Source organism: Pandoraea sp. 64-18, from assembly GCF_001899225.1.
In the GTDB taxonomy this organism is placed as follows: Bacteria; Pseudomonadota; Gammaproteobacteria; order Burkholderiales; family Burkholderiaceae; genus Pandoraea; species Pandoraea cepalis.
The window spans coordinates 113,501-228,322 of sequence record NZ_MKVU01000022.1 but is presented as its reverse complement, the minus strand read 5'-3'; the positions used below and the strand labels follow the sequence as shown (position 1 = coordinate 228,322).

General features: G+C 63.7%; 98 protein-coding genes and 1 pseudogene (1 of these 99 running past the window's edge). 42 read left to right on the top strand and 57 right to left on the bottom strand.

Annotation, left to right across the window (positions count from 1 at the left end; genetic code table 11):
- Positions 1 to 183, top strand: partial view of a RidA family protein gene (locus BGP02_RS21305; RefSeq protein ID WP_286799207.1) — the 3' end only. 258 nt of this gene lie to the left of the window's left edge; 183 of the gene's 441 nt are visible here — the last part of the coding sequence; its start codon lies beyond the left edge, outside the window; it ends in the stop codon at positions 181 to 183.
- A gap of 120 nt (positions 184 to 303) precedes the next feature.
- On the opposite strand, the gene BGP02_RS21300 is transcribed toward BGP02_RS21305, so the two are convergent.
- The gene (locus BGP02_RS21300; protein WP_286799205.1) at positions 304 to 867 is read right to left on the bottom strand and encodes a hypothetical protein; all 564 of its coding nucleotides are present in this window, start codon (positions 865 to 867) and stop codon (positions 304 to 306) included.
- Positions 868 to 1,288: 421 nt separating this feature from the next.
- Between BGP02_RS21300 and BGP02_RS21295 the strand changes: the two genes are divergently transcribed.
- Positions 1,289 to 1,606: a DUF190 domain-containing protein gene (locus BGP02_RS21295; protein WP_017232563.1), complete on the top strand. Its 318-nt coding sequence runs from the start codon at positions 1,289 to 1,291 to the stop codon at positions 1,604 to 1,606.
- Between the two features lie 58 nt (positions 1,607 to 1,664).
- Here the strand turns inward: BGP02_RS21295 and BGP02_RS21290 are convergent, their stop codons facing one another.
- The gene (locus BGP02_RS21290) at positions 1,665 to 2,981 is read right to left on the bottom strand and encodes an MFS transporter (protein ID WP_017232562.1); all 1,317 of its coding nucleotides are present in this window, start codon (positions 2,979 to 2,981) and stop codon (positions 1,665 to 1,667) included.
- Positions 2,982 to 3,021: 40 nt separating this feature from the next.
- Positions 3,022 to 4,137 (bottom strand): M20 aminoacylase family protein, encoded by a 1,116-nt coding sequence (locus BGP02_RS21285; protein ID WP_017232561.1) that lies wholly within the window; start codon positions 4,135 to 4,137, stop codon positions 3,022 to 3,024.
- A gap of 274 nt (positions 4,138 to 4,411) precedes the next feature.
- On the opposite strand from BGP02_RS21285, the gene BGP02_RS21280 reads away from it, so the two are divergent.
- The 4 genes from BGP02_RS21280 (at position 4,412) to BGP02_RS21265 (ending at position 8,710) form a co-directional block, all read left to right on the top strand.
- Complete coding sequence (locus tag BGP02_RS21280; RefSeq protein ID WP_157211372.1) at positions 4,412 to 4,939, top strand: MarR family winged helix-turn-helix transcriptional regulator; 528 nt, start codon at positions 4,412 to 4,414, stop codon at positions 4,937 to 4,939.
- 231 nt (positions 4,940 to 5,170) lie between these two features.
- Entirely contained in the window at positions 5,171 to 6,091 is a 921-nt protein-coding gene (locus tag BGP02_RS21275) for an alpha/beta fold hydrolase (RefSeq protein ID WP_286799204.1), read from the top strand.
- A 174-nt stretch (positions 6,092 to 6,265) separates the two neighbouring features.
- Entirely contained in the window at positions 6,266 to 7,585 is a 1,320-nt protein-coding gene (locus tag BGP02_RS21270) for an MFS transporter (protein ID WP_286799203.1), read from the top strand.
- Between the two features lie 141 nt (positions 7,586 to 7,726).
- Entirely contained in the window at positions 7,727 to 8,710 is a 984-nt protein-coding gene (locus BGP02_RS21265; RefSeq protein WP_286799202.1) for a M14 family metallopeptidase, read from the top strand.
- A 2-nt stretch (positions 8,711 to 8,712) separates the two neighbouring features.
- Here the strand turns inward: BGP02_RS21265 and BGP02_RS21260 are convergent, their stop codons facing one another.
- Positions 8,713 to 9,129 (bottom strand): winged helix-turn-helix transcriptional regulator, encoded by a 417-nt coding sequence (locus BGP02_RS21260; RefSeq protein WP_150562337.1) that lies wholly within the window; start codon positions 9,127 to 9,129, stop codon positions 8,713 to 8,715.
- A 162-nt stretch (positions 9,130 to 9,291) separates the two neighbouring features.
- Between BGP02_RS21260 and BGP02_RS21255 the strand changes: the two genes are divergently transcribed.
- The gene (locus BGP02_RS21255; protein WP_286799200.1) at positions 9,292 to 10,293 is read left to right on the top strand and encodes an LLM class flavin-dependent oxidoreductase; all 1,002 of its coding nucleotides are present in this window, start codon (positions 9,292 to 9,294) and stop codon (positions 10,291 to 10,293) included.
- Between the two features lie 81 nt (positions 10,294 to 10,374).
- On the opposite strand, the gene BGP02_RS21250 is transcribed toward BGP02_RS21255, so the two are convergent.
- Positions 10,375 to 11,643, bottom strand: a complete 1,269-nt coding sequence (locus BGP02_RS21250; protein ID WP_261939255.1) for an NAD(P)/FAD-dependent oxidoreductase — start codon at positions 11,641 to 11,643, stop codon at positions 10,375 to 10,377.
- An 85-nt stretch (positions 11,644 to 11,728) separates the two neighbouring features.
- Complete coding sequence (locus BGP02_RS21245) at positions 11,729 to 12,562, bottom strand: aldo/keto reductase (RefSeq protein WP_017232553.1); 834 nt, start codon at positions 12,560 to 12,562, stop codon at positions 11,729 to 11,731.
- Between the two features lie 593 nt (positions 12,563 to 13,155).
- Between BGP02_RS21245 and BGP02_RS21240 the strand changes: the two genes are divergently transcribed.
- The gene (locus BGP02_RS21240; RefSeq protein WP_017232552.1) at positions 13,156 to 13,728 is read left to right on the top strand and encodes a cytochrome b; all 573 of its coding nucleotides are present in this window, start codon (positions 13,156 to 13,158) and stop codon (positions 13,726 to 13,728) included.
- Between the two features lie 176 nt (positions 13,729 to 13,904).
- Here the strand turns inward: BGP02_RS21240 and BGP02_RS21235 are convergent, their stop codons facing one another.
- From BGP02_RS21235 to BGP02_RS21215, 5 genes are all read right to left on the bottom strand, one after another.
- Positions 13,905 to 14,612, bottom strand: coding sequence for an OmpW/AlkL family protein (locus tag BGP02_RS21235; protein WP_051060084.1), 708 nt, complete (start codon positions 14,610 to 14,612; stop codon positions 13,905 to 13,907).
- Between the two features lie 140 nt (positions 14,613 to 14,752).
- On the bottom strand, positions 14,753 to 15,382 hold the full coding sequence (locus BGP02_RS21230; RefSeq protein ID WP_286799198.1) for a LutC/YkgG family protein: 630 nt from the start codon (positions 15,380 to 15,382) through the stop codon (positions 14,753 to 14,755).
- Complete coding sequence (locus BGP02_RS21225) at positions 15,379 to 16,788, bottom strand: lactate utilization protein B (RefSeq protein WP_286799197.1); 1,410 nt, start codon at positions 16,786 to 16,788, stop codon at positions 15,379 to 15,381. The genes BGP02_RS21230 and BGP02_RS21225 overlap by 4 nt, the downstream gene beginning before the upstream one ends.
- Positions 16,785 to 17,567: a (Fe-S)-binding protein gene (locus BGP02_RS21220; protein WP_017232548.1), complete on the bottom strand. Its 783-nt coding sequence runs from the start codon at positions 17,565 to 17,567 to the stop codon at positions 16,785 to 16,787. Before BGP02_RS21220 ends, BGP02_RS21225 begins: the two co-directional genes overlap by 4 nt.
- 79 nt (positions 17,568 to 17,646) lie before the next feature.
- On the bottom strand, positions 17,647 to 19,353 hold the full coding sequence (locus tag BGP02_RS21215) for a lactate permease LctP family transporter (protein ID WP_286799196.1): 1,707 nt from the start codon (positions 19,351 to 19,353) through the stop codon (positions 17,647 to 17,649).
- A 323-nt stretch (positions 19,354 to 19,676) separates the two neighbouring features.
- Between BGP02_RS21215 and BGP02_RS21210 the strand changes: the two genes are divergently transcribed.
- Both BGP02_RS21210 and BGP02_RS21205 read left to right on the top strand, forming a co-directional pair.
- A complete protein-coding gene (locus BGP02_RS21210; protein WP_150562346.1) occupies positions 19,677 to 20,393 on the top strand; it encodes a FadR/GntR family transcriptional regulator in 717 nt (238 codons plus the stop codon).
- 97 nt (positions 20,394 to 20,490) lie between these two features.
- Positions 20,491 to 23,019 (top strand): penicillin-binding protein 1A, encoded by a 2,529-nt coding sequence (locus BGP02_RS21205; RefSeq protein WP_502688505.1) that lies wholly within the window; start codon positions 20,491 to 20,493, stop codon positions 23,017 to 23,019.
- Positions 23,020 to 23,145: 126 nt separating this feature from the next.
- Here the strand turns inward: BGP02_RS21205 and BGP02_RS21200 are convergent, their stop codons facing one another.
- On the bottom strand, positions 23,146 to 23,865 hold the full coding sequence (locus BGP02_RS21200) for a glutathione binding-like protein (RefSeq protein WP_039830110.1): 720 nt from the start codon (positions 23,863 to 23,865) through the stop codon (positions 23,146 to 23,148).
- Positions 23,866 to 24,048: 183 nt separating this feature from the next.
- Here BGP02_RS21200 and BGP02_RS21195 point away from each other — a divergent pair, with 183 nt between their 5' ends.
- The 4 genes from BGP02_RS21195 to BGP02_RS21180 all read left to right on the top strand — a co-directional run bounded on the left by BGP02_RS21195 (position 24,049) and on the right by BGP02_RS21180 (position 28,486).
- The gene (locus BGP02_RS21195; protein WP_017233086.1) at positions 24,049 to 24,942 is read left to right on the top strand and encodes a LysR family transcriptional regulator; all 894 of its coding nucleotides are present in this window, start codon (positions 24,049 to 24,051) and stop codon (positions 24,940 to 24,942) included.
- Positions 24,943 to 25,098: 156 nt separating this feature from the next.
- Positions 25,099 to 26,115, top strand: coding sequence for a succinylglutamate desuccinylase/aspartoacylase family protein (locus BGP02_RS21190; RefSeq protein ID WP_261939252.1), 1,017 nt, complete (start codon positions 25,099 to 25,101; stop codon positions 26,113 to 26,115).
- A 64-nt stretch (positions 26,116 to 26,179) separates the two neighbouring features.
- Positions 26,180 to 27,538 carry an MFS transporter gene (locus tag BGP02_RS21185; RefSeq protein ID WP_268567233.1) on the top strand — a complete coding sequence of 453 codons (1,359 nt, stop codon included), beginning with the start codon at positions 26,180 to 26,182 and terminating at the stop codon, positions 27,536 to 27,538.
- Positions 27,539 to 27,595: 57 nt separating this feature from the next.
- The gene (locus BGP02_RS21180) at positions 27,596 to 28,486 is read left to right on the top strand and encodes an MBL fold metallo-hydrolase (protein WP_017233083.1); all 891 of its coding nucleotides are present in this window, start codon (positions 27,596 to 27,598) and stop codon (positions 28,484 to 28,486) included.
- Positions 28,487 to 28,603: 117 nt separating this feature from the next.
- Here the strand turns inward: BGP02_RS21180 and BGP02_RS21175 are convergent, their stop codons facing one another.
- The 3 genes from BGP02_RS21175 to hppD all read right to left on the bottom strand — a co-directional run bounded on the left by BGP02_RS21175 (position 28,604) and on the right by hppD (position 32,648).
- On the bottom strand, positions 28,604 to 29,803 hold the full coding sequence (locus BGP02_RS21175) for an amino acid aminotransferase (RefSeq protein ID WP_017233082.1): 1,200 nt from the start codon (positions 29,801 to 29,803) through the stop codon (positions 28,604 to 28,606).
- A 217-nt stretch (positions 29,804 to 30,020) separates the two neighbouring features.
- The gene (locus tag BGP02_RS21170; RefSeq protein WP_286799194.1) at positions 30,021 to 31,409 is read right to left on the bottom strand and encodes an amino acid permease; all 1,389 of its coding nucleotides are present in this window, start codon (positions 31,407 to 31,409) and stop codon (positions 30,021 to 30,023) included.
- Positions 31,410 to 31,574: 165 nt separating this feature from the next.
- On the bottom strand, positions 31,575 to 32,648 hold the full coding sequence (gene hppD, locus BGP02_RS21165; protein ID WP_261939249.1) for a 4-hydroxyphenylpyruvate dioxygenase: 1,074 nt from the start codon (positions 32,646 to 32,648) through the stop codon (positions 31,575 to 31,577).
- 290 nt (positions 32,649 to 32,938) lie between these two features.
- Here hppD and BGP02_RS21160 point away from each other — a divergent pair, with 290 nt between their 5' ends.
- Positions 32,939 to 33,412, top strand: coding sequence for an Lrp/AsnC family transcriptional regulator (locus BGP02_RS21160; protein ID WP_150551671.1), 474 nt, complete (start codon positions 32,939 to 32,941; stop codon positions 33,410 to 33,412).
- A gap of 351 nt (positions 33,413 to 33,763) precedes the next feature.
- A complete protein-coding gene (gene leuA / locus BGP02_RS21155) occupies positions 33,764 to 35,476 on the top strand; it encodes a 2-isopropylmalate synthase (protein ID WP_017233079.1) in 1,713 nt (570 codons plus the stop codon).
- A gap of 155 nt (positions 35,477 to 35,631) precedes the next feature.
- Here the strand turns inward: leuA and pcaF are convergent, their stop codons facing one another.
- The 3 genes from pcaF to BGP02_RS21140 form a co-directional block, all read right to left on the bottom strand.
- Positions 35,632 to 36,834 carry a 3-oxoadipyl-CoA thiolase gene (gene pcaF / locus BGP02_RS21150; protein ID WP_017233078.1) on the bottom strand — a complete coding sequence of 401 codons (1,203 nt, stop codon included), beginning with the start codon at positions 36,832 to 36,834 and terminating at the stop codon, positions 35,632 to 35,634.
- A 98-nt stretch (positions 36,835 to 36,932) separates the two neighbouring features.
- Complete coding sequence (locus tag BGP02_RS21145; RefSeq protein ID WP_017233077.1) at positions 36,933 to 37,583, bottom strand: CoA transferase subunit B; 651 nt, start codon at positions 37,581 to 37,583, stop codon at positions 36,933 to 36,935.
- A gap of 25 nt (positions 37,584 to 37,608) precedes the next feature.
- Positions 37,609 to 38,286 carry a 3-oxoacid CoA-transferase subunit A gene (locus tag BGP02_RS21140; RefSeq protein ID WP_150562355.1) on the bottom strand — a complete coding sequence of 226 codons (678 nt, stop codon included), beginning with the start codon at positions 38,284 to 38,286 and terminating at the stop codon, positions 37,609 to 37,611.
- Between the two features lie 302 nt (positions 38,287 to 38,588).
- Between BGP02_RS21140 and BGP02_RS21135 the strand changes: the two genes are divergently transcribed.
- Positions 38,589 to 39,389: an IclR family transcriptional regulator gene (locus tag BGP02_RS21135; protein WP_017233075.1), complete on the top strand. Its 801-nt coding sequence runs from the start codon at positions 38,589 to 38,591 to the stop codon at positions 39,387 to 39,389.
- Between the two features lie 82 nt (positions 39,390 to 39,471).
- Here BGP02_RS21135 and BGP02_RS21130 read toward each other — a convergent pair whose 3' ends face one another.
- The 3 genes from BGP02_RS21130 to BGP02_RS21120 form a co-directional block, all read right to left on the bottom strand.
- Positions 39,472 to 39,705, bottom strand: a complete 234-nt coding sequence (locus BGP02_RS21130) for a DUF2783 domain-containing protein (RefSeq protein WP_150562356.1) — start codon at positions 39,703 to 39,705, stop codon at positions 39,472 to 39,474.
- A gap of 67 nt (positions 39,706 to 39,772) precedes the next feature.
- Complete coding sequence (locus tag BGP02_RS21125; RefSeq protein ID WP_286799193.1) at positions 39,773 to 41,509, bottom strand: FAD-dependent oxidoreductase; 1,737 nt, start codon at positions 41,507 to 41,509, stop codon at positions 39,773 to 39,775.
- A gap of 86 nt (positions 41,510 to 41,595) precedes the next feature.
- Entirely contained in the window at positions 41,596 to 42,555 is a 960-nt protein-coding gene (locus tag BGP02_RS21120; protein WP_150551663.1) for an MBL fold metallo-hydrolase, read from the bottom strand.
- Between the two features lie 251 nt (positions 42,556 to 42,806).
- Between BGP02_RS21120 and BGP02_RS21115 the strand changes: the two genes are divergently transcribed.
- Positions 42,807 to 43,628 carry an IclR family transcriptional regulator gene (locus tag BGP02_RS21115; RefSeq protein ID WP_157211401.1) on the top strand — a complete coding sequence of 274 codons (822 nt, stop codon included), beginning with the start codon at positions 42,807 to 42,809 and terminating at the stop codon, positions 43,626 to 43,628.
- Positions 43,625 to 44,503, top strand: coding sequence for an IclR family transcriptional regulator (locus BGP02_RS21110; RefSeq protein WP_268567237.1), 879 nt, complete (start codon positions 43,625 to 43,627; stop codon positions 44,501 to 44,503). Before BGP02_RS21115 ends, BGP02_RS21110 begins: the two co-directional genes overlap by 4 nt.
- Before the next feature lie 97 nt (positions 44,504 to 44,600).
- Here the strand turns inward: BGP02_RS21110 and BGP02_RS21105 are convergent, their stop codons facing one another.
- The 3 genes from BGP02_RS21105 to BGP02_RS21095 form a co-directional block, all read right to left on the bottom strand.
- Entirely contained in the window at positions 44,601 to 45,026 is a 426-nt protein-coding gene (locus tag BGP02_RS21105; RefSeq protein ID WP_150562358.1) for a FapB/FapC family functional amyloid domain-containing protein, read from the bottom strand.
- A gap of 257 nt (positions 45,027 to 45,283) precedes the next feature.
- The gene (locus BGP02_RS21100; RefSeq protein ID WP_286799192.1) at positions 45,284 to 46,663 is read right to left on the bottom strand and encodes an MFS transporter; all 1,380 of its coding nucleotides are present in this window, start codon (positions 46,661 to 46,663) and stop codon (positions 45,284 to 45,286) included.
- A gap of 344 nt (positions 46,664 to 47,007) precedes the next feature.
- The gene (locus tag BGP02_RS21095; protein ID WP_261939797.1) at positions 47,008 to 48,552 is read right to left on the bottom strand and encodes a glucan biosynthesis protein G; all 1,545 of its coding nucleotides are present in this window, start codon (positions 48,550 to 48,552) and stop codon (positions 47,008 to 47,010) included.
- A gap of 296 nt (positions 48,553 to 48,848) precedes the next feature.
- On the opposite strand from BGP02_RS21095, the gene bglX reads away from it, so the two are divergent.
- Entirely contained in the window at positions 48,849 to 51,179 is a 2,331-nt protein-coding gene (gene bglX / locus BGP02_RS21090) for a beta-glucosidase BglX (protein ID WP_150562533.1), read from the top strand.
- Between the two features lie 42 nt (positions 51,180 to 51,221).
- Here the strand turns inward: bglX and BGP02_RS21085 are convergent, their stop codons facing one another.
- Complete coding sequence (locus BGP02_RS21085) at positions 51,222 to 52,133, bottom strand: LysR family transcriptional regulator (protein ID WP_017233067.1); 912 nt, start codon at positions 52,131 to 52,133, stop codon at positions 51,222 to 51,224.
- 95 nt (positions 52,134 to 52,228) lie between these two features.
- On the opposite strand from BGP02_RS21085, the gene BGP02_RS21080 reads away from it, so the two are divergent.
- Positions 52,229 to 53,338, top strand: coding sequence for a tartrate dehydrogenase (locus tag BGP02_RS21080; protein WP_286799191.1), 1,110 nt, complete (start codon positions 52,229 to 52,231; stop codon positions 53,336 to 53,338).
- A gap of 107 nt (positions 53,339 to 53,445) precedes the next feature.
- On the opposite strand, the gene BGP02_RS21075 is transcribed toward BGP02_RS21080, so the two are convergent.
- Positions 53,446 to 54,381 carry a LysR family transcriptional regulator gene (locus tag BGP02_RS21075; RefSeq protein ID WP_261939247.1) on the bottom strand — a complete coding sequence of 312 codons (936 nt, stop codon included), beginning with the start codon at positions 54,379 to 54,381 and terminating at the stop codon, positions 53,446 to 53,448.
- 176 nt (positions 54,382 to 54,557) lie between these two features.
- Between BGP02_RS21075 and BGP02_RS21070 the strand changes: the two genes are divergently transcribed.
- Positions 54,558 to 55,664, top strand: coding sequence for an NADH:flavin oxidoreductase/NADH oxidase (locus BGP02_RS21070; RefSeq protein WP_286799190.1), 1,107 nt, complete (start codon positions 54,558 to 54,560; stop codon positions 55,662 to 55,664).
- A gap of 88 nt (positions 55,665 to 55,752) precedes the next feature.
- On the opposite strand, the gene BGP02_RS21065 is transcribed toward BGP02_RS21070, so the two are convergent.
- From BGP02_RS21065 to BGP02_RS21055, 3 genes are all read right to left on the bottom strand, one after another.
- Entirely contained in the window at positions 55,753 to 57,003 is a 1,251-nt protein-coding gene (locus BGP02_RS21065; RefSeq protein ID WP_017231497.1) for an EAL domain-containing protein, read from the bottom strand.
- 237 nt (positions 57,004 to 57,240) lie between these two features.
- Positions 57,241 to 58,569, bottom strand: a complete 1,329-nt coding sequence (locus tag BGP02_RS21060) for an MFS transporter (protein ID WP_130024879.1) — start codon at positions 58,567 to 58,569, stop codon at positions 57,241 to 57,243.
- Positions 58,570 to 58,612: 43 nt separating this feature from the next.
- Positions 58,613 to 60,283 (bottom strand): GMC family oxidoreductase, encoded by a 1,671-nt coding sequence (locus BGP02_RS21055; protein ID WP_150562368.1) that lies wholly within the window; start codon positions 60,281 to 60,283, stop codon positions 58,613 to 58,615.
- Positions 60,284 to 60,624: 341 nt separating this feature from the next.
- On the opposite strand from BGP02_RS21055, the gene BGP02_RS21050 reads away from it, so the two are divergent.
- Positions 60,625 to 61,497 carry an IclR family transcriptional regulator gene (locus BGP02_RS21050; protein WP_286799189.1) on the top strand — a complete coding sequence of 291 codons (873 nt, stop codon included), beginning with the start codon at positions 60,625 to 60,627 and terminating at the stop codon, positions 61,495 to 61,497.
- Positions 61,498 to 61,501: 4 nt separating this feature from the next.
- Here the strand turns inward: BGP02_RS21050 and BGP02_RS21045 are convergent, their stop codons facing one another.
- Complete coding sequence (locus tag BGP02_RS21045) at positions 61,502 to 62,290, bottom strand: IclR family transcriptional regulator (RefSeq protein ID WP_130024881.1); 789 nt, start codon at positions 62,288 to 62,290, stop codon at positions 61,502 to 61,504.
- A 220-nt stretch (positions 62,291 to 62,510) separates the two neighbouring features.
- Between BGP02_RS21045 and BGP02_RS21040 the strand changes: the two genes are divergently transcribed.
- Both BGP02_RS21040 and BGP02_RS21035 read left to right on the top strand, forming a co-directional pair.
- Complete coding sequence (locus BGP02_RS21040; RefSeq protein ID WP_286799188.1) at positions 62,511 to 63,497, top strand: AAA family ATPase; 987 nt, start codon at positions 62,511 to 62,513, stop codon at positions 63,495 to 63,497.
- Positions 63,494 to 65,236 (top strand): cobaltochelatase CobT-related protein, encoded by a 1,743-nt coding sequence (locus BGP02_RS21035; RefSeq protein ID WP_286799187.1) that lies wholly within the window; start codon positions 63,494 to 63,496, stop codon positions 65,234 to 65,236. Before BGP02_RS21040 ends, BGP02_RS21035 begins: the two co-directional genes overlap by 4 nt.
- Before the next feature lie 21 nt (positions 65,237 to 65,257).
- Here BGP02_RS21035 and BGP02_RS21030 read toward each other — a convergent pair whose 3' ends face one another.
- The 5 genes from BGP02_RS21030 to BGP02_RS21010 all read right to left on the bottom strand — a co-directional run bounded on the left by BGP02_RS21030 (position 65,258) and on the right by BGP02_RS21010 (position 71,009).
- On the bottom strand, positions 65,258 to 66,025 hold the full coding sequence (locus BGP02_RS21030) for a sulfite exporter TauE/SafE family protein (protein ID WP_017235480.1): 768 nt from the start codon (positions 66,023 to 66,025) through the stop codon (positions 65,258 to 65,260).
- Positions 66,022 to 67,062 (bottom strand): phosphate acetyltransferase, encoded by a 1,041-nt coding sequence (gene pta, locus BGP02_RS21025; RefSeq protein ID WP_017235481.1) that lies wholly within the window; start codon positions 67,060 to 67,062, stop codon positions 66,022 to 66,024. Before pta ends, BGP02_RS21030 begins: the two co-directional genes overlap by 4 nt.
- 80 nt (positions 67,063 to 67,142) lie before the next feature.
- Positions 67,143 to 68,975, bottom strand: a complete 1,833-nt coding sequence (gene xsc / locus BGP02_RS21020) for a sulfoacetaldehyde acetyltransferase (RefSeq protein WP_017235482.1) — start codon at positions 68,973 to 68,975, stop codon at positions 67,143 to 67,145.
- A gap of 176 nt (positions 68,976 to 69,151) precedes the next feature.
- Positions 69,152 to 69,541, bottom strand: coding sequence for a nuclear transport factor 2 family protein (locus tag BGP02_RS21015; protein WP_286799186.1), 390 nt, complete (start codon positions 69,539 to 69,541; stop codon positions 69,152 to 69,154).
- A 34-nt stretch (positions 69,542 to 69,575) separates the two neighbouring features.
- Complete coding sequence (locus tag BGP02_RS21010; RefSeq protein WP_017235484.1) at positions 69,576 to 71,009, bottom strand: NAD(P)/FAD-dependent oxidoreductase; 1,434 nt, start codon at positions 71,007 to 71,009, stop codon at positions 69,576 to 69,578.
- Between the two features lie 300 nt (positions 71,010 to 71,309).
- Here BGP02_RS21010 and BGP02_RS21005 point away from each other — a divergent pair, with 300 nt between their 5' ends.
- From BGP02_RS21005 to BGP02_RS20990, 4 genes are all read left to right on the top strand, one after another.
- Positions 71,310 to 71,510, top strand: a complete 201-nt coding sequence (locus BGP02_RS21005) for a DUF3311 domain-containing protein (RefSeq protein WP_026132274.1) — start codon at positions 71,310 to 71,312, stop codon at positions 71,508 to 71,510.
- Between the two features lie 108 nt (positions 71,511 to 71,618).
- Positions 71,619 to 73,040, top strand: coding sequence for a sodium:solute symporter family protein (locus BGP02_RS21000; protein ID WP_017235486.1), 1,422 nt, complete (start codon positions 71,619 to 71,621; stop codon positions 73,038 to 73,040).
- Positions 73,040 to 74,707: an amidohydrolase gene (locus BGP02_RS20995; protein ID WP_286799185.1), complete on the top strand. Its 1,668-nt coding sequence runs from the start codon at positions 73,040 to 73,042 to the stop codon at positions 74,705 to 74,707. The genes BGP02_RS21000 and BGP02_RS20995 overlap by 1 nt, the downstream gene beginning before the upstream one ends.
- A 5-nt stretch (positions 74,708 to 74,712) precedes the next feature.
- Positions 74,713 to 75,720, top strand: coding sequence for a CobW family GTP-binding protein (locus BGP02_RS20990; RefSeq protein ID WP_353744122.1), 1,008 nt, complete (start codon positions 74,713 to 74,715; stop codon positions 75,718 to 75,720).
- Positions 75,721 to 75,756: 36 nt separating this feature from the next.
- Here BGP02_RS20990 and gabT read toward each other — a convergent pair whose 3' ends face one another.
- Positions 75,757 to 77,040, bottom strand: a complete 1,284-nt coding sequence (gene gabT, locus BGP02_RS20985; RefSeq protein ID WP_286799184.1) for a 4-aminobutyrate--2-oxoglutarate transaminase — start codon at positions 77,038 to 77,040, stop codon at positions 75,757 to 75,759.
- 233 nt (positions 77,041 to 77,273) lie between these two features.
- A complete protein-coding gene (gene pdxR, locus BGP02_RS20980; RefSeq protein ID WP_017235490.1) occupies positions 77,274 to 78,782 on the bottom strand; it encodes a MocR-like pyridoxine biosynthesis transcription factor PdxR in 1,509 nt (502 codons plus the stop codon).
- 171 nt (positions 78,783 to 78,953) lie between these two features.
- Here pdxR (BGP02_RS20980) and BGP02_RS20975 point away from each other — a divergent pair, with 171 nt between their 5' ends.
- From BGP02_RS20975 to BGP02_RS20960, 4 genes are all read left to right on the top strand, one after another.
- Positions 78,954 to 80,087, top strand: coding sequence for an ABC transporter ATP-binding protein (locus tag BGP02_RS20975; protein ID WP_026132275.1), 1,134 nt, complete (start codon positions 78,954 to 78,956; stop codon positions 80,085 to 80,087).
- Between the two features lie 57 nt (positions 80,088 to 80,144).
- Positions 80,145 to 81,179 (top strand): ABC transporter substrate-binding protein, encoded by a 1,035-nt coding sequence (locus BGP02_RS20970; protein ID WP_150562377.1) that lies wholly within the window; start codon positions 80,145 to 80,147, stop codon positions 81,177 to 81,179.
- A 104-nt stretch (positions 81,180 to 81,283) separates the two neighbouring features.
- Positions 81,284 to 82,546 carry an ABC transporter permease gene (locus BGP02_RS20965; RefSeq protein WP_286799183.1) on the top strand — a complete coding sequence of 421 codons (1,263 nt, stop codon included), beginning with the start codon at positions 81,284 to 81,286 and terminating at the stop codon, positions 82,544 to 82,546.
- 3 nt (positions 82,547 to 82,549) lie between these two features.
- Positions 82,550 to 83,437 carry an ABC transporter permease gene (locus BGP02_RS20960; protein ID WP_017235494.1) on the top strand — a complete coding sequence of 296 codons (888 nt, stop codon included), beginning with the start codon at positions 82,550 to 82,552 and terminating at the stop codon, positions 83,435 to 83,437.
- Between the two features lie 145 nt (positions 83,438 to 83,582).
- On the opposite strand, the gene BGP02_RS20955 is transcribed toward BGP02_RS20960, so the two are convergent.
- The 4 genes from BGP02_RS20955 to tauA all read right to left on the bottom strand — a co-directional run bounded on the left by BGP02_RS20955 (position 83,583) and on the right by tauA (position 88,148).
- The gene (locus BGP02_RS20955) at positions 83,583 to 84,986 is read right to left on the bottom strand and encodes an amino acid permease (RefSeq protein WP_017235495.1); all 1,404 of its coding nucleotides are present in this window, start codon (positions 84,984 to 84,986) and stop codon (positions 83,583 to 83,585) included.
- 243 nt (positions 84,987 to 85,229) lie between these two features.
- Positions 85,230 to 86,045 carry an ABC transporter permease subunit gene (locus BGP02_RS20950; RefSeq protein WP_017235496.1) on the bottom strand — a complete coding sequence of 272 codons (816 nt, stop codon included), beginning with the start codon at positions 86,043 to 86,045 and terminating at the stop codon, positions 85,230 to 85,232.
- A 140-nt stretch (positions 86,046 to 86,185) separates the two neighbouring features.
- Positions 86,186 to 87,010, bottom strand: a complete 825-nt coding sequence (locus BGP02_RS20945; RefSeq protein WP_017235497.1) for a taurine ABC transporter ATP-binding protein — start codon at positions 87,008 to 87,010, stop codon at positions 86,186 to 86,188.
- 79 nt (positions 87,011 to 87,089) lie between these two features.
- A complete protein-coding gene (tauA, locus tag BGP02_RS20940; protein ID WP_017235498.1) occupies positions 87,090 to 88,148 on the bottom strand; it encodes a taurine ABC transporter substrate-binding protein in 1,059 nt (352 codons plus the stop codon).
- 297 nt (positions 88,149 to 88,445) lie between these two features.
- On the opposite strand from tauA, the gene pdxR (BGP02_RS20935) reads away from it, so the two are divergent.
- A complete protein-coding gene (pdxR, locus tag BGP02_RS20935) occupies positions 88,446 to 89,981 on the top strand; it encodes a MocR-like pyridoxine biosynthesis transcription factor PdxR (protein WP_286799182.1) in 1,536 nt (511 codons plus the stop codon).
- Between the two features lie 87 nt (positions 89,982 to 90,068).
- A complete protein-coding gene (yddG, locus tag BGP02_RS20930) occupies positions 90,069 to 91,001 on the top strand; it encodes an aromatic amino acid DMT transporter YddG (protein ID WP_286799181.1) in 933 nt (310 codons plus the stop codon).
- A gap of 77 nt (positions 91,002 to 91,078) precedes the next feature.
- On the opposite strand, the gene mdcH is transcribed toward yddG, so the two are convergent.
- From mdcH to mdcA, 9 genes are all read right to left on the bottom strand, one after another.
- On the bottom strand, positions 91,079 to 92,017 hold the full coding sequence (mdcH, locus tag BGP02_RS20925) for a malonate decarboxylase subunit epsilon (RefSeq protein ID WP_286799180.1): 939 nt from the start codon (positions 92,015 to 92,017) through the stop codon (positions 91,079 to 91,081).
- Positions 92,014 to 92,673, bottom strand: a complete 660-nt coding sequence (locus tag BGP02_RS20920; protein ID WP_286799179.1) for a malonate decarboxylase holo-ACP synthase — start codon at positions 92,671 to 92,673, stop codon at positions 92,014 to 92,016. The genes mdcH and BGP02_RS20920 overlap by 4 nt, the downstream gene beginning before the upstream one ends.
- The gene (gene madM, locus BGP02_RS20915) at positions 92,670 to 93,434 is read right to left on the bottom strand and encodes a malonate transporter subunit MadM (RefSeq protein ID WP_026132280.1); all 765 of its coding nucleotides are present in this window, start codon (positions 93,432 to 93,434) and stop codon (positions 92,670 to 92,672) included. The genes BGP02_RS20920 and madM overlap by 4 nt, the downstream gene beginning before the upstream one ends.
- Positions 93,435 to 93,447: 13 nt before the next feature.
- The gene (gene madL, locus BGP02_RS20910) at positions 93,448 to 93,843 is read right to left on the bottom strand and encodes a malonate transporter subunit MadL (protein ID WP_017235504.1); all 396 of its coding nucleotides are present in this window, start codon (positions 93,841 to 93,843) and stop codon (positions 93,448 to 93,450) included.
- Positions 93,844 to 94,022: 179 nt separating this feature from the next.
- Complete coding sequence (mdcE, locus tag BGP02_RS20905) at positions 94,023 to 94,844, bottom strand: biotin-independent malonate decarboxylase subunit gamma (protein WP_286799178.1); 822 nt, start codon at positions 94,842 to 94,844, stop codon at positions 94,023 to 94,025.
- The gene (locus BGP02_RS20900; RefSeq protein WP_286799177.1) at positions 94,841 to 95,698 is read right to left on the bottom strand and encodes a biotin-independent malonate decarboxylase subunit beta; all 858 of its coding nucleotides are present in this window, start codon (positions 95,696 to 95,698) and stop codon (positions 94,841 to 94,843) included. Before BGP02_RS20900 ends, mdcE begins: the two co-directional genes overlap by 4 nt.
- Positions 95,699 to 95,710: 12 nt before the next feature.
- A complete protein-coding gene (locus BGP02_RS20895) occupies positions 95,711 to 96,013 on the bottom strand; it encodes a malonate decarboxylase subunit delta (protein ID WP_017235507.1) in 303 nt (100 codons plus the stop codon).
- Positions 96,014 to 96,024: 11 nt separating this feature from the next.
- Positions 96,025 to 96,933, bottom strand: a complete 909-nt coding sequence (locus BGP02_RS20890; RefSeq protein WP_286799176.1) for a triphosphoribosyl-dephospho-CoA synthase — start codon at positions 96,931 to 96,933, stop codon at positions 96,025 to 96,027.
- Positions 96,933 to 98,594, bottom strand: a complete 1,662-nt coding sequence (mdcA, locus tag BGP02_RS20885) for a malonate decarboxylase subunit alpha (protein ID WP_286799175.1) — start codon at positions 98,592 to 98,594, stop codon at positions 96,933 to 96,935. Before mdcA ends, BGP02_RS20890 begins: the two co-directional genes overlap by 1 nt.
- A gap of 150 nt (positions 98,595 to 98,744) precedes the next feature.
- On the opposite strand from mdcA, the gene BGP02_RS20880 reads away from it, so the two are divergent.
- Complete coding sequence (locus BGP02_RS20880) at positions 98,745 to 99,647, top strand: LysR substrate-binding domain-containing protein (protein WP_286799174.1); 903 nt, start codon at positions 98,745 to 98,747, stop codon at positions 99,645 to 99,647.
- Between the two features lie 16 nt (positions 99,648 to 99,663).
- On the opposite strand, the gene BGP02_RS20875 is transcribed toward BGP02_RS20880, so the two are convergent.
- Genes BGP02_RS20875 through BGP02_RS20865 form a run of 3 tightly spaced genes read right to left on the bottom strand, consistent with a single transcriptional unit; the run spans position 99,664 to position 103,188 of the window.
- A complete protein-coding gene (locus tag BGP02_RS20875; protein ID WP_502688504.1) occupies positions 99,664 to 100,728 on the bottom strand; it encodes an ABC transporter substrate-binding protein in 1,065 nt (354 codons plus the stop codon).
- A gap of 53 nt (positions 100,729 to 100,781) precedes the next feature.
- A complete protein-coding gene (locus tag BGP02_RS20870; protein WP_286799173.1) occupies positions 100,782 to 101,561 on the bottom strand; it encodes an enoyl-CoA hydratase/isomerase family protein in 780 nt (259 codons plus the stop codon).
- Entirely contained in the window at positions 101,554 to 103,188 is a 1,635-nt protein-coding gene (locus BGP02_RS20865; RefSeq protein WP_286799171.1) for an AMP-binding protein, read from the bottom strand. Before BGP02_RS20865 ends, BGP02_RS20870 begins: the two co-directional genes overlap by 8 nt.
- 298 nt (positions 103,189 to 103,486) lie before the next feature.
- Here BGP02_RS20865 and BGP02_RS20860 point away from each other — a divergent pair, with 298 nt between their 5' ends.
- Positions 103,487 to 104,272 (top strand): IclR family transcriptional regulator, encoded by a 786-nt coding sequence (locus BGP02_RS20860; RefSeq protein ID WP_286799170.1) that lies wholly within the window; start codon positions 103,487 to 103,489, stop codon positions 104,270 to 104,272.
- Positions 104,273 to 104,395: 123 nt separating this feature from the next.
- Here the strand turns inward: BGP02_RS20860 and BGP02_RS20855 are convergent, their stop codons facing one another.
- Both BGP02_RS20855 and BGP02_RS20850 read right to left on the bottom strand, forming a co-directional pair.
- The gene (locus BGP02_RS20855) at positions 104,396 to 105,961 is read right to left on the bottom strand and encodes a sulfatase-like hydrolase/transferase (RefSeq protein ID WP_286799169.1); all 1,566 of its coding nucleotides are present in this window, start codon (positions 105,959 to 105,961) and stop codon (positions 104,396 to 104,398) included.
- A 34-nt stretch (positions 105,962 to 105,995) separates the two neighbouring features.
- A complete protein-coding gene (locus BGP02_RS20850; RefSeq protein WP_286799168.1) occupies positions 105,996 to 107,336 on the bottom strand; it encodes an MFS transporter in 1,341 nt (446 codons plus the stop codon).
- Positions 107,337 to 107,525: 189 nt separating this feature from the next.
- Here BGP02_RS20850 and BGP02_RS20845 point away from each other — a divergent pair, with 189 nt between their 5' ends.
- Positions 107,526 to 108,509 (top strand): LysR substrate-binding domain-containing protein, encoded by a 984-nt coding sequence (locus tag BGP02_RS20845; protein ID WP_286799167.1) that lies wholly within the window; start codon positions 107,526 to 107,528, stop codon positions 108,507 to 108,509.
- A gap of 499 nt (positions 108,510 to 109,008) precedes the next feature.
- Here BGP02_RS20845 and BGP02_RS20840 read toward each other — a convergent pair whose 3' ends face one another.
- Complete coding sequence (locus tag BGP02_RS20840; RefSeq protein ID WP_286799166.1) at positions 109,009 to 109,731, bottom strand: SDR family oxidoreductase; 723 nt, start codon at positions 109,729 to 109,731, stop codon at positions 109,009 to 109,011.
- Positions 109,732 to 109,783: 52 nt separating this feature from the next.
- Positions 109,784 to 110,445 (bottom strand): annotated as a pseudogene (locus tag BGP02_RS20835) (HD domain-containing protein).
- A 181-nt stretch (positions 110,446 to 110,626) separates the two neighbouring features.
- On the opposite strand from BGP02_RS20835, the gene pdxR (BGP02_RS20830) reads away from it, so the two are divergent.
- The 4 genes from pdxR (BGP02_RS20830) (at position 110,627) to BGP02_RS20815 (ending at position 114,317) form a co-directional block, all read left to right on the top strand.
- Positions 110,627 to 112,036, top strand: coding sequence for a MocR-like pyridoxine biosynthesis transcription factor PdxR (gene pdxR, locus BGP02_RS20830; RefSeq protein WP_286799165.1), 1,410 nt, complete (start codon positions 110,627 to 110,629; stop codon positions 112,034 to 112,036).
- 119 nt (positions 112,037 to 112,155) lie between these two features.
- Positions 112,156 to 112,572, top strand: a complete 417-nt coding sequence (locus BGP02_RS20825; RefSeq protein WP_286799164.1) for a cupin domain-containing protein — start codon at positions 112,156 to 112,158, stop codon at positions 112,570 to 112,572.
- Positions 112,573 to 112,595: 23 nt separating this feature from the next.
- A complete protein-coding gene (locus BGP02_RS20820) occupies positions 112,596 to 113,051 on the top strand; it encodes a carboxymuconolactone decarboxylase family protein (protein WP_286799163.1) in 456 nt (151 codons plus the stop codon).
- Positions 113,052 to 113,543: 492 nt separating this feature from the next.
- On the top strand, positions 113,544 to 114,317 hold the full coding sequence (locus BGP02_RS20815) for an HD domain-containing protein (protein ID WP_286799162.1): 774 nt from the start codon (positions 113,544 to 113,546) through the stop codon (positions 114,315 to 114,317).
- Positions 114,318 to 114,822: the final 505 nt, after the last annotated feature.

The window sequence follows — 114,822 nt, the reverse complement described above, 5'->3', positions numbered from 1 at the left end:
CTCGTCGATCCGCGTTATCGCGAGGCGGTCTACAACGTCATGGGACGCTGGCTCAAGGGCGTGTTTCCAGTGTCGACCGGCATCGTTGTGCAGGCGCTGGCGCGCCCGGAGTGGCTGGTCGAAATCGATGTGACGGCGGTGAAGCCGGCGGTGTCGTCGGAAGAGGCGGCACGAGTCGCATAAGCCGCATAAGTGAAGCAGCAACAACGTCGGGCCGGCGTGCAAGCGCCGGCCACGTATCGCGCTGCGCCAAGCGCGGTCAAACGCACCGAAGCGCACTCAGAAGCCCACTCAGCAGCCCACTCAGAAGCGGCGTTTGACGTAAATCGTCGCACCCAAGTCGTGCGAGCGCAGCAGCGGCACACGGGCACTTGCCGAAAACGTCCATTCCTCCGTCTTGAGCGACAATCCGCGCTTCGGGTCGGAGCCCAGCTTATCGTCGGTGTTGGCCCACTGCACGAGGGACAACTGCGGCGCCGTGGAAGGTCCGATCTTCAGGTAGCTGTGAGTCGGCCGCGCGGCCGGTTCCGAGGTCGAGGTGTCGATCCAGTCCACATGTCCGTTGTCCGCCGTCGGCAGGGCGCTGTTGATCGATTCGATGCGCGTGTAAAGGAATGCGCTGTCGTCGGCCAGCGCGGTCGGCTCCGGACCCTCGCGACCAAACGGATACAGGGTGACGCGAACGGCCGGAACGGCAGCGACGGCGACCGGTGGAGGCGGTTGCGGCACGTGTATGGGGAGTGGCCCGGGGCCAACGTTGGCCAGCATCATCTGTTCGGATGAGCCCGAGTTGGCGCCCTCTGCGATCGCCACGCCGCTTAGCGTGACGACACACGCGCCGATCATCCATTTGCCTAGGCACGTCATGGACATGCCTCCCGTGAAGGAATGGAAACGCTACGTCGCCAGCCCCAATTTGTCTCACGTACAACGACCTTCGTATTACGAACCGTCTTTCGTGGCCTTTTCGCGTCGTACGCATTTAGGAAGTGTAGTCAGTCATTTGCGTCCCGCTACCCCAATTTGCACTGAGGTTGATCGTCGTCAGAGCGGAACTGCCTGCCCAAGCCCGTCGGACCTGACGCTTGCGTGGGGGGCAACGACGCGGCTCGGGGTTTGTCCCGAGATCGTGACGGCGGTTGCCGACGCAGCGGACCGGCGGTTGGGCGGCGCATTGAACGAGTCGCGTTCCCGGTGAAGCGCGATGTGCTAGATTTAAATCAACGGGCGAGGGTATGCCAGTCAGGGGCGCGCGAACGTGGCGCACGCCGCGCCTGGGGAGGTCGTCATGCGTGGATGTCAGCTCACCTTCTACACACAGCAGAATCACCGTCACGGCCATCAACCGGTCGCCGACTGGATCATGAGCGAAGTGCGGCAGCTGGGGATTCGCGGGGCCACCCTGTTCGTGGGCACGGAAGGTATCGATCATGTCGGAAAGCGTCATGCCGCCCGATTCTTTGAGCTCGCCGAACAACCGGTCGAGGTCGTGTTGGCCATCACCGATGAGGAAGCCGAACGCCTGCTCGACGTGATTCGTGCGCAACGCGTCCACGTTTTCTATACGCGCTTCCCGATTGAATTCGGCATGCTTGGCGATGGTTAGCGCAGGGCGGAGGCACGACGCCGCCGACCGCCCTGTTCGCGCGTGCTTTGTACGCGGCTCAGGTCGCAAGCGCCGCTGAGGCGCGCCGCTCGGCCGACGGCAACACCAACACACCGGCCAGCCCGATGACCACGCTCGTCAGGACGTAGTAGATCGGCGCGAGATTGCTGCCGGTCACATGCACGAGCCACGTATTCAGGAACGGCGCGAGGCCGCCGAATACCAGCACCGCGAGGTTGTAGGTGACGGCGGCGCCGGTCGAGCGCACGCTGACTGGAAACACCTCGGTCAGCACGATCGGCGTCGGGCCCCAGAAGAAGCTCATGAAGAACGACACGCCGATCTGCACCGCCAGCAGCGAGCCCAGGCTCGGCAGGGTGACGAAGTGCTTGAACAGCACGTACGACGCCACGCCATACGCGATGATCGCCGGCAGCAGGACCGCCTTGCGGCCGTAGCGATCCGACAAATAGCCGGCAAGCGGGCAGAACACGAGGATGACCAGGGTGGCGATGAACGTGCTCAGGTTGACGTCGGCGGCCGACATGCCCAGTTGCTTCTTCGCGAAGATCGGCAGGAAGAACACGAACACGTAGGCCGACACGGTGCCGACCACCGAGATGCCGAGCGTGCCGAACACCGCGCGCGGATAGTCGCGGAACACGGTGCGCAGCGGCGTGTTCACGCGCTGAATCTTGCCGCGTTTCACATCGTTCGCGTAATTGAGAAATTCCGGCGATTCGTCGACGTTCGAGCGGATCAGCCAGCCGACCGGCCCGATCAGAATGCCGAGCAGGAACGGCAGGCGCCAGCCCCACGACTCGAGATCGTGCGGCGCGAGATTGACTGTCAGTAGATAGGCCACCAAGGCACCGAGAGAGAACGCCAGCGCCTGCGAGCACATCTGGAAGCTGCCGAAAAAGCCGCGGCGATTCGCGGGGGCGAACTCCACCAGCATCGTGGTCGCGCCACTGAACTCGCCGCCGACCGAGAAGCCCTGGATCAGCCGCGCAAGCACCATCAGGATCGGCGCCGCAATGCCGATAGCCTCATGCGTCGGCAAGATGCCGATCATGCCGGTGCCGACCGCCATCAGCACGATCGTCAGCGACAGCGCTTTCTTGCGGCCGACCCGGTCGCCATAGAGGCCGAGCAGTACGCCGCCGAGCGGCCGTACCGCGAAGCCGACGCCAAACGTCGCAAGTGTGAGCAGCATCGACGCGAACTCGTTGCCGCTCGGGAAAAAAAGCTTCGCGATCATTACGGCGAACAGACCGTAGATCGCGAAGTCGAACCATTCGAAGGCATTGCCGAGTACCGAGGCGATGACGACTTTGCGCACCATCGCCGGCGACGGTGTCGGGTTTTCGTTCATTGCGGTTCCCCTCTGATCGATTGTTGGAAGTGAGGCCGGCTTAGCCAAGCCGTTGCCGGACGATTTCGAGGAACACGGCCACGCCGGTGGGGGCGGTGTCGTCGTCGAAATCGAATTCGGGGTGGTGACAGGTGAGTCCGTCGTGACCGAGGAAGAAGTACGAGCCCGGGCGCTGCTGCAACATGAACGCGAAGTCTTCCGAGGCCATCAGCGGGGCGACGTCGACGATCACGTTGTCCACACCGAGAACGCGCTCCGCCGCGCGCCGCACATGTTCGGTTTCGGTGGGGGTGTTGACGGTCGGCGGCGACGTTTGCAGATGCTCGAAGCTGACTTCACAGCCATACATCGTCGCCGCGCCTTCGCAAATCGTGCGCAGTCGTGCGAGCGTGATGTCCTGTGCCTTGACTGACAGCGTGCGCACGGTGCCTTCGAGCACCGCGGTGTCGGGGATGACGTTGATCGCCGTGCCCGACAGGAACTTGCACACACTCACCACAGCGGTGTCGAGCGGGTCGATGTTGCGACTCGCGATGCTCTGTATCGACTGCACCAGGGTGGTCCCGACGATCAACGGATCGATCGATTTGTGCGGCATCGCCGCGTGGCTGCCGATGCCCTTGATGGTGATGCGGAACAGGTCGCATGCCGACAGAATGGCACCGCTGCGCACGCCGACCTTGCCGGCCGGCAGAGCGTTGTTGTTGTGCAGCGCGTAGATTTCGTCGCAATGGAATCGCTCGAACAGGCCGTCGTCGATCATGGCCGAGCCGCCGCGTAGCGTTTCCTCGGCCGGCTGAAAGATCAGATGGATGGTGCCCCGGAAATCGCGATTCAGGGACAAGTGCCTGGCGACGCCGAGCAGGATGGCTGTGTGGCCGTCGTGGCCACAGCCGTGGAACACATTGTCGTGCGTCGAGCGGTGCGCGGACGTGCCCTTTTCGCTCATCGGCAGCGCGTCCATGTCGGCGCGCAGACCGATCGACGGTCCCTCGCCCCGCGTGCCGTGGATCGTGCCGACCACGCCAGTGCCGGCGATACCGGTCTCGATGTCGATTGCCCAGTCGGCGAGCAGCCTTGCCACCAGACCGGCCGTGCGATGCTCGTGAAAGCCCAACTCCGGATGCTGGTGGATGTCCCTGCGCCACGTGCGCATCTGTTCTCCAAGACCGCTCAATTCGCCATCCATCTGCATTGCGCCAACCTCTTTTTCACGGGGGAGTGTGGGGACCGTCCAGGGACTGCCCGAACGAATGCTTCTGGTCGAAGGGTAATTCATTAGTTGAATATTTCAACTAATGAATTACCCGGATGTTGTCGACCATCGATCCGGCTGAGCTATCATCGTCCGTGGCGAAGCGGCTGCGGGCGAGGGTAGGCCGGCGCAACGCGCTTCGATGGGATGCAGACTTCAGACAGGGCGGCAGCACATGCGAGCAGGAACGTCACCGGCGGGACATGACGAAGGACCGGGGGGCCGTGGCAAAGACGACATAGCCGAAGGCGGCACGGCCGGTGGCGTGGCCTATTATTTGACGTTCAAGCTGGACCTGATCAAAAGCGAGATGATCAGCCGTGCCAACGCCGAGTATCGTCCCGCGTTCGGGCTCGATGTGCGTTCATTGCGCGTGCTGCGCGTGATCTGCGACGCCCCCGGGATTACCGCGAGCGCGCTCAATGCGCAGACGCTCGTCGAGAAGACGTTGCTCTCGAAGCTGATCGCGGACTTGATTCAACGCAAGCTGGTTCGGCGCTCGATCCATCCCGACGACGCGCGTCACTTTCAACTGTGGCCGACGGCGGCCGGCAAGCGCCTGCGCGTGTCCAGCGACGAGCTTGGGCAGTCGATGGAGACGGAAATGCTGTCGATGCTCAGTGCCGACGAGCGCGGGCAACTGAACAGCATTGTCGACAAGTTGGTCGACGCGTTTCAGAAGGCGGGAAAGGCTCAGGGGTGAACGTTGCGGACGCGCGGGCGGGGTCGTCGGTTCGGCGCGACACGACAGCCCATGAACGTTCCGGGGCGTAGCGCGTCATGGGTACAGAGGGTGTTCGCATCAGCGCCGATTCTTTCATGGAAGCAACCAGCACGGGTACGACGCGGTAACGAAGCACGTGGTTCGCGGTAGCGATCGATGGCGACAACGGTGGCGTCATCGATCGGTTTTCTCAACCCTCGGAGGTTAGAAATGCGAAAGATGCTCTCTTTTCTGTTGTTGCTTGCCTCGCTGTACGTCTTGCCCGTCGGCCCCGCCTTCTCCGCAGTCGTGCCATTTCCGGCGAGTTTCAAGACGCGGACCATTACGACCAACGGCGCAAAGATTTACGTTCGCGTCGGCGGCCATGGGCCTGCCGTGGTGTTGCTGCATGGCTACGGTGAGACCGGCGACATGTGGGCGCCGCTCGCCGCGAAGCTGGCCGCCACTCACACGGTGGTCGTGCCGGATCTGCGGGGCATGGGGCTTTCCGACCACCCCGCGACCGGCTATGACAAGAAGAACGAAGCGCGCGATATCGCCGGTGTTTTGGACACGCTCCAGATTGGCAAGGTCGACGTGGTCGCCCATGACATCGGCAACATGGTCGCTTACGCGTTCGCGGCCGAGCAGCCCGAGCGCGTGTCCAAACTCGTGTTGATGGATGCCCCGATACCCGGCGTCGGCCCGTGGGAGGAAATCCTGAAGAGCCCGCTGCTGTGGCACTTCCGATTTGGTGGGCCGGACATGGAACGGCTGGTGAAAGGCCGCGAGCGCATTTACCTGGATCGCTTCTGGAACGATTTCTCGGCGAATCCGAAAAACTTCGACGAGGCATCGCGCCGGCACTACGCCAAGTTCTACGCCTTGCCCGGTGCCATGCATTCCGGCTTCGAGCAGTTCCACGCTTTCGACCAGGACGCAATCGATAACAAAGCCTTCCTCGCCAAAGGCCCGTTGCCGATGCCGGTGCTCGCCATCGGCGGCGAAAAATCGTTCGGCACCATGATGGAAACCGTGGCGCGTGGGGCCGCCGCCAATGTGCAGGGGGTGGTGATCCCGGGGGCTGGCCACTGGCTGATGGAGGAGCAGCCGAAGGCGACGGTGGCGGCCATCGTCCAGTTTCTTCAGTGATGCACGCGCCGACTTCTCAATCAGCACCCGTGCGTGCCGAATCGGCACGAAGCCTCTTTTTCTGCCGCCTACACTCCGCTTCCTGAGACTGGCTGATGGCTCCTGCGCGCCTTCGTGGCGCCCCGGGGCCATCTCACACTTATCCCCAACGCCAGCGATCCAGAGGAGCCGGGCATGACCCACAACGCCAAACCCCACAACCCGTGGCGCGAAATTTGCGCCGCGAGCATCGGTAATGCACTTGAGTTTTACGATCTGCTGATCTATGGCTACTTCGCCATCGTGATCGGGCAGTTGTTCTTCCCCTCGCACGACCCGACGACGTCGTTGCTGCTCTCCGTCGGCACCTTCGGCATCTCCTTCGTGACGCGTCCCCTGGGCTCGATCGTTCTGGGCAGCTACGCTGACCGTGCCGGCCGCAAGGCGTCGCTCACGGTATCCATCGCCTTGATGATGCTCGGCACCGCCATGATCGCATTCGCCCCGACGTATGCGCAGATCGGCATTTTCTCGCCGCTCCTGATCATCGTCGCCCGCATGTTGCAAGGCTTCTCGACGGGCGGCGAGTTCGGCGCCGCCACGGCCTTCATGGTCGAACATGCCGACGCGAAACGCCGTGGCTTCTTCGCGAGCTGGCAGATGTCGACGCAGGGTCTCGCCACCGTGCTCGCCGCCGGGGTGTCTGCGCTGCTGAGCCTGCTGCTCACCGCCGATCAACTGAGCGCATGGGGATGGCGTATCGCTTTCGCCGTGGGCTTGCTCATCGGCCCGGTCGGTCTTTACATTCGCCGCAATATCGACGAGACGGCCGACTTCAACAAGCTCGGTCAAAAGCAGCGCGAAACGTCGCCGCTGCGCGAGGTCTTCGGTCGTGATCGCGCCAATATGTTGCTCGGCGCAGGGGTTGTCGCGGCGGCCACAGCGTTCAACTATGTCCACAAGCTTTACATGCCGACGTATGCCGTCAAGCAACTGCATATTCCGGCGACGTCATCGTTCATCGGCGCGGTCGTCACCGGCGTGATGCTGATGATCGCCGCCCCGGTCGTGGGCCACCTTTCCGATCGCTTCGGTCGCATTCGCGTAATGCTCTGGGCACTCATTCTCGTGGGCGTCACGACGTACCCCTTGTTCGTGTTGCTCAACAAATATCCGACGTTCCAGACGCTGCTCATGGTTCAGGCGCTCGTCGGTCTGCTCATCGCCGTGAGTCTCGCGCCGCTGCCCGCCCTGCTGGCGGACATCTTCCCGACGAGCACGCGCGGCACGGGGTTGGCGCTGTCGTATAACTTCTCGGTGACGCTGTTCGGCGGGTTTGCACCGCTCATCGTGACCTGGCTCATCGATGCCACGCACAACAAGCTCGCGCCGAGCTTCTACGTGATGGCGACCGCCGTACTCAGCGTTACCGCAGTGATATCGCTCGGCCGCCGGGTGCGCGCCGGCAAGATCGCCGGCATGACGCACGGCTCGCCCCGCGTATCCAAGGTTTGATCGACGCCCCGGACGATCGGCATGCAATGCACTTCCTGCACCGGCGCCATCGTCCGATGAACTGAATCCCGCCGCAACGACATCGTTCGCCATTCCCTGCCGAGACGTCGTCGTTCGCGACATCCTCTGTGGAGCATTTTCATGACCACGCTTGAAGCGATCCGCGCCGCCCTGCCGGCGTACCCCATCGAAGTCTCGTTCCCCGACATCGCCCGCTGGCGCGAAGGCAACACTGGCATCGACTACCTACATTCGTTCGACAGCGGCAAGCCCGGCAAGCACGTGATGATTCTCGCGCTCACGCACGGCAACGAAGTGAGCGGCGCCATCGCGGTCGATACGTTGCTTGCCGCCGGTGTGCGTCCCACGGCGGGCCGTCTGTCGCTCGGCTTCGGCAATATCGGTGCGTACGCGCTATTCAGCGCGGAGAATGCCGACGCTACCCGTTTCCTCGACGAAGACATGAACCGCGTCTGGACGCCATCGACGCTCGACGGAGCGCGTCAGAGCCGCGAGCTCGCGCGTGCCCGTGCGATGCGTCCGTTCATCGACACGGTCGATCTGCTGCTCGACATCCACTCGATGCACGAGGCGTCCGCGCCGCTGATGATGACCGGTCCGCTGGAGAAGGCGATCGCCCTCGCCGCCGAACTCGGCACGCCCGAGCACGTGATCGTCGACAAGGGGCACGCCAATGGCACGCGCATGCGCGATTACGGTGGCTTCGGCGACCCGGCCAGCCCGAAGAACGCACTGCTGATCGAAACCGGTCAGCATTTCGCGGGGAGCGCCCGCGATGTCGCGCTCGATTGCGCGGCGCGTTTCCTGATTCATGCGGGCGTCGTGGCCGAAGCCGACATGGCGCCGTACCTGACGCAGACGCAGCCCGCCCGCCAGAAGTTCGTGGAAATCACGCAGCCGGTTGTGGCGCGCTCGATGGACTTCCGCTTCTCGCAGCCGTTCACCGGGCTCGAAGTGATCGAGAAGGCCGGCACCGAGATCGCCCGCGATGGCGACGAGGTGATCGTCACGCCCTATGACAACTGCGTCATCGTGCAACCGTCGATGCGGCACCTTGGCGTGAATGTCACGATGATGCGTCTGGGACGGTTGCTGAATCGTTGATCTTATGGGGCCGTCGTGTCGGTAGCGTCCCCGGAATCCCCGGAATCCTGAGCCTGTGCCCGCTTGCCGCGGCGCAGGCTCAGTTGGGCGAGTACGTCGGCGTGCTGATTGCCCCAGCGGTAGAGCATCTCGATGGGCTCGATGAACAATTCACCCAGCGGCGTGAGCGAATACTCGACCTTGGGCGGCACGACGGCAAACACCTCGCGGTGAATCAGACCGTCGCGTTCGAGTTCGCGCAACGTCTGCGTGAGCATCTTCTTGGAAATCCCCGGCAAGCGGCGCTGTAGTTCCCCCGTGCGCGTGGTGCCGCACTGCAACGCGTACAACACCATGCTCGTCCACTTCACGCTGAAGAGCTCCAGCACGCGGCGCGGCACGCAGGTTTCCTCGAAAACGAATGGGGCAAGTTTGTTCATGGTTACTAATTGGTGACTATTCAACTGAAAGGTGCCTACTGGGGATTTGGGACCTTCGTCACTATACTTTGTGGCGATGGTGCGCGTCATCCGGTGTGAGGGAGCCTGGAAGCCTGCGGGTCGACATGCGGAGTGGGCGCGCGCAGGAACTTGGAGACTCCCATGAGCAGTTTGTCGAAGACGGCCCTTTCAATGCTGGATCTGGTGCCGGTGCGTGCCGGCGGCACGGTGGCCGATGCCCTGAAACAATCCACGGAACTGGCGCAGCACGTTGAACGATTGGGCTTCACGCGGTTCTGGCTGGCCGAACACCACAACATGGACGGCATCGCGAGTTCGGCGACGGCGCTGTTGATCGGTCACGTTGCAGGCAAGACGTCGCGTATTCGCGTGGGGTCGGGCGGTGTGATGTTGCCGAACCACCCGCCGTTGGTCGTTGCCGAGAACTTTGGCACGCTCGCCGCGCTGTATCCGGGGCGTGTCGATCTGGGCTTGGGGCGCGCACCCGGTGCGGACCAGGCCACCATGCGCGCGCTGCGTCGCGACCGATTGTCCGATGGCGACGATTTCCCCGAGCAGGTCGCCGAATTGCGCGCGCTGCTTGCGCCCGCGCAGCCCGGACAACGGCTTGTCGCAACGCCCGGCGCGGGCAGCGATATTCCGGTGTGGTTGCTGGGCTCGTCGTTGTTTTCCGCGCAACTCGCGGCGCATTTGGGGCTACCGTATGCGTTCGCGTCGCACTTCGCCCCGCGGTTCCTGTTCGACGCACTTCGGCTTTACCGCGAGCGATTCCGTCCCTCGGCAGCGTTGGATAAGCCCTACGTAATGGTGGGCGTGCCGGTCGTGGCCGCGCCCACGGACGAGGAAGCGGCATTTCTCGCAACGTCCGCGCAGCAGAAGATTTTGGCGCTCATGCGCGGGCAAAGCCTGAAATTGCAGCCGCCCGTGAACGATATGGACGCGCGCTGGGATCCGGCCGAACGGCACTCGGTGGAAGCGTTCCTCGGCGTGGCCGTGGTGGGTGGCCCCGAGCGGGTGGGGGCCGGTCTGTCCGATCTGGTCGAGCGTACGCAGGCCGATGAGCTGATGCTCGTCACCGACATCTACGATCCCGCGCTGCGCCTGCGCTCGTGCGATATCGTCGCGTCCGTCTGCAAGTCATGACGATACGCAGCGCGTCGTGAGGATTGGCGAAGGAGGGGGCGCAACGATCACGCCCGCTGTCCTCCGCCTGATCCTGCCCCGTCAGCGAAAGCGGCCGATGGAGAAGGGCGAGAGGTCGATGGCGGGCCGCTCGCCGGACACCAGCGCTGCAATCGTGCGTCCCGTCGAGGCGGCGGCGGTCAGACCTACGTGGCCATGGCCGAATGCATAGAAAGCGTTAGGCACCTTCGACGCCGCGCCCAATACCGGCAGCGAATCGGGCGTGCTGGGGCGGAATCCTTGCCAGCGTGCACCGTCGACCGACTGTGTCGGCTTCGTCCCGTTCACTGCGCCGGGGAACATCTTGTGCAACTGATTGAGCAGCAGATCGGCGCGCCGCCAGTTCGGTGAGGCTTGCAGACCGGCCAGTTCGACCGTGCCCGCACCGCGAAGACGGCCGTTCATCGGTGTGGCGAACAGCTTGCCTTCGGCCCACATGACGGGACGTGAGGGCATCTCGTGCGGCGTCGGAATTTCCACGTGATAGCCGCGCTCGGTGTCGAAGACAACGGTGTCGCCCAATTGGCGCACAAGCGGTGCGGACCATGCACCGGCCGCGATCACTACGGCGCTTGCGCTTTCGCGGCCCCGGTTGGTGTGCACGGCCACGGCCTGCGCGCCATTGGTCTCGATGGCGGTGGCGGCAGCATCGACAACTCGCCCGCCCCGCGCGACCACTTGCGCCGTCAAGCGCGCCAACAGCGCGCCGGGATCGGGCGTGTGGCCGGTCTCGCCGATATAGCGGGCACCGACGAAGTCATGCGATAGCGTGGGCTCGAACTCGCGCAATGCGTTCGCATCCAGCGTTTCGATGTGCACGCCGTTGTCGCGGCGCAGCGCCATCCCGCCTTCGTCGCCCACCATACCCTTCTGACTGGAATAGGCGATGAGATAGCCGCGACGCGTGACGAGATCGTTTGCGCCCGCATCGTCAAGCAACGGTTGATAGGCGTCGAGCGCGGGGCCGAGCAGTGCGCGCAACGCGCGCGCCTGCGCGGTGACACGTGCGGGCTGACTGGCGGCGACGAAGCGCATCAGCCATGGCACCATGCGCGGAAGGTACCCCCAACGCAGCACCAGCGGACCCTCCGGTTGCATCAACCAGCCGGGTACCTGCCACAGCACGCCGGGCATGGCGATGGGCACGACCGACGAGCCATTGATGCAGCCCGCATTGCCAAGCGACGCCGCCTGGCGTGCCGATTGCCGGTCGACGATCACCACCGCGTGTCCGGCGCGTTGAAGATACGCGGCCGTACATACGCCGACCAAACCGCCCCCGATAACGACGACGGGACGTGAATCATTCATGAAGCCGCCCTGCGAAAACACGAAAGCGCCTAGTGTACCGGGTTAAGTACGTACCCCTGAACGCCTTCAAAATTCAGGAATGTGTTCAGATCATTTCCAACGGACGCTTTCGCGACGGCGCTTCGAACTGATGATCGATTCGTAATAGTTCCTCCGCCGTCAGATCGATGTCATGGGCAGCACGATTGGCGCGTACGTGAGCGTCCGTGCTCGCCTTGGGAATGGCGATGACGCCCGGGCGGCTCAGCACCCAGGCAAGCGCAATCTGCAGCGGTGCGACATGGCGCGCGGCGGCGATGTCGTCGAGTGCGCCTTTTGCCGGCAGCCGTCCCTGTTCGATCGGCGAATACGCCATCATCGGCAGACCGCGCGCCGCCAGCCACGGGACAAGGTCATACTCGGGACCGCGCCGCGAAAGGTTGTACAGCACCTGATCGCTCGCACACTGGTCGCCGCCGGGCAGCTCGAACAAGTCTTCCATGTCGTCCGTATCGAAATTGCTCACGCCCCAGTGCCGGATCTTGCCCGCTTCACGCAGTGCTTCGAAGCCGGCAATCGTGTCTTCGAGCGGGACGTCGCCGCGCCAGTGCAGCAGGTAGAGGTCGAGGCGATCGGTGCGCAGGCGTTCCAGACTCCGCTCGCAAGCGGCGATCACGCCACGTCGCGAGGCATTGTGCGGGTAGACCTTGCTCACGAGAAATACTTCATCGCGCAGTCCGTCGAGCGCTTCGCCCACGAGACACTCGGTCGCCCCTTCTCCATACATTTCGGCCGTATCGACCAGCGTCATGCCCAGCGAGACACCCAGTTGCAACGCCGCGATCTCCTCGCGACGCCGCTCCGGCTTCTCGCCCATCATCCAAGTCCCCTGGCCGAGTACCGGCACGGTGTCGCCCTGGGGCAGCGCGATTTTTCGCATGGTCTGTCCTCCGTAATCCTGGTCACCATTATCGGCCCGCAAGTCGAGCGATGACCAGTGCCGTGAGGGCTTCACGCAACACTTTGCGGTGTCGTCCGATCGTTTGACTCGGACTCGCCTGAAGCACCGTTCGGAAATTGCCGCTTTTGCGTTTGTGCACCGATTCTCTCGGATAGTTCACAGCCCTATCGTCGCATCGCCGCGATAAGCTGATTTCACCGATGTACATGGCGATTGTTGCTCCGCAGCGAGACGGCTCGGTGATGGCTCCCGTCGTGTGCATCGGACCTGCGAGGACAGGAGGGGGCGGAAGAAAAGGGGGGCGAGCGTTACGGGCAAAAAAGAAAGCCCCGCGAGCGGGGCTTAAAGGCCGACCGAGCGTGCGTCGGCCAAGGAGGTTCATCGCAGCGCGGCGCGAACATCGAGTGGGGGCGCGCTTCAGACGTATTGTCGGCATAGTCGATCTACCTATGGGAAGGAGGATTCCGAATGTCAGGGGGGAACGTTGGGTAACAAATGTGACAATTGGCGACCTTTTCTTGTCGCGGGACGAACGCGATAATGGGGGACCCCAAACTCGAGGAACTCCCCAGATGGATAACACGATCAAGTTCCGCTCGCGCGGTTCGTCGCTCTTGCCCGGTGAGCGGTACGCGCCGACCTCGGTTTTCTTTCACTGGGTGATCGCATTGCTGATTGTGATCGCCTATGCCGCCGTCATTATCAAAGGCTATTTGCCGAGAGGGAGTGCGCCACGTGCGTTATCACTCACGATTCACGAATGGGCTGCGCTCGCGGTGTTGGTGCTGGCCGTGCCGCGCTTGCTCATTCGATTGATCAAGGGCGCGCCGGCGGCGCTGCCAGGCCAAGCGTGGTGGGCGCGAGCCGGGTCGTCGGCCGCACATCTGCTGCTCTATCTGTTCATGTTTGCGCAGCCGGTGCTGGGCTATCTGACGCTCAATGCCCAGGGGCATCCGCTCACGATTCCAGGCCTGGATATCGCGCTGCCGCAGTTCATTGCGAAAGACGAACAGACGGGGCGTTCGATCAAGGAGATTCACGAGACGATCGGCAACGCGTTCTATTGGGTGATCGGCTTCCATGCGCTGGCGGCGCTGTGGCACCACTACTTCCGTCGCGACGATACGTTGCGACGCATGCTTTAAAAGGGATTTTTGCGTCGCCCGCTCTGAGGGGACATTGCGCGGCGCCTCCCCGGGCGCCGCGTGTGTGCGGGTGCGGTGCTGCCCAGCAAGGCACGGGCGAGCGCGCTGGCCGTTTGTAACGGCCAGCGCGTTTCGGCGTTTGACCCGAACGTTTCTCTTGCGCGCCCGCAGGGGTATCAGAACGTTACGCCAAGCCCCACGCCAACGATCAACGGATCGATGTGGAGCGTGCCCAGATCGGTGCCGCCAAGCGAGGTATCCGTCTTCATCCAGACCTTCTTGACATCGATGTTGACGAACAGATGCTTCGTCATTTGAACGTCCACACCCGCTTGCAGTGCCGGACCGAAGCTGTGGTTCGTGATCGAGATCGGCGTGCCGCCCGCCTGCAGGTTGCTGTTCCAGAAGCGCGAGTAGTTGACGCCTGCACCGACATACGGACGTACCTTGCCCGCATGATTAAAGTGGTATTGAAGCAGCAGCGTCGGTGGCAATACGTTCAGGCTGCCGAGGTTCCCGATGCTGGACGTCAGTTGATGACGTGACATGCCAAGAATCAGTTCAACACCAACGTTGTCGAGAATCATGTAGCTGAAATCCAGCTCCGGCACGATGGCGTTGTTCACGCTCACCCCCAGCGTTGGCAACACGCTGCCGCTTGCATGCGAGTCCGGCAAAATGCCGATGACGCGAACGCGTGCGAGGATGTCGCCGGCGTAAATCCCTTGCGAGCTGTCCTTGATGAAGCCGAAGCGTTTGGCTGACTCGACCGGGGCGTTGTCGGTCGTTTGTGACGTTGCCTGTGCCGCCGCGAATGGGCTGAAGACGGCGGCACAGCTGACGAATGCGGCGGCGATGGCCGTAGCGCCAAGAGAGAGCTTCATGGTGGTTTCCATAGTCGTGAGTGAGCCCGACCGATGGTAGAAGCCGCCTTCCGTGGCGAACTTGATGCGCGTCAAGTGCGGGAGAACGCAGGGGCGCTGTGCGACAAAGCGTCGCGGCGCCGAGCTGCGTTGGGACGCATTCAGTCGCGAGGCAGCAACACTACCGTGAGGGAACGCACGCCCTGGGCGCCTTGAATCAGCACGCCTTCGATATCGGCCGTTGCGGACGGTCCGGTGACGAGGACCGCGTAACGCGCCGACGCAAAGTCGGGCAATCGATAGATGTCCTGCAGGCCATCGACGATGTCGCGTGGGTCGAGCAACACCACGAGATGCTGCACGAGATAGCCGAGCGCGTTCACTCCGTACTCCTGCTCGGAGAGCCAGACGGAGCCGGTCTCCGCAACGCCGAAGCGCGCACGCACGATGGCGACGTCGACGTCATGCAGCGATGCCGGCGCGCGCGCGACGTCAAGCGGTGCCGCCGAGGCGGCCTCCGCCGTTGCGGTGACGGGCGTCACGCCGGGGAACCGCTCGGCAAGCCACCCGGGCAGCTCATGCGCGTGGTCGAGCGTCGCGAGTTTGCCGCCCATCGCAACGAGATTCAGGCCAAAGCGCTCGCACCGGTCGCCCTCGGGTGTCTCGAAGACCGGCAGTACGGGCAAGGGAAACGGTTCGTACGCCCCGTCGACAGTCCGTTCGTCATCACGCAGCGATACGCGCTGCGCGGCGCGCACGCGCACGAGAAATTCGTTGCGGGACGTGCTCATGGCGTCTCCTTGCTTGTCGCGTCGCGCGATGTTCGATTGGCGTCGTACCAGTCGCGGAAGGTCTGGGTAGGGGCGTCGGGCAGATCGCGCCCCTTGCCCCACGTGTTGAGGGGGTTGTAGAGCACCAGGTTCGGCAGACGGTGCAGGGCGACGTTCATCGATTTGATCGATGTGCGATACAGCACCGGATTGGCGAGCAGCTTGCCCGCGACCTTGATCAGGCTGCGCTTGACGCGGGGCAATTCACCTTCCTCTGCCACGATCTGCCGCCACTTGTACAACTGCTCGTGAATATTGATGCGCACCGGGCAGACGTTGGTGCAGCTGCCATTCATCGTCGATGCGAACGGCAGCGCGCTGTAGCGCTTGAGGTCGGAGGCGGGATTGAGAATGGCGCCGATCGGGCCCGCGTAAGTGCTGCCGTAGGACAGGCCACTGCTGCGTCGGTAGACCGGACACGTATTCATGCAGGCCCCGCAGCGAATGCATTTGAGCGAGTACCAGAAGTCGTCCATCGCGAGACGCGCCGAGCGGCCGTTGTCGACGATGACGAAATGCATCTCCGTACCCGGACGCGGCGCGCGAAAGTGCGACGTGTATTGGGTGATGGGCGACCCGAGGGCGCTGCGCGACAACAAGCGGATGAAAACACCGAGGTCGGCCGTGCGCGGAATCAGCTTTTCGATGCCGATGGACACGATGTGCACCGGCGGTACGTTGGCCGACAGATCGGCATTGCCCTCGTTGGTGCACACCACGACCGTGCCCGTTTCCGCGACGGCGAAGTTGCAGCCGGTCATGCCGGCGCCCGCTTCGAGAAACGCCGGACGCGTGGTCTGACGCTGACTCTCGGCCAGATAGTGCACGTCGTCGTTGTCGGGATCGGTGCCGAGCGTGCGGCCGAACAGCTTTGCGACGTCGCCCCGCAGCTTGTGCACAGCAGGCACGACGACATGCGACGGCGGCTGCTTGTCGAGCTGCTGAATGCGCTCGCCAAGATCGGTCTCCATGACTTCGATGCCGCGCGGTTCGAGATACTCGCGCAATTCGCATTCGTCGGTGAGCATCGACTTGCTCTTGACGAGTGTCTTGACGCCATGCGCCGCAAGAATGCCGTGGACGATGGCATTGTGCGCCGCGGCGTCGAGCGCCCAATGAACCTTTACGCCATTGGCTTCGGCTTGTGTCGAGAATTGGTCGAGGTAGTCTCCCAATCGCGAGAGCGTGTGTTCCTTGATCTGCGACGCGAGGGTGCGCAGTGTTTCCCACTCGCCAATGGAGGCGGCCTGCGCGTCGCGCTTCATCCGCAGATCCCACAGGCGCTTGTCGTGAAATGCCACGTGCGCGGTTTTCGCGAGAAACGCCTCGGCCTGTCTGGCGTGATTCACGCGCTCGGCCCGGCTCATGCCGTCACCTGCGCATGCGCCGCCGGCGCGAGGGTGTCGAGGTCGACGCCATTGAGGACTTGAGCGATATGCAGGAAGCGCATCGGTGTCTGCGCGCGTGCCGCGCAACCTTTCTGATGCATCAGGCAAGACATGTCGGCGGAGACGATGAACTGCGCGCCAGCGTCGAGGTGGTCCTGCACCTTGTCCTGCCCCATCTTGACCGAGACGGCCTGCTCGGACACGGAGAACGTGCCGCCGAAGCCACAGCATTCGTCGGGACGACGCGGCGCCGCGAAGCGGATGCCGCGCACGCCGTCGAGCAGCGTGCGGGCCTTCGACCATGGCTCGCCGGGAATCTCGCTGGCAGACGCCGCATGCAGGTGGCGGATGGCGCTGCAACTGTTATGCAGCCCGACGGTGTACGCAAACTCGGCCCAGGGAAAGTGGCGGACCTTGAGCACATCGTGGAGAAACTCGGTGAGTTCGTAGGTGTTGGCGCGAACGGCGGCCGTGCGCTCCGACTCGCCCGCTGCGCTCAGGTGCTTGCGCACGTGATGCACGCAACTCGACGACGGCGCCACGATGTAGTCGTAACCGGCGAAGTTGTCGACGAAGAGCGACTCGGCGCCCGCGGCGTCGGCTTCGCAGCCGTTGTTGGCCAACGGCTGTCCGCAACAGGTCTGACGGCGCGGGTAATCGACGCTCACGCCGAGTTTCTCCAGCAACTCCAGCGTGGCGATGCCGACTTCGGGAAACAGGGCATCGATGAAACAGGGGACGAACAAGGCCGCTTTCATGGGATTCTCCAACAGGGGACGACACACTCGCCGCGGCACACAATCGGCGCCACGGCGAGTGTCTACAACGACGACCGACTCAATGCACCAGCATCCCCGTGAGCCAGTAAGCCTGCACCAGCGTCATCACACCGGCGAGCAAGACGAACATCAGGCTGTGCCAGACGGTGAAGCGGAACAGATCGGCTTCCTTGCCGATCAGGCCGGTGGCCGCGCAAGCCACCGCGATCGATTGCGGGGAAATCATCTTGGCGGTCACGCCGCCGGTGGTGTTCGCGGCCACGAGTAGCGTGTTCGACACACCGATCTGCTGCGCGGTGGTGCTTTGCAGACTCGCAAACAACGCGTTGGACGACGTGTCGGAACCGGTCAGGAACACCCCCAGCCAACCGAGCAGCGGCGAGAAGAACGGGAACGCCGCGCCCGTGTGCGCGAGCAACAGCGCAAGCGTCGTCGACATGCCCGAATAGTTCATGACGAATGCAAACGCCAGCACGAGACCGATGGCCAGCACGGGCTTCTTCAGCTCCATGACGGTTTCGAAGAAGCTTTTCACACCGTCGACAGGCTTCATGCGCAGCAGGGCCATCGAGAGCAGTGCCGCAATGAAGATCGCCGTGCCCGTCGCCGAGAGGGCATCCCACTTGAAGATGGCGTCCATCGGGGTTGTCTTGGCGACGATGGGCGCGGCCTTGGACACCAGGCGGTCGAGCCCGGCCACGTGCAGCGAGGGCACGGTCCACGCCAGCGGGCCTGTCGCGGCGAACAGTGCCTTGAAGGCGGGGAGGCTCCAGATCGTGACCATGCCGGTCAGGATCAGGAACGGCGACCAGGCACGCAGGACCTGGCCGGCGGAGTAGGGCGACGCTGTCGCGCCGTGCGCCGATCCGCCACCAAGACCACCGAATCCACCCAGGGCTGCGCTGCCGCCCGACATCGACACGCCGGAATGGGCCCGCGCGGCGGACGTCTTCGGCTGCCACACCTTCAGGAAGCTGGCGAGGCACACGAGCGAGAACAGCGACGAGATGATGTCCGGCAGTTCCGGTCCGATATAGTTCGACGAAAAGTACTGCGCGACGGCGAAACTGCCCCCCGCCACAAGCGCAGCAGGCCACGTTTCCTTGACGCCACGCTTGCCGTCCATGATGAATACGAGCCAGAACGGGACGAAGGCGGAGAGCAGCGGCAGTTGGCGTCCGGCCATTGCGCCGATATGGAATGCGTCGATGCCGCTCACCTGACCCGCCACGATGATCGGAATGCCCATCGCACCGAAGGCTACGGGCGCGGTGTTGGCGATCAGGCACAGGCCTGCGGCGCGCAGCGGCTCGAAGCCGAGGCCGACGAGCAGCGCGGCGGTGATGGCCACCGGCGCGCCGAAGCCCGCCGCACCTTCAAGAAACGCGCCGAACGAGAAACCGATCAGCAGCATCTGAAGCCGCTGGTCGTTGGTCAGCGAGACCACCGAGCTGCGAATGATGTCGAACTGTCCGGTCTTGACGACCACACGATAAAGAAAGACCGCAGTGATGATGATCCAGGCGATGGGCCACAGACCGTAAGCGAAGCCATACACGGCGGACATGGCGGCCATTCTGGCCGGCATGCCGAAGTAAGCGACGGCGATGATCAGTGCGATCCCAACGGTCAGCGCGCCCGCGACATGCGCTTTCATGCGCAGTCCCGCCAGGGCGACAAAGAATACGATGATCGGTAGCGCGGCCATGAGCGCCGCGATCCATAGCGTGCCACCCGGCACGTAGTTCTGTACCCACACTTCCACTTGCGTCTCCTCGATTTGGTGATCGATTGCTATAAGGCTTGGTCAGGCGGTGTCGCCGTGCGCGCGGCCGCGTCTGAATGGCGGTTGGCACGACGGTTGGCACGGACGTGTCGTCCGGCTGACGCGATGATCGACACCCGTGAAACGTTCGGGCAAACTGGTCGTACCAGTTGCTGTGAATGCGAGCCGACAGGGCAAAATCGCGGCATAGGCAAAACACGCGCCGACGACGCACGCCCAGGCATTGAGGTGCTCGTGTGTCGCAACTTGGGCGCCGCGTCGGCATCGACGCACGCATCTGTCCGATTGCAGGAGACGTCACCGTGAGCGGTCCCACTTTGACCGAGCGCATCACACGCGAACTCGAGACCCGATTGATCGAAGGCGTATGGGCGCCAGGCGAGCGCATTCCGTCCGAGCGTGCGCTGGCGCTGTCGCTGGGCGTGGCACGCTCGACGGTGCGCGCCGCGCTTCAGCGTCTCGTTGCCCGCGGCTTGCTCAAGACGCGCGCCGCGTCGGGCGTTTATGTCTCGGATCGTCTGCAGACGGGGTTGATTTCGCCGTGGCGGCAACTCGTGAGCGATCATCCGGAATTGCGTCCGGACATGCTCGAGTTTCGCCTGATGCTGGAGGGCACCACCGCCTATCTGGCGGCCGTGCGGGCGACCGATGAAGATCTTGCGCGCCTGTCCGAACTGGTCGATGGACTGGTCGACGCGCACGAGCGCGGCGACACGGTGCGCGAGTCACGGCTCGACGGTGATTTTCATACGGCGCTCGCGAACGCGTCGCACAATGCGATGCTTCGACACCTGCAAGGCAGCGTGACCAAGATGCTCCACGAGCACATCTCACTCAACAACTCGGGGCTGTTCGATCTGCGCGAGCAGGCGTCGGAAACTATCCTCGCGCACCATCTTGCACTGTGGGAGGCCATCCGTACCCGCCAGCCCGAAGCGGCGCGCCGCATCATGCGCGAGCATATCGGCTTCGTGTGGCGCAAGCTCGAACCGGACTCGCCGGCGCCGATCGTGCCTTGAGCTTGCCGGGTTCGTCCGTCGGTTTTGGTAGGATGCGGACTTTGCCACGCCATCCCCCATCGTGAAGCGCCCGATTTCGTCGCTGTTCTCGTCGCTGTTGCATGCCGTCGCCCAGACGGGCCGGCATGGTCTGCGTCTCGCGCAACCCCTGAAGCCGTATGCGGCCCGTGCGTGGTTTCACGTGCGTCACCCCACGCGCCGGGGCGTGCTCATCGCCGTCGCGGCGCTGCCGTGCCTGCTTGTCGCGTACACGTTGATCCTGATTCCATTCACGCCGAGCATCCGCGACATCCGGCGCGCCAGGATCGACCGACCGGCGCAGGTGCTGTCGGCCGACGGCAAGCTGCTTGCCGAATTCCGGCCGGCGAACCGTGAATGGGTGCCGTTGAAAGACGTATCTCCGAACGTCGTCAAGGCACTGGTTGCGACGGAAGACCACCGCTTTTACGAGCATCATGGCATCGACCTGAAGCGCACCGCATCGGCGGCGCTGCACACGTTCTCCGGCGACCGGCAGGGCGGGTCGACCCTCACGCAGCAGCTCGCGCGCAATCTGTATCCGGACGAGATCGGCCGGGCGCCCACGCTCACGCGCAAGCTCAAGGAAGCGATCACCGCTCTGAAAATCGAAGCGCTTTACACCAAGCCTGAGATTCTCGAGACATACCTGAACACGGTGCCGTTCCTGTACAACGCGTACGGTATCGAGATGGCCGCGCGCACGTACTTCGACAAGTCGGCCGACCACCTCGATTTGCTCGAAGCCGCCACGCTCGTCGGCATGCTCAAGGGCAACAGCTATTACAACCCGGTGATCAACCCGGAGCGTGCGCTGCAACGTCGCAATACCGTGCTCGCCCAGATGGTCAAGTTCGGAGGGCTCGATGCGTCGAAGCTCCCCGCGTTGCAGAAACGCCCGCTGCGCATCAACTTTGAACGGCAGACCGAGGAGCCCGGGCCCGCACCGCACTTTGCCCAGCAATTGCGCAAGTGGCTGATCGGCTGGGCCGATCGTCACGATTACAACATTTATTCCGACGGCCTCGTCGTGCATACGACCATCGACTCGCGCTTGCAGACGATGGCCACGCAGGCGCTCACGCATCAGGCCAATCAACTGCAGAGTATTGCCGACGCGAACTGGTCGGCACGCGGTGGCTGGCGCGACAGCGCGGCGCTGGTGCATGCGTTCGTGCGCGAATCGGCGGAGTATCGCAACGCGGTGGCGGGAGGAGAGGCGCCGGACGCGGCGATGAAGCGCCTGCTCGCCGACAAGACGTTCATGCAGAATCTGCGCGCAACGAAGACCCGGGTGCAAGCCGGCTTTCTGGCGCTCGATCCGCGCACGGGTGAAATTCGCGCGTGGGTCGGCAGCCGCGACTTTATGACCGATCCCTTCGATCACGTTCAACAGGCGCGGCGGCAGCCGGGGTCGACATTCAAGGCCTTCGTGTATGGCGCCGCGTTCGTCAAGGGCAGAACGCCGGATGACACCATCGTCGACCAGGTCGTCGACATTCCGCTTGCGGGCGGCGAGATCTGGCGACCGAGCGACGACACCGCGCCGACCAACAAGCCCATGACGTTGCGCGACGCGCTGGCGCAGTCGCGCAACACCGTCACGGCACAACTGATGCAGGACGTGGGGCCGTCGCGTGTGGCCGGCCTGGCGCGGGCAATGGGCGTGCGCGAGAGCAAGCTCGATCCGGTGCCGTCGCTGGCGCTCGGCACGAGCCCTGTCTCACTCAAGGAGATGGTGAGCGCATACGGCACCATCGCGGATGGCGGAGAGTATCGCGAGCCGACGATGGTCACCGAGATCACGAACAGCGACGGTGACGTGCTCGCCACGTTCTCACCCGCGCGCGCCGAGCGAGCGCTTTCCGTGAACGACGACTACACGTTGCTCGATACGCTGCGGGGAGTCATCAATCGCGGCACGGGCACTGCGATTCGCACACGTTTCGGCATTCGCGCCGATGTGGCGGGCAAGACCGGCACGACGCAAGACAATGCCGATGGCTGGTTCATTCTCATGCAGCCCCAGTTGGTGGCGGGGGCGTGGGTCGGCTTCAACGACAGTCGCGTGACGCTGCGCAGCGATTACTGGGGGCAGGGCGCGCACAGCGCGTTGCCGATCGTCGGCGACGTGTTCTCGCGCGCCTTGCGCTCGAAGGTGATCGATGCGAATGCGAAGTTCGAAGCGCCGGATAACCACCATTGGTATAGCGACGGGTGGACGCGCGTCTCGGATTGGGTGACGGGGCTGTTCACGAAGACGCCCGAACCGGCGCACAAGGCGAAGGCGCCGGTGAAGCATTCGGTGGCACCGGCGCCCGTCCAGGCAACGACGGACGCCACGCCCACCACTGCGAGCGATAGCGGGCCGCTGCCGGTGCCGGTCGCGTCGGCCGTGCTGGCGCAGCCCGAGTCAGGTCTGCCCGCGAGCACGCCATATGGCACCACGATTCCGGGCGTGCCGGGCGAGTGGAACGGCCCGGGCGCGGCGTCGTCGAACGGTGCGGCGCTGCCGTCCGGCTCGGCGGGCGGCTTACCGTCGCCGGCGACGCAGTTCGTGACGCCGGCGCGCCCGACGCCAGCCGCATCGGGGCCTGCTTCGCCGTAATTCGTGCGGGGCGCATCGAGCCCGCCGGATCGTTTGTCCGACGTCCGGCGTGAGCGCAACTAAACGCATCCCTGCTCGCAGTGACAGGCCGATCGTCGCGTCGACGTTCCGGCCTGATCCGGGGGCTCAGGCGGAGCGCTTCGGAATGTCGAGGCCTCGAATCACGGCGGGACGCGCAACGAACGCGTCGAGCGCGCGTCGCACGTGCTTGAACTGGTCGAAGCCGACCAGCTCCCCCGCCTCGTAGAAGCCGACGAGGTTTCTCACCCACGGGAACGTAGCGATATCGGCAATCGTGTACTCGTCGCCCATGATCCACCGGTGTGTCGCCAGGCGCGCGTCGAGCACGGCAAGCAGGCGCTTCGCTTCGTTCACGTACCGGTCGCGCGGACGCTTGTCTTCGAAGTCCTTGCCCGCGAACTTGTGGAAGAAGCCGACCTGACCGAACATCGGCCCCACGCCCCCCATCTGGAACATCACCCATTGCAGCGTTTCGTAACGCGCGGCCGGATCGGCGGGCAGCAGCTTGCCGGTCTTCTCGGCGAGATACCAGAGAATCGCGCCCGACTCGAACAGCGGCATCGGCTTGCCGTCGGGGCCATTGGGATCGAGGATCGCGGGAATCTTGTTGTTGGGGTTGAGCGCGAGAAACTCGGTCGAGAGTTGGTCGTCGGTCGAGAAGTTCACCAGGTGCACTTCGTAAGGCAGCCCGATTTCTTCGAGCATGATCGAGGCCTTCACGCCGTTGGGGGTGGGCAGCGAATACAGTTGCAGACGCTCGGGGTGCGCGGCAGGCCACTTGCGCGTGATGGGAAACTGGGACAGATCGGCGGATAGATCGGACATGAGGATCGATGCGTTTGTGTTGGAGCGACGCGCAGCGCCGCGGGACGACCAATATACCGCCAAGTCGCCAGGCTTGCCGGGCGCGGCGGCGTCGGGCTTTTCCGGTAGACTGCTCGCACTTCGACCCGTCGCGCGGAGGCTGTCTGCGCAGGCGAGACACGAAGCACCTTCCTCGGCCAGACCATGGAACTCAGGCATCTTCGATATTTCATTGCGGTGGCAGAGCAGTTGAGCGTGCGCGCGGCGTCCGAAATTCTGCATGTGACGCAACCGGCCGTCTCCCGGCAGATCCGGGATCTCGAAGAGACCATCGGGGCGGCGCTCTTCACGCGCACGGCGCGCGGCCTCGTGCTGACCGCTGCCGGAACGGCCTATCTCGCTGAAGCCCGTGACATCCTCGCCCGTGTCGAAAGCGCGAACCGTACCGCACGGCGCCTCGCGTCGGGCGTCACCGGCCGGTTGCGCATCGGCTTTGTCGAGAACGCGTCCTGGGATGGTCTGGTGCCCGCCGCCTTCAATGCCTTTCAGCGCGCCACGCCAGACGTGGCGCTCGAACTGATACCGATGAACACGCCCGAGCAGCTCGACGCCATCGCGGCTGGCACGCTGGACGGCGGGTTTTGTTATCGTTTCGGCGCGTTGCGCGAAGGATGCGCCGAGGTGCCCCTGCTCGAACACGATGTCGTCCTCGCAGTGCCGGCAGACTGGCCGTTGGGGCGCGAGGGAGACGTGGACATCGCGTCGCTTCGCGCGCACCCCTTCGTGGCCTTTCCGCGCGCGGTTTATCCCGCGTACTACGATCGTTTGATCGCCGCATGCGCCGAGCGCGGCTTGACGCTCGACATTCGTCAGGAAGTGTCGACCGAGGCGGCGATCCTGTCGCTGGTGTCTGCGGGTGTCGGGCTGGCGATCGTCAACGATGCGAACCGCGACCGGCCGCCGGCACGCGTGCGTTTTGCCGCCATTCGCGATCTCTCGGTGCGGCTGCCGTTGGCCTTCTGTCACTCGGCCCAGCATCCGCCGCAGCCCGCCCTGCAACGGTTCATCGAGCAGTTGGCGACCGTTCAGGCGGCTTGACGACCACGGGGACCACGAAATGCGGCGGCAACCGCCGCGGCTTCGGGCGATGCGTTTGAGGCATCACCCAGGTCAATGAACGGCATTGGTCAAGCATTTTTGCGTCTGCGATAGTGAATTCACCCTAGGCGTCGCCTGGCTTTTCACTCTCTCGTCATGCACAACTCTGCTTCCCTGATCGCTTCCGATATCGACTACGAGCGCACCGGTCTTCAGACCGGCACGCTGCGCTTGCCTTACTCTCACGACCGGTCTGCTTACGGCCATGTCCCGATTCCGGTCGCCGTGCTGAACGCGGGCCCGGACACGGGGCCCACGGTGCTGCTCACGGGCGGTAATCATGGCGACGAATACGAAGGCCCCATCGCTCTGATGAAGCTGATGCGGCGCCTGCCCGCCATGTCGATTCGCGGCCGCTTGATCGTGATTCCAGGGCTTAATTTTCCGGCGTTCGCGAACGGCACGCGCACGTCGCCCATTGACAAGGGCAACCTGAACCGGCTGTTTCCCGGCGCGCGTAACGGGTCGCCGACCGAGATGATCGCGCACTACGTCGAGACCGAGTTGCTGCCCCGTGCCGACGTCGTGATCGACTTGCACGCTGGCGGGGCGTCGTTCGACCACACGCCGACCTTGCTGGCCGCGCCGCCCGTCGATGCCGTGCGCCGCACAAGCTATCTGCAGTTGGTTCGCGCCTTCGGTGCCCCGTACACGATGGTCATGGATCTGCTCGGCGAAGACCGCACTTTCGGCGCTGCGGCGCAACGCCACGACAAACTATTTCTCTGCGGCGAATTTGGTGGTGGCGCGGGTTGCGACGCCGCCAACCTCGCCATCGTCGAAGCCGGTCTGCAACGCGTTCTGCGCGCGCTGGGTGTCACGTCGGAGGACGGCCCGGCACCGTCGCACGACACCCGCGTCATGGCGGTGCAGGGGCCGAGGCATTACGTCTACGCGCCGCGGGGCGGAGTCTTTGAGCCCGCGTTCCGGCTGAGCGACGACGTGCGCGAGGGGCAACTGGCGGGGCGTCTGTTCGATCCGCACGCCCCGTGGGAGGCACCCCGCGAAATCGCCTTCCGCAGCGATGGCACGGTGATGTGCATGCGCACGTTCGCCCGAGTGGAACCGGGCGACTGCATCGCATTGCTCGCCAGCGACAGTCACTGGGACTGACGCGTACTGCGCCGATCCCCGCCTCCGTCATCTCGACACATTGCATGTCAAACAGGACATTCTCATGAGCGCTCAACCCGCCATCATTGCCACGCCGGCAGATGAGCAACACGAACGTGCCGGCTATTACGGTTACGTGGTGCTGCTGTTTTTCGTTTGCTTTGCGTTTTCTTATCTCGACCGTCAGGTTGTCAGCATTCTCGTGCAGCCGATCAAGCAAACGCTTGGGCTCACCGACGTGCAGATCGGTCTGATGCAAGGGATATCCTTCACCATGTGCTATGCCACGGCGGGGGTTTTCGTGGCCCGCTGGGTCGACCGCGCCAATCGCGTGAAGCTGATCGCGGCCTGTGTGGCCATCTGGGGGGCATCGACCGTGCTGTGCGGGTTTGCGACCAACTTCACGGAACTGTTGTTCGCGCGCGCCGGGACGGCCGTGGCGGAAGCGGCACTCAGCCCTGCCGTGCTGTCGATCTTCAGCGATCTCTTCGCGCCGCGAAAGGTCACTCGCGCCAGCAGCATCTTCATGTTGGGGCCGTATGTCGGTGGCGGGCTGGCATTGTTCGGTGGCGGCTTTCTGTTCACCCTGAGCAGCGATCACACCGCGAGCGCCTGGCTGGCGACCCATGGGCTGATGCCGTGGCAGTCCGTTTTCGTTGCCGTCGGTCTGCCAGGTTTCCTGCTCAGCGCCCTGGTGTTGTTCACGGTGCGTGAGCCGGCGCGTCGCGGTCTCGGAGGTGCCGGCGCCGCCGACGAGGACGACCTGCCGTCGATGCGGGAGGTGATGCGAGAACTCTTCGTCAGGAATCGCTTCTGCCTGCCGTACTTCGCGGCGTATGTGGCGCTGATCACACTTTTTTACGCCCATGCCGCCTGGTTTCCGGCGCTACTCATGCGCACGTTTCAGCTCGACGCCCGGACGGTCGGCGAACTTGCGGCGCCCGCGTACATGCTGGGGGGCGTGCTCGGTGTGGTGTGTGCGGGCCTGCTCGCCGCGCGTGCGACCGATCGCAGTGCGCTGCGCCGGGTACTGGGGCTGTCCACGGGCGGCGCGGCCATTCTGATTCCTGCCGCGTTTGCGATGCCGCTGATGAGCCATAGTCTGGCGGCAGTGGTGCTGTATGGTGTATGCGCGTTCGCCGCCAGCATCGCCATGGCGCTCGCGCCTGTTCCGCTTCAGATCGCGCTGCCGAACCGGATGCGTGGTCGGGCGATCGCGCTGCTCGTCTTCATGACGAATGCCATCAGCGGCAGTGTGGGGCCGTTTGCGGTTGGCGCGATCAACGAGCACCTTGGAAGAACGGCAAGTAGTCTGGGCACGGCGCTTGCGCTGGTGGGGACGGTCGCGGCGATTGCCAGCTTCCTTTGCTATGCGCTTGCCACGCGCCGCGCCGCGGTGGCATTGGCATCCGGTAGCGAGTGATGCGCCGGTCACTGCATACGCAGCTTATTCTTCTGGATAACGTCCTGGAGTTCGAACATGACGCCGTCTGTACCCGTCTTTCATGTGGGATCCGCCCGAATCACGGGCATCTTCGAGACCGCGTTTGCGTTGTCCGCGCCGCGACTGTTCCCCGATTGGGAAGCCGAGGCCGGGGCCGATCTCGCGACAAGGCTCTCGCCGGCCTCGTTCGATCACTCGAATGGACGCGTCGCATTGCAAACGCATCTCTGGATCGTGGAGTTCGCCGGCTTGACGATCGTCGTCGACACCGGCATCGGCAATGACAAGATGCGCGCCTTCAGTCCGTTGTTCGACCGCTTGTCCAACCCGGTGCTGGAGCGCTTGAGCGCCGCGGGGTTTGATCGCCAACGGGTCGACTACGTGTTCAATACACACCTCCACGTCGATCACGTTGGCTGGAACACCTTTCGCGAAGGAGAGCGCTGGGTGCCGGTCTTTCCCAACGCCACGTATGTCTTCGCCCGGCGCGAGCGCGAGTTCTTTGACACCGGCCCGGGTGCCGCACGCCGAATGGTGTTCGAGGACAGCGTGTTGCCGCTGCTCGACGCCGGTCTTGTGCATGAGGTGCCCGACGCCGGTGAGCAGGTGCTCGACGGCATTCGCTTTCTGCCGACGCCGGGCCACAGCGCAGGGCACATGGCCATCTCGATCGCGTCTCGCGGGGAGACCGCGTTGTTTTCCGGCGATGTCATGCACAGCCCCGTGCAGGTCTATCGTCCCGAGTGGTGTTCGGCGTTCTGTCTCGATCCGGTTCAGGCCGGCGAGTCTCGCCGCGGGCTGCTCGATCTGGCGCTCGACGCCGGAACCACGGTGTTCCCAGCCCACTTTCCCGAGGGCTCGGCGGGCAAGGTCGTGCGCGATGGGGTAGGGCTGTCGTGGCGGTACCTCGCCACGGAACGCGGATGACGAAAGACGGCGGAAAAGCTTGCGGTGCGGCGCGGCGCGTCAAGCACGCCGCGTTGGAATGAAAAAGGGACGGCACGCGCCGTCCCTTTTCGTGGAGCTTCCGGTATCGAGCGACGCTCAGCCGTGGCTCAGCACCTTGGCAATGCTGTCGGCCACCACCGCCACGTTCTTCTCGTTGAGGCCCGCCACGCACATGCGGCCCGAGCGGATCAGATAGACGCCGTAAGTGTCACGCAGCACATCGACCTGCGTCGCCGACAGCCCCGTGTACGTGAACATGCCGCGCTGCTCGAGGTAGCGCGAGAGCATCGTCTCGGGGACGTGTCCACGAAGGCCGTCGTGAATCGCGCCGCGCATGCGCGTAATGCGCTGGCACATGGCCATGAGTTCGGCTTCCCACGACTTGCGCAGTGCCGGCGTGCTCAACACCTTGGCCACGATCTTCGCGCCGTGCGTCGGCGGGTTGCTGTAGTTCGAACGCACCGCGCTCGTGAGCTGACCGAGCACGCGATCCGCCGCTTCCGCCGACTCGCAGATGACCGACAAGCCGCCGCAACGCTCGCCATACAACGAGAAGTTCTTCGAGAACGAGTTGGCGACGAAGGCCGGCACGCCCTGACGGGCCAGTTCGCGAATCACGAACGCGTCGGCGTCCAGACCCGAGCCGAAGCCTTGATACGCCATATCGACGAAGGGCAACAACTCGCGCTTCTTGAGCACGTCGATCAGCTGCACCCACTGCGCGTCGTTCAGATCGACGCCGGTCGGGTTGTGACAGCACGCGTGCAACAGCACCACGCTACGCGCAGGCAGCTTGTCGATGGCGTCGACCATCGCGTCGAAACGCAGGCCGCCGGTGGCTTCGTCGTAATACGGATACGTATTCACGGTGAAACCGGCACGCTCGAAGATGAAGCGATGGTTGTCCCACGTGGGATCGCTCACCCAGACCTGCGCGCCGGGGAAGTAGCGCTTGATGAAATCGGCGCCCACCTTGAGCGCGCCCGAGCCGCCGAGCGTCTGCACCGTAGCGATGCGACCGTCGGCGCGTGCCGGCGAGTCGTCGCCGAACACGAGCGCTTGCACGGCGTCGCGATAGGTGGCGAGCCCCGCCATCGGCAGGTACGGCTTCGGACCGACTTCGCCGAGCAACTGCGCTTCGGCTTCTCGCACAGCCTGCATGACCGGAAGGCGGCCATCGTCGTCGTAGTAGATGCCGATGCTCAGGTTGACCTTGTTGGTACGGGGATCCTTGGCGAAATTCTCGTTGAGCGAGAGGATCGGGTCACCGGGATAGGCATCGATATGTTCGAACATGGCGGTTCCTGGAAAAACGAGAGAAAGTCGGTGGAATGCGGGCTGGGGGCCACCGGACCGTCGGTGCGGCTCCGGCGGCCCCGACGGCGCCAAACAGTTGATGATACCGCTAGTGAGGTATCGCTGGGTACGCCCCGGGTGGTTGGTCCCCGAGGCGAGACCGCGACGCGTTGCGACCCGCTGCCGCCGGTGGCCGTCGGCATTGAGCGGGGGGACCTCAGCGTGCCGCCCTGGCCTGAATCGGGGCTACGCGGTTTGTTTTCTGACGCACCCGATAGCCGATGCCGAGCGCCACCAGCCACACCGGGATCAGGTAGACCGAAATGCGCAGGTCCGGAATCAGGTACATCACGACCAGAATGCCGCCGAGGAACGCCAGGCACAGGTAGTTCGTGAGCGGGTAGCCGAGGCTCTTGAACAGCGTTGTCTCGCCCGCGCGCGCCTTGGCACGACGGAAGACCAAGTGGATCACACTGATCATCGCCCAGTTGATGATCAGGGCCGACACGACCAGCCCCATCAACAGTTCGAACGCCTTGCCGGGCATGAAGTAATTGATCACCACGCACACGGCGGTCGCGGCGGCCGAGACGCCCAGCGCCAGCAGCGGAATGCCACGACGGTTGACCTTGAGCAGCGCACGCGGCGCATTGCCTTGACCGGCCAGACCGTAGAGCATGCGGCTGTTGCAGTACACGCAGCTGTTGTAGACCGATAGTGCCGCGGTCAATACCACCGCGTTGAGCACGTTGGCCACGGCATTGCTGTTCAGTGCGTGGAAGATCAGCACGAACGGGCTGCCGCCGGATACCACCTTCTCCCACGGGTACAGCGAGAGCAGCACGCCGAGCGCGCCAACGTAGAAAATCAGAATGCGGTAGATGACCTGGTTGGTCGCGCGCGGAATCGTGTGCGACGGGTTGTCCGCTTCCGCCGCCGTGATGCCGACCAGTTCCAGTCCCCCGAAGGAGAACATGATGACGGCCATCGCCATGACGAGGCCCGATACGCCGTTCGGGAAGAAACCGCCGTGTCGCCACAGGTTGGTCACGCTGGCTTCAGGGCCGGCGTTGCCGGAGACCAGCAGATAGCCGCCGAACCCGATCATGCCGACGATGGCGGCGACCTTGATGATGGAGAACCAGAATTCCATCTCGCCGTACGACTTCACGCTGGAGAGATTGATGGCGTTGATGACGCCAAAGCACACGAGGGCCGAGACCCACGTGGGAATGGCCGGCCACCAGTACTGGACGTAGATGCCCACGGCCGAGAGTTCGGCCATCGACACCAACACGTAAAGCACCCAGTAGTTCCAGCCGGACACGAAGCCCGCGAAATGCCCGCAATACTTGTTGGCGAAGTAGCTGAACGAGCCGGCGACCGGCTCGTCGACGACCATTTCGCCGAGCTGGCGCATGATGAAAAACGCGATGACGCCGGCAATGGCATAGCCCAGCAGCACTGACGGGCCGGCGGTCTTGATGGTTTGGGCGATGCCGAGAAAGAGGCCGGTGCCGATCGCGCCACCCAGCGCGATCAATTGGATGTGACGATTCTTCAGGCCGCGGTGGAGCGAGCCTTCTTGTGGTGCGTTGGCGGACATGTCTGTTCCTTACCCTACCTTCGTTGCCATGCGGCGCGCTTCTCTGTTTCGTTCTGTGTGCGTACGAACCGGAACCGTTGAGCCGCCACGGCGCAGCGCTTATGACGCCGTCGCCGTGTCCTTTGGGATCGTCGGCCTGTGCCGACGATCGTGTCTCCCCCGGACTCAGACCTTGAGCGTACCTCGCTCGATCTGATCGCGCTCGAGCGATTCGAACAGCGCCTTGAAGTTGCCTTCGCCGAAGCCGTCGTCACCCTCGCGCTGGATGAACTCGAAGAACACCGGGCCGAGCAGCGTCTTCGAGAAGATCTGCAACAGCAGGCGCGGCTTGCCGCCTTCGGTCGTGCCGTCGAGCAGAATGCCGCGCGACTTCAGTTCGCCGATCGGCTGGCCATGGCCGGGCAGACGGGTCTCGAGCGCATCGTAGTAGAAGTCGTTCGGCGCGGTCATGAGCTCGACGCCGGCCATTTGCAAGTTGTCGATCACCTGAAGCAGGTTGTCGGTGAGGAACGCAATGTGCTGAATGCCTTCGCCGTTGAAGGCCATCAGGAATTCCTCGATCTGGCCGCTGCCCTTGGCGGATTCCTCGTTCAGGGGGATGCGAATTTTACCATCGGGCGCGGTCATGGCCTTGGATGTCAGGCCCGTGTATTCGCCTGAGATGTCGAAGTAGCGGATCTCGCGGAAGTTGAACAGCTTCTCGTAGAAGCTCGCCCAATAGGCCATGCGGCCGCGATAAACGTTGTGCGTCAGGTGGTCGATCAGACGCAGGCCGTGGCCGACCGGATGACGGTCGACGCCCTCGATGAATTCGAAGTCGATGTCATAGATCGACTTGCCTTCCTCGAAGCGATCGATCAGATACAGCGGCGCACCGCCGATGCCCTTGATCGCGGGCAGACGCAGCTCCATCGGGCCGGTCTCGATCTCTACCGGCTGCGCACCGAGCGCCAGTGCACGGGCGTAGGCCTTGTGCGAGTCTTTCACGCGGAATGCCATGCCGCAGGCGCTCGGGCCGTGCTCGGCGGCGAAGTAGGCCGCTTCGCTGTTCGGCTCGCGGTTCACGATGAAGTTGATGTCGCCCTGGCGGTACAGCACTACGTCCTTCGAACGGTGACGCGCCACCAGCGTGAAGCCCATCTGCTCGAAAATGGGTTCGAGGACATTCGGGGTAGGCGACGCGAATTCCACGAATTCGAAGCCCATCAGTTGCATCGGGTTGTCAAACAGGTCGGCCATGATCGTCTCGGCTGGGTCAGGTGATGGATAAGGTGTCAGATTCGTCGAACGCCGGGTGACGGCGGAAAGTGCAACAAAATTGCGCTTTGTCGACCGTCGGGTTGGGATAAACCGGCGGGCCCGTTCCGCTCGCCGTAATCCCTGAAATAGTGGGAAGGTGGCACGCACGTGCGACGTTTTACCGCGCTCAGTGTAAGGGGGGCACCGCAAAATAGGATTTCGTAACGGTGTTAGGGAAACCCTAGTTTTTGCACTAATATTTCGTGATATGTGCCTGAGGAGAGATAAAAGTGCATGACATCGAGATCGATCGAATCGACGTCCGGTTGCTGGGGGTATTGCAGTCGCACGGGCGAATTTCGAATCTTGAGCTGGCCGAGGCGATCAAGCTGTCGCCTGCTCAGACGTTGCGGCGTCACCGGCGGCTCGAGGAGATGGGGGTGATCAAGGGCTACGACACACGGCTCGACGCGCAGCGGCTCGGCTTTGGCGTGGTCGCCTTTGTCCACGTGACGATGGAGCGCGGTCATATCCGCGACCTGTCGAATTTCAAGGGATTGGTGGCGGAGCTGGCACAGATTCAAGAGTGCTTTTCCGTGACGGGGGATATCGACTACGTGCTCAAGGTCGTGGCCCGTGATCTGAAGGCGCTGTCCGAGTTTCTGCTCGATACACTGATGCGGATTCCCGGGGTGAGTGCCGTCAAGTCGAGCGTTTGTCTCGACGAGATCAAGTGCACCTCGGCCGTGCCGCTCACGCCCTGACGAGGCGCCCGATCCCCGGGGCCGCGGGTCGACGACGACCGCGCCGGTGCGTGCCGGCCCACGAGGGAAATGTCATGAGACAACACATCATGGTTGACAGCGTCCGAAACTCTGTGATTTCATGAGGGCCATGATCACCGCGCAATTCTCCCTCTCGCTACGACTACTAGCCCGCTCCACCGGGCTTGGTCCGTTGCTGCGCGCGTGCATCGTCTGAAGACTTCTCTGAAGCACCGCTGATTTTCCCCAGTTACGCCGATCTGAGCCCCGGTTCCTCCAACCGGCGGTCGTAGCTTATCTGCGTTCATGCGTCGTCCGGTTGCCACTTTTGCCGACCCTTGAGACTACGCCATGTTGAAGCACCCCGCCACGAAGTACCGCCCGTTCACCCCGGTCAATATCCCCGACCGACAATGGCCGAGCCGCACCATCACGCGTGCCCCGATCTGGATGAGCACCGATCTGCGAGACGGCAACCAGGCCTTGTTCGAGCCGATGGATGCCCAGCGCAAGATGCGCATGTTCAAGACGCTCGTCGCCATTGGCTTCAAGGAAATCGAAGTGGCGTTCCCGTCGGCGTCCGATACCGATTTCAACTTCGTGCGCGAACTGATCGAAGGCGGTCACATTCCCGACGACGTCACCATCGAAGTCCTCACGCAGGCCCGTGACGACCTCATCGAGCGCACCTTCGCCGCCCTCAAGGGCGTACCGCGCGCCATCGTCCACCTCTACAACGCGACCGCGCCCGAATTCCGCCGCATCGTCTTCAACCTCGATCAGCCCGGTGTGAAGGCGCTTGCCGTGGCTGCGGCCAAGACGATCAAACGCTGTGCCGACGCCGCGCCGGACACGCAATGGACGCTGCAATACAGCCCAGAGACGTTCACCGGCACCGAACTCGAGTTCGCCAAGGACGTGTGCGACGCGGTGTTCGACGTGTGGCAACCCACGCCGCAGCGCAAGTGCATCGTCAACCTGCCGGCCACGGTGGAGATCGGCACGCCGAACCACTACGCCGACCAGATCGAGTGGATGCACCGTCACCTCGCGCGCCGCGATTCGCTGATTCTCTCGGTCCACCCGCACAACGATCGCGGCACGGCCGTGGCCGCGGCCGAGCTGGCCGTGATGGCCGGTGCCGACCGCATCGAAGGTTGCCTCTTCGGCAACGGCGAACGCACCGGCAACGTCGACCTCGTCACCCTCGGTTTGAACCTGTACACGCAGGGCGTGGATCCGGGCCTCGATTTCTCGAACATCAACGAGATCGCCCGCACGTCGGAGGAATGCACGCAGTTGCCCGTGCATCCGCGTCATCCGTATGTCGGCGACCTGGTGTTCACCGCATTCTCCGGTTCGCATCAGGACGCCATCAAGAAGGGCCTGGCCGCGCAAAAACCGGACGCCGTCTGGGAAGTGCCGTACCTGCCCATCGACCCGAGCGATCTCGGCCGCACGTACGACTCGATCATTCGCGTGAACAGCCAGTCGGGCAAGGGCGGCATCGCCTATCTGCTCGAGCAGTCGTATGGCGTGCAGATGCCGCGTCGCCTGCAGGTCGATTTCAGCTCGGCCGTACAGCGTTACACCGACGAGACGGGGGCCGAAGTCACCGCGTCGCAGATCTGGCAACTGTTCCAGAAGGAATACGTGGCGTCGAGCGAGCCGGTCGCGTACGTCGGTCACACGCTGTCCGAGCGGGACGGCCGCCAGCATATCGCCGTGACGGTCGACATTCACGGTCAGCGCACGACCGTCTCGGGCACCGGTAACGGACCGCTGGACGCCCTGATGCACGCCATGCGTACGCCTGTGCGCGTTCAGCACTACGAGGAGCGCGCGCTCACGCAAGGGGCCGACGCCCGCGCGATCGCCATCGCGGAGATGGCCGGCGACGCCATCGTGGGCAGTGCTTTCGGCGTGGGCATCGATGCGAATCTGACGACCGCATCGATTCGGGCAGTGATCAGCGGCATCAACCGCGCGTATGCCCGCAGCGAAGCGGACGCGCAGACAACGTTCTTCGACGCCGTCATGCGCGACGTCGCCAAGGCTGTCTGAACGGTCAGGGGAACCTGAGGAAGGACGGAAGGAGATTGAGGGCAGACGCGTCCCGACCGGCATCGATCATGCCGACGGGACCCGGGCGAGGCGTGGCGGGACTTACCGAGTCCCGCACGCACGCCCGGCCCTGAAACCCAGGCGGTGTGGTGGGATTACACCGCTTCGATGGCGATAGCGATGCCTTGGCCGACCCCAATGCACATCGTACACAGCGCAAAGCGACCACCCGTACGCTGGAGCTGATACATCGCCGTCGTCACCAGACGTGCGCCGCTCATGCCGAGCGGATGGCCCAGCGCAATGGCGCCGCCGTTCGGATTGACGCGCAGGTCATCGTCGGCCACGCCGAGCTGACGCAGCACGGCCAGGCCCTGGCTCGCAAACGCTTCGTTGAGTTCGATCACATCGAACTGATCGATCGACATACCGAGCCGAGCGAGCAGTTTTTTCGTTGCGGGAGCCGGACCGATGCCCATGATGCGCGGTGCCACCCCTGCCGTCGCCATGCCCAGAACGCGGGCACGCGGCGTCAGGCCAAAGCGCGCCGCACTCGCCTCGTCTGCCAACAGCAGTGCGCAGGCGCCGTCGTTGACGCCAGAAGCGTTGCCGGCGGTCACGGTGCCATCCGGGCGTACCACGCCCTTGAGTCTGGCGAGCGCTTCCATGCTCGTTGCACGCGGATGTTCGTCGCGATCCACCACGATCGCCTCGCCCTTCTTCTGGGCGATGGACACCGGCGTGATTTCCTGGGCCAGCGTGCCATCGGCCTGGGCGCGTGCGGCCTTTTCCTGCGAACGCACCGCAAAGCGATCCTGATCTTCACGGCTGATGCCGAACTCGGTCGCGACGTTCTCGCCCGTCTCGGGCATCGAATCTACACCGTACTGTGCCTTCATCAGCGGATTGACGAAACGCCAGCCGATGGTCGTATCGTAAATCTCCGCCTGACGCGAAAACGCGCTCGCCGCCTTGCCCATCACGAACGGCGCACGGCTCATGCTCTCCACGCCGCCGGCGATCATCAGACCGGCTTCGCCCGCCTTGATGGCGCGCGCGGCGGTGCCGATGGCGTCCATGCCCGAACCACACAGGCGGTTGAGCGTGGCGCCCGGCACGTCTTGCGGCAGGCCGGCCAGCAGCGACGACATGCGCGCCACGTTGCGGTTGTCTTCCCCGGCCTGGTTGGCGCAGCCGAAGATCACGTCGTCGACCTGCGTCCAGTCGACGCCGCCGTTGCGCGCCATGAGCGCCTTGAGCGGAATGGCGCCGAGGTCGTCGGCACGCACGGAGGACAGCGCGCCGCCGTAGCGGCCGATCGGGGTGCGAATCGCGTCGCAGATAAAGACTTCACTCATGGGTCTACCTCAGCCGAATCGAAACTCGCGCAGGGAGTCTCGCAGATGAAAAAACGCCGGGTCACATCAGGCGATGTCCCGGCGATGGGGGTGTCGCGTCAGGCAACGGCCGGCGAGGGCAGCAGCGTCACGCCGGTCACACGCTGGAGTTCGTCGAGCGTGAGGCCGTCGACCATCTCGACGACGCGCAGGCCCTCGGGGGCGACATCGATCACCGCCAGATCGGTGTAGATGCGCGTGACGCAACCCACGCCGGTGAGCGGATAAGTGCACTGCTCGACGATCTTGCTATCGCCCTGCTTGGTCTGGTGTTCCATCATCACGAACACCTGCTTGGCGCCGCTGGCGAGATCCATCGCACCGCCGACGGCTGGAATGGCGTCGGGAGCGCCGGTGTGCCAGTTGGCGAGGTCGCCCGTCTTCGAGACCTGGAACGCGCCGAGCACGCAGAAGTCGAGGTGGCCGCCGCGCATCATCGCGAACGAATCGGCATGGTGGAAGTAGGCGCCGCCCGGCTTGAGCGTGACGGGTTGCTTGCCGGCGTTGATAAGGTCTTCGTCCTCTTCGCCCTTGGCGGGGGCCGGGCCCATGCCGATCACGCCGTTTTCGCTCTGGAGAATGATCTCTCGCTCGGCAGGCAAGTGATTGGCAACAGCGGTCGGCAAGCCGATGCCGAGGTTCACGTAGGCGCCGTCGGGAATGTCCTGGGCGACGCGGGCGGCCATCTGGTCGCGGGTCAGTCGGTTCATGTCGTGCTCCGAAATCAGATGGGGATCAGGCGCGTGCGGCGCCAGGCACCGCGACAACGCGTTGAACGAAGATGCCGGGCGTCACCACGGCTTCCGGATCGAGCTCGCCAAGCTCGACGACTTCATTCACCTGAACGATGGCGCACTTGGCCGCCGTGGCCATGATCGGGCCGAAGTTGCGCGCGGTCTTGCGATACACGAGGTTGCCCCAGCGGTCGCCTTTGAGCGCCTTGATGAGCGCGAAGTCGGCGTGGATCGGCAGTTCGAACACGTACGGCTTGCCGTCGATGACGCGCGTTTCCTTGCCCTCGGCGAGCAGCGTGCCGTAGCCGGTCGGCGTGAAGAAGCCGCCGATGCCGGCGCCCGCGGCGCGAATACGCTCGGCCAGATTGCCCTGCGGCACGAGTTCCAGCTCGATCTTGCCCGCGCGGTAGAGCGCGTCGAACACCTGCGAGTCGGTCTGGCGCGGGAACGAGCAGATAATCTTGCGCACGCGCCCGGCACCCAGCAGGGCGGCGAGGCCAGTCTCGCCGTTGCCGGCATTGTTGTTGACGATGGTCAGTTCGCGCGAGCCTTGCTCAATCAGGGCGTCGATGAGCGCCGAGGGCATCCCGGCATTGCCGAAGCCGCCAATCATGATCGTCGCGCCGTCGTGAACGTCGGCCACCGCGCTGGCGAGCGAATCGTAAATCTTGTTGATCACACGTGCCTCCTGGGCAGTTCCATCGGGCTGGCGGACTCGCGCCCGTGACCCTTGTTGAGTGTCTCCCGGCGACGGCGACTTGTCAGGCGGCATCGTCTGGTTCACAATGTTCTTATAGCGAACATATATTCGCTATAAGAACAGCGTAAGCCTTCTCTTGTCGGCCGTCAAGCGAGGGTCGGCCCGAGGGGGGGAACGCCGGTCTGGCGCAGGCGACGCGGTGGCGTGTGTCGTGCGGTGGAACCGGCGACACAAATCCATTACGCTTGCCGTTCCATTGCCTTTCGCCATCCGCCTTTTCCATGACACCCGTGCCCAACGACGCTACCGACCCCACCGACAAGAAACCGGGTGACTCCTATGTGCAGTCGTTTGCGCGCGGGTTGGCCGTGGTCAAGGTGTTCAACGCGACGCGTCCGGCGCAGACGCTCTCGGAAGTCGCACAGGCGTCGGGCCTCACCCGTGCGGGGGCGCGACGCATTCTGCTCACGCTCGAAGCGCTGGGCTACGTGCGAAGTGAGGGGCGCCTGTTTCGGCTCACGCCGCGTATTCTCGACCTCGGCTTCTCGTATCTGACGTCGATGCCGCTGTGGAATCTGGCCGAGCCGTTCATGGAGGCGCTGGTGCAGCAAGTGCATGAGAGCAGTTCCGCCTCGGTGCTCGATGGCGACGACATCGTCTATGTCCTGCGCGTGCCGGTGCGCAAGGTGATGTCGATCAACCTGTCGATCGGCAGCCGTCTGCCGGCATGGTGTACCTCGATGGGGCGCGTCATGCTCTCGGCGTTGCCCGACGACGAACTCGACGCCGCCTTGCGTCGCGCGGACATTCGTCAGCACACGCGCCGCACGGTGACGGATATCGACACGTTGCGTCAACGCATTCTCGACGTGCGCGCCCAAGGGTGGGCCATTGTCGATCAGGAGTTGGAAGAGGGGATGATTTCGATCGCTGCGCCAATTCGCAATCGCGCGGGGCAGGTGATCGCGGCGATGAATGTCAGTGGTCAGGCCAACCGGACGTCGGCAGCGGAAATGGAAGCTACATTCCTCGCGCCCCTGCTCGCGGCCGCGCAGAAGATTTCGCAGATGGTGGTGGTGTAACGCACGCCCGCGCGTTGCTTGCGCGGTCTCGCGTCGAACAAAGCGGGGCGCCCGATGGCCGGGCGCCCCGCTTTTGCTTGTGTCACGCGTGCGGACCGTCCGTCGAACCACTCGTCGCGGTGCCCAGTGCGCCAGCGCGCGCCAGCCGAAGCGCCGAAAGCAGCGTGTCGTGATCGCCGATCTGGTTGGCGAGCAGCAGGATCAGTTGCGCGTTGGCGGCCTGACTTTGCGCCTCGTCGAGATCTCGGTGCATGTCGATCAGGGCTTCGTAGAAGTCGTCCGGACGCGTCAGACGCGGTTGTGTATCGAGTGCCATGAAGGGGCTCCTTACTGCGGGATCGATGGGATCGGGATGTGGGTCGATGCGGTTGGCCCGAGGCACGTCAGGCCGCGCATTGCATCGGCGCGACTTCCGGGGCGGTACGTCCCAAGGCGCGCTCGCGCGCGGCGGCAATCGCCGTCGCGTCGACGCTGCGCCACCGCGCGCACACGTGTTGATCCGGACGAATCAGATACACCGTTCCCGGCGCGGCGTCATAGCGTTGGGCCGCCAGGCCTTGCGCGTCGTGCCAGACGCTATGGGGTTCGCCGCGCGCGTCCTGCGCCGCTTCGGCATCCGGCGTGACGAACAATGACACGACGGGCACGCTGTCGTTCGCGAGGGCATCGAGGCTTGCGAGCGATGCCGCATCGAGCGACGCCGGCGCACCGAATACGAGCGCGACGAAGCGCCCGCCCAGGCGAGGCAGCAGCCAGCCGTCCTGCCCATGCCGGACGAGCGGCGCGTCGACGCAGGCCGTGCCCGGGACCATGCGTCCCGCAAACGTGTCGCGCTCCGGCGTATTCAATGTCGACTCGCTCAGCACGGCGGGCACGGACAACCGCCCGCTGTTGACCAACTGACGCGCAAACGCGTGATCGCGGGCGAGCATCAGCACGGCATCGCGAAAGACCCGCGAGACGGGGCTCTTGGGCGTGATGAAATCGGTGGAACGCGTCGAGTTGCGGATGTTCTCGTCGGCGGCGAATTCGCGCTCACGGGCGTAAGTATCGAGCAGCGTATCCGGCGCCTGACCGGCGAGCACCCGCGCCAGTTTCCACGCGAGGTTCTCCGCATCCTGCACGCCGCTGTTCGCACCGCGCGCGCCGAACGGCGACACACCATGCGCGGCGTCTCCGGCGAACAGCACATGACCGTGACGGAAGTCGTCCATGCGCAGGCACGAGAAGGTGTAGACGCTGACCCACTCCAGGCTGAATTTGGCGTCCGGGCCGAGCAAGGCTTGCACGCGCGGGATCACGCGCTCGGGCGTCTTCTCGACGGCCGGGTCGGCGTCCCATCCCAATTGGAAATCGATGCGCCACACGTTGTCGGGTTGTCGATGCAGCAGCACGGATTGATTCGGATGGAACGGCGGATCGAACCAGAACCAGCGCTCGGTCGGGAAGTCTGCCGTCATCTTCACGTCGGCGATCAGGAAGCGGTCCTTGAATGTGCGTCCGTGGGTGTCCACACCGATCAACTTGCGCACGGGGCTGCGCGATCCGTCGGCGGCCACGACGTAACGTGCGCTGGTTTGATACTCGCCGTCGGGCGTCTCGACCGTGAGCGTGACGCTCGCCTCAGGCGTGCCGGGCGTGCCCTGCTGGGTGAGTCCGACGACCTTGTGCTTCCAACGGATGTCGATGTTCGGCAGTTCGCGTGCGCGCTCGTAGAGATAGCCTTCGACGTAGTACTGCTGAAGATTGATGAACGCCGGGCGATGGTGTCCCGCTTCGGGCAGCAGATCGAAGTTGTAGACCTCCTGATCGCGCAGGAACACGCGGCCGACGTTCCAGCGCACGCCCTTTTGCACCATGCGCTCGCCGCAGCCGAGACGGTCGAAGATATCGAGCGTACGCTTGGCGAAACAGATGGCGCGTGAGCCGGCCGAGAGCGTGCAGTCGTCGTCGAGCACGATCACGGGCACGCCTTGCTGCGCAAGGTCGATGGCGCCGGCCAGTCCCACCGGCCCCGCGCCGACCACGATGACCGGGTGGATCTCACCTGCGGCGTTGCCGGACTGTTCTGCGCAAGGCCGGTAATCGAACGTCAGGCGCTGGTAATCGATGCTGCTCATGCAATGTCTCCATCGTCGGCACCGCACCGGCGCACGTGCCCCGGCGGGTTCCGCTTTTTACTTTTGATGTTGCGCTCGGCGCGAACTCAGTCCTGCAGGGCGGTCCACATTTCCTTGTCGCGCTGCGCCGTCCAGATGCGCGGATGCGTGATGCCGCTCGCTTCGTCGAACGCGCGGGTCACATCGAACGGCAGGCAGTGTTCATAGATAAAGACATGACCGAACTTCGGATCCATCTCGCGTCGCGTAAGCGCCATCGCACCCTTCAGATCGAGCTTCTGTTCGACGGCCTGCTTGCCCGCTTCGAACAACGTTGTCACGAAGTCCTTCGTGTACGCCAGGCCCTTGGCGACATCGTCGGGCGTGGTCAGGGCAGGGCCCCGGCCCGGCACGAGCTTTTCGGCGCCGAGCGCGGCCAGCGCGTCGAGCGTGGCCGGCCATTCGGCGAGTTGCGCGTCACCGGTGTAGCAGGCGGCGTCGTACTCGACCAGATCGCCCGAGAACAGCACCTTTTGCGACGGCAGCCACACCACGGTGTCGCCCTTGGTGTGACCCGAACCGAGGTGCGCGATCTTCACTTCGAGCTTGCCGAGGAAGAGCGTCATTTCCTTCTCGAAGACGAGCGTCGGCCACGTGAGACCCGGCACCGTTTCGACACCGGCGAACAGACGCGGAAAGCGCTCGATCTCCGACTTCATGTCGGCTTCGCCGCGCTCGACGATCATCTCGTACGTGCCACGGCTTGCGATGATCTGCTGCGCACCTTCGGCGAAGTAGGCCGACGCACCCAGCACGCGCACGGCGTGATAGTGCGAGAGCACCACATACTTGATCGGCTTGTCGGTGACTGTGCGGATCTTCGCGATGAGATCCTGCGCCATGGCGGGCGTGGCTGTCGTGTCGACGATCATCACGCCGTCGTCGCCGATGATGACGCCGGAGTTCGGGTCGCCCTCGGCCGTGTAGGCCCAGGTGTTTTCCGACAATTGGGTAAATGTGACCTTCTTGGTTTCCAGGTCGGCTTGCGAGGCGAATGCTTTGGCCATGCTTGTCTCTCTCTTATCTCGTCTGCGGGGATGATGCGACTGATGGGGTGGATGAAGCCATCTTACGAAATGCCTTTAATATTTGTCAATGACAAATAGTATCGTTATTTGCTAATGTTGCTTCGTGAGCGATGGAATGACGTTCCCGTCTTGGGTTAACCCCGAGGAACATCGGGATCGATGCCATTGCGGGCGTCGACTTGTTTAGAATCTAGGCCATTTTCCTTTGGGAGCCCGCCTCCCTTGATCGCATGAATCGAATTCCGATGGACGGCACGGCCGACGCGAGCGGCCAACCCGGGCGTGCCTCGCGCGGCGTGCAAAGCGTGGACGTGGCGGCGCGCGTGCTTCAGGCGCTGGCGCAGGCGCACCGGGCGCTGGGGCCCGGCGATCTCGCCGCGCTCGCCGGGCTGCCGCCTGCGCAGGCGCATCCGTATCTGGTAAGCCTCACGCGGCTCGGCTTGCTCAAGCGCGACCCGATGTCGGGCGACTACACGCCGGGCCCGATGACGTTGCGTCTCGCGTTGCTGCATCTCGAGAACGACCCGGCGTATCGCGCGGCGGTGCCGCGTGTCGTTGCGCTGGCACGCGAGACGGGGCTTTGTGTCGCGATCTGCACGAGTGCGCCGCAGGGCCCGCTCGTCGTGCATTTCGAGCGTGCGGCGTTTCCGTTGCATGTGAATCTGCACGTGGGATCGGTCATGTCGCTCACGACGACGTCGACCGGGCGGGCGTTTTGCGCCTTCACCCCGCAGGCGCAATGGCCGCAGGCGTGGCGTGAGCAGATGCCGACATCCCCGAGCGAGCGCGAAGGGTTCGATGCGCTGCTCGACGAGACACGCGCGCACGGTGTGGCGCGTAGCGTGAATACGCCGAGCCCGTCGGTGAGCAGCCTGTGCGCTCCGGTGTTCGATGCGAGCGGGCGGCTGCGTCTCGCGCTCACCGCGATCGGGCCGACGGCTGCACTCGATGTCGCCTGGGACGGCGCGGCGGCGAATGCATTGCGCGCGACGGCGAGCGACATCGCCGCGCAAATCGATGCTCGTGGTGCAGACGGCAAGGAGGGCGCATGAACGCGACGCCAAGCCGAAAGGAAACGCGCGAGGTGCCGGACGACGTGGCATCGATGCCCGCGAAACCGCAGCGCGGCATTCAGGCGCTGGAAAGCACCGGGGCATTGCTCGAGGCGCTGGCGGCGGCGGGGCGTCCGCTGCCGCTCAACGCGCTGGCGCGCGACGCGGGGATGGCGCCAGCAAAGGCGCATCCGCATCTGGTGAGCCTGCAACGTGCCGGCTTGCTCTCGCGCGATGCGAACGGCAATTTCGAGGCGGGGGCGCTCAGCCTTGAGCTTGGCTTGATGGCATTGCAGCGTCTCTCGCCTACGGGGGAAGCCGAGCCGGAGATTCTTGCGCTGGCTCACGCCACCGGGCTGTCGGCCGCGATGGCCGTGCTGGGGCCGGTCGGCCCCACGGTGGTTCGGCTTGAGGAGGCGATGCGTCCGCAGCACGTGAGCTTGCGCATCGGCACGGTGCTCTCGTTGGTGAACACCGCCATGGGGCGCACGTTCGCGGCGTTCCTGCCCGATGCGGTACTCGGCGGCATGCTCGCACAGGAATCGGTGCGCATGGCGGGCCTCGGCGCGGAAGGGCGCGCGTCGACGCCGCCAGCCGATTTTGCCGCGCGGTTGAAGGTGATTCGCGAACAACGATTCGATACGGCGCAGAGCAACCCCGTGCCCGGAATCGACACGGTGGCGGTACCGGTGTTCGATCACACGGGGGAAGTCACGCTGGTGCTTGCGTTGATGGGGTCGGCGGGCAGTTTCGAGACGGCGCTGGACGCATCGCCGGCGCAGGCCTTGCTGGCGGCGGCGCGCCGGCTGTCGTGGCGCTTTGGCGCGGTGGGCCGGGCGGACGGCGCGGATGGTTCGGTTGGCGCGGTAGGGTAAGCGCGCGGCGTCGACGCAGTCGCGCGGCGGGAGCCGTATCGGTACAGACCGATCCCGGCCGAGACGTCATCCGGCCGGGTGAAGGTTCAGCGAGTCGTCAATGAATGGCCAACGCGTTGGCCTGTGCGTTGGCCACGCCGGCCACCACGTTCACACCGAGATTGCCCGAGGCGCCCATCAGGGCCCGGTCACCCAGCGACGCGCTCGGCACGCCGGTCAGGATCGTCGTGTTGCGGATCGTCTGACGGGTATCGACCGCAACGCGCGAGGCGTTCGCCAGCACAAGCTGATTCGACTGCAAGTTGAGCGCGCCGGCGGCAACGTTGACGCCGAAGCTGCCGTGCGCGTTGCGCAGCGCGTCGGTGCCGAGGGTGGCGGTCTGGCCGCCACGAAACACGGCGTCGCTGGCGAGGGTTTGTCGGGTGGAGAGATTGACGACGGTGGCGTCGTTGAGGGGGGCGGCGAAGGCCGGCGCCTGGGCGACGGTCAGCACGAGGGCACTCAGCAAAGCAATACGCGGCATATTGATTTTCCCCAGAGAGTCCGTTGGGACGGATATCTGGTTATCGGCGCCTGAGGCGCTCGGGTTGAAGGAAATTTTCATGTGCCGCGGATGCGCCGGACGTTGACGGATTGCCCCGACACCGGCGCGTTGCGTCACTGAAAGCCGCGATCATTCCCATAACCGCCGCGGCGCGCATTTTCGCATGGCGACGCGCGATTGCGTCGCCATGCCGTTGCGTCGGTGATGGTTGGCCGAGCGTGCCTTGACGCGCGAGATTACGCCGGTTCTCCCGCGCCGTTCGCGAGTTTCGCCGCCGTGACGTGCGATTGCGTTGCCGCTTGCTGCTGCACCGACGCCGATTTCTTGTGGTCGATCAACAACACGGCGACGACCGCGATGACGGCGGGAATGGCGATTGCCATAAAGTTTTGCTGCAAAGGCAGCGACAGGCTCACCAGCATGCCGATCGCGATGGGCGCGAGAATGGCACCGCTGCGTCCCACCCCGGAGGCCCAGCCGATGCCCGTGCCGCGCGCGGCCATTGGATAGAACTGTCCCGCGTAGGCGTAGGTGACGATCTGCGTGCCGATGGTCGACGCCCCGGCCAACCCCACCAGCACGAAGAGCACCGGCGTCGGTACCTTCACGCCGAGCAGCGTGATGGACACGGCGGCCAGCGCATACATGCCCACGAGCACGTACTTGATGTTGAAACGGTCGGCGAGCCAGCCGCCGCCGATGGCGCCGAGCATCGCGCCAAAGTTCAGCACGAGCACAAACGTGAGCGCCGAGCCGAGGCTATAACCGGCGCTTGCCATGAGTTTGGCGAGCCACGAACTGAGCGCATACACCATGAACAGACACATGAAGAACGCGACCCACAGCATGACGGTGCTCACGCCTCTCCCGTCCTGAAACAGACGCGAGAGCGGCGCAGCCTGCTTGCGATCCGCCGAGGCCAGCGCGAACTGATCGCCCGGCTGCGCAACATAATCCGGCGCGAGGCGGGCAAGCACTTGCTTGAGCGCGTCGAGACGGCCAGTGCGGATCAGGAACGGCATCGACTCCGGCAGTGCCCTCATCGCGAACGGCACGAGCAGCGCGGGCAGACCCGCCGCCAGAAAGACGGACTGCCAGCCGTGCGTTTCGATCAGCCCCTTGCCGAGCAGCGCCGCGAGCATGCCGCCCACCGAATAGCCCGAGAACATGAGCGTGACGAGCGTGGCGCGCAGGCGACGCGGCGCGTACTCCGTCATTTGCGCGACCACGATCGGCATTACGCCGCCGATGCCGACGCCCGCGAAGAAGCGCGTCACGGAAAAGCTGATCGGCTCGTGCGTGAATCCGGCCATGGCGGTGAACAGCGAGAACATCAGCACACAGATGGCGATAGCTTTGCGACGGCCGATGCTGTCGGCCACCATGCCCATCGCAATGGCGCCGAACATCATGCCGAAGAGGGCGGCGCTGACCATGAAGCCGGCACTGGTGGCGTCGACGTTCATCGCTTTCATGATCGAGGGCAGCGCAATGCCCGCGACCGCGAGATCGTAGCCGTCGAAGATGATGATGAGCGCGCACCAGAGCAGGATGCGGTAGTGATAGCCGTTCAAGCGGGCGTTGTCGGCCAACTCATGTACGTCGATAGGTCGCATGCGAGTGTCTCCATAACGAATCCGCCCTCCGTCGAAATGCGGAGAGTCTTGGGGATGTCTTGACCGACGCAAGCGGCACCAGGCCGGGCCCCATCCGGGCGGCCGAGGACCGTTGCCGAGGAAGCCGACTGCCTCAACACACCTCGATGGGCAGCTATTTATGCAATATTGTGCATGCAGTAAACGCGAAATGACGATTCACTGCAAGGACAATTTGCCCGATTCAGGGTTTTACAGGAGGAAACAAGGCGCGTAAGTGCCTGTTTAATTGCGGTGGTGACGGGTGCGGAGGGAGCGCGGTGTGCGGCGGCAGGACGCCGCCGCACGAAGACGCAGGATGCAACTTATTGCTTGGCGACCGAAAACGGCGGGAGCTGATAACTCCAGGTCTCGCTTACGGCCTTGCCGCCGGAGACGAGGGCGGCCCGCAGTTCCACGACCTTGGCCGGATCCTTGACCATCACACGCAGATTCAGGCGCATGCCATGCGTGACCGGGTTCGGTTGCAGCGTCTGCTCGATGAGGGTGGCGTTATCGCTCACGCTGACCTGTGGCGCGACCGAACCGGCGGGCAGCGTGGCGAGCGGGCCGCCGTCGAAGTCCACGATCAGCCCGGTGCTGCCGTCGAAGTGACGGATCAGGTTGGCTTGCGTAATCTCGCCCGCCGTGCGCAGCGTCTGCTTCACCCAGGCCAGACGTCGATCGACGATGCCGCGCTCATTCATCGTCCAGTGGATCGTGTAATCGGCCTGCAGCGGCTGCCCCTTGGGCGGCAATTGGTCAGGCGTCCAGAACGCGCCGATGTTGTCATTGGTCTCGTCCGGCGACGGGATTTCCACCAGTTCGATATGGCCCTTGCCCCAGTCGCCCTGCGGCTCGATCCAGGCGCTTGGGCGAAGATCGTAACGATCCTTCAGGTCCTCGTACTGCGCGAAATCGCGCCCGCGCTGAAGCAGGCCGAAGCCGCGCGGATTTGTCACCTGGAACTGGCTGATGGCCAGATTGCGCGGATTGTTCAGCGGACGCCAGATCCATTCGCCATTGCCGGCGTGAATGGCCAGGCCATTCGAATCGTGCAATGCCGGACGGAAGTTGTACGGATCGCGCTGCTGATTCGGTCCGAACAGGAACATGCTCGTGAGCGGCGCGATGCCGAGCTTGGTCACCGGTGCGCGGAGGAAGACCCGTGCCTGCACCTTCAACAGCGAATCCTCGCCGGGCGTCAGATCGAAGCGATAGGCGCCGGTGGCGCGCTTCGAGTCGAGCAGCGCGTAGAACACCAGGTGCTTGTCGCCCGCGTTCGGCCGTTCGATCCAGAACTCGCGAAAGGCCGGGAATTCCTCCGCGATGGGCAGGCCCGTGTCGATGGCCAGACCGCGCGCCGAGAGTCCGTAGACCTGTCCTTTGCCGATCACACGAAAGTAGCTCGCGCCGAGCACGCTCATGATTTCGTCGAGCTTGCCCGGTTCGTTGATCGGGTAAAGCACGCGAAAGCCCGCGTAGCCGAGATTGTGCGTGGCGCTGCGGTCGAGCTTGAGATCGCCGAAGTCGAAGCGGTGGCTGTCATACTTGATCTCGTCGATCTTGGCGTTGGGGCCTGTGCCGACGACCTCGTTGATCTTCACCGGCGTGCTGAACTGCATGCCCTGGTGATAGAAACCCAGCTTGAACGGCGAGGGCTGATCGTTCCATTCGAACGCGTCGCGCCGCGGCTGGATCTTGATGTAGTCGCCGAACGGCATCTTGGCGAAGGCCGGCGTGAGATTGCTCACTGGCGCGACGTAAGGTTTGTCGGCGAGCGCCTTCGCGCGGGCCGTGACGTCCTCGAGCGAGAAGGCATGGGCATACGCGGCGCCCAGCAGGGCCGCACCCGTGACGAAGGCGGACACGAGCGCGCGTGCGCCGCGTCGATGCCAAGACTTGGCGGGGGGAAGCAGAACCACGAAATTCTCCAGTCGTTGGGGGGGCGTATCGCGCCCGATGGCATCGCGACGTTCGCGAAAGCCGGGACGAACGCCTTCGGGAAAAACCAATTGTGGCAAAGTATCGCACTTCGCACTTCGAGTTACGCACCCGGATCGTTGCGCCGGTATGGGTAACGCCAGTTGATACGACGCGAGGCACTGCCGCGCGATCTCGCCGGTCATCCACACGTCGCGCCACATTGGATCGCTATCAGATGAGAATGTTCTCCGCACTGGCGCTCGCGGCCAGTCTCACGGCCGCACCGGCCTTCGCCGACGCGCCTGCCGCCCTGGGCAACGGTGCTCAAGGCAATCCCCCGGCGGCCATGCCGTCTGCGTCCGCCAAGCGGGCGTTCATCGACGACCTCATCGCGCGCATGACGCTCGAGGAGAAGGTCGGCCAATTGCGCCTGATCAGCATCGGCTCGGACATGCCGCAGCCGCAGCTCATCAAGGAGATTGCTGCCGGTCGCGTAGGGGGCACGTTCAACTCGGTCACGCGCAGCGACAACCGCCCGCTGCAGGACGCGGCCGTCAAGCAAAGCCGCCTGAAGATTCCCATTTTCTTCGCCTACGACATCGTGCATGGGCATCGCACCGTGTTCCCGATCAGCCTCGGCTTGGCATCGAGCTGGGATATGTCGGTGGTGAAGCACGCCGCACGCGTGGCCGCCATCGAAGCGAGCGCCGACGGACTGGATGCGACGTTCGCGCCGATGGTCGACATCTCGCGCGATCCGCGCTGGGGGCGCACCTCGGAAGGCTTCGGCGAGGACCCGTACCTTGTTTCGCAAGCCGCGCGCGCGAGCGTGCAGGGATTCCAGGGCACGTCGCCGGCCAACCCGGACAGCCTGATGGCCTTCGTGAAGCACTTCGCGCTGTACGGTGCCGTGGAGGGCGGGCGCGATTACAACGTGGTCGACATGAGCCCGATGCGCATGTACCAGGACTATCTGCCGCCGTACCGCGCCGGGATCGATGCCGGTGCGGGCGGGGTGATGATCGCGCTGAACTCCATCAACGGCACGCCGGCCACGTCGAACAAGTGGCTGCTGCGCGACTTGCTGCGTGACGAATGGGGATTCAAGGGCGTGACGGTGAGCGATCACGGCGCGATCGAAGAGTTGATGCGTCATGGCGTGGCGAAGGACGGCCGCGAGGCCGCGAAGCTGGCCATCGAGGCAGGCGTCGACATGAGCATGGCCGATGTGCAGTACCTCAAGCAATTGCCGGGGCTCGTGAAGTCGGGCGAGGTGCCGATGCGCGACATCGACGACGCCGTGCGCGAAGTCCTCGGCGCGAAATACGACATGGGCCTGTTTGCCGACCCCTATCGCCGGATTGGCAACGCGGCGCAGGATCCGAAAGATGTGAATGCGCAGAGCCGTCTGCATCGTGACGCCGCGCGCGATGCCGCGCGCAAGTCCATTGTCTTGCTGGAGAACCGGCACGACACACTGCCGCTGGCCAAAGCGGGCAAGGTCGCGGTGATCGGGCCGCTCGCGGACGCGAAGATCGATATCCTGGGGAGCTGGTCGGCCGCGGGCGTGGCGGCGCAGGCCGTCACGCTGCTGCAAGGCGTGCGCGACGCCCTCGGCCCGCAGGCGCAGGTGACCTATGCGCGCGGCGCGAACATCACCGACGACCCGCGCGTGGTGCAGTATCTCAACTTCCTCGATTGGGACAATCCGGAAGTCGTGCAGGACAAGCGATCGCCGCAGCAGATGATCGACGAAGCCGTGCGAGTCGCGCGCAACGCCGACACGCTGATCGTGGCGGTAGGCGAAGCGCGTGGCATGTCGCACGAGGCGTCCAGCCGCACGAGCCTGTCGTTGCCAGGTAGCCAGTTGGCGCTGTTGCAGGCACTCAAGGCGACCGGCAAGCCGCTCGTCGTCGTGCTGATGAACGGTCGACCGCTCGATCTGAACTGGCCGAAGGCCAACGCCGACGCCATGCTCGAGACGTGGTACACCGGCACCGAAGGCGGCCACGCGATTGCGGACGTGCTGTTCGGCGACTACAACCCGTCGGGCAAGCTGCCGATCTCGTTCCCGCGCTCGATCGGCCAGATCCCGACGTACTACAACCAGTTGCGCATCGGCCGTCCGTTCACACCGGGCAAGCCGGCCAACTACACCTCGCAATACTTCGAGGAAGACTCCGGCCCGTTGTATGCCTTTGGCTACGGCCTGAGCTACACCTCGTTCGCGGTGTCGAAGGTGACGCTATCGAGCAAGACACTTGAGCGCGGCGGCAAGCTCGATGCGAGCGTGACGGTGCGCAACACCGGCAAGCGCGAGGGGGCGACCGTCGTGCAGCTCTACTTGCAGGACGTTGCCGCGTCGATCGTGCGGCCCATCAAGGAGCTGAAGGGTTTCGACAAGGTAAGCCTGAAGCCTGGCGAATCGCGCACCGTGCATTTCGCGATCGATGAAAGTCTGCTGAAGTTCTACAACGCGAAACTGCAATACGTGGCCGAACCCGGCGACTTCAACGTCGAGATCGGGCTTGATTCGCAACATGTCGAACAGGCGTCGTTCACGCTGCAGTAATGGCAACGCGTGTCGCGGCGTGGTGTCGCGACTTGACGTACCTCACGTCTGCGTCTGGAATTCCTCGCGAAGGAATTCCACGCAGGCACGGACCTTGGCCGACGATGCCACGCGCGACGGATAAACGGCCCAGACGTTGGCCGGTTGCGTCACGTCGGGCAGAACCTGCACCAGATCCCCGCGCGCGATCAGCGCCCCCACGTCCCACATCGAGCGCAGCACGATCCCCTGTCCGTCGAGCGCCCATTGCACGGCCACCTCGCCGTGGTTCGTCGACAGCGGTCCCGTCACCTTGAGGGCGACGGCCTCTGCGCGCTGTTGCAGCCGCCACATGCCGAACGGATGATCGCGTTCCTTGATGACGATGCACGCATGGCCGGCCAGGTCGCTCAATTGACGCGGCGTGCCGTGCGCGTCGAGATAGGCGCGCGAGGCGCACAGCACCCGATGATTGTCCGCGAGCTTGCGGGCGATCAGATGCGGTGCGATGTCGTCGCCGATGCGCACGTCGAGGTCATATCCCTCGGCCGCCACGTCGACGATGCGGTCGAACAGGTCCAGGCGCACGTTGAGCTGCGGATGCAGCGCGCGCAGCCGCGACATGGCGGGTGCCACGGCATGCCGTCCGAAGCCGAAGCTGCTCGACACCCGCAGCGTGCCGCGCGGCACCTGCCGCGTGCTGGAGACATCCTCGATCAGGTGATTCACGTCGTCGAGAATCTTTTCCGCCCAGGCGTACACGCGTTCCCCTGCGTCGGTAATGGCCACGCGCCGGGTCGAGCGATGTAGCAAGCGCGTGCCAAGGTCGGCTTCGAGCATGCCGACGCGCTTGCTCACGTACGCGGGCGAGACGCCCAGCGCTTCGGCTGCCGCCGAAAAGCTGGCACGGCGCGCGACCTGGCAAAAGACGCGCAGATCGTCGAGATTCGGGGTGACGGGTAGAGGTTTATTCACGATTCGTGGATAGTGGATTAACCGATTGAGGGATTTTATCCGCGTTGGAATGGAATAACCTAGCGTCATCGTCCAACCCTCAGGAGAAGCAGACCATGACCGACACGTCCCAGCGCCCTGCGCGTCCGTTCAAGATCGCCGTGATTCCGGGCGACGGCATCGGTAAAGAGGTGATGCCCGAAGGCCTGCGCGTGCTCGACGCCGCGTGCCGACGCTTTGGTATTCCCGTCGACTACCAGCACATCGAATGGGCGAGCTGCGACTACTACGCCAAGCACGGCCAGATGATGCCGGACGACTGGAAGCAGCAGCTCGACGGCGTCGACGCCATTCTGTTTGGTGCCGTGGGCTGGCCCGATACGGTGCCCGACCATATTTCGCTGTGGGGGTCGTTGCTCAAGTTCCGTCGCGAATTCGATCAGTACATCAACCTGCGCCCGGCGCGTCTGTTCGATGGGGTGCCGTCACCGCTGGCGGGCCGCGAGGCGGGCGATATCGATTTCCTGATCGTGCGCGAGAACACCGAAGGCGAGTACTCGTCGGTGGGCGGCGTAATGTTCGAGGGCACGGAGCGCGAGTTCGTGGTGCAGGAGTCGATCTTCACGCGCCACGGCACGGAGCGCGTGCTGAAGTTCGCGTTCGATCTCGCACAGCAACGTGAGCGCAAGCACGTGACGGTGGCGACCAAGAGCAATGGGATTTCGATCTCGATGCCGTGGTGGGACAAGCGCGCGGCCGAGACGGCGGCGAAGTATCCGGACATCACGTGGGACAAGCAGCACATCGACATTCTGTGTGCGCGCTTTGTGCTCAATCCGGATCGCTTCGACGTGGTGGTCGCGTCGAATCTGTTCGGCGACATCCTGTCGGATCTGGGGCCGGCCTGCACCGGCACCATCGGCATCGCGCCGTCGGGCAACCTGAATCCGGAAGGTAAATTCCCGTCGCTGTTCGAACCGGTGCACGGCTCGGCGCCGGATATCGCGGGCAAGAACATCGCCAACCCGATTGGCATGATCTGGACGGCCGCGATGATGCTCGACTTTATCGGCCGCGGCGAAGGCCGCACGCGCGAGGCGCACGACGCCATTCTCGCGGCGATCACGCAGGTCATCAAGGACGGGCCGCGCACCGGCGATTTAGGGGGGAGCGCGAACACGACCGAAGTCGGTCAGGCGATTGCCGCCGTGGTCAGCGCGGGCTGAGCAGGATACACCGGTGGGCGGTAGGAGCGATCGCCGCTGCCGCGACCGCGTGAACGTGAGACGTGTCGCGCGGGCCGAGCGGGCCGAGCGATGCGCCCGCCGCCCGCTCACGCGCCCACGCTCGCGCCCGTGCGTTGTCGCACCCGTTCGCCACCGAAGGCGCGCGGGCGCGGCGCGTCGACACGTTCGCGCAGCAGCGCCACCGCCCGCTGCGCGCGCGCCGACAGCGGCCACTCGGCGCGATGGATCAGCCATAGCGTGTCGACCACCGGCGGGCCGCAGTCCACCACGCGAATGGCCGCCTGCGACGCGAACGCCTGCCGCGCGTACTGCGGAATGATGGTGAACCCCAGCCCCCGCGCAACATATTCGAGAATCAGGCCGATCTGGTTCGTGCACCCCTTGCACGGCAGGCTCTGTACGCCGGGATTGCCCGGAAAACGACGGCTCAACAAGCGCGTCGACATCGCCTCGCCATCCGGGTGATCGATGTACCCGATGCGCTTCAGGTCCTCCCATTTGTGCACGTCTTCCCCCGCCGGAACCACGAGTTCGAGCGGCTCCTGCGTGAACGGCGTGGCGGCAAGCCGTGGATCGTCAGGCCGCAACGTCACCAGGCCCAGCTCGAAACGATTCTGCAACACGCCTTCGAGCACCTCCCGGTCAGGCGCGAAGCGATGCTGCACGACCATCGTCGGGTTGGCCTTCTGCATGTCGAGCAGAATCGGACACAGGTACAGCCCGATGCTGCCCGGCGTGATGAGTGTGATTTCACCGCAATCGTCGTCCGCATCGTCCAGCCGCGAGCGAAGATGCCGCGCCGCACACTCGACTTCGCGACAATAGGTCAGCAGCGCCTGACCGGCGGGCGTGAGTTCGATGGCGCGCGGTCGCCGCACCAACAACGGCCCGAACTCCGCTTCGAGATGCTTCACGTGCTGGCTCACGGCCGCCTGCGTCAGGCCCAACCGGTCGGCGGTGCGCGTGAAGTTACCGAGCTCGGCGAGCGTGGCGAACGATTTGAGCCACTGAGGATTGACCATAATGAACTGTTATCAATTCGATAATGTGTGGATAGTTTTCATTATAGCGTTGTGCGGCTAACATGGCGTTGGTCGACTTGCCACGGTCGAGGCGCTGCGAAACACCGACGTCCGTCATGGTCTTCAGCGACCGATGTCGTCCGTCAGCGCCGCTCCCCTGACTCCAAGAGAAACCCATGTCCGCCCTGTTTTCCCCGTTTGAATTGAAAAGCGTCAAGTTGCGCAACCGTGTGGCCATTCCGCCGATGTGCCAGTACAGCGCCGTCGACGGTCTCATCAACGACTGGCACCTCGCCCATTACGCCGGACTGGCGCGTGGCGGTGCCGGGTTGGTGATCGTCGAGGCGACCGCCGTCTCGCCCGAAGGCCGTATCTCCCCGGGATGCACCGGACTGTGGAACGACGCTCAGGCGCAAGGCATGGCGCGCATTGCCTCGGCCATCAAGGCGCACGGCGCGGTGCCCGGCATTCAGATCGCGCACGCCGGACGCAAGGCCAGCGCCAACCGCCCCTGGGAGGGCGACGACCACATCGGTGAAGACGATCCGCGCGGCTGGCCGACGATCTCGCCGTCGGCGGTCGCTTTCGGCGCGCATCTTGGCAAAGTGCCCAAGGCGATGACGCTGGACGACATCGAACGCGTGAAAGCCGACTTCGTGGCGGCCGCACGCCGTGCGCTGGCGGCGGGCTTCGAATGGCTCGAGTTGCACTTTGCTCACGGCTATCTCGCGCAGAGCTTCTTCTCGGTGCATGCGAACCATCGCGACGATGCCTACGGCGGCGACGTCGCGGGACGCAGCCGTTTCTTGCTTGAGACGCTCGCCGCCGTGCGCGAGGTGTGGCCCGAGCATCTGCCGCTCACTGCGCGTTTCGGCGTGCTCGAATACGACGGCCGCGATGAAGAAACGCTGGCGGAATCGATTGACCTCACGCGGCAGATGCGTGAAGGCGGTCTCGATCTGCTCAACGTCAGCGTCGGTTTCTCGACACCCACCGCGAATATTCCCTGGGGCTCGGCGTTCCTCGCGCCGATCGCCGAGCGCGTCAAGAAAGAAGCGGGGATTGCCGTGGCGTCGTCGTGGAGTATCGACGACCCGCATGCGGCGCAGCGCGTGGTGGCCGACGGCCAGATGGATCTCGTGATGATTGGGCGCGCACTGCTCGCCAACCCGCACTGGCCGTATTACGCAGCGCGCGAACTGGATGTGGCGCGTCCGTCGTGGGTGTTGCCCGCCCCGTATGCGCACTGGCTTGAACGCTATCGCGTGCAACGCGCCGCCTGATCACGGCGACGCGCCATGAACAACGCCCCCGTGCATCGGAAGATGTCCGGGGGCGTTGGCATTTCAAGCGAGGTTCAAACGGTTGCCGTCACCAGTTGATATCGACGCAGAGCACATGCAGGCCTTGCTTGGCGGGCGTGGCGATGGAGGCGGTCACGCACAGGTGAGCCTCGTTGATCGAGAGATAGGGCGAGGTGAAGTGTACTTCGCCGGGCGCGCGCATGGCATCGATGAAATAAGGTCGCCGTGCCCAGTTCGCCCCCTCCGAATGCAGCAGCGGACGGAAACGCTTGGCGCGCTGTGACGAATGGTTGTGCGGCAGCACGTTGTCGCCGATCTGGCGTCCGGCGGCATCGAGCAGGAAGCAGCGCGCGGCATCGGGCAGCGCGAGCAGGTCGTGTGTCGCGTGTCTGAGGTCCTGCCCCTGAGCCAAGTGGGCGGCGGCCGCCTCGATGCCCGCCACATACGGCGCAAGCCGCGCATGCTCGGCCCGCTCCCGCTCGACGAGTTGCGTGCGCAGCGCCGACGACAGCGCGTCCATGCGCTCGGCCGCGACCTTCGGCTGAACGGGGTCCACATCCGGCCCCGCGAAGTACAGCCCCTGCACGAAGTCGACGTTGCACTCCAGCGCGATGAGCGCTTCGCGATCCGTCGCGAGGCCGCCCATCATCACCAGTTGTCCCGATTCGTGCAACAGCGACACGAGCCCGGGCAGTACGCGTGCCAGATGCGATTGCTCGGTCGCCTGCGCCAGAATGCCGCGATCGAGCACCACGATGTCCGGGCGCAGATCCCACACCCGGTCGATGTTCGAATGCTTGGCCCCGAAGCCGCCCAGCGCGATCAGGAAGCCCGCCTTGCGCAGGCTGCCGACGATGGCGCCGAAACGCGGGGTGTCGCCGCCCGCCTGCTCGGGCACTTCGAGCACCACGCGTTGCGGCGACAGGCCGATGGCCTTGAGCGTGGCGATGAGTGCGTCGCCGTAGACAGTGTCCATCAGGGCGGCGGGGTGCAGGCTCAGGAAGAGCCACGCATCGCGGCCGTCGAATTCATGGAAGTTGCCCAGATGCAGCGATTCGGCCAGTCGGCCCAGTTCGAGCATGTCGCCGTGCCGCGCGGCCAGTGTAAAGACTTCGTGCGACGGGATGTGGCGACCTTGCGCGTCGTGCGCGCGCAGGGACGCGTGGTAGCCGATGGCGCGCCGGTGCGAGACCGAAAAAACCGGCTGGAAGACGCTGCAAATCGTGAAGTCGCCGTAGATGACGATGCGCCGGCCGTCTTCGGCCGCCGTCAAACGGGGCGGCAGCAAGCCGGGGGCGTCGAGATCGATCATGGTCATGGTAGGGACGGGCGCGGGGCAGCAGGGTTAAGTACAGGATAGATGAGCAAGAACCGTGCTCAAAGGCGCCCGGCGGCGCCGGCGCTATTGTCCCTGATTTTCCGCGATTTTTCGCCCGGGAGACGACGCATCGCACCAGCGTGCGTCGCCTTCGCACCAAATTGGGGCCTGGGCGTTAGGGCGCCCGGCATCGCGCCGCCGCCGGATGTCCGTCCCGGCGCGGCGGCGCTTGGCCCTTCAATGCTCGGTCACGCCGGCCCCGTGCCATACATTCTGGCGGCGCTGGCGGCTGCCGATCCACGCCGCGGACAGCGCGCTGATGAGGCCGGCGCAGAGTACGTAGATGCAGATCATCCACGGCTCCCCGCCATTCTTCTGCAACAGGTAGGTCGCGATGATCGGGCTCAGGCCGCTCGCGAAGATGCCCGAGAACTGGTAGACGAAAGAGATACCGGTGTAGCGGACCTTGGCGTCGAACAGTTCCGAGAAGAGGGCGGCTTCCGGTCCGTAAATCGAGGCGTAGATCACGCCCAGCGGAATCACGATGGACAGCCAGACGAGCATCACATTGCCGCCGCTCGCCTTCATCAACCAGAACCCGGCGAACGACGACAGGCCGGTTGCGAGCGAGCCCCAGAAGTAGATACGCGTGCGACCGATGCGATCCGACAGCTTGCCGAAGAACGGAATGGTGAAGATCATCACGAACGCGGCGGCCATCACGCCGGTGAGCGCTTCGGTCTGCGACAGCTTGAGCGTCTGCGTCAGGTAGGAGATCGAGAACACACCGAAGACGTTGAAAAACACGCCGTCGATGAAGCGCGCGCCCATGCCGGCCAGTACATTGCCCGGGCTGCGCATGAGGACTTCGGCAATCGGCATCTTGATCTCGGTGCCTGCCTTCTTGATCTTCGTGAACTCGGGCGTCTCCATCACGTTCAGGCGAATGTACATGCCGATGGCCACCAACCCCACCGAGAGGAAGAACGCTACGCGCCAGCCCCATGCCAGGAACTGGGCCGTGGTGAGGGTGTACGACAGCAGGGCAACCACGCCAGAGGCCAGGCACAGGCCGAGCGCGAGGCCCACCTGCGGAAGGCTGGCGTAGAAGCCGCGCTTCTCCTTGGGCGCATATTCGAATGCCATGAGCACCGCGCCGCCCCACTCGCCACCGAGCCCGATGCCTTGCAGCACCCGCAGCACGAGCAGCAACACCGGCGCCCACAGGCCGATTTGCGCGTACGTCGGCACCAGTCCGATGAGCATCGTGGCAATGCCCATGATGGTGAGTGTCATCACGAGCATGCTCTTGCGGCCGAGCTTGTCGCCGAAGTGCCCGAAGATCACGCCACCCAGCGGCCGGCTGAGAAAGCCCACGGCGAACGTGCCATAGGCGAGCATCGTCGAGACGAGGGGGTCACTGCCGGGAAAGTACAACTTGTTGAACACGATGCCGGCGACAACGCCGTACAGGAAAAAGTCGTACCACTCGATGGTGGCGCCGATAAGGCTGGCGACGACGACACGGCGCATCTGCCGGGCGTCGGTCTGCTTCGATGCATTCATGGTTGTCTCCGAATTTTGTAATGGTTGGGGCTGACGTGACTGGCTAAATGACGACGGCAACGCGTGCCGCTTCTGCTGGCGGCGCCTCGCTGCCGCGAATCTCCTGCATGCCCGACGCCTGCTTCCTGTCTTCGAGAATCATGTCGGCCGCTTTCTCGGCGATCATGATGGTCGGTGCATTCGTGTTGCCCGACACCAGCTCGGGCATGATCGACGCGTCCACGACGCGCAGCGCCGCAAGGCCGTGAACGCGCAGACGGTCGTCGACGACCGACATCGGGTCGTGACCCATCCGGCAAGTGCCCGCCGGGTGATAGATCGATTGGCTGAACTGGCGCGCGGCCTGAAGCAACTCGTCGTCGCTCTGATATTGCGCGCCCGGAATGAACTCGCTGATGATGTGCGGTGCGAGCGACGGGGCGGCGGCAATGCGGCGCGCCACCTTGATGCCGTCGATCACGACGCGATGGTCGCGCTCATCCGACAAATAGTTGGCGTGGATCGCCGGGTATTGCAGCGGATCGTTTGACCGGATCTCGACACTGCCCCGGCTGAACGGGCGCAATTGGCACACCGACGAAGTGAACGCCGAGAACCGGTGCGCACCCTTGCCCGGCTTGTCGGCCGAGAGCGGCTGCATGTGGAACTGGATGTCGGGACGCGTGAGCTCCGGGCGCGAGCGCGTGAAGATCGTCACCTGACTGGCGGCGAGCGTGAGCGGCCCCGTGCGGAACAACGCGTATTGCAGACCGATGAGCGCCTTGCGCAGCGGGTTGTTGACCTCGTCGTTGAGGGTGCGCTCGCGGGTCTTGAAAACCAGGCGCACTTGCAGGTGGTCTTGCAGGTTCCGCCCGACACCCGGTAACGCATGCCGTAGCGCGACACCGGCCTTCGCCAGCACCGTTGTCGGACCGATCCCCGAGTTTTGCAGCAACTGCGGCGACCCGATCGCCCCGGCCGCGAGAATGACCTCGACGCGCGCGCGTGCCTTCTTGCGCTCGCCGTTCTGCAGATACTCGACACCTACCGCACGCTTGCCTTCGAACAGCACGCGGCAGGTCTGCGCACGCGTCTCCACCACCAGGTTGCGACGCTCGCGCGCCGGCTTCAGAAAGCCCTTCGCCGTACTCCAGCGAAAGCCCCGGAACGCCGTCTGCTGGAAGTAACCGACACCTTCCTGCGTCGCGCCGTTGTAGTCCGCGTTGAATGGGATGCCGGTGTCGTTCGCGGCGGCGATGAAGTGTTCCGCGATCGGGCGGCGCAGGCGCAGATCAGACACCTTCAGCGGGCCGCCCACGCCGTGATACTCGTTGGCACCGTGCTCCTGATCTTCGGATTTGCGGAAGTACGGCAGCACGTCGGCATAGCGCCAGCCGCGATTGCCCAGTGCCGCCCAGTGATCGTAGTCTTCGCGCTGTCCGCGCACATAGAGCAGCCCGTTGAGCGAACTGGAGCCCCCCAGCACCTTGCCGCGCGGCCAGTCGATCTGACGATTGGCCACGTTGGCGTCGGCCTCGGTGCGATAGCACCAGTCGAGTTCGGGGTCGTGCATCGTCTTGAAATATCCAACCGGGATGTGAATCCACGGATTGCTATCGGGGCCGCCGGCCTCGAGCAGCAGCACCCGGTTTGCCGGGTCCGCGCTCAGGCGATTGGCGAGCACGCACCCGGCGGAGCCCGCACCGACGATCAGATAGTCGACCTCATGTTCCATACCACTTGTCTCCTGCCTCGCATCTGCTTCGAATTGGGTGAAACGATTTGTTTCGGATTGTTTCGATCCAATGTCGGCGAGCCGTACGTAAATGCCAAGCAAAAAACCGCGTGCGGCGGAGAACTGAAACGGATTTCGCGCTTGGCGTCTCAGAACGAGACGATTGCTGCAGCGCATCTGCGGGGTTTTACTAGGGGTTGGCGCGCGGACTCGATGCGTCGATCGACTGGGGTACCGCGAGGTTTGTCAGACAGCCCCGGGGTTATCCCGAAGCGGATAATCGTCAAATAATTGGTATATTTTGTTTCTTTTATTGTGTTGGTGGCGAGCAAGGAGGCGCAATGCGCGAGACGGTCACGCTGGAGGAGGGGGAGTTGCGCGCGAGCGACGAGGCGCGGAATCTGCGTGCGCTGGCCGTCATTGAACGATTGGCGATGGCCGGACAGCCCTACACGTTGTCGCAGCTCGCCACGCGTCTGTCGATTCCGAAGGCCACCCTCATGCGCCTGATCGAGGCGCTGGAGGTCTGCGGCTATGTCTCGCACGTGCCCGATTCGCGCGGATCGGAGCGAGGTCTGTCGTTGGGGCCGCGCGCGGCGCGACTGGCGCTGGTCACGCTGGCGAACAACAACTTCACACGTGCGGCACGCTCGTTGCTGCGCACGTTGGTCGATCGGGTCGGCGAGACCGTCAACCTGACAGCGCTCGACGGCGACGAGATTCTTTACATCGAACGGGTGGAGACGAACGAGCCGTTGCGCATGCAGATGCATCCGGGCATGCGTGTGCCACTGCATTGCACGGCGAGCGGCAAGCTGTTCCTGTCTCAGATGCCGGTGGCGGAACGGCGCGCCGTACTCTCGCGCCTGTCGCTCAAACGCATGACGCCGCGCACCATCACCGACGTGAGCCTGTTGGAGGCCGAGCTGGACCGGCTGGCCGCGCGCGGCATCGGCATCGATAACGAGGAATTCGTGCGCGGCATGGTGGCGGTGGGCGTGCCGGTGCGCGCGCTCGATGACGGCCACGTACGCGCGGTGCTCGCCGTGCATGGGCCGACGGCGAGAGTGACGCTGGAACAACTGCTGGCGCTGGCGCCCACGCTGCGCGAGACCGCGACGGCGCTCGCACCGCTGCTCGACTGGCAGCGGGCCGGCAAGGCGGAAGCGTTGGCGAAGCTGGCCGACGCCCGGGAGCAGCGCAGAGCGGTCTGACGTGTCAGAACGTCTTGGCGAGTTCCTTCGCGGCCTCCTGCAGGCGCGGCACGAACTCCATGGCCTTGGACAGCGACGTGCGCGAGACCGGGGCGTGCACGGCCACGGCGGCAATGCACGTGCCGTCGTCCTTGAGCACGGGCGCGGCCACACAGGCGATGCCCAGCACGAACTCTTCGTTGTCGACGGCAATGCCCTTGTGCGCAATGCGGTCGAGTTCGCTTTCCAGCAGTTCGGGGTCGGTGAGCGTGTTCGGCGTGAAGCGTTGGAGCTTCATGGCGCGCAGGAGGGCGGCGCGTTGCTCGCGCGGCAGCATGGCCAGCATCAGCTTGCCGCTCGCACTGCTGTGCGCGGGTACGTGCGACCCCGGTTTGAGATCGAGACGCAGCGGCCACGGCGCTTCCATGCGGTCGAGATAGAGCACTTCGGTCTCGTGCAGCATCGTGAGGTTGCACGTCTCGCCCAGATCGGCCACGAGACGGCCAAGAATCGCATGGCGCATGCGTCGAGCACCCGCCTGCATCATCACGCCCAGGCTCAGTTGCGCGAGGCGCGGGCCAATCACGTAGGCGTTCTTCTGCCCCGGCTCGCGAATCACCAGGCCACCCGCTTCGAGTGAGCCGAGCATGCGGTGCAGCGAAGCTTTCGGCATCTGGATGTCGTGCGCCATGTCGGCGAGCGAGACCGGTGCGTCGGCCGCGACGAGATATTCGAGCAACGCAAACGCCCGCAGGGTCGGGGTATCCGCCTTGTTGTCTGCAGGAGAGTCGAGCTGAAGTGCTGCGTCGTTCATATGCGCCGTTCCGGAAAATGGATCAGCGGTATTGTACCCAAACGGGCCATCGAACGGATTGAACGGCATGGGCTGGGTTCCGATGCGTTTCGGTTGGTTCAAATGTAGATGAGCCATCAGGCGTCGTCAATCAGTATTTTTATTTTTCGGAACGAATTGTTTCTAAAAATGGTTAACGTTATGATGCACCGAATTGGCTTTGGAACAGGAGAGGGACGTAATGGAGACCGCAACCCAACAACCGGATCGTCTGATCGATGCCCGCAGCGTATTCGGCATCGATACGGATCTGCAGGTGCCGGCGTTCGGCGAGCGCGATGACCATGTTCCCGAGATCGACACGGCTTACCGCTTCAACCCCGACGTCACGCTGGCGATTCTGGCCGGCTTCATGCGCAACCGGCGCGTGATGGTGCAGGGCATGCATGGCACCGGTAAATCCACGCACATCGAGCAGGTGGCGGCGCGGCTGAACTGGCCGTGCGTGCGAGTGAATCTCGACGGGCACATCAGCCGTCTCGACCTGGTGGGCAAGGACGCCATCGTCGTGCGCGACGGCCATCAGGTCACGGAGTTTCAGGAAGGCATCGTGCCGTGGGCGCTGCAACGCCCGGTCGCGTTGATCTTCGACGAATACGACGCCGGGCGTCCCGACGTGATGTTCGTGATTCAGCGCATTCTGGAGCGCGACGGCAAGTTCACGTTGCTCGACCAGAATCGCGTGATCCATCCGCACCCAGGCTTCCGCATGTTTGCCACGACGAACACCGTCGGCCTCGGCAACCTCAACGGCCTTTACCACGGCACACAGGTGCTCAATCACGCCCAGATCGACCGTTGGAATGTCGTGGCGACGCTCAACTATCTGTCGCGCGAGGACGAAGCGGGCATCGTGTTGGCGCGCGTGCCGGAACTGGACAACGGCGACGGGCGCACGCTCATCGACTCGATGGTGAGCGTGGCGGCACTCACGCGCAAGGGCTTCGCGACGGGCGATCTGTCCACGCTCATGTCGCCGCGCACGGTGATCAACTGGGCGGAGAACGTTGGAATCTTCCGCGATGCCGGGCTGGCCTTTCAGCTCACGTTCCTGAACAAGTGCGACGAGGCCGAGCGCGCCGTGGTGGCCGAGTATTATCAGCGCGCCTTCGGTTGCGAGTTGCCCACGAACGACGGCAGCCGGTCGCTGCTGGCCGATGCGTTATGACGATGTCCGAGCGCGAGGCGGCACGTCGCGCCGCGCGTGGCGAGGCGCTGTGCGCGGCGACGGTGCGCGCACTGACCGGCGACGCCGCGCTGCATTACAGCAGCGCGCGCCTGTGCCGGAACATGCGGCCGGTGCCGTTGCATGCCCCGCATCTGCAAACGCTGCCGGCACCCGCGGATCCGCTGGCGACGCTGCGCGGTGCAGCCGACGGCGCGGCGCTGCGGTTGCGGCACAGCGATGCGGCGTTGCATCGCCGCCTGCAACCGGACGCACCACTCGAGCGGCTGCTCTTCGAGCTGATGGAGCAATTGCGCTGCGAGACGTTCATCCCGGTGGGCATGCCCGGCGTGGCGAAGAATGTGCGCGATCGCTTCGAGGCTTGGTCGCGCGCGATGCACATCGCTGGCGTGGCCGACAGTCATGTCGGGCTGCTGCTCTATACCGTCGCCCAGATGGGCTGGTCGCGGCTCACCGGCTATCCGGTCATCGAGGACACGGAAGGTCTCATCGAAGCCACGCGAATGGCCATCGCGCCACAAATCGGCGGCGCCCTCGCGGGCATGCGCCGAACGTGTGCCGATCAGGCCGCCTTCGCCGTGTACGCGCGCGCGCTGGCCGCCGATATCGCGGGCCTGATTCGTGCCGCCGGCGCTGACCAGGCCGAGGGCGATGCCAAGGACGACGAGGACGAAAAAGGTGTGCGCAACGCGTTCTCGCTGTTTCTCGATATCGACGATCAGGAGGACGATGGCATCACGCTCGCGCATTCGGGCGATAGCCGCGTGCTCAAGGCGTCGGCGCAGGGCTACTGCGTATTCACCCAGCGTTACGACCGTGAGCTGTATGCCGGCACGCTCGTGCGCCGGGCGCTGCTGACGGAATTTCGCGAACGGCTCGACGAGCGCATCGTCGCGCAGGCGATCAACGTGCCGAGGCTTGCGCGCGCGCTCAAGGCGGCGCTGGCGGTGCCGCAGCGCGACGGCTGGTCGTTCGGCGAAGAGCACGGGCGTATCGACGGACGGCGGCTCGCGCAACTGGTCAGCTCGCCTGCCGAGCGGCGGCTGTTCCGGCTCGAAAAGCACACGTTGATTGCCGAGTCGATGGTGAGCTTGCTAATCGACTGTTCCGGGTCGATGAAGGCCCAGATCGAAGCGGTTGCGATGATTGTCGACGTCCTGTCGCGGGCGCTCGATGCGGCGGGCATCACCAACGAAATCCTCGGTTTCACCACCGGCGCATGGAACGGCGGACGCGCGCGCACCGATTGGCTCGCGCGCGGCAAGCCCAAGTTCCCGGGGCGTTTGAACGAAGTCTCGCATCTGATCTTCAAGGACGCCGTGACGAGTTGGCGCCGAGCCCGGTCCGACATCGCGTCGCTGTTCAAGGCCGATCTGTTCCGCGAGGGCGTCGATGGCGAGGCCGTCGAGTGGGCGTGCGAGCGGTTGCGCTCGCGCAGCGTCAACCGACGCCTGCTGATCGTGATTTCCGACGGCAGTCCGATGGACGCCGCCACCAACCAGGCCAACGACGACCACTATCTCGACCATCACCTGCGCGAAGTCGTGGCGCAACAGCAGGCGCTCGGCGATGTGGAAGTGCTCGGGCTCGGCGTGGGTCTCGATCTCAGCCCGTATTACCGGAACTCGCTGGCGCTGGACCTGACGTCGCCGCCCGACATGACGATGCTCTCGCGACTCGTCGACTGGATCGGCACTGGTGGTCGTCGCGCACACACTTAACCGCCGCCCGCGTTGTCGTCCCTAAGCCATTTCCATCAACGCGCTCACCATCAAATGGGTGCCCAACAGGATCAACGTGAGAAAGGCGAGACGCCGCGTTGTCACGCTCGAGAGCGGAGGCGGATAACGGCGTGCGAACAGGGTGGCGAACGTCACGACCGGTAGCGCGACGGCCGCCTGCCAGATCATCGACGCGGGCAACTGTCCCGCGAAGGCACTGTAGAGCGTGCGGATCGACGCCGTGACGGCGAACAACAGAATCAACGCACAACGAATCTGCACCAGGGTGAGCGGCTGGCGATAGAAATAGAAGATCAGCGGCGGCCCGGAAATGCCGAACATCCCGCTGAGCAATCCGCCGAAGATGCCGCTGAGGAAGAACCCCGTGTCGCCGGAGCGCTCGGTCTTCGGCGCGGGGCGCAGCGCCGAGCCAATACCTCCGTACAGCACGACCGCGCCGAGCAGCAGATGCAGCGCGTTCGACGCGGTGCCATTCAGGTAATCGAAGAGCAACACGCCGACCACGACCGATGGCAGGATGCCCAGGGTCGCCGCGCCTACCGCCCGCCAGTCGATGTGATGCAGCGTGCCCGGCAGCGCGAGGGCGCTGTTTATCAGCGTGACCAGACTCACCAGAATGGCCACGCTCGCCACCGGCGCCAGCCCGAACCCGCTGGCGCCGCCCAGAACGATCATGCCCAGCCCGAAGCCCGTGACCGTCTGGAAATACGTGGCGAAGCCCAGCAACAGCATCAACGGCAGGTAGGCCGCAATGGCGTGAAGCGTCATGGCCGGGTGGCGAGCGGCGAGGTTCCGGTGAGCTTGGCCTGGGCGGCCTGCGCCTGCACGCAGGTCACGCCGATCACGTAATAGATATCGTCGGCGCTGCAGCCGCGCGACAGGTCGTTGGCCGGCCGGTTCAGCCCTTGCAGGAGCGGGCCGATGGCTTTCGCTCCGCCGATGCGTTCCGCGAGCTTGTAGCCGATATTGCCCGCGTCGAGATTCGGGAAGATGAGCGTATTGGCATGGCCCTCGACTTGCGAGTGCACGACCTTGCGCTGGGCAATCTCGGCGACGATGGCCGCATCGAGCTGGACGTCGCCATCGATGGCCAGGTCCGGCCGCGCCGCTTGTACGAGATGGGTCGCCTGGACCACCTTGTCGACGGCCGCATGCTTCGCGCTGCCGCTGGTCGAGAACGACAGCATCGCCACGCGCGGTGGCTCCATGAGCAGGGCGCTGGCACTGTCGGCGGCGGCCAGTGCAATCTGCGCGAGCTGGGCGGCGTCGGGATCGACGACCAGGGCGCAGTCGGAAAAGATCAGGCCGCCCTTCATCGTATGGAACGGCTCGCAGAGCATCATCAGGAAGAAGCTCGACACGAGCTGGAACGACGGCTGCACCCCGATGATCTGTATCGCCATGCGTACCACGTCGGCCGTGGTGTTGACCGCGCCGGCGACGGAGCCGTCGGCGTGGCCGAGTCGCACCATCATGTTGGCGAAGCCCAGCGGCGCGCGCATCTCCTCGACGGCTTGCTCACGCGTCATGCCCTTTTTGGCGCGCATGCCGTACCAGGTCTCGGCGAAGGCATCGGTTAGCGGCGACGTGGCCGGATCGATCAGTTCCATGCCGGCCAGGTCGATGTGCGCCGCCTCGGCCGCACGTTGTGTCTTGCCGATGTCGCCAACGAGCAAGATGCGGGCGATGCCCTCGCGCGTGGCCCGTGCGGCGGCGGCGAGCACCCGCTCGTCTTCCGATTCGCACAGCACGATGCGCATCGGTGCGTGGCGCGCCGTGTCGATAATGCGATGGATGGCTTTCATGATGTCGATGTCAAAAAAAAGAAAGCGCCCCCGGCACCCACAGAGCCGGGAGCGCTGTCACACGAACGACCTCGACGACGTTAGACGTAGTCCTTGTACTTGTCGAGCATGCGCACCGGCTTGGCCAGCGCGTCGCGACGGAACGGGTCGCCCAGCTCGCGGGTACACATGATTTCGATGATCGTCGTCTTGCCGTGGTTCATCTGCAGGTCGATGGCCTTCTTGAGCGCCGGACCCACGTCTTCCAGACGATCGACCACGATGCCCTCCGCACCCATCGCGCGGGCGATGTTGGCAAAGCTCGGGCTATCGAGTTCGCCCGCCACGAAGCGGCGGTTGTAGAAGTCGACCTGGTTCTTCTTCTCCGCACCCCACTGACGGTTGTGGAAGACCACGGCCGTGACCGGAATGTTGTGACGCACGCAGGTGAGCGTTTCCATCAGGCTCATGCCCCAGGCGCCATCGCCGGCATACGAAATGGCCGGACGGTGCGGCGCGGCAACTTTCGCGCCGATGATCGTCGGGAACGCGTAGCCGCAATTGCCCCAGCTCATGGCCGCGAAGAAGCTGCGCGGCTTGTTGAAGCGCAGGTAGCTGTTCGCCACCGAGTTGATGTTGCCGATGTCGGTCGACACCATGACGTCTTCCGGCATGGCCTTTTCCAGCTCGCGCAACACCTGGCGCGGATGCAGATACTCGCCGCCGTTGAACGTGCGCTCTTGCTTCTGCTCTTCGATCATGTCGAGGCTGTACGGATCGCGCTCGTGGGTCCACTCGTCGAGTTCCTTCTCCCACGCGGCCTTCTCCGTGGCGATCTGGTCGGCGCGGGCGGCACGCGTGGCATCGCACGCGAGGGTGCGCTCGGCCAGACGCTGCGACAGCGCAATGGCGGCAGCCTTCGCATCGCCGCAGATACCGACCGAGATCTTCTTCACGAGGCCGAGCATCTTGTGATCGGCATCGATCTGGATGATCTTCGCGTTCTTCGGCCAGTAGTCCATGCCGTGCTGCGGCAGCGTGCCGAACGGTCCGAGGCGTGAGCCGAGCGCCACGACCACGTCGGCCTGCGCCAGCAGCTTCATGGCGGCCTTCGAGCCTTGATAGCCGAGCGGGCCGCACCACAGCGGATGGTTGGCCGGGAACGAATCATTATGCAGATAGCTGTTCACGACCGGCGCGCCCAGACGTTCGGCGAGCGCCTTGCACTCTTCGATGGCGTCGCCCATGACCACGCCGCCGCCCGAGATGATGACCGGGAACTTGGCTTGCGCGAGCAGTTCGGCCGCTTCGTTCAGGCGCTCGTCGCCGCCTGCACCACGATCGAGACGTTGCGGACGCGGAATCTCGGCCTTGATCTGGCCGTAGAAATAGTCACGCGGAATATTGAGTTGCGTCGGGCCCATTTCGGCCATCGCGCGGTCGAAGCAGCGGCCGGTGAATTCGGCCATGCGGGCCGGGTGGGTCACGTGGCCCTGGTACTTCGTGAATTCCTGGAACATCGGGAGCTGCTTGGCTTCCTGGAAGCCGCCGAGGCCAATGCCCATCGTGCCGGCTTCAGGCGTGACGATCACGACCGGGCTGTGTGCCCAGTAAGCGGCGGCAATCGCCGTCACGCAGTTGCTGATGCCCGGGCCGTTCTGTCCGATCACGACACCGTGACGGCCCGAGACGCGAGCGTAGCCGTCGGCCATGTGGCCGGCGCCTTGCTCATGCACCACCGGAATCAGACGAATGCCGGCCGGCGCGAAGATGTCCATCGCATCCATGAAGGCCGAGCCCATGATGCCGAACATCTCGCTCACACCGTTGGCGACCATTGTTTCGACGAAGGCTTCAGACGGCGTCATGGCCTGCGGGCCACCGTCGGAGGCGGTCAGTTGTTGGGTGGCCGTAGCCGAATCTTTGGCGCTCATGGATGTCTCCAGTGAAAAATAAACGGAACAAATAATTCCGATTTAGTTGTGTAAGTGGAAATTTAGGCGAAGTATCTACCGTGGTCAATCAGTATTTTTATTATTTGGTACGTTTTGTATTGAAAAATGAGATTAACGACGACAGGGCCATGGATCCACGAGATGTCGGGGGCGTCTTAGAGCGCCGGGCGGTCTTTGCGGAAGGCGTTTTTCACTTCGATCTTGCCGTCGCGCAGGGTGAAGACGTCGACCATGCGGGCCTCGACGCGGGTGCCATCGGCTTTCGTGCCACGAAACGTCGATTCGGACACGCCGCGATTGCCGGTGACGAAATGCACGCCCTCGGTCCACGATGCGTCGGGGAAGGTCTCCCACGCGGACTGGAACGCGGTGCGCACGGCGTCACGGCCTTCGAAGGTGCGGCCCATCATGTCAGGGCCGGCGACGGCGTGGAATACGCAGGTATCGGTCATGCAGGCCATGAGGGTGTCGATGTCGTGCCGGTTCCAGGCGTCATTGAAGGTCGTGAGCAACTGGATGTCGGTGGAGTCGTGTTGAGTCGTCATGGCAAATTCCAGAAAAGGCAAAGAGGCAAAGGGTTCAACGCGCTTCGTCTTGCGCGTGATACTTCTGATAGAGGAAGCGCTGGCCGATGCGGCGGAACGGCGCGAAGCCCTGCCACTGCACGGCGCCGAACACGTTCGGGTATTGGAGGGCCGAGTCGTAGATCGGCAGGTTCCACGACGGATCGCGCTCTCCGGCAATGCGTTGTGCGAGGCGGCGACCGGCATGCGCGGAGAACGACACACCGTTGCCGCCGTAACCCACTGCATAGAAGAGGCTTTGTCGCGGATCGGGCTGTGTCACGCGCGGCATCATGTCGTGGCTCACGTCGACCCAGCCCCACCACGAATAGTCGATGCGAATGCCGCGCAGCGCCGGAAACTTGCGGTGCAGGCCTTCGACGAGCACCGCCATGTGCTTCGGATTCTGTGCGTCGGCACCGGTGATCGAGCTGCGGCTGCCGATCTGCACGCGGTTGTCGGGCAGCAGACGGTAGTAGTAGCGCAGCGTGCGCGTATCGGTAATGACTTCGTGGGTGCGGAAGTTCGTCGCGGCGAGTTCGTCGGGCGTGAGCACGCGCGTCACCAGCGAGTTCGACAGAATCGGCATGATCTTGGCGCGCAGGGCCTTCGTCACGTCGTTGCGCGTGTAGCCGCCAGTCGCGAAGGCGACGGCTTTGGCGCGCACCACCCCGCGCGGCGTGCGCACGTGATGCACACCGTTGATCGTCTGCACATCCAGCACGGGTGTGGACGGATGCACGCGAGCGCCGAGGGCGCGGGCCATGCGCAGATAGCCGAACGCGAGCTTGAGCGGGTGCACGCCGATGCCGTCGGGCTCGTGCATCGCGCCGCAGTTTTCCTGGTCGTCGACATACTGCTCGCGAACGTCGTCGCGCGAGAGGATGCGCGTGTCGTAACCGAAAACGTCGTGCATGACCTTGGCTTCGTTGCGCAGGAATTCCATCTTGCGATCGCGGTGCGCGATGTAGAGATGGCCGCCCGGTTGAGGCTCGCACTCGGGCACTTCGGCGATGAGCGACTTGAACGTATTGAAGCCCTCGCGAATTTCGGCATCGAGACGCAGGGCCGTTTCCTTGCCCCAACGCGCGATCCATTGCGAGCGATAGAGTCGTCCGCTGGCGTTTTGTCCCTGGCCGCCGTTGCGGCTGGTACAGCCCCAGCATGTGCGGTTCGCTTCGAGCACCATGGCGCGAATGCCGTGCTCGCGAGCGAGGAACAGCGCGGTCGCCAGACCGGTGAAACCGGCACCGACGATGACCACGTCGACATCGGCATCGCCGGGCAGCGGGCCGTCGTCTTCGGGCGCATCGCCCGCGGTGGCGACCCAGTAAGTGGGCGCGTAGTCCATGCCGAGGCCGGGGCTGGCCGAGACTAGCGGATCGTAGAGGGGATCGTATGGCGCAGCTTCGGAGCGACGATCCAGCGCGAAGGTTTCAATCGTACCCACGGTAGGCTCCTGACGGAAATGTGACCATACTGCCAAGAACATTTTGCCGCGATTAGTACCACCGCCGCTTTGTGATGGTGCCAGTGAAAAGCGGCACCGTTGCAGCGTTTTCGCGGGTCGGTGAGCGCCTCTCTGGCACCACATTTTTGTCTCATGTGGCTCTAAACGGCGCGAATTTTGGCTGTGGATACTGGGCCAGAAAACCGGCCTCTGATCGTCATTCGGCGATGCGGGCCACGTGTGCGCCGCAGTGGCCGGTGCACACAAGCCGATCAACGCCTCGCGCAGCGGAGAGAGATGATGCTCAGATGGTTCATTGGTCTTGGATTGCCGTATCTCGGTGTCGTGGGAATGCTGCCGTGGGCGGCGTCCGTCGATCGCTACGTGCTCGGGGTGCCGTTCATTTACGGCTGGATTTTCCTGTGGTTCGTGCTCACGTCCGGCTGCCTTGCGCTGTGCTGGGCGCTCTTCGACCGACATACCGTCGAGGAACCGGCGTAACGGCCGTTTCCCCTTAGTGCCTGGCGGCCGGCGTGTTTTGCCGTCGTGCCCAGCTCGCGCAGACAGCGCGACCAGCGCTTCATTAACGAATCTCCGGAGATTGCGTCGATGGCAACCCTCATCTTTGCCGGCTTCATCCTGTTGTCGGTTTATCTCGCCTTGCGAGCGCGCGGAGGACGCGGCCCGCAGAGCGTGCACGATTTTTTCGTCGCGTCACGCCAGTTCGGCGCGTGGCTCGTGTTCTTCCTCGCGGCCGGCGAGATCTACAGCATTGGCACGATGGTCGGCTTTCCCGGCGGCATTTACGCCAAGGGGCCGACGTATGGCGTTTGGTTTCTCGGCTACATCCTGCTGGCCTATCCGGTCGGGTATTTCCTCGGCCCGAAGATCTGGGATGCGGGCAAACGCTACAACGCGATCACACTGCCCGATCTGTTCAAGGGGCACTTTCAAAATCGCTTTCTCGAACTCGTGGTGGCGGTGACCGCCATCGTCTTCCTGTTGCCTTGGGGCCAGTTGCAGTTCACCGGTCTGGTGGCGGCGCTCAAGGGGCTGGGGTGGAACTTCCAGCCGCTGTGGCTCATCGCTTTTTCGGCGATGCTGGCCTTCATCTACATCGCCATTGCAGGCGTGCGCGCGTCGGCCTATATCGCCGTTCTCAAGGACGTGCTGATGGTGGCCGCCATCGTCATCACCGGGGTGGCCGTGGCGTGGGAAGTGGGCGTGACGCCGGTGTTCCAGGCCGCGAGCCAGCACGTGAGCAACGCGATGAACACGCAACAGCTCACGTTCGCCATGACGACCATCGTCTTCCAGTCGCTCGGCATGTACGTCATGCCATTTGGCGTGCAGAACTTCTTCACGGCGAAAAGTGCCTCGACGATTCGCCGCACGCAGGTCGCCATGCCGCTGTACATGCTGATGTATCCGTTCCTCGTGCTGGCGTCGTATTACGCGATCAGCCGGAACATCACACTGGCGTCGCCGAACGAGGCGTTCTTCGCCGCCGTGACGCAATTGCTGCCGTCGTGGCTGGTCGGGCTCGTGGCGGCAGGCGCGGCGTTGTCGGGGTTGCTGGTGCTCGCGGGGATTTGCCTCGCACTGGGCCCCATCGTCACGCGAAACATTCTGTCGGGCATGCCTGAGCATCGTCAGAAAGCCAGCTCGAAGGTCGTGATCGTGCTGTATCTGCTGGGCTCCATCGTACTTACGCTGCTCACGCCGAACCTCATGCTGACGCTGATCAATATGGCCTATTACGGGGTGACGCAGTTCCTGCCGGGCGTGATCGCCGTGGTCCTGCGACTGCGTGTCCGGGCGTCAGCGGTCGCGGCCGGCGTGCTGGCCGGTCAGGGGCTGGCGCTCGTGCTTTACTTCAAGAATCCGGACCTTGGCGGCGTGAACCTCGGGCTGATCTGCCTGGTCGTCAACATCGTGGTGATGTCGGTGCTCAACTTGCTGCTTGGCGGCAGTCGCGAGCGTTCGATGGACACGGGGGTCGGCTCGCTTTCCACCTACAAGAAGTCGTGATGACAGACAGAGACAACACCGCAGCCAGCCGCGACGACATTCGCGTCTACGTCGCCCGCAAGATCCTGACGATGAACCCGGCGCAACCGGTTGCGACGCACGTGGCCGTGTGCGACGGCCGCATCCTGGCCGTCGGCGATTTGCAGGACATGCGGCGCTGGACCGACGCGGCACCGATCGACACATTGCGCGACAAGGTGTTGATGCCCGGACTGGTGGAGGGGCACTGCCACCTCATGGAGGGCGCGATGTGGGATGCCGTCTACGTGGGTTACTACGACCGGCGCGGCCCCGATGGACACTTGTGGGAAGGGTTGAAGTCGCCGGCCGCCGTGCTGGAGCGCCTGCGCGAGGCTGAGCAACGCATGACCGGCGACCCCAAGCCGTTGCTGGCCTGGGGCTACGACCCGATCTTCTTCGAGGGCGCGCCGCTCGTCGCGCGCGACCTCGATGCCGTGTCCGCCACCCGGCCCATTGCGATCCTGCATGCCAGTGTGCATCTGATGAATGTGAATTCGGCAATGCTCGCGCTGGCGGGCATCGACGGCGACACCGATGTCGAAGGCGTCGTCATGGGCGCTGACGGCGAGCCGACCGGTGAATTGCAGGAGTTCGCGGCGATGTTTCCGGTGTATCGGGTCATTGGGGAAGGACTATCGATTGCCGCGAGCGAGAGTGTTCGCGCGATCTGGAATTTCGGACGCGTTGCGCAGCTCGCCGGGGTGACGACGGCCACCGACCTCGTCAACGACTTGACGCCGTCGGGCAATGCGAATCTTCGCGAGGTGACAGGTGACCCGACATATCCGATCCGCATCGTGCCGGCGTTTGCGCCGCAGCGCTGCCCGGAAGGGGGGCCGCAACGCGTGTTGAGCGCGCGTGAGGGCAACACGGACAAGCTTCATTACGGGCCGGTCAAATTCATTGTCGACGGCTCGATTCAAGGCTTTACGGCGCGGCTGCGCTGGCCGGGATACCACAATGGCAAGCCCAACGGGCTCTGGCTGATTCCACCGTCGCAACTGGTCGAGACGTTCATGCCGTTCCACGCGGCTGGCCTGCAATTGCATATTCATACGAATGGCGACGAGGCGACCGACGTCGTGCTTGATGCGATCGAGGCGATGCTGGCGCTGCATCCGCGTGTCGATCATCGCCACACGTTGCAGCACTGCCAGATGGCCGATGCCGCGCAACTCACGCGAGCGCAGCGGCTCGGCATGTGTGTGAACTTCTTCGCGAACCACGTCTACTACTGGGGCGACGCACACTATCACCAAACGATGGGCCCGGATCGCGCCAATCGGATGGATGCCGCCGAAATAGCGCGTCAGATTGGTCTACCGTTTGCCTTGCATTCGGATGCGCCGATCACCCAGCTCAATCCGCTGTTCACCGCGTGGTGCGCGGCCAAACGGGAGACGTCGTCGGGACGCGTGCTGGGCGAGTCGCTGCGCTTGCCGGTGGCGGATGCCTTGCACGCGATCACGTTGGGTGCCGCGTTCTCGTTGGGAATGGATCATTTGGTCGGGAGTGTCGAAGTCGGCAAGTACGCCGACTTTGCCGTCCTTGAGGCCGATCCGTTCGAGGTGCCCGTCGACGATCTGCGACAGATGCCGGTGTGGGGCACGGTGCTCGGGGGCGAGGTGTTCCGCGCCCCGGCGTGACGAAGATGCAAGGCAGTCAACCCCTCGCACCCGCAGCGGTCGCTGCGGCGCCCAGGCCGCCGATCCCGATGGTCGTCCTGGGCGGCTATCTCGGTGCGGGCAAGACCACGCTTGTCAACGCGCTGCTGCAAAATGCCGAGGGGTTGCGCGTTACCGTGCTCGTCAACGACTTCGGTTCGATCAATGTCGACGCGTCGCTCATTCGTGAGCGAGGCGACGACGTGATCGGACTTGAGAACGGCTGTGTGTGCTGCACCATTGGCGGACGCCTGGTCGAGACGCTGATCTCGCTGGGCGAGCGCGCGCAGCGGCCCGACTTGCTCGTGATTGAGGCGAGCGGTGTGTCCGATCCGCTGCGCATCGCGCAGGTGGGGTTGCTCGACAAGGCATTCCGCCTGCATGGCATTGTGGTGGCGGTAGACGTCGATGGCATTGACGCCGTACTGGACGATCGCTATGTCGGCGACATCGTCCGGCGTCAGATTGCGGCGGCCAGCGCGCTCGTGCTGACCAAGACCGATCTGGTGAGCGACGCCAGGTTGCAGGCCGTCAGAGAGCGACTGGCATCGCTGGGGGCAACGCAGGTCGTTGTCACCGCGAACCAGGGCGTCGTGCCACCCGCCATTCTCTTTCCCGATGACGTGATGACCTTGCCCGGGTTGCTGAGCCCGCGCCCGATGGAGTCGGCATCACGCGCGTTGCCGCGTGGACTGCGCAGTTTCAGCGTCGCGACCGGTGGCGTGTTCGACCGGTCGCGACTGAAAGCGGCGCTGGCCCTGTTGGGCGACAAACTGCTGCGCGCGAAGGGCTTCGTGGCGCTGCAGGCCGGTCAGATGAGCGAGCTGCATGTCGTCGGGCGTCGTTCGATGCTCACACGTCGCTCGGATCTGCCTGCCGCGTCGTCGGTCATCGTGTTCATCGGCATTGTTTCGGACGAAGACGAGCGTCGGCTCACGCAGGCGCTCGAAGCCGCCATGCTTCGAGGCGCGTGCGACGACGAGGCTATGCGATAGGCGGCGTGAATTGCTGCGCGTGAAAACGAGGCACGCTCAGACCGTTACGTCGCTAAGTTCGAGCAAGGCTGTCTCCAGAATGCCGAGAGCTTCGTCGAACACCGCTTGTTCTATGGTCAGCGGAAACAGGAAGCGAATCACGTTGCCATGGGCACCGCAACTCAGCAGCAGCAGGCCCTGTTCCAGTGCGCGGGCCTGGATCCGTTTCACGACTTCCGGTGCCGGCGCTCCGGTTTGGGGATCGTGGAATTCCGCCGCTACCATTGCGCCCGGTCCGCGCACTTCGACAAGCTGCGGCACCGAAGCCTGTAGCTTGCGCAGGCGCGCCTTCAACTGGTTGCCCAAGGTCTCGGCGCGCGATGAAAGCTGCTCTTCCTCGATCACATCCAGTACCGCATGCGCTGCCGCAACGGCCAGCGGATTCCCCGCATATGTCCCGCCCAGCCCCCCCGGCGCGGCTGCATCCATGATCTCCGTGCGACCGACGACTGCCGACAGCGGCATGCCGCCTGCCAAACTCTTGGCTACGGTCATCAGGTCGGGTATCACGTCGTAGTGTTGCATCGCGAAAAGCTTGCCTGTACGAGAAAAGCCGCTTTGCACCTCGTCCGCGATCAGCAGGATGCCGTGCTGCGTGCATAACGCGCGCAAGGCACGCACGAACTCCGGCGGCGCCTGGTAGAAGCCACCTTCGCCCTGCACCGGCTCGAAGATGATCGCGGCTACCCGCTGCGGGTCGATGTCGCTCTTGAACAGCTGTTCGATCGCCGCGAGGCTCTGCGCCGAGTCGATCTCGTGCAGTGCCGATGGGAACGGCACGTGGTACACCTCGCCAGGGAACGGCCCGAAACCCTTCTTGTATGGCGCGACCTTGCCCGTCAGCGCCATGGTCATCATTGTCCGACCGTGGAATGCCCCGCCGAATGCGATCACCCCCGTACGTCCCGTGGCGGCACGTGCGATCTTGATCGCGTTTTCGACAGCCTCGGCGCCGGTGGTGAAGAAGGCGGTCTTCTTCGAATGGTCACCCGGCGTGCAGGCATTCAAGCGCTCGGCCAACGTCACATACGATTCATACGGCACGATCTGGTATGCCGTGTGCGTGAAGCGATCCAGTTGTTCGCGAATCGCCGCTACGATCTTGGGGTGACGATGCCCTGTGTTGAGCACAGCGATGCCGCTGGCGAAGTCGATGAAACGCCGTCCTTCGACATCCCAGAGCTCGGCATTTTTCGCTCGTTCCGCATAGAAATCGCACATGACTCCGATCCCGCGCGGGGTGGCGGCATTTTTGCGCGCGTGAAATTCCGCATTCAACATTTCGACTCCTGAGTGGTCCGGTTGCCGCGCCGAGGTTCGGCACGATCTGGCTGATAGTTCGGAATATACTCAGGTCTGGTTCTTAAAAAAGAGCCATTTCATTATCTTTGATGGAGCCGCTTTTTTGGCGAATGAGGTGCGGCTTCGCCTCGGATGGGAATGGACAGTCGCTGAGGGAGAATCGTGCCCGCCGATCCGAATGGCTGAGCATTGGTATTTTCGGCAGCGCTTGTCTACGGCTTCAGGTGCTTTTCGATGACGCGGGCGAGGCTGTCGAAGGCGGGTTCAATACGGTTGTTGGGCACGCACGCATAGCCGAGCAACAGGCCCGATTGTGCCGAGGCTGGGTCGATGTAATAGCGCGTCAGAGGCCGCACCACGATGCCCGCTTCCAGTGCTTCGTCGGTAATTCTCTCATCCGAAATGGGGTTATCGTGCGGGTCTCGTGACTGCCCATGCAGGCCAAGCACCAGGTGCAATCCGGCTTCGTCGCCCATCACCGGCAGCGCATCGCCGAAGTTGGCGCGAATCGTATCGATCAACAAGGTGCGCCGCTCGCCGTACAGCGCGCGCATATGTCGAATGTGCGAGGTCAGGTAGCCATCGATGATGAAGTCGGTCAGCAGCGCTTGCTGCATCAATTGGCCTTCGCGATACAGCTCCGACAGGCCGGTGCGAAAGTGTTCGATCAGGTTCTCGGGCACGACCATATAGCCCATGCGCAAACCGGGGAACATGGTCTTGCCGAAGCTACCGACATAGATGACCTGACCTGCCGTATCCAGTCCTTGTAGCGATGAGATCGGCCGGCTGCCATAGCGAAATTCGCTGTCGTAGTCGTCCTCGATCACCCAAGTACGATGCTTGCTCGCGAAATCCAACAGCATTCGGCGGCGCGACAGGCTCATTACCATCCCCATCGGATACTGGTGCGATGGCGTGACGAGAATCAAGCGCGGTGGTGGGCCCTGCATGTCCTCCACGCTCGGGTTGAGGCCTTCGGTATCGATCGGGATCGGCTTCAGTTCGAGGCCCGACATCCGGAACACGCTGCGCACACCCCAATAGCACGGCTCTTCCAGCCACGCGACGTCGCCAATATCGCTCAGCAGCTTGACTGCCAGGTCGACCGACTGATGCACGCCGGTCGTGATGATGATCTGATCGGGATTGCAATTGACCGAACGTGCCACGCGCAGATAATCCGACAGGGCACGTCGTAACGGACGGTAGCCGCTGCCCGATGCATACGTCAGCAGTTCATGGCTGGGTTGGCGCCAGAGCTTGGCTTGGAGGCGGTTCCATGTCTTGCTCGGGAATTCGGAGGTGTCCGGTACGCCGGGCATGAAAGCACCCCATTGTCGCTTTGATACGCCCGCCTGATCGATCATTTGCTGCCCCCGCGTCGACAAGCGCTTGTGCGGCTGCTCGTGCGATGTCATCTCCGAGGCGGCCGTATCGACAGCGCGCGCGGGCCGCGTATCCGCCACGTAGGTGCCGCTGCCCGTGGACGAAGTGACATAGCCCTCGGCAGTCAGTTGGTCATAGACGTGCAGCACGGTATTGCGCGCCACCCGCAAATCGGATGCGAGCGTTCGCGAGGAGGGCAGCTTCGTGCCGGGCGGCAACTGGCCGCTCAGGATGGCCTGCTGGAGCAGGCTATTGATCTGGCGATATGCCGGCTCGCCGCCCGCCTTGTCGAGATGCTGGATCAGCCAGTCCGACAGAATGATTGCGTCCAAAGTGGTCCCATCCAGAATAAAGAAATGGTTCCCTATTGTAGGGCCAAGTCAGTCTATATTCGGATTCAAGTTAAGTTCCACGGCGTCGCAAACGTCGTGACGCCCTAAGCGCATTGGGCTTGTCGCGCTTCGGTGCGCGCATATCAACCAGGGATGAAGAGGCCCGCGATGGTGAACAGCAAACAGGTACTGGTGAGTTTTCGTCGCGTGAGCAAGACCTACGACGGCGAAACGTTGGTGGTCAAACAACTCGACCTCGACATCTACCAAGGCGAATTCCTGACCTTGCTGGGGCCGTCGGGATCGGGCAAGACCACTTGCCTGATGATGCTGGCGGGGTTCGAGTACCCCACCGGCGGAGAGATCTGGCTCGACGGTGTGCTGCTCAACACGGTGCCGCCGCATCAACGCAATATCGGCATGGTTTTTCAGAACTACGCACTTTTTCCACACTTGAGCGTGGCGCAGAACGTTGAATACCCGCTGAAGGTGCGCCGCGTGCCTGGCGCCGACCGTGCGAGGAGAGTGGCCGCAGCGCTCGACATGGTGCAGATGGGGAGTTTTGGTAAGCGCTATCCGGCGCAGTTGTCGGGGGGGCAGCAGCAGCGTATCGCGTTGGCACGCGCACTGGTGTTCGAGCCGCGTCTAGTGTTGATGGACGAGCCGCTGGGTGCGCTCGACAAGCAACTGCGCGAACACATGCAACTGGAGCTCAAGGCGTTGCACGAGAGGTTGGGCGTGACTTTCGTGTATGTGACGCACGATCAGGGCGAAGCGTTGACGATGTCCGATCGTGTTGCCGTGTTCGATCAAGGTTATGTACAGCAGCTCGATACCGTGGACCGCTTGTATGAGTCACCGTGCAATCAATTCGTTGCGAACTTCATTGGCGACAGTAACCGCCTGCGCGGGGTGGTCTCACAACTGGGGGACGACTACTGTACGTTGCGGCTCGCGGACGGAAGCGAGGTTCGCGGCATGAGCGTTCACGCGTCGGCGGCTCGCGACGTCGGCAGTACGGGTCGTCGCGCCCAGATTGGCGAAGTGGTGAGCGCATGCATCCGCCCCGAACGCATGCGCCTGATTGACCCGGCTTCGTCGGTCGACGGCGGCGTTAATGGCGTGGTGGGACGTGCAGCCGGCCTGATCTATTTCGGCGACCACGTGCGCATGCGCTGCCAATTGCCGCAGCAGGACGAATGCTTCGTGAAGGTGCCGCTGGGAACGCCGGCGCTCAAGCACTTTGTGCCAGGCGTACCGGTCGCGCTTGCATTCGAGCCGGAACATCTGCGCGTATTCACTTGATCAAGATATCCCGTTTCCTTGGCTAGTTGTCCGTCTGACCATCAACAGGAGTTGAATATGAAGAAGGTTGTAAACACAGTATTCGTCGTTGCCGGCGCCATGCTGTTCGGCGTTGCCCAAGCCGCCGACGTGACCGTTGTCAACTTCGGCGGTGCCAACGGCGACGCCCAGAAAGCAGCTTTCGTGCAGCCGTTCGAGAAGGCCACCGGCCATCATGTGACGAGCGTCGAGTACAACGGCGAGCAGGCCAAGGTCAAGGCGATGGTCGAAGCTAAGCGTGTGAATTGGGACTTGGTCGAAGTCGAGTCCGGTGACCTTGGCCGTGGCTGCGACGAGGGATTGTACGAAAAGCTCGACTGGAGCAAGATCGGGCCGAAGAATGGATTCACGCCCGCCGCGGTGCAGACCTGTGGCGCAGGCATTTTCATCTGGTCGACGGTTTTGGCATACAACGCCAGCGCGCTCAAGACTGCGCCGACGGGTTGGGCCGATTTCTGGGATACCAAGAAATTCCCGGGCAAGCGCGCGATGCGCAAGGGCGCACGCGGCAATCTTGAATTTGCGCTGATGGCCGACGGCGTTGCGCCCAAGGATGTCTATCGCGTGTTGTCGACCAAGGAGGGTGTCGATCGAGCCTTCAAGAAGCTGAGCGAACTCAAGCCGTCGATTCAGTGGTGGGAAGCGGGCGCTCAGCCACCGCAATTCCTGGTGGCCGGTGACGTTGTCATGTCGACGGCGTTCAACGGCCGCATCGATGCGGCGCAGCGCGAGGGAAAGAACCTGAAGGTGGTCTGGAACGGCAGTATCTACGATCTCGACTACTGGGCGATTCCGAAGGGATCGCCGAAGAAGGACCTGGCACTGCAATACATCGCATATTCGCTGTCGACACCCGCGCAGAGTGCCTATGCCAAGCACATAGCCTACGGCCCGGTCAACAATGAGGCGGTCAAGTCGCTCGATGCCTCCACCCTGAAAGACTTGCCTAACTCGCCGGCTAACGTGACGACTGCTGTGCTTCAGAACATCGACTTCTGGACGGATCGCGGCGATGAACTCGAGCAACGCTTTGCGGCATGGGCCTCGAAATAAGACGATGTAGCAAGCCTATGCTTCGGGTTCGCGCGGCACCGACGAGCGAACCCGAAACGGTAGTGGAATCGCAAGATTCGACGTCGAGAAAAGAGATCTCCTACATGCAAACCGCAACACTGGCCGTTGCCGAGAACATGCGACTCGTTAAAGACGAGTTGCGTCAGACCCGGAATCGAAAGCGGATCAAGGCGCTGGCCTTGGTTGCACCGCTGGCGATTTTTCTGCTCCTGATCTTTGTCGTGCCGATTGCGATGCTACTCACTCGCGCGGTCGAGAATCCCGAGGTCGTCGGCGCCTTGCCCACGACAAGCCGCACGCTGCACGGCTGGGATCGCAAGCAGTTGCCCGGCGACGCCGCGTACGTCGCACTGATGAGTGATCTGACGGCGCTACAGGACGGCGATAGCCTTGGCGGCCTCGCGCGACGCCTCAACACGGAATTACCTGGATTTCACACACTAGTGATGAAGACGGCGCGGGCGTTGCCGTTTACCGATGACGACGGCAAGACAGTGCCGCTCACACAGGCGCGCGAGCGGCTGGTGAATTTTGATGCGCGATGGGGCGAACTGCCCTATTGGCAGGCGATCGCCAAGAACAGCAGCCGCTACTCTGCGTTCTATGTGCTCGCGGCGCTGGACCATCGGCAGAATGCGTTCGGCGAAGTGGTGCCGGCCGACCCGGACGCGTCGATCTACCTGAACATCTTTGCGCGCACTTTCGGCATCAGCGCCGTGGTGACATGCTTCGCCTTGTTGATCGGCTTTCCGCTTGCCTATTGGATTTCGACGCTGCCGGGCCGGCGCGCGAACTTGATGATGATCCTGGTGTTGATCCCATTCTGGACGTCCATTCTCGTGCGTGTCGCCGCATGGATCGTGTTGCTGCAGGGGCAAGGCTTGGTCAACAAGGCACTGATGGCGAGCGGCATGACACGCGCGCCACTCGAGCTGCTTTTCAATCGGGTCGGCGTGTACATCTCAATGACCCATATCTTGTTGCCCTTCATGATCTTGCCGCTGTATAGCGTGATGAAATCGATTCCTCCGACGTATCAGCGCGCGGCCGTCTCGCTGGGGAGTCATCCGTTCGCGGCATTTTGGCGCGTCTATTTGCCGCAAACCTATCCGGGCGTTGGCGCTGGCGCGCTGCTGGTGTTCATCCTGTCGATCGGCTACTACATCACACCAGCGTTGCTGGGCGGACCCGACGACCAGATGATCAGCTACTACGTGGCCTATTTCACGAACGTTTCCATCAATTGGGGTATGGCGTGTGCATTGGGCGGCCTGTTGCTTGCCGCCACGCTCGTGCTGTATGTGGTCTATGGGCGCCTGACGCGCGCGGAATTGGGCATGGGGTGAGCAATGAGACAACCAGCAATCAATTCTCATAACGCGTATCAGGAGCCGCCGGCAACCGGTGGTCGTCCATCGCGCTTTCCGCCGTATGTTTCCCTGGTCGAGCGGCTCTGGTACTACCTGCTGCGCGCGGGTAACGCGCTTACGCTGTTGTTCCTCGTGCTGCCGGTTCTGGTGATGGTGCCGCTGTCGTTCTCGGACAGCACCTTCCTCGCGTATCCGATCCCGGCGTACTCGCTGCGCTGGTATCACAACCTGTTTAACTCCGACGAGTGGATGTCGGCGGCACGCAATAGTTTCATTATTGCGCCGTTGGCCACCTTGCTGGCGACGATACTGGGCACGCTGGCTGCAACGGGGCTGAACCAGGTGCAATTTCGCGGCAAGGCGATCCTGATGGCGGTGCTGATGTCACCGATGATCGTGCCGGTGATCGTGGTCGGCGTCGGCATGTATCTGTGCTTCGCGCCGTTGGGGCTGGCCGGCACTTACCTGGGCATGGTGCTGGCGCACGCCGCGCTGGGCGCACCGTTTGTGGTCACCACGGTGTCGGCCACCTTGCGGGGTTTCAACCAGAATTTGGTGCGTGCGAGCCTGTCGCTGGGGGCAGGCCCCCTGGAAACCTTTTTTCGCGTAACGCTGCCGGTGATTGCGCCAGGGGTGATATCGGGGGCGCTGTTCGCCTTCGCGACCTCGTTTGACGATGTGGTCGTGACGCTGTTTCTCGCCGGACCGGGGCAGGCGACGCTCCCGCGTCAGATGTTTACCGGGATTCGTGAAAACATCAGCCCGACCATCGCTGCGCTTGCGACCATCCTGATCGTCTTTTCCACTTGTCTGCTACTTGTGCTCGAGTGGCTGCGGGGGCGAGGTGCCAAGCGTAACGCTACATAAGCGCACGTTGGCCCGTCCGAAGGCATGCCGCATCGTCTCGATGCCAGCGGTAGTCCACGAATGAGGGCGGTGGCAAGCGGTCGTCGGAATTTGAACGTTCGCCCATCGACAGAGTCTGCCACCGCCCTTGTCACACCGACCTATCTCAGATCTCGAAGCCCGGGTCCGGCGAGCGCAGCTTGCGCCAGATCGACCGGACGGTGAACGCCACGAGCAGGACCGTCAGGCTGGCCACCCCGAGGGCGAGCGGCGTGCGCTGGTCCGGGATGAAGGCCATTGCCCCGACAATCGACAGCATGCCGATAATCGCGACCCAGGTGAGGTACGGGTAGCCCCACATCCGAATCTTGAGCTTGCCCGGCGCCTCGCGCTCCAGCCGCTTGCGCAGTTTCAACTGCGAGAAGGCGATGAGCACATACACGAAGATCGCTACCGTGCCGTACGAGTTCACGAGAAAGGCGAACACCGTATCGGGCGACACGTAGGACATCACTACGGCCGCATAGCCGAACAGCGTGCCGATGAGAATGGCGCGAACCGGCACGCCACGCGCATTGAGCTTGGCCAGCGAGCGCGGGGCATCGCCACGGCGCGTGAGCGCGAAGAGCATGCGCGACGAGGCGTACAAACCCGAGTTCAGTGCCGAGAGCACGGCGGTCAGCACCACGGCGTTCATGATGTGCGCCGCGGCCGGGATGTGCATCGCTTCGAGCGCGCTCACATACGGCGTGGCCATGCTGGCGGAGTTCCAGGGCACGAGCATCACCACCAGCAGGATCGAGCCGATGTAGAAGAACAGCACGCGGCCGATGACCGAATTGGTGGCGCGTGCCACGGCTTGCTGCGGCTCGGCGGCTTCGGCGGCCGCAATCGTCACGATCTCCGCGCCGAAGTAAAAGCCGGTCGCCGCGACCGCACCGGCCATCACCGGGCCAATGCCGTTGGGCATGAAGCCGCCGTGCGAGAGCAGGTGTCCGGTGCTTGCCACCGCACCCGGCCACAGGCCGAACACAAAGAGCCCGCCGAGGAACAGGAACACGACGATGGCCGCGACCTTGATCGACGCGAACCAGAATTCGAACTCGCCGTAGGACGCCACCGACACCAGATTCGTCAATGTCAGCACCACCAGCAACGCGAGACTGATGGCCCAGGCCGGGATGCCGGGGAGCCAGAACTGGATCAGGTTGGCACCCGCGACCGCTTCGACCGCGACCACGATCACCCAGAAGTACCAGTACATCCAGCCTGTCAGAAAGCCGGCCAGCTCACCGCCGACCGGCTTGTCGTTCCAGGCGAGCCGTGCGTACTCATAGAACGACCCCACCGCGGGCAGCGCACACGCCATCTCGCCGAGCATGCGCATCACGAGCACCACGAGCGCGCCGGTAATCAGGAACGACAGCACGGCCGCCGGGCCGGCGGCATGCACGACTACGCCACTGCCGACGAAGAGGCCCGCACCGATCACGCCGCCCAGCGCGATCATGCTCATGTGCCGCTGCTTGAGGCTCGATTGCAGATGCGTGCCCTGTTCACGATTGGCCATGACGACCTCCCGTGATGGGGCGTGCGATGCGCACGGCGCTATCGCAGACGCTGATGGAACAAGGGGAGAGGGAGAACCGGGGGGGAACCGCCAATGCGACAACGCGCCGCTCACGGGCAACACGCCCGACCTGCAATGTCTCGACTACCACACAACCTCCTGAAGACCTTATCTGACGGCAGGTGCGGCGGGGGGAGCCGCCCTGCGTCTTTTGTAATGACCAACGGACCTGCTTACGTCTTGTCAGACCTTGCCTTTCCAGGGCACCAGCACGCGCTCGAGGTAGCGCATGATCAGATCGAATCCGAACGCGAAAAAGCCGATCACGATGATCCCCATGATCACGATGTCCGACGCGAGGAATTCCGCCGCGTTGAGCACCATGAAACCGAGTCCGCTCGATGCCGCCACCATTTCGGCAGCGACCAGCGTTGTCCAGCCCACGCCGATGCCGATGCGCATGCCGGTGAAGATCTCCGGCAGTGCCGACTTCACGATCACGTGCATGACGATCTGGCGCGGCGAAGCGCCCATCGAATAGGCCGCGTGAATCTGCTCCATCGACACCGAGCGCACGCCTGCCCGTGCCGCAATGGCCAGCGGGGCGAAGATGGCCAGGTAAATCAGGAACACCTTCGAGAATTCACCGATGCCGAACCAGATGATGACGAGCGGCAAGTAGGCGAGCGGCGGCAGCGGGCGGTAGAACTCGATCGGCGGATCGAACACGCCGCGGCCGATGCGCGACACGCCCATGAGAATGCCCACCGGGATGGCGGTCACACAGGCCAGCGCAAAGGCGCCGAAGACGCGATACAGACTCGCGAGCGTGTGCTCCCACAGTGTCGAGCCGGCAAAGCCCTCCGTGGCGACCTGCATGAACTTCTCGATGATCGCGCGCGGTCCCGGCAGGAACAGCGGCTTGATCATGCCCGACGACGTAATCGCGATCCAGAGCAGCAACAGGGCAACCACGGTCACGACGCTGATCGCCAGGCTCGGGCCTTGGCCGGGGGCGCCGAACGACTCACCGGCCTTGACCGGGCGCGGGGCAAACATGCGAGCGAAGAAACCGCGCCGACGCGGTGTACGGGGCGCAACCGCCGGGCGGCGCGCGCCGGGCGAATTGGCGGCAGCGGCGGGCGGCGTGGGGTGAGGGGTGACGGGTTTGGTCATCATGGTGTTCTCTCCTGCAGCGATCAGGCTGCGACCGCATTGGCATTCGACGTCGCCGTCTGGCCCGCACGTTCGTCGCCGTAGATGATGCTGAGCACGGTCTCGCGCATGGCGATGAAATCCGGGCTCGACTTGATGGTGCGCGCGTCACGGCATTCGAGATAGCGCTGGTTGAAGTCAAGCTCATACGTGTGCGTGATGCGTCCGGGGCGCGGCGACATCACGATCAGGCGACTGGCGAGAAACAGGGCTTCTTCGACGCTGTGCGTGATGAAGAAGATCATCTTGCCGGTCTCGCGCCACACGTCGAGCAGCAGTTCCTGGATGGTTTCACGCGTGAGCGCGTCGAGTGCGGCCATCGGCTCGTCCATGAGCAGCATCGACGGATTGCACGTGAGCGCGCGTGCAATGCCCACCCGCTGCTGCATGCCGCCGGAGAGTTGGTAAATCATGTGATTGTGGAAGTCCTGCAGCCCGACCAGCGCGAGATTGCGCGCGGCAATGGCGCGTCGTTCCGTCTTCGGCACGCCTTGGAGCTTCAGCCCGAACTCGGTGTTCTCCATCACGTTGAGCCACGGCAACAGCGCGTGCTTCTGGAACACCACGCCGCGATCGGCGCCAGGGCCTTCGATCGGGGCATCGCCCAGCAGCAATTCGCCGGACGTGGGCGCGATGAAGCCAGCCATCAGACTGAGCAGCGTGGTCTTGCCGCAACCCGAGGCGCCGAGCGCCACTACGAAATCGCCGGGTGCGATGGTCAGATCGACGTGAGCGAGCGCCTGCACCTGCTCGCCGGGACGCCGGCCGGGATAGACGACGCTGACGTCGTTGACGATGAGTTGTTCCATGAAGCCCTTCTCCTGTCGATCGAGCGATCGGGGAGGGGCGGTCGCGCCTGAACTTTCGGCGCGACCGCCCCGGTACGGCTTACTTCAGTTTAAGTGCGGCGTCGACGTAGCGCGACGTGACATACGGCGTGTAGTCGGCCTTGACGGCATCGATCTTCTGCTGACCCTTCAGGAACTCGGCCGTGTCCTTGAGGGCCTTGGCGGCGCGGCTGTCCTTGCCACCGCCCAGCCATTCAGCCGATGCCTGCTGCTGGGCCGACGGGAAGGCATAGAGCGAGAGCGCGCCGGGAACGTCTTCCGGCTTGCCGCCGATCATCTTCACGATGGCCTTGACCTGTGGCGAGGTGGCGGTCCAGGCGGCCTGATGATCACGGTAGGCCGCGTCGGCGTCGGCGATCACCTTGACGAACTTCGCCATGAAGTCGGCGTTCGCCTCACCCCATTTGCGGTCGACGGCGATGCCGTCAAACGTCGGCTTGCCCTGCTTCGACAGTTCTCCCGAGGTGATCAGCACGTGACCGCTCTTCTTGATCTGCGCGAGCGCCGGATCCCAGACATAGGCCGCATCGATGTCGCCACGCTCCCACGCCGCCACGATCTGGTTCGGCTGCATGTTGAGCACCTTCACCTCGGTCGGCTTGATGCCCCATTGTTGCAGGGCAAACATGGTGTGGTAGTGCGTGGTCGAGACGAACGGCACCCCGATCTTCTTGCCCTTCAGGTCGGCGGGCGACTTGATGTTCGAGGCGTTGCGCACGACCATTGCCTCGGCCTGGTTGATGTCGTCGAGAATCCAGAACAGTTGCAGGTCCAGCCCCTGCGAGACGGCGGCGGCCATTGGGCTGGAGCCGAGCACGCCGATCTTGATGTCGCCCGAGGCGAGGGCCGTGGCGACCTTGGCGCCCGACTCGAACTGACGCCAGTGGATCTTGTAGCCGGTGGCCTTCTCGAATTCGCCGCCGGTAATGGCGACCAGCCACGGATCGACGATTTGCTGGTACGCAATCGTCACCTCTTTTTCCTGCGCCTGCGCCGTCGAGGGCAGCGTAAGCCCGAGCGTCAGCGCAGCGGGGAGTGCAGCTGCCGCCAGTGCCGTGGCGGCGAACACCCGTCGCAGCCGGTTCGGAAGTCCATTCATGGTTCACCTCTAATCGGAAAGTTTTCGGTAGAACACTCGGGTTTGACGCACACGCTGTTAAGAATCGGCGCCAAGTGATTGCATCATTGCCGCCAGCCTTTTTGTTCGTTAGAGCCAGTTGGCCGCATTTGATGATGCCAACTGGTCCAGTGGACCCGAAATCGGCTTGCAAGCCGCATGAATGCTGGAATCGGGCGTGATTTCGCGCGACTGCGGATAAACCCCAACTCGGAATGGATGTCACCGTCACTTGAGTAATAATTGACGTTCTGGAAGGGTGAGTCGAGAGGGGGCACGATGTCGAGCCGGATTTCCGCGGCGATGTGGAACCAGTTGTTTCAGATGTCGGCGCACGCCGGCATGAGTTTGCAGAGCCAGATTCGCCAGATGCTGGTGTCGGCGATTCTCGACGAGCGGCTGATGCGCGGCGCTGCGGTGCCGTCGTCGCGCGAGTTGGCCGAAGGGCTTGGCGTGGCGCGCAACACGGTGGTGCTCGCCTATCAGCAACTGGTCGACGAGGGCTACCTGATTGCGCGGGAGCGGCGCGGGTATTTCGTCAACGGCGATATTCTGGCGCCCCGCGTCGGGTCGCAGGTCACGCCGGCGCGCGATGCGCCGGCGTTGGCGGCTGGCACCATCGCGCCACGGGATCCGGCGACACCGGACTGGGAGGGGCGCTACGTGGTGCGTCCGTCGGGGCAACGCAACATCGTGAAGCCCATCGATTGGCAGAAGTATCAGTACCCCTTTATTTACGGCCAGTTCGATCCGACCATGTTTCCGACGGCGGATTGGCGGGAGTGTTGCCACAAGGCGCTCACCGTCATGGAGATCCGCGACTGGGCACCGGACATGATCGCGCGCGACGACGAGACACTGATCCAGCAGATCCGCACGCGCGTGCTGCCGCGACGCGGCGTGTGGGCCGACGCCGACGAGATCGTGCTCACCAATGGGGCGCAACAGGCGCTGTATCTACTGGCCGATTTGCTGGTCGGGGCGCACACGACGGTGGGGATCGAAGACCCGGGCTACCCGGACGCGCGCAACATCTTCGCGATACGCACGCCAAAGCTCGTGGGCTTGCCCGTGGACGAGTCGGGTCTGCCGGTCGACGATCGCTTGTCGCAGTGCGATTACGTGTACGTCACGCCATCGCACCAGTGCCCCACGACGACCACGATGCCGCTGGCGAATCGCGAGGCGTTGCTGCGTCGGGCGGAAGCCGAAGACTTCGTGGTGATCGAGGACGACTACGAGAGCGAAAACAGCTATTCGGACATTCCGATCCCGGCGCTCAAGAGCCTGGATCGCAGCGACCGTGTGATCTATATCGGGAGCTTGTCCAAGTCGTTCGCCCCTGGGCTGCGCCTGGGGTATATCGTGGCGCCGGCGGCGCTGGTGGCGGAGTTGCGGGCGTTGCGCCGCTTGATGATTCGCCATCCGTCGGCGTTCATTCAACGCTCGTTTTCGATGTTCCTGGCACTGGGCCATCACGACGCCTTGCTGCGTCGTCTGGCGGATACCTATGCGAAGCGCGCCGAGGTGCTGAGCGCGGCGCTTGCCGCGCATATGCCGGAGGTGTCGTTCGTGCAGGTGAAGGGCGGGGCGTCGTGCTGGGTGCAGGGGCCGCCGACGCTGAACGCGAACGTGCTGGCGACGCGCGCGAAGTCGCGCGGTATTCTCATCGAGACCGGCGACATTTTCTTCATGGGCGACTCGCCGCCGCTCAACCGGTTCCGGCTGGGCTTTTCGTCGATACGGCTCGAGCACATCGAGTCGGGCATCATCGCGCTGGCCGAGGTCCTGCGCGAGACGATGGCGCAGGGGTAGGTCGCGTGCGGCCGGCAGTCAGCGGGCGTTGCTGGCTTATGATGCGTCGGCAGGCGACATCGTCGAACATGGAGGCAGGCAGGGAGCATGGATAGCAAGTGCAAGAACCGGGCGACGCTCATTGGATTGGCGGCCGTGGTGTTGTGGAGTTCGATCGTCGGACTGATTCGAGGCGTGAGCGAGAGCTTCGGGCCGACAGGCGGCGCGGCGATGATGTACACCGTGGCCTCGGTGTTTCTGCTGTTCTCCGTCGGTTTCCCGCAGCTCAAGACATTCCCGAAGCGATATCTGTATGTGGGAAGCCTGCTGTTCGTGGCCTATGAACTTTGCCTGTCACTGTCGATCGGCTACGCGAACAGTGCGCAGCAGGCGATCGAGGTCGGCATGGTCAACTATCTCTGGCCGACGTTCACGCTGATCTCGGCCATCGTCTTCAACAAGCAGCGCGCGAATTTTTGGGTGATTCCGGGGTTCTTTCTGTCGATGCTCGGCATTTGCTGGGTACTGGGCGGCGATCGTGGACTCGACTTCGCCGAGATGGCGGCCAACGTGCTCGCCAACCCGCTGAGCTATGGCCTGGCGTTCGCGGGCGCGGTGATCTGGGCCGCTTATTGCACCGTGACGACGCGCTATGCCGAGGGCAAGAACGGCGTGACGTTCTTCTTCATGCTGGTGGCGGCGGCGCTGTGGGCGAAGTACCTCGTGGCGGGCGGTGGGCAGATGCATGTGAGCACGCTCGGTATCGTCTACCTGGTGCTGGCCGCATGTGCGATGGGCTTCGGCTATGCCGCCTGGAACGTCGGCATTCTGCGCGGCAACGTGACGGTGCTGGCCGGGGCGTCGTATTTCATTCCGGTGTTCTCCGCGGCAATATCGGCGATGTTGCTGCAAGCGCCGCTGTCCTTCGCGTTCTGGCAAGGCGCGGCGATGGTGTGCGGCGGCTCGATACTTTGCTGGACGGCAACGCGATCGCGACGGCCAACCGGCGTGACGTCGAAGGCGGTTGATGTGCGGGAGTGAGTCGTCGTCAAGGGCACGTGTCGAACAACGATGCGTGTGCCCCGATGGCTGGGAATGCCAGCGAGAACGGTCCGCGATCAAGCGTGATCCATATCCCGGTATCGAAGGAGGCGCGTGACGATGGAACTCACCCTTTCATTGGCGCTGTCAATGGCGAAGTCATTTCCGAATATCGGCCGCGTCAACCGAGTCAGAACCCCACCCGTCGGCATTTCCACGGTGAGCCGTGCCCCGCGCTCATATGCGTGACGGGCGGTGTCATACCAATTCACCTGACGGGCCATGTTCCAGGCGAGGTCGTCTGCAATGTCGTCGGGACGAAAAAGCGCCCGCGCCCGGGTGCAACTGATGTAGGTCATCGTTGGCCGTTGAAAGCGCACTTTCGCGGTGGCTTGCGCCAACGTGCTCGCCTGGGCCGTGAGCAACGCGCAATGCGACGGCACCGTCATTGCCAGTCGAGCCGCCTGTGCGGCACCGGCTTTCGACGCCAGCGCCTGTACACGATCCAGCGCGGCATCGTTGCCCGCCACCACGATCTGTTGCTCGGCATTCAGATTCGCGACGTAAGCGGGCGAGTCGTCGGTGTGAACGGCCTCCACAATGTCGGCCACCGCTGCAGCGGGCAATCCGGTAATCACCGTCATGCCATAGCCGCGCGGATAGGCCGTCTCCATCAAGCGGCCTCGCAGGTGCACGAGACCCAGCGCATCCCTGAAATCCAGCGCCCCTGCCGCGACGGCTGCCGTCCAGGCACCGATCGAGTGGCCCGCCACAAGGTGCGGGGTGGCCCCTTGTGCGGCGAGCGCTCTTGTCATGGCGACCCCCGCGATCAGCAGACTCAACTGCACGGCGGTGGTCGAGCGAAGCGAATCTGTACTGCAAAGTGTCATCGGATCGATGCCGGTGGCATCGTGCGCTTCGGCCAGCGTTGATTGGACCTCGGGCGTGTCGGGCAATGCGCCCAGCATGCCAGGGCGCTGCCCCCCCTGACCGGGATAGGTGAACAAGATGCTCACGTCGTGTCTCCGACGTCGCCCCACGGATCCGCAACCAGTGTCGGACCTTGGTCGGTTTTCACGAGCATGCGAGGCGGCGAGCGCAGCCATTCGCGAAGCGAGAAACCGCCGCGCCCGGTATCGATCTGGACGTCGATCCTGCAAGTTCTGTCGCGCGCAATCCATGCGAGCGCGTCGCATTGCGCGTCGGATGGCGGAAACGGCAGGCGAATGAGGACATCGAGATCGCTTTGTGGATGCAGGGCCGGCAAGCCGGTGGCCAGCGCAAAGCCGACGCCGCCGGTCGGTCCCCAATGCAATCCCAAGGCATTGAGGACCGGGGCGAGATCACGAAGTGCTCTGAGGCACGGCAGCGGTGTTGTGGGCTCGATTCCGGCGACGCGATCGAGCAGCGATTCCGGCGAGACGATGCGGCGCACCGAACGGCGTGGCACGTGCGCCGCGATGCGCTGGTCGCGGGACGCCCCGCGCAACCCGACCGGTACGAGGTCGGGTTGCGCGAGCGGCGCCCTGCGCACGACGGCAGGCGTACCGCTTGCCAGTGCGTCAGCCACCCACCCCGGCACCGCCATCCCCTCCGGTAGCGCAACATCGTCACACCAGAGAAGATCGTGGGGCCGTAGCGGTGGCCGTTGCGCAGCGCGGTCCAATGTCATTGCACAAGGGCCTTCGTCGCTAGAAACAGGACCGACGGTCCGAGCAGACATCCCAGGCCGGTATGGAACGTCGCGACGAGCGCGCCGTAGGGCACGAGTCGGCGATCCGTTGCGGCGAGTCCCGCCGACACACCGCTGACGGTCCCTGCCAGTCCTCCGAACACCATGGCGGCGCGGGGGTTGTCCAGCGCCAGCAGTCGGGCGGCAAACGGCGTGCCGACCATGACGATGATGGCCTTGATGAGCCCGGCGGCAATCGACAGGGCCATCACGTCGGAACTGGCACCGATCGCGGCGCCCGTCACCGGGCCGACGATGTAGGTCACGGCACCTGCGCCGATGGTGGTCATGCTCACGGCGTCGGTGTAGCCGAACGCATGGGCGAGCGACGCCCCGACGATGAAGGGCAGTACCGTGCCGAGCAGCAGGGACACAACGCCAATCAGACCGGCCTTGCGGGCTTCCGAGACCTGTACCTCGAACGCGGTGGCAACGATCGCGAAGTCGCGCAGCATCGCGCCGCCCATCAGTCCGATACCGCTGAACAGCGAGACGTCCGCGAGTCCTTTTTGTCCGCCCGAGGCGGCGCCGCCCCAATAGGCCAACACAAGGCCGATCATGATGGCGATGGCCGAACCGTGTACGCGCCCGAATGTCAGCCGTCGGGACACCCACATGGAGAGTCCCATGATGATGCCCACGAGGGCGAAGGCGGTGACCAATCCGTTGTGGTGCAATATTTTCTCGAACATGGATAGCATGACTGATCCTCTCTCAAGCGTTCTGTGCCGTCTCGGACAGCGGCGGAAGCGGCTGCGCGTTGCCCGTTCGGTTGATCAGCGCAATGGCGACGCCGCAGACCAGCACGGCACCCACGGCGGCAAGCAGCGCGACGGGACCGCCTCGCAAGGCGGTGACAACGTCTTGCTGAGCGGCCATGGCGACCACGACAGGGATATACATTGCGCCCCAGAAAGAAACCCCGGCTTCGGTCGCAGCAGGCATGAGGCCGCGCCGATGCAGATAGAGCCGAGCGAAGATCAATAGCAGCATGGCAATACCGACGCCGCCGACATTGGCTTTCACACCGATGGCCTGGCCGAGCAGGTCGCCAAGGAAGATGCCGGCGAGATGGCAAATCGCGAGCAGGGTCGTACCGTAAATAATCACAAGCTGTCTCCTGGTTGAAGCAATGACGAACTGTCTTTTCTGGTGTTATGGCAAGCGTCGAGTCGTCGGATTCAGGGGTGAAACGGGAATCGGATATCTGGGCCGACAATCGCTCTCCAGGCGCGCGGCGGTGAGTCTTGTGGATGGCCCGGCGTTCACGCCGGGCGGTCGGGCGCGAACTACCAAAGTGCCTTCAGTCGTTCGCGAACCGTCGATGAGGCCTGTCGGGAAGGCGCGCCGAGTCGGCTGGAAAGACCGCGCGACGGATCTCTCTGGATGTCCGCGAGCGCTTTCGCCAGCACGCGCCGTACTTCACCGACGTCTTCCGGATCGGGCTGTTGGGCTGAACCGACCTTCAGCAGGCGCCACAGCAGCCCAAGCGACGCAAAGTTGGCGATGTCGTACGCCATCGGGGGAACGGCTTCGGCCAGCGCTTCGAGTTCGTCGACCGAACGCTGTGTAATGCGCGCGGCGGCCTCTTTCCCCATCGCGTGAACCATCACGCCAGCGTCGTCGAGCGCGACCAGACGATTCGCCTGATACCCATGCGCGAGAAACGCGCCGGACATCGCTCGCCCGACGATGAGCCCGATCACCGGGTGTCCGGCCACACGCGCCGCGGCATAGGCATCGGCCGCCGCCGCAAGCGCGAGATGAATGCCATAGGCTTCTTCGCGGCGTCCGTAAGCCTGGCTCGCCACGTCGACGATGGCGACGATGGCGGCTTTGCTCTCGCGGTCCCGGTCGCGTGCGATCACGTCCCGCACGGCGCGCGCCAGTTGCCATCCCTCGATCAATCCGACTTCGCCGTGTCGTGCGCGGGGAAAGCGATTGTTCTCGTCCGGAATCACGGCGATGTAGCGAGCGGGGGACTCGGCGAGCGAGGCATCCACGACCTGCAACGTGCTGCCGTAGTCATCGGTCTCGGTGCGGTGCGCAGCGTCGCACGTCAAAGCGTGCATCCACACGGCACCTCGTGAGGAACGTTCGGAACGGCTCATGAGGGGTCTCCTGCGCGGGCGGCGGCGTAAAGCGCGCGCACGTCTTCGGGCGAAGGCTGATTCGTCACATCGACGTGCATCAGCCGCTCAAGGTAGTACTCGATTTGTTCGCTACGCTGCGGCTTCGGGGCGTCGGCCCGCAGCCATGCGAGCACCTGCGCGCGAATCGCTGCGGTGTCGTCGTCGAGGCAGGCGTCGACAAGGCCTGTCGCCTGGCGTTGCTCCCCACCGGTCAGACCCCAGATGAACGGCCGATCGCGTGAGTCGTATTCGTCGACACCGGCCTCCTGCTCGATGACGGACGGCCCATTCAACCCAAGCCGTGCTTCGCGTGTGACCAGCAGATAGCTGCACATGCCGGCGGCGATGCTCATGCCGCCAAAGCAGCCGACCACCCCGGCGGAGATGCCGATGACGGGCCCGAACGTTCTGAGTTCGTGGATGGCCGCGTGGATTTCCGCGATGGCAGCGAGGCCGAGATTGGCTTCCTGCAGACGCACGCCGCCCGTCTCGAAGACGATGACCGCGCGTGTCGGTATGCCTCGGCGGTTGTCTTCGACGGCAAGCTCAAGGGCCCCCGCGATTTTCGCGCCGGAGACTTCCCCCATGCTTCCGCCCTGGAAGGCGCCCTCGATGGCGAGGACGACTGCCGGTTGCGAATCGAGCGTGCCACGGGCGACGACCACACCGTCGTCCGCTTGCGCAACGATGCCTTGCCGGGGCAGCCAGGGCGAGGACAATCGTTGGAACGGATCCAGAAGCTCGCGGAACGTGCCGGGGTCGAGCAGGGCGAGGGCGCGACGGCGCGCGTCGCGTTCGATGAAGCTGTCTCGTTGTATCGGAGTATTCGTCATCTCGATGGGCCCTTATTGGGGAGATTCGAGGGCTTCGCGCGCTTGCTCGAGGCGAAGGCGAACGACGGCCGGCGTAGCGCCGAAATCGTTGATTTCCACGTGCAGCGCGGGCCAGGCGTGTGATGCGAAGATTCGCTCGAGCTGCGCGTGCCAGATCGCGGACAGGCCATTGACGGAGGTCGTGAGTTCGACGTGGATCTGCCCCGGCTCGCCCGGAGACAGCAGGACTTCCAGGTCGCCCGACCCGACGACGCCGACGCAGGCTCGGCCCGCACTGGGTGCGCCGCCGGAGAAATGAAATTGAAGCGTTTCCATGGACGTGCTTCCTAAAGACTCAGAAACGGTGATTCGTTAAGCCGCGACGACGACCCCTTTACGGATAGACGGTCGAGGAACAGGGCGGCGGCCAGCATGTCGGCGGCACCGCCTGGCGAGATGTGTCGGGCCAGCATGTCGGACTCGAGTTTTCGAAAATTGCGTCGGCCGTCTGTCGTCGACAGGCCCCCTGCCGCGCGAACGGCGCTCGCGCCGGCCTGCATCGCGTGCAGCGCGTCGGGGCCACCCCGAGCCAGGACGCACGTGTCGTCCAGCGTGGCCATGACCGCAAGTAGGGCGTCGATGCGGGCATGGTCCTCGCGCATGCCTGCCGCGCGGGCTCGCCTGAGTGCGGGCAGCGCGACTTTCGTCACGTGCGGAAAGCCTGCCCATGCCTGACCTCGCGCACCGCCCACGCCATAGTCGAGGCACGCGCGCTCGCCTTTATGTCCGGTGGCACATGGCGCAAAGCGGTCGGGCAGGCGCGCGAGCGTTGCGGCGCGACGCGCGACGGCATGGGCGCTCAGTGCGTTGGGCGCTTGCGTTGCGGCCGTGATCAGAAGGCCCAGTGCCCAGATGGCGCCGCGGTGGGTGTTCACGCCGCCGGTCGCCGCGAGCATTGCCGTTTCCCCCAGGCGCCCGAGACGGCCGATCTGCTCGCGCAGGCGCATTGGGTTTTCGATCAACACACCGGCCTTGGCCATGGCCTCGAACGTCGGCCGCAAGACATTGGCCGACTGCACCATCAAGCCCCATGTGAGGTCGTGATGTGCGCCGCATCCGCGAACATCGACAAGGCCCGGCTTGGGAGTGAGCGTCACTTCGTCGATCAGCGCGGACTCGACGAGCGTGGCGAGTTTCGTTGCGATCTCGATCGGCTGGGACGGCGACTCGATCCGTCGAATGAGGGTCTTGTCCATTACCAGCTCCGAAAGCGCGCGGGCGGGTCGTAGAGTCCCCCCGACCATTCGACCAGCTCGCCGATGCTCTTGGCGGCGAGCAGCTCGCGGCTGGCATCTGTGCGACGAATGTCCAGATCTTCCGGCAAGGCGATGAGGCCGTCGCTGCGCATCTCCGCTGTCTTGGCCGGGTCGTGCTTCAGCCCAATCGCGGTGACGCCGGCCACCGCCGAGATCATGGCGCGGCGCTCTTCCAGCGAGCGTGCCTTGTAGAGGTAGGCAATGCCATCTTCAGTGAGCAGGTGGGTCACGTCGTCGCCATAGATCATCACGGGGGCGAGTGGCATGCCGCTTTGTTTTGCGACTGCAACGGCGTCCAGCGTTTCGACGAACGTCGGCTTGCCGCCTTCCTGGAATGTCTCCACCATCTGAACGACCAGCTTCTTGCCGCGTTCGAGCAGGGTGTCCGGCTGCGTCATGTCGAGCCAGGCAGGCGTGGCGTGACGGCGTCCGCGCGGGTCGTGCCCCATGTTCGGTGCACCGCCGAAGCCGGCCAACCGGCCACGCGTCACCGTGGACGAGTGTCCGTCGCCGTCGACTTGCAGCGTGGCACCGATAAACAGATCGACGGCGTACTGACCGGCCAGTTGGCAGAGCATCCGATTGGAGCGAAGCGAGCCGTCTCGACCGGTGAAGAAAACGTCCGGGCGCGCGGCCACATAGCGCTCCATGCCAAGCTCGGTGCCGAAGCAATGCACGCTTTCGACCCATCCCGATTCGATGGCGGGGATCAGGGTCGGGTGGGGGTTGAGCGTCCAGTTCCGGCAGATCTTGCCTTTCAGTCCGAGGCGCTCGCCGTAGGTCGGCAGAATGAGTTCGATGGCCGCGGTGTTGAAGCCGATGCCGTGGTTGAGCGACTGAACGTTGTGCCGCTCGTAGATGCCGCGAATGGCCATCATCGCCATCAGGACGTGCACGGGTTTGACCAGGCGGGGATCGCGCGTGAACAGCGGCTCGATGAAGAAGGGCTTGTCGGCCACGACGACGAAATCGACCCACGACGCCGGAATGTCGACGCGCGGCAGGTCGGTCACGTCGTCGACGATCTCGTTGACCTGAACGATCACGATGCCGTCGGAGAATGCCGCGGGTTCCACGAGCGCCGGTGTGTCTTCGGTGCTGGGGCCGGTGTAGATGTTGCCGGCGCGGTCGGCCTTGAAGCCCGCCACGAGGGCGACGTTCGGGATCAAGTCCACGACAAGCCGAGCGTAAAGCTCGATGTAGGTGTGGATCGCGCCGACCTCCAACTGTCCGTCGGCGAGCAACTGACTGATGCGCAGGCTCTGCGGCCCGGCAAAGGAGAAATCCAGCTTCCGGGCGATGCCGACTTCAAAGAGATCGAGGTGTTCTGCGCGACCCACGCTGGGCATGATCATGTGCAGGTCGTGCACGATGTCCGGATCGACTTGCACCAGTGAGCGCGAGAGGAAATCCGCCTGCTTCTGATTGTTGCCTTCGAGCACCACGCGGTCGCCCGGTGCGATCAGCGCTTGCAGGGCCGCCACGATGTCGCCGGTCTCGATCACCTTGCCATGGGCGATCCTGCGGGCGGCCGCGAGGCGGCGCGCCTTTTCGTCGCGCCGGCGACGCCATTTCGCCGGGATTGTGGGCATCTCTTGCATGTCGGAGGCTCCAGCCATTGAGTCGTCAGTAGCCTCTAACCTATGCGTCAAAACCACTCGTTTCAATCAACTTAGGTGTCGGTTCATTAGCTTTAGGGTAATAATTGGGCGGTTCGAAGCAAACGTACCGAAACGAAGTGAGGCGCGAGCATGGCAATTGACGACGGCATCACCCTGAAGAAGCTGGAAGTGTTTCAGGCGTTCATGGCGCTGGGGAATATGGCCCGGGTATCGGAAGTGCTGGGTCAGAGCACGGTGAGCGTGCACCGTGCGCTCCACTCGCTGGAGGCTGGGCTCCGGTGTCCGTTGTTCAAGAAGGACGGTCGAAAGCTGATTCCGTTGGCGACGGCGTATGTGTTCTCCGAGCATGCGGCACGCATGTTGAGCGAGTGCGAGACCGGTGTGCAGCGCACGCGCGAGGCGGCCGGATTCACGTCGACGCGACTCAAGATCGGCGGCCTGTATTCGATGACGGTCGGGACGATTCCGCGATTGCTGGTCGGGTTGAAAATGCGCCGACCTGCGTTGGATATCGATCTCACGCTCGGGTCCAATCGCGATCTGATGTCCAAACTGGACGACGGTCTGTTGGACGCGATTGTCATTGCCCTCGGCGCACCGCCGAAGAGTCCGGACCTATTGGTCATCCCCATGTTCGAGGACGACATTCTCTTCGCGGCGCCGCTGGGCTCGCCGTATGCGAAAGAGACGGCCATCGACCTCAGGGCCGTGCGTCATGAGAAGTTCGTGTCGCTCGGCGACGAATTCGCGACGTATCACGATTTCAAATCGGCCTTTGATCTCGCGGGATTCGCGCCGGACATTGCGATGCAGGTGGGCGACATCTTTTCGCTGATCAATCTCGTGAGCGGCGGCATAGGGTACGCGTTGCTGCCGCGACGCGTTGCGGATTTCAGTCCGAAGGTGCAGTTGATTCCGCTCACGCAACGCTATGCGCGCAGCCAGAATATCGTGTTGGTGCTTCCGCGAAACCGTGAGCGCGATCCGAATCTGCTCGCCCTGAGCGCGGAGTGTCGCATGCTCAGGGCGTAGGCGTTGCATCGTGTGATCAGGCAATCAACCAGTTGTTGAAGCGCTCGGTGACGGCCCTGCGATTCTTGTCCCACCATGCTGCGTTTTGATTGACTGCGAGCTTGACGTTGTCAGGCGCGGTCGGCAGCAGGGCCGCACGCGCCGGATCGATGAACTTGAAGGCATCGCGGTTCGTCGGCCCGGTAGCGACGTATTGGGGCATGACGGATTGGCGTACCGGGTCGGCACAGAACCTGACAAAGGCCTTTGCCAATTCGGCGCGCGGCGAGCCTTTCGGAATCCCCCATCCCTCGATCGCGTAAGTGGCGTCGTTCCAGACGATGGCGACCGGGGCGCCACTGTCGATGGACGCTTGCGCGCGTGACGTCCAGGTGATGATCTGGTCCACGTCGCCGTTCTGCAGGAGTTGAGAGGCCTGTGCGCCGGTGCTCCACCAGACCGCGACATGGGGCTTGATCTTGTCGAGGCTGCGAAAGGCGCGGTCGACGTCGAGCGGGTAGAGCTTGTCGCGCGGCACGCCGTCGGCCATCAAGGCCTGTTCGAGCGAGTCGACCGGGCTTCTGCGCAGGGATCGCCGGCCGGGGAAACGGGCCACGTCCCACATATCGCGAAGACTCGTCGGACCCTTGGCGCCGTACTTGTCCTTTCGATACGCGAGAACGGTGCCATACACATTGACGCCGAGCCAGTCGGGGCGCACCGCATCAGGCAGCAAACCGGGGAATTGCTTGCTGTCAAGACCAATCGGTTCAAGAAAGCCCTGCTCTTCGAGGGGCAACACATCGGCTGACAGTGTGAGCGTCGTGACATCCCACATGAAGTTTCTTGTCTTCACCATCGCGGAGAACTGCGCCAGTGGCTGCGAGTCTCGTGCAATGTTGATGACTTGAATGCCGGTGGCTTTCTCGAAGGGATCGTAAAAGGCCTTGCGATAGGCGAGGGCATACGGCCCCCCGGGGTCGCTGACGACGATGCGTTTGTCGCTTTGCGCCCGCGCCATTGGCGAGAGTGCGCCAGTCGCGACAAGTCCGCCGATAGACTTGATGATGGCGCGGCGCTTAACACTGTGGGGGCTGCTCATATTGACTCTCCTATGGATGAGGCGCTGGATAGGGACAAAGGGGCACAGATGCGTCAGCGTCCCGTGAATCGAGGCATGGACTTGGCGCGGAACGACCGCACGGCTTCGCGATAATCCTCGGAGTTTTCAATCGTGGCGATCTGCGCGTCCACGGCGGCTCGTACGTCGCCAAGCGTATCTGTGCTGATCGCGTTGAGTTGCATCTTGCTTCCAATTAACGATAGCGGCGCCTTGTCGAGCATGGGGCCCGCAAACACTAGCGCCGCTTCGACGGCGTCGCCGTCGGTCATAAGATCGAAGAAGCCGGCATGCGTCGCCCGCTGGGCATGGACGAATTCGGCGGTGTACAACCAGCGCCGCGCGGCCGAAAGGCCAACGAGGTGCACGAGACGCTGAACATGCGCCGTGGGGTAGACAAGGCTCAGTTTTGCCGCAGGGATCGACAAGCGCGCTGACGTATGGGCGATCCGGAAGTCGCAGCACATCGCGAGGCTGACCGCACCGCCTACACAGGCACCCCGGATCGCTGCGAGCACGGGGAACGGTGCGTCGAGCAGGGCCTTGTATGCCGCGTCGATGGCGTCGCGGTGCTGCTGCGCGGCGCCCGGCGACGATTTCGAGGCGTTGTAGGCAACGATGTCGTCGCCGGCGCAGAAGTGTTCTCCCGTGCCGGTCAGGATCACGGCGCGCGTCTCGTTGCCCTGCGCGAGTCCATTGACGGCGTCGGCAATGCCCTGCCACACCGCCCGGTTGCAGGCATTGCGCTTTTCGGGGCGATTAATGCGCAGGGTGGTGACACCAGGACAGATCGCTTCTATGATCAGCTCAGGCATGGCGGCCTCTGTCGCGAACGCTGGTGCGAGTTTTCGCCGGCGTGTAACCGGACGACTCGAGATCCCAAACCCCGTCGACCGAGCGCTCGAGATCGTTCTTGCGGATACGTTGCGTCGGGGTTTTGGGGAACTCGTCGATAAAACTGACGTAGCGCGGAATCTGGAAATAAGGCATTCGTGACTCGCACCACTGGATCAAGTCGAGCGGCGCAACGGCGTGTCCGGCCCGGAGCCGCACGAACAACTTCAGCTCGTCCTCCCCCAACGCGGACGGCACGCCGACGAGCGCGGTTTCTTCGATGGCGGGATGTTCCGCGAAAACGCGCTCGACTTCCCACGCGGCGATATTGATGCCGCGACGACGCACCATATCCTTGCGCCGCCCCGCGAAATACAGGTAGCCATGCGCATCCTGGCGTGCGAGATCTCCGGTCAGAAACCACTCGCCGCGTCGCGCTGACGATTCGGCGTCGACATTGCGGAAGTAGCCGAGAAAACCCAGCCCGGGGACACGCCCGCGCACGGTGATCTCGCCGATCTCGCCCGGTGCCACGGGGTGGCCGTTCTCGTCGGTCAGCGCGACGTCGAAATAGGTGAGCGGTTTGCCGATCGAACCCGCCGGTCCATCGGGATTCACCGTCACGAAGGTGGTCAGTTCCGACAGGCCGTAACCCTCTCGCATCTCGACGCCGAAGCGTTGCGCAAACGACATCCAGAGTTCCGCGGGGCAACCGCCGCCCCAGGCGACACGCACGCTGTGCTGCCGCTCATCGCTTCGCGGTGGCTGGTTGAGCAGCATCGGCAGGACGCTGCCCAGATAGTGGATGTGCGTGACGCCGTAACGCCGCGCGTCGTCCCAGAAACGCGAGGCGCTGAAGCGTTCCACCATCGCGAGTTGTGTGCCACCGAGCAGCGCGGAAATCGCAACCGCAACCCCGGCGCCGTGGTGCAACGCCTCCCAGAGCAGAAACGTGTCGCCCGGTTGCGCGCCCGTCAGTCGCAGGATAGCCATCGCACCGGCGCGAAGTGTGCGATCCGATTTGAGGACGCCCTTGGGAGCGCCCGTGGTGCCGGAGCTTGGCGTGAGGGCAAGGATGTCGTCGGCGACAACGACGGAATGCTGGGCGTCGGTGCGCTTGTCTGTACCTGCGTCCGCATCGGTATCTGTGTTCGTGCGGTTCGCGAAGACTTCATCGCGCCAGAGCATCTGGTCGACCTTGTCGATGTCGTGCCCGAGGGCTTCGGCATATTGGCGGTCGGCCAACAAGGCCTTGGGCGCCAGATGGTCGAACAGATGGGAAAGGGAAGCGCCGACGAGATGGACATTGACGGGCACACGTACCAGCCCCAGCTTGATCAGCGCGAAGATCGCCACGAGATGATCGGGGTGGCTCGGCAGCATGAGCGCGACCCGGTCGCCATGACGCAGCCCTTGCGCGCTCAGGACGTCGGCCAGGCGATCCACGCGTCGCGCCAACTCTCCCAGCGTCATGACGTCGTCGTTGAATCGGCAATACACCGCGTCGGGGGTTGTCTCGGCGCGGCGGGCGAGGGTGGCCGCGATGGTTTCATCCGGCACCGAAGCGATGTCGACGTGCGTGTGCAAGACGGGTGTGGGCTGGCTCATGGGGCGGTGATAGGAACGATGTCGCGAGTGAATGAACGTGAATGTCGACATCGCTTGTGTTTGACGTCGGAATTCGTATAATTGGGATGTAATTACAAAAATTGCATTCCAATTTCACTAAATCCTAGTCGCGAGAATATTCATCGCAAAGGTGTGGTTTACCCGTGTCTATACGTGGGCGCGGGTGAGCGCGTGTGAGCGCCTATGAGCGCGACGCGTCTCGCCAGTGGGGGGAGACGGCCGTGCCGCCCGATGAAAGTTCTCGCGATCCTTTTGATCCTTTCGAGGATGCACGATCTTGAATTTGCCCCTGCCCGAAGACGCCGAGCTGGACGAGCGTCTTTACGTTGCCTCGGTCGCCAAGGCGATGCGTGTGATGGAGACGTTCGATCAGTCGAGCCAGCAACTGTCGATTGCCGACATCACCGAGATGAGTGGCCTTGGGCGAAGCGCAACGCAACGCTTCGTCTACACGTTGCACCGCCTGGGCTATTTGCGACGCGATCCCGCGTCGAAGCTCTATTCCGTTTCCGCCAAGGTGTTCCGGTTCGTACACAGCATGATCGGCGCGAATGCCGCGCTCGAACGTAGCTATCCATTGCTTTCGCAATTGGCGAAAGACACACGCGAGACGGTCTCGTGGGTGGAACTCGACGGCGACGAGATCGTGGTCATCGGCAATGTGCCGAGCGTGCATCTGGCGTCGATCACGTTGTCGGTGGGCAGCCGTTTTGCGGCGCTCTCGTCGTCATCCGGTCAGGTGTTGCTGTGCCAACGCAGCGAAGCGGAGGTGCGATCCCTCATCGCGCACATGCCCGACGCCGCGCGTGAGCGATTCGCGGGCAAGCGTGACGACGATATCGTTGCGATGCTGGCGAAGGTGGCCAGCGCGGGATATTCATTGACGGCGAAAAGCTTCGATGAAGACAGCCTGTCGATCTCTGCACCTGTTTTCGATTTTTCGGGTCGCGCCATCGCTGCGATCAATCTCTCGACTCTGGCATCTCGGTATTCGGAGAAGGCGGCGCTTGCGGAACTTGTGCCGCTTGTAGTCGCTGCGGCGAAGGGGGCGTCGGCGGGGTGACCAGTTGAGTCCACAGCCGTTAACGGCCATTCGCAAAGGGCCGTTTCCGAACCACTGCCGCCGCTCGACTATCGCCACCGCATCGTTCTTTTCGCAGCGCGAGTCGGTTATCCTTTTGGCCTCTCACCACACCCCGTAGAACACTCCGGCCTTCTTGTACTGATGCGTGCCGTGCTCGACGTCGTCGTGCGTCACGGTGGTGCGATTGCGCAGGCCGAGGGACCAGGTCAGCAGGCGCTCGCGCATGGCCTGTCGCACGTTGTCAAACGCCGGGTCGGTACCGAGGTCGACGAATTCGTCGGGATCGTTGCGCAGGTCAAAAAGCTGCGGCGCGAATCCGTCCCAGTGAATGAATTTCCACACGTCGGTGCGCACCATCCAGCCGCGGCAAGCGTCGGGGCGGCGGCCGAGGATCTGGCGTGCCTGCCGATAGGCGTAGTCAAGCTCGGAGAAGACGGCATCTCGCCAGGGCGTTTGCGCTGCGTCGTTTCGCGTCAGCGCAAGCAGCGAGCGACCTTCGACGCGGTGATCGGGAACAGGCATGCCGAGCGCGTCCAGCACTGTCGGCACGGTGTCGATGGCCTCGACGAAGCGTGCGTCGCTGTGGCCGCGCGTGGCGTCGGCCTCGGGGGACGGATCGTAGACGATATACGGCACGCGCTGCACGGTGTCGTAGAACAATTCCTTCTCGCCAAGCCAGTGGTCGCCGAGGAAGTCGCCGTGGTCGGCGGTGAAGACGATGAGTGTGTCCTTCCACCGTCCGAGCCTGTCCAGGGTTTCCCACAGTCGTCCGAGATGATCGTCGAGCTGGCTTATCAGACCCTGATAAGCGGGCCGCACCTTGGCGATGACCTCGTCGCGCATGAAATTGGCACATTCCTCCTGCTGGAAGTACGCACCTGTCACCGGATGTGGCGCCTCGCGCTCACGCTCGGCGCGCCGCACGGGCAGGCATTGTTCGAGGGTGTATTTGTTGTGGTACGGCGCTGGGGCCATATACGGCCAGTGTGGCTTGACATACGACAGGTGCATCGCCCATGGAGCATCGCCCTGGCGCTCGATGAAACGGATGGCCTGGTCGGTGGTATAGGCCGTTTCGGAGTCGGCTTCGCGCACACGCGCGGGCAGGTGCGCATTGCGCATGTGCCAGCCGCTGACGATGCGGCCCTGTGCATCTTCGGCCGAGATCACAAAGTCTGACCACGGATCGTCGCTTGCGTAGCCTTGTTGGCGAAGGTATTCGGCGTAGCCGCCGGCGGGTTCCGCGTGATGTCCGTCGTAGCGGTCGACCAGCGTGAAATGGCCCTCGCGCAGCAGCGCGCCGAGCGCATTGCCGCCATCCAGATGCAGGCGCTTCAGACCGTGGTTGTCCGGCATCATGTGCGTCTTGCCGACCAGCGCCAGCTTCATGTCGCGCGCGGATAGATATTCCCCTAGCGTGATTTCGTCGATCGACAGCGGCACGCGGTTCCACGTCGCGCCATGGCTGGCGACGTAGCGCCCTGTGTAGAACGACATTCGCGATGGGCCACACACCCCTGACTGTACGAACGCGCGCTCGAACTTCACACCGCGTCGGGCGAGACCGTCGATGTTGGGCGTGGCCAGATACGGATGCCCGTAGCACGACAGGTGGTCCGCCCGCAGTTGGTCACACATCACGAAAAGCACGTTGCGGATCGACGACATCGTAGGTATCCGAATTGAATTTAAGCGATGACGTTCAGCGCGACGTCGTGCCATTGCTGGTGCCGAACCGCACACCGGTTGTACGGCGTGCCAGGTCGGGCATCGGCCACAACGCGACGAGACCGACAACCATGGCCGTTGTCACGAAGTAGGCCGGCATCATCTTGTCGCCGGTTGCGCTGATGAGCCAGGTGACGAGAAACGGCGAGAAGCCGCCGAACAGCGTGGTGGCCAAATTGTAGGAAATCGAAAGGCCGGTGGCCCGTACCTGTGCGGGGAACAATTCGGCCAGCGCGGTTGACGCGGGGCCCAGTGCGGCTGCCATCAGCACCGCGAACACGACCTCCACCCCGAGCAGTCTCGGCAGGCTCGGCGCGGCGACTAGCCAAAGGAACAGGGGATAGATGGTCAGCACGTACAGCGCCATTGAGGCGCCCATCACAGGTTTGCGCCCGATGCCATCAGACAGCAGCCCAAACAGCGGAATCAGGATCATGCGCAGCGTGCCGGTGACCATCAGCACGATGAACGGTGCGGACACCGGCAGCTTCAGTTGGGTCACCGCATAGACCGGCAGGTACACATTCAGCACGTATTGAGCGACAGAGCTTGCGACGACCAGCCCGAACGCGATCCACAGTGCGGCCTGGTGCTCGCTCCAAACCGTCGCGAGCATCGAGGAAGCCTTGCCTGACGTGGTGGCGCGTGCGCCGTCGCCGGCGTCCTCAAAGGTCGGCACCACTTCGTGAAGCCGGGTGCGGATATAGAACCCGACCGGACCGATCAGCATGCCGAACAGGAACGGCACACGCCAACCCCACGCATCGAGTGTGCTCTGGCTCAGCCCGCGCGTGACCAGGGCGCCCATCAGCGCGGCCGTCACGGCAGCGACGAATTGGCCGAAGTTTTGCCAGCTTCCGTAGAAGCCGCGCCGGTGAGGCGGCGCGTACTCGATCAGCATCGCCGTGGCGCTGCCGAACTCGCCCCCGGCCGACAGGCCTTGCAGCAGTCGCGCCAGCACCACGATGATCGGCGCGGCGATGCCGATCGTCGCGTATCCGGGGGTGAGCGCCATCATGGCCGAGGACACCGTCATCAGCAGGATCACCAACGACAGAGCGGCCTTGCGCCCGGCGCGGTCGGCGTAAATGCCGAGCAGGATGCCGCCGATCGGCCGCATCAGGAATGCACTGCCAAAGGTTGCCGTGGTCAGCAGCATCGATACGGTCGGGTTCGACGACGGGAAGAACTGCCGCGCGATGATCACCGACAGGAAGCCGAAGACGATGAAGTCGTACCACTCGAATGCGTTACCGATGGTGGCGGCGACGATCGCCCGGCGGTTGGCGCGGGGCAGGGCAGGCGTGGTTGGCATGGCGAAATCCTCCTGGCGGCGGCCGGGCTCCGGGGCGGGCGGCTGCCATGTCTCGTGTTTGTGTTGTTGTGGCCGCCACGAGGGCGCTCAGGGCTGTCCGTGTGGCAAGCCATCACGATTGTGTGGATTTACTTCGTTACCGTCCAATGAGATATTGCCTCCAAATCATAAATTTAAGGTTATGAATTAATGGCTTCCGCAACCTCCGGCGCATCGCCTGGCGTGTCGCTCGAACGTAGTGCGATTGATGGGTATTTTTCGCGCCAGTTGAAACTGCGGCACCTGCAGTTGCTCGTGGCACTCGCCGATCGCCAGACGGTCGGCAAGGTCGCAGAGGCACTGCACGTGACGCAGCCGGCCGTCTCGAAGATGCTCAACGAGATGGAAAAAGGGATCGGTGTGCCGCTGTTCGAGCGTGATGGACGCCGTATCCGGCCCACGTCCTACGGCGAGTGCCTGATCCGCCACGCGCGCGAACTATTGCTGCACGCCCAGCGTGCCAGTGAGGAGTTGCACGCGATGACCAGCGGTGTTGGTGGCCGCGTCGAGGTGGGTGTGCTGTCGGTGGCCGCGCCGATCCTGATTCCGGCGGCCGTGGCGCTGTTCAAGCAGCGTTCGCCGACGGCTACGGTGTGCCTGCACGAAGGCACGCTGGATCAACTCTTGCCGGCGCTGCGCGCGGGCCAGCTCGATATGATCGTTGGGCGCCTCGCGCGGGGACTGGCCGCGCCGGAATTCACCAGCGAGCCGCTGTTCGACGACCCGACGGTCATCGTAGTGGCGCGCACGCATCCGCTGGCATCTCGCAAGCGCATCAAGTGGGCCGACTTGGCAGGGTTGGCGTGGATCGTGCCGAGTGCCGGTGCGCCCATGTACCGGCATCTGCTGTCGGTACTGGAGTCGCACGGCGTGGGTACGCCGATCAACACCATCGAGTCGGTGGTGATCGACGCCAACGTGGGCATGCTGCAGTCGTATCCGGTGCTGGGTCTGCTGCCGCGCTCGCTGGCGCGGCATCACGAGGAGGGCGGTGTGTTGAAGATTTTGCCGTTGAGCCTCGGTGCCGCGCTCGGCCCGGTCAGCACCACATGGCGTGCCGATGCCGACGACACCCCAGCCACCGCGCTGTTTCGTGCCTGCCTTAGTGATGCGGCGAAGGTGGCGCGGATTTAAGGTGGGCGTGTGTTGTAGCGACCGTGGGGGAGCTGGAGACGGTCTCGATCCAGATGGTGGATGCAGGTTGCAGGGTTGCATCGTCCAGCGGAGAAATCTGAATTTCCCCGCAGCAGTGGTGGGAACGACCGGTTGAATCCACAGAGAGAATCGGGCGCCTGGGCGTCCGACTGACGGCGTTCATGACTGAGGTTTCCTGGCCGGTAACCATTGTCAGTCCATCGGCGGTTTTCGACCCGCTTCGGCCAGTCAGGACTCGCTGCCATGGGCGTCCCTTGATGGAGTGCAACAGTCGTTCACTAGGGGTATAGAAGAGCCACCCCATTGCTGGAGCGGCGTAGAAGTTCGTCATTGTGCCGAAAGCGGTTGACGAACCGGAGAGAGAGAGTTGTGAATCTAACCACTAACGCGCTAGCGGCTGTCGCGAAATCGTTTTGAGCGAATTAGCGAAGCGCAGTATTGCGCCCCGCCTACTTCGGGCATGATGATAGGTGGGCGATCAGAACGCCGCCTTTCCTACCGATGCGCCACCGTCAACGAATAACGTTTGTCCAGTGATAAAGCCCGCATCCTCGGACAGAAAGAATGCTAAAGCCGCGGCCAATTCCTCAGGCTTGCCAAACCGCTTCATCGGCACGAGCGAAAGAAAGCGCTCCTCTGCTTCGCTGCCGATGGGCGTGTTCTGCCGGAAGAGTTCGGTTTCGGTGGGCCCGGGCGCGACGGAATTGACAGTAATACCCGTCTGCGCAAGCTCAAGCGCCCACGTGCGCGTAAAGCTCATCATCGCGGCTTTCGCCGCCGCGTAAGCCGTGCGGTTGGCCACGCCAAGCACGACAAGGCTGGAGAGATTGACGATTCGGCCCCACCCTCGGTTCCGCATGCCGGGCAGCAGGGCTTGTACGGTCTGCACGGCAGAAGTGAGATTATGACGGAAGGACGCTTCGAGATCGTCGAGATCGATCGCTTCAACACCGGCCAACCGGACGAACCCCGCGTTATTGACGACGCCATCGAAGGCGTAGCGCTCGGCCAACCCCTCGAGCGCACGCGCGGTTGCAACTCGATCCGTCAGATCGACTGAAACCAGTGTACCGGGAAAACTTGGATCGTCAGCGCCGCGTGCGAGACCGACGACCTGATGGCCGTCGGAGGCGAGCCGGTTCGACAACGCACGCCCGATACCCTTGCTGGCGCCCGTTACTAAGAATGTACGTTTGAGCATTGGAAAATCCTGAAAGGCTTAAGAGAGTTGGCCAGTATGGTCCGTAAGGACGTTAGCCCCAACGGGAATTCAAGATGATGCTGCACAAGTCCACGCGCTTGAAGCCTGGGTCCTTGTACGCGCAAGAAAGTCGTAATTGAAGGTGCCGAAGGTAGTGCCCGGGCGACGCTTCATGCCATCGTAAAAGGCATCAATCACCTTGCCTCCGAAATCGGCGCCGCGCGGATAGGCCGCGATCGCCGCCGCGCGCTGTTCCTCAGTAAAGTCATCAAAGCCCCGTCCCGCCCCGTCCATTCCAGCCCCGGCTTGCATCAGCGCGATTTCGCCATGCATATACTCGGGAATGCCCGGCGTCGTATGGAGCGCCACAGCGGTCCACACTTTCGCTACGTCAGCCTCGTCAACATGATGGCTGCGCAGAAAATCGCGCGCGGCGTTAGCGCCGTCGACTTCGAAACGCATTTCGCTTTCACGATAGGCCGACGTCAGGCCGATATCGTGGAACATGGACGCAACGTAGAGCAGTTCCGGGTCGAAAGCGACGCCGTTTCGTTTTCCCAGCAGTGCGCCCCATAGGTAGACGCGTGTCGAGTGATTGAACAGCAGTTCGCTTTCGGTATCGCGAATGAGCTGTGCGACCTCCCGCGCGAGCTGGCTGTCGGGAATGACGACGCCGGGCAGTTGATTCGTCGGCGTTGCTTTATCGTGCTTCATCGGGTTCCTCGATCTGTAGAGCGCGTGCGTTTCCGGCAGCACGCTTGCCTTCCGGACCACGCCTCGCGGTCTGCCGATCGCGCATGGGAATTGTCTGGCGGTATTACAACGAGAAAGTTACGCTTCCCTTGGGTCATGGAAAAGACCCAAGATCGAACAATCCGAATGTACTATCGCGTCTATGACAAAGCTTTCTATCGGCCTCGATCGCTCCGGACGAATCTCCCTATCGGGGCAAATTCACGGTTCGATTCGAGATGCGATCGAGTCGGGCCAGCTTGCCGCCGGCGCGCGGCTGCCCTCCTGGTCGGATCTGGCCGCCCAGCTCGGGGTCTCCCGGGGTACCGTGCGGGCCGCCTATGAACGTCTGATCGACGAGCAGTTCGCAATCGGCCTGGGCGCGGCCGGCACCCGGGTAGCCGGACGGCCTTTGCTGGCGGCGGCAGGATGGTCGCCGGAGGCGCCACCGCTGCCTGATCTGTTCTACGACTTCAACGCCGCGCCTTTGGCGTTTCAAATGGGTGTGCCCTCCCAGGACGCCTTTCCGTTCAAGCTCTGGTCACGCATTCAGGCGCGCGCGGCGCGCCGGGCGGCAGCGGCTCCTGTTTGCTACCCCGACCCACGAGGCGAACCGGACTTGCGACAGGAGATCGCAGCATATCTTGGCGTCTCACGTGGGCTTCGATGCAGTCCCTCCCAGCTCTTCGTCACGGCAGGTTTCTCCGGCGCGCTCAATCTCGCGATTCGCGCCCTGCGCGTGGAGGGCAGACAGGCCTGGCTGGAAGACCCTGGCTTTCCGCTCACGCGTACGGCGCTCGGGCTGGCGGGCATGACCGTGGCAGGGGTGCCGGTGGACACGGAGGGGCTCAATATCGACGCAGGCCTCCGGATCGCACCCGAGGCCGTCCTCGCGGTGGTGACACCGGGCCAGCAGGCGCCGCTCGGGATGACGATGTCCCTCGCTCGACGGATTTCACTGCTCGGCTGGGCCAAGCGAAACGACGCCTGGATCGTCGAAGACGACTATCTAGGCGAGCTGCAGCTGAAAGGACGGGCCGCACCGGCACTGGCCTCGCTCGATCAGGACGGACGGGTGCTGCACATCGGGACCTTCAGCAAGACGATCAGCCCGGCACTGCGCCTGGGGTTTCTCGTAGTCCCACCGGCCTTGGCACGTCACTTCGGCGACGTCGCGGCGTGCCTTACGCCCGCCCCGTCTGCAGCCGTGCAGCACGCCGTGACAGAGTTTATGCACGAGGGGCACTATCTTCGCCATCTGCGGAGAATGAAACGTCTCTATGCGGTGCGGCAGGAAGCCCTCGTTCGTTGTCTGAAGGAGCAGCCCTCGGAATCACTCAGGGTGCAGGCCGCCGCCGGCATGACCGTCGTGGCCGCGCTTGCCCAATCCGTATCGGATGTCGATATCGCTTTGCGGGCGCGGGCTTTCGGGCTGGCCCCAGTTCCTCTCTCACCTTGGTACACGGGCGATCCGGGGCAGAAGGGGCTACTGCTCGGCGTGACGAATCTGGATGAAAGAACGCTGCCGGCCAACTGTTCCCGCCTGCTGGAACTCGCTCGCGCGCGCCACTGACGGACCAGTAATTCTGGCTTTGCCGTCGCTTCTTGGTACAGTGAAAATGTTCATTCCTGGTGCTTTTGCATGCCCGCATGTCGCACGACAATGTGGAAGCACAAAGGAGCCGGCCATCCATGAACATTCAATCCATCGCGAAAGCCGCCTATACAGCCATGGCCTTCAGCATCGCCATGCCCGCCGCGGCGCATGGTGCGGCTGAAACCGTCACACCAAACTTTCAGCACGCCATTCCCAACATTCCGGGCAAGTCATTGACCGCCGTCGTCGTCGATTACGCACCGGGTGCCGCGTCTTCAACGCACAGGCATGCGGGCTCGGCCTTCATCTATGCCTATGTCGTATCGGGCGAGATCGAGTCACAGGTCGATGACGGTCCGAAGCGTGTCTACCATGCCGGCGAAAGCTTCTTCGAGGAGCCCGGCGCCGTTCACCGCGTGAGCCGCAACGCGAGCGAAACAAAGCCTGCAAAGCTACTCGCCGTGTTCGTTGTGGACAGCAACGACAAAGCGCTGACCACCCCCATCAAGTAATCCACCACCTTAAGGAGTCACCCATGAGCAAGCGTCTCGACTACGTTCAGATTGCGCCTGCGGGCGTCAAAGCCCTTGGCGGCGTCTACGGCTACGTCATGCAGAGCGACCTGTCGCCGGTTCTCGTCGACCTGGTCTACTTGCGCGTCTCGCAGATCAACAACTGCGCCTACTGCCTGGACATGCATACGCGCGACCTGCTGAAAAAAGGCGTGAAGGTCGAAAAGCTCGCGCTCGTGCAGGCATGGAGGGAAGGGGGCGATCTCTTCGACCTCCGCGAGCGCGCAGCACTCGCGTGGGCGGAATCGGTCACGCTAGTGGCGCAGACCGGCGTGCCGGATGCGGCCTACGAAGTTGCCCGCGCCGCGTTCGATGAACGCGAGCTGGTTGACCTGACCATCGCGATCAGCCTGATGAACACGTATAACCGTATGGCAATCAGCTTCCGGAACACGCCGCAGGCCGTGATGGAAAAGTAAATGGCATTGCGGGTTTTCGCACGGAAAATCGTCCGGACTTCGGCATCAGCCACGCACGATTCTCTGACGCAATTCTGCAGTCGCTTTGCATAGGCGCGGCGCGTTGCAGCTCAAAGTTTTCAGAGGCACTTAACTGGTGACGGCAGGCGTCGAAATGTAAGTTCTCGGACTTGCATAAAACGAGTGCACCGAAGACCAGCCCATGCTCGTGGAAGTGTTCAGCCTCCGTGAAGAGAATCCCGAGGAACAGATCGCCGATGCGTTCAACGAGGGGAATGGAACATCGACTCCCGTCGACCTTCGGCACGGTGAACGACGACTCACGATGCGGTTGTAGTTGTCAGGATCCCTTGCATCAACGCGCGTCGTGTCCGCTGGACGGTCATCGGCAATGGCCTTGGCGAACGTCGAACAGTTGTGGCGAAATGTCATAGCTATCTCTCGCCGGACACGACGGCCGCAGAAGCCCGCATGTTGAAAAGGAATTGGACTATGAAGATCGCTCGCGTTGTGAGTACGGCTTGCGCCGTGCTTCTAATTTTGGTGCTAGGTTTCGTTCAAGCGTCGAACGTGTGTGCCGCTGGCCGAGCGCCTGCGCCGGACCGTCAAAGTGCGGAAACGGCCGATAGAACGCCCAACATAGCGATCCCCGACAGCAAATTGGCACGCGACGCTGCTCAATACATACGTGATTCGGAGGGAGCGTTCCTTTTCGAGCATTCGATGCGGGTCTACTATTGGGCTGCCTTAACTGCGCAACGAAGTGGTCTTCCCTACGACCCGCAGCTTTTGTACGTCGCGGCAATGTTCCATGATTACGGCCTGACGGAGAATTACGCTCAGAGCCATCTGCTATACGAGGTGGATGGTGCGAACGCCGCTCGCGAATTCCTACGAAGCCACGGCGTATCGGAAGCAGCGGCCGAGCAAGTCTGGCTTGCGATTGCGCTGCATACAACGAACGGCATCCCTGCGCAGGTTTCACCGCTGGCAGCACTTGCTGCTCAGGGAGCGAACTTGGATCTAGTTGGCGCAGGCTATGACGATTTCACCGCCGAGCAGCGAGACACCATCGAGATGGCATATCCTCACCCGCCCGACTTCGCCGAAGTTTTCATGCGTGCTCTATACGACAGCCTCAAGCATCGGCCCGAAACCACTCAGGGCACTGGCTTGGCGGATGTAATGGCCTATGAGGATCCCCACTTCGTCCGTAGCGACTTCAGCGCTCTCGTGCGCAACTCTCATTGGGCCGCAAGAATGTGAGCATTCAACCCGGGGGGAACGGCTGCACCTCACGCATGGCCCGACGCTTTCGCACTTTTTTGACCTAAGGTGCAGTTGACCGCTGGACGCTAAACTCGATGTCCCTGATCCGAACGGTGACGCTTATGCATCGCTTCAGTTGCAGGCTCGATGCCGGTCAACCGTGTGCAATCGATGGTGCTGCCGGGCTGCCGGGCTGGCGGCCGTCGGATCGGCGGTCGTGCAACCCGCCAGAGGCGGTGCTCTCCAGTGTTCTGTCAGGATCTGCGTTCTGAACTGCTCGCCGCGTCGTTCGTTGTTCACCGCCGTAACCTGTGGCGACGCGTAGGCGCTTTCACGACTGGATTTAGGGGGCATGGGGACATACTACGATCAGCCGACCACACAAAAGGTAGCGGGCAATTGTCTGGTATCTGGAATACAACGGCCGTTGGGGCGTCAACTTCGGAGCATCGCTGACTGTCTGAAACTGACGGGCAGGGGACAGCCTGCCGTGCTCAAAGAC

What these genes read in the sequence shown, in the direction of transcription:
- BGP02_RS20895 (WP_017235507.1), bottom strand. Translation starts at nt 96,013, where the DNA reads ATGGAAACGCTTCAATTTCATTTCTCCGGCGGCGCACCCAGTGCGGGC.
- BGP02_RS20825 (WP_286799164.1), top strand. Translation starts at nt 112,156, where the DNA reads ATGAACATTCAATCCATCGCGAAAGCCGCCTATACAGCCATGGCCTTC.
- BGP02_RS21220 (WP_017232548.1), bottom strand. Translation starts at nt 17,567, where the DNA reads ATGAAAGCGGCCTTGTTCGTCCCCTGTTTCATCGATGCCCTGTTTCCC.
- pdxR (WP_286799165.1), top strand. Translation starts at nt 110,627, where the DNA reads ATGACAAAGCTTTCTATCGGCCTCGATCGCTCCGGACGAATCTCCCTA.
- BGP02_RS21125 (WP_286799193.1), bottom strand. Translation starts at nt 41,509, where the DNA reads ATGAGCAGCATCGATTACCAGCGCCTGACGTTCGATTACCGGCCTTGC.
- BGP02_RS20880 (WP_286799174.1), top strand. Translation starts at nt 98,745, where the DNA reads ATGGCAATTGACGACGGCATCACCCTGAAGAAGCTGGAAGTGTTTCAG.
- BGP02_RS21295 (WP_017232563.1), top strand. Translation starts at nt 1,289, where the DNA reads ATGCGTGGATGTCAGCTCACCTTCTACACACAGCAGAATCACCGTCAC.
- BGP02_RS21000 (WP_017235486.1), top strand. Translation starts at nt 71,619, where the DNA reads ATGGCAACCCTCATCTTTGCCGGCTTCATCCTGTTGTCGGTTTATCTC.
- BGP02_RS21300 (WP_286799205.1), bottom strand. Translation starts at nt 867, where the DNA reads ATGACGTGCCTAGGCAAATGGATGATCGGCGCGTGTGTCGTCACGCTA.
- BGP02_RS20900 (WP_286799177.1), bottom strand. Translation starts at nt 95,698, where the DNA reads ATGACGAATACTCCGATACAACGAGACAGCTTCATCGAACGCGACGCG.
- BGP02_RS21050 (WP_286799189.1), top strand. Translation starts at nt 60,625, where the DNA reads ATGCGCGAGACGGTCACGCTGGAGGAGGGGGAGTTGCGCGCGAGCGAC.
- BGP02_RS20950 (WP_017235496.1), bottom strand. Translation starts at nt 86,045, where the DNA reads ATGTTTGCCCCGCGCCCGGTCAAGGCCGGTGAGTCGTTCGGCGCCCCC.
- BGP02_RS20920 (WP_286799179.1), bottom strand. Translation starts at nt 92,673, where the DNA reads ATGACATTGGACCGCGCTGCGCAACGGCCACCGCTACGGCCCCACGAT.
- tauA (WP_017235498.1), bottom strand. Translation starts at nt 88,148, where the DNA reads ATGAATGGACTTCCGAACCGGCTGCGACGGGTGTTCGCCGCCACGGCA.
- BGP02_RS20960 (WP_017235494.1), top strand. Translation starts at nt 82,550, where the DNA reads ATGAGACAACCAGCAATCAATTCTCATAACGCGTATCAGGAGCCGCCG.
- BGP02_RS21190 (WP_261939252.1), top strand. Translation starts at nt 25,099, where the DNA reads ATGCACAACTCTGCTTCCCTGATCGCTTCCGATATCGACTACGAGCGC.
- BGP02_RS21255 (WP_286799200.1), top strand. Translation starts at nt 9,292, where the DNA reads ATGAGCAGTTTGTCGAAGACGGCCCTTTCAATGCTGGATCTGGTGCCG.
- bglX (WP_150562533.1), top strand. Translation starts at nt 48,849, where the DNA reads ATGTTCTCCGCACTGGCGCTCGCGGCCAGTCTCACGGCCGCACCGGCC.
- BGP02_RS21045 (WP_130024881.1), bottom strand. Translation starts at nt 62,290, where the DNA reads ATGAACGACGCAGCACTTCAGCTCGACTCTCCTGCAGACAACAAGGCG.
- BGP02_RS21285 (WP_017232561.1), bottom strand. Translation starts at nt 4,137, where the DNA reads ATGCGCACGTGGCGCAGGGACATCCACCAGCATCCGGAGTTGGGCTTT.
- BGP02_RS20890 (WP_286799176.1), bottom strand. Translation starts at nt 96,933, where the DNA reads ATGGACAAGACCCTCATTCGACGGATCGAGTCGCCGTCCCAGCCGATC.
- xsc (WP_017235482.1), bottom strand. Translation starts at nt 68,975, where the DNA reads ATGAGCGCCAAAGATTCGGCTACGGCCACCCAACAACTGACCGCCTCC.
- BGP02_RS20840 (WP_286799166.1), bottom strand. Translation starts at nt 109,731, where the DNA reads ATGCTCAAACGTACATTCTTAGTAACGGGCGCCAGCAAGGGTATCGGG.
- BGP02_RS21225 (WP_286799197.1), bottom strand. Translation starts at nt 16,788, where the DNA reads ATGAGCCGGGCCGAGCGCGTGAATCACGCCAGACAGGCCGAGGCGTTT.
- BGP02_RS20820 (WP_286799163.1), top strand. Translation starts at nt 112,596, where the DNA reads ATGAGCAAGCGTCTCGACTACGTTCAGATTGCGCCTGCGGGCGTCAAA.
- pta (WP_017235481.1), bottom strand. Translation starts at nt 67,062, where the DNA reads ATGAAAGCCATCCATCGCATTATCGACACGGCGCGCCACGCACCGATG.
- BGP02_RS20850 (WP_286799168.1), bottom strand. Translation starts at nt 107,336, where the DNA reads ATGCCAACCACGCCTGCCCTGCCCCGCGCCAACCGCCGGGCGATCGTC.
- BGP02_RS21240 (WP_017232552.1), top strand. Translation starts at nt 13,156, where the DNA reads ATGGATAACACGATCAAGTTCCGCTCGCGCGGTTCGTCGCTCTTGCCC.
- BGP02_RS21265 (WP_286799202.1), top strand. Translation starts at nt 7,727, where the DNA reads ATGACCACGCTTGAAGCGATCCGCGCCGCCCTGCCGGCGTACCCCATC.
- yddG (WP_286799181.1), top strand. Translation starts at nt 90,069, where the DNA reads ATGGATAGCAAGTGCAAGAACCGGGCGACGCTCATTGGATTGGCGGCC.
- BGP02_RS21270 (WP_286799203.1), top strand. Translation starts at nt 6,266, where the DNA reads ATGACCCACAACGCCAAACCCCACAACCCGTGGCGCGAAATTTGCGCC.
- BGP02_RS21040 (WP_286799188.1), top strand. Translation starts at nt 62,511, where the DNA reads ATGGAGACCGCAACCCAACAACCGGATCGTCTGATCGATGCCCGCAGC.
- BGP02_RS21170 (WP_286799194.1), bottom strand. Translation starts at nt 31,409, where the DNA reads ATGTCCGCCAACGCACCACAAGAAGGCTCGCTCCACCGCGGCCTGAAG.
- BGP02_RS21145 (WP_017233077.1), bottom strand. Translation starts at nt 37,583, where the DNA reads ATGAACCGACTGACCCGCGACCAGATGGCCGCCCGCGTCGCCCAGGAC.
- gabT (WP_286799184.1), bottom strand. Translation starts at nt 77,040, where the DNA reads ATGTTGAATGCGGAATTTCACGCGCGCAAAAATGCCGCCACCCCGCGC.
- BGP02_RS21100 (WP_286799192.1), bottom strand. Translation starts at nt 46,663, where the DNA reads ATGCGACCTATCGACGTACATGAGTTGGCCGACAACGCCCGCTTGAAC.
- BGP02_RS21075 (WP_261939247.1), bottom strand. Translation starts at nt 54,381, where the DNA reads ATGGTCAATCCTCAGTGGCTCAAATCGTTCGCCACGCTCGCCGAGCTC.
- BGP02_RS20945 (WP_017235497.1), bottom strand. Translation starts at nt 87,010, where the DNA reads ATGGAACAACTCATCGTCAACGACGTCAGCGTCGTCTATCCCGGCCGG.
- BGP02_RS21280 (WP_157211372.1), top strand. Translation starts at nt 4,412, where the DNA reads ATGCGAGCAGGAACGTCACCGGCGGGACATGACGAAGGACCGGGGGGC.
- BGP02_RS21195 (WP_017233086.1), top strand. Translation starts at nt 24,049, where the DNA reads ATGGAACTCAGGCATCTTCGATATTTCATTGCGGTGGCAGAGCAGTTG.
- BGP02_RS21115 (WP_157211401.1), top strand. Translation starts at nt 42,807, where the DNA reads ATGAATCGAATTCCGATGGACGGCACGGCCGACGCGAGCGGCCAACCC.
- BGP02_RS21230 (WP_286799198.1), bottom strand. Translation starts at nt 15,382, where the DNA reads ATGAGCACGTCCCGCAACGAATTTCTCGTGCGCGTGCGCGCCGCGCAG.
- BGP02_RS20955 (WP_017235495.1), bottom strand. Translation starts at nt 84,986, where the DNA reads ATGGCCAATCGTGAACAGGGCACGCATCTGCAATCGAGCCTCAAGCAG.
- pdxR (WP_286799182.1), top strand. Translation starts at nt 88,446, where the DNA reads ATGTCGAGCCGGATTTCCGCGGCGATGTGGAACCAGTTGTTTCAGATG.
- hppD (WP_261939249.1), bottom strand. Translation starts at nt 32,648, where the DNA reads ATGGCCGACCTGTTTGACAACCCGATGCAACTGATGGGCTTCGAATTC.
- BGP02_RS21110 (WP_268567237.1), top strand. Translation starts at nt 43,625, where the DNA reads ATGAACGCGACGCCAAGCCGAAAGGAAACGCGCGAGGTGCCGGACGAC.
- BGP02_RS20970 (WP_150562377.1), top strand. Translation starts at nt 80,145, where the DNA reads ATGAAGAAGGTTGTAAACACAGTATTCGTCGTTGCCGGCGCCATGCTG.
- BGP02_RS21030 (WP_017235480.1), bottom strand. Translation starts at nt 66,025, where the DNA reads ATGACGCTTCACGCCATTGCGGCCTACCTGCCGTTGATGCTGTTGCTG.
- BGP02_RS21245 (WP_017232553.1), bottom strand. Translation starts at nt 12,562, where the DNA reads ATGCGAAAAATCGCGCTGCCCCAGGGCGACACCGTGCCGGTACTCGGC.
- BGP02_RS21015 (WP_286799186.1), bottom strand. Translation starts at nt 69,541, where the DNA reads ATGACGACTCAACACGACTCCACCGACATCCAGTTGCTCACGACCTTC.
- mdcE (WP_286799178.1), bottom strand. Translation starts at nt 94,844, where the DNA reads ATGAGCCGTTCCGAACGTTCCTCACGAGGTGCCGTGTGGATGCACGCT.
- BGP02_RS21200 (WP_039830110.1), bottom strand. Translation starts at nt 23,865, where the DNA reads ATGTCCGATCTATCCGCCGATCTGTCCCAGTTTCCCATCACGCGCAAG.
- BGP02_RS21135 (WP_017233075.1), top strand. Translation starts at nt 38,589, where the DNA reads ATGACACCCGTGCCCAACGACGCTACCGACCCCACCGACAAGAAACCG.
- BGP02_RS20845 (WP_286799167.1), top strand. Translation starts at nt 107,526, where the DNA reads ATGGCTTCCGCAACCTCCGGCGCATCGCCTGGCGTGTCGCTCGAACGT.
- BGP02_RS20855 (WP_286799169.1), bottom strand. Translation starts at nt 105,961, where the DNA reads ATGTCGTCGATCCGCAACGTGCTTTTCGTGATGTGTGACCAACTGCGG.
- BGP02_RS21005 (WP_026132274.1), top strand. Translation starts at nt 71,310, where the DNA reads ATGCTCAGATGGTTCATTGGTCTTGGATTGCCGTATCTCGGTGTCGTG.
- BGP02_RS21290 (WP_017232562.1), bottom strand. Translation starts at nt 2,981, where the DNA reads ATGAACGAAAACCCGACACCGTCGCCGGCGATGGTGCGCAAAGTCGTC.
- BGP02_RS21260 (WP_150562337.1), bottom strand. Translation starts at nt 9,129, where the DNA reads ATGAACAAACTTGCCCCATTCGTTTTCGAGGAAACCTGCGTGCCGCGC.
- BGP02_RS21055 (WP_150562368.1), bottom strand. Translation starts at nt 60,283, where the DNA reads ATGGAACATGAGGTCGACTATCTGATCGTCGGTGCGGGCTCCGCCGGG.
- BGP02_RS21070 (WP_286799190.1), top strand. Translation starts at nt 54,558, where the DNA reads ATGTCCGCCCTGTTTTCCCCGTTTGAATTGAAAAGCGTCAAGTTGCGC.
- leuA (WP_017233079.1), top strand. Translation starts at nt 33,764, where the DNA reads ATGTTGAAGCACCCCGCCACGAAGTACCGCCCGTTCACCCCGGTCAAT.
- BGP02_RS20865 (WP_286799171.1), bottom strand. Translation starts at nt 103,188, where the DNA reads ATGAGCCAGCCCACACCCGTCTTGCACACGCACGTCGACATCGCTTCG.
- BGP02_RS21180 (WP_017233083.1), top strand. Translation starts at nt 27,596, where the DNA reads ATGACGCCGTCTGTACCCGTCTTTCATGTGGGATCCGCCCGAATCACG.
- BGP02_RS21065 (WP_017231497.1), bottom strand. Translation starts at nt 57,003, where the DNA reads ATGACCATGATCGATCTCGACGCCCCCGGCTTGCTGCCGCCCCGTTTG.
- BGP02_RS20815 (WP_286799162.1), top strand. Translation starts at nt 113,544, where the DNA reads ATGAAGATCGCTCGCGTTGTGAGTACGGCTTGCGCCGTGCTTCTAATT.
- pcaF (WP_017233078.1), bottom strand. Translation starts at nt 36,834, where the DNA reads ATGAGTGAAGTCTTTATCTGCGACGCGATTCGCACCCCGATCGGCCGC.
- BGP02_RS21060 (WP_130024879.1), bottom strand. Translation starts at nt 58,569, where the DNA reads ATGAATGCATCGAAGCAGACCGACGCCCGGCAGATGCGCCGTGTCGTC.
- mdcA (WP_286799175.1), bottom strand. Translation starts at nt 98,594, where the DNA reads ATGCAAGAGATGCCCACAATCCCGGCGAAATGGCGTCGCCGGCGCGAC.
- BGP02_RS21250 (WP_261939255.1), bottom strand. Translation starts at nt 11,643, where the DNA reads ATGAATGATTCACGTCCCGTCGTCGTTATCGGGGGCGGTTTGGTCGGC.
- BGP02_RS21080 (WP_286799191.1), top strand. Translation starts at nt 52,229, where the DNA reads ATGACCGACACGTCCCAGCGCCCTGCGCGTCCGTTCAAGATCGCCGTG.
- BGP02_RS21105 (WP_150562358.1), bottom strand. Translation starts at nt 45,026, where the DNA reads ATGCCGCGTATTGCTTTGCTGAGTGCCCTCGTGCTGACCGTCGCCCAG.
- BGP02_RS21235 (WP_051060084.1), bottom strand. Translation starts at nt 14,612, where the DNA reads ATGAAGCTCTCTCTTGGCGCTACGGCCATCGCCGCCGCATTCGTCAGC.
- BGP02_RS21275 (WP_286799204.1), top strand. Translation starts at nt 5,171, where the DNA reads ATGCGAAAGATGCTCTCTTTTCTGTTGTTGCTTGCCTCGCTGTACGTC.
- BGP02_RS21130 (WP_150562356.1), bottom strand. Translation starts at nt 39,705, where the DNA reads ATGGCACTCGATACACAACCGCGTCTGACGCGTCCGGACGACTTCTAC.
- BGP02_RS21175 (WP_017233082.1), bottom strand. Translation starts at nt 29,803, where the DNA reads ATGTTCGAACATATCGATGCCTATCCCGGTGACCCGATCCTCTCGCTC.
- BGP02_RS20995 (WP_286799185.1), top strand. Translation starts at nt 73,040, where the DNA reads ATGACAGACAGAGACAACACCGCAGCCAGCCGCGACGACATTCGCGTC.
- madM (WP_026132280.1), bottom strand. Translation starts at nt 93,434, where the DNA reads ATGCTATCCATGTTCGAGAAAATATTGCACCACAACGGATTGGTCACC.
- BGP02_RS21120 (WP_150551663.1), bottom strand. Translation starts at nt 42,555, where the DNA reads ATGGCCAAAGCATTCGCCTCGCAAGCCGACCTGGAAACCAAGAAGGTC.
- BGP02_RS20990 (WP_353744122.1), top strand. Translation starts at nt 74,713, where the DNA reads ATGCAAGGCAGTCAACCCCTCGCACCCGCAGCGGTCGCTGCGGCGCCC.
- BGP02_RS21035 (WP_286799187.1), top strand. Translation starts at nt 63,494, where the DNA reads ATGACGATGTCCGAGCGCGAGGCGGCACGTCGCGCCGCGCGTGGCGAG.
- BGP02_RS20870 (WP_286799173.1), bottom strand. Translation starts at nt 101,561, where the DNA reads ATGCCTGAGCTGATCATAGAAGCGATCTGTCCTGGTGTCACCACCCTG.
- BGP02_RS21185 (WP_268567233.1), top strand. Translation starts at nt 26,180, where the DNA reads ATGAGCGCTCAACCCGCCATCATTGCCACGCCGGCAGATGAGCAACAC.
- BGP02_RS20875 (WP_502688504.1), bottom strand. Translation starts at nt 100,728, where the DNA reads ATGAGCAGCCCCCACAGTGTTAAGCGCCGCGCCATCATCAAGTCTATC.
- BGP02_RS20965 (WP_286799183.1), top strand. Translation starts at nt 81,284, where the DNA reads ATGCAAACCGCAACACTGGCCGTTGCCGAGAACATGCGACTCGTTAAA.